This window comes from Natronosalvus vescus (assembly GCF_023973145.1).
In the GTDB taxonomy this organism is placed as follows: Archaea; Halobacteriota; Halobacteria; order Halobacteriales; family Natrialbaceae; genus Natronosalvus; species Natronosalvus vescus.
On record NZ_CP099546.1, the window covers coordinates 1 to 115,343 of the forward strand.

Below are 115,343 nucleotides of genomic sequence, written 5' to 3' on the forward strand. Positions count from 1 at the left end.
AACCGATGCACCACCCCGCGCAAGTGCGGGTGGGAAGGGTCAATGCAGGCCGGCCGTCTACCGGCGTGCAGATGAGACCGTGTGTACGTGTAGTCCAGGCGTCCACTGGACCCGTTCCCGGGTCACATGTTACATCGAGTAACACTATTCCAGATCCGAAGAACGTGGCTACTGTGCCAGCTGGTGGATCGCTCGGCTCGAGAGCTGAAGAAGGACGTGCCAAGCTGCGATAAGCCCAAGGGACCCGCACGGAGGGGAAGAACTTGGGATCTCCGAATAGGAATCCTCTTTGCAATTGCTTTGCGCAATAGGGAACGTCGAGAACTGAAACATCTTAGTATCGACAGGAAAAGAAAGCAACGCGATGTCGTTAGTAACGGCGAGTGAACCCGACACAGTCCAAACCGAAGCCCCTTTGGGGCAATGTGGTGTTCGGACTGACTCTCATCGGACGACAATCGACACGAAATCCCTTGGAACAGGGTACGAAACAGGGTGACAGTCCCGTAGCGTCGATCAGTACTCCGTGCGTCAGCTCCAGAGTATCGGGGGTTGGATATCCCTCGTGAATATCGCGGGCATTGACCGCGAAGACTAAACACTCCTCGAGACCGATAGCGAAATTAGTAGCGTGAGCGAATGCTGAAAAGCACCCCAAAAAGGGAGGTGCAATAGGGCGTGAAATCAGTTGGCGATAGAACGACGGGGCATACAAGGCCCTGCGGGTAACAAACCAGGTGCAAACCTGTAGTAGGAACCGCGGGGAGCCGATGTTCCGTCGTACGTTTTGAAAAACGAACCAGGGAGTGTACCTGTTTGACGAGTCTAACCTGTTCATCAGGGGAGGCAGAGGGAAACCGATACGGCCGCAGTCTTACGACGAGGGCCACCGTGTTCAAGCGCGGGGAGTCAAGCGGGTACAACCCGAAACCGGATGATCTAGGCGTGGGCAGGGTGAAGCGTGGCGAAAGCCACGTGGAGGCCCGATAGCGTTGGTGTCCTACAATACCCTCGCGTGACCTACGTCTAGGGGTGAAAGGCCCATCGAATTCGGAAACAGCTGGTTCCAACCGAAACATGTCGAAGCATGACCTCCACCGAGGTAGTCTGTGAGGTAGAGCGACGGATTGGGGGACCGGACTCCGAGAGGAGTTCGCCCCCCTGTCCAACTCCGAACTTACAGACGCCGTCGACGTGGGGAGTCCGGTGCGCGGGGTAAGCCTGTGTACCGTGAGGGAGACAACCCAGAGCTGGGTTAAGGTCCCCAAGTATGGACTAAGTGCGATTGAAAGTGGTCGCAAGCCCTAGACAGCCGGGAGGTGAGCTTAGAAGCAGCTACCCTCTAAGAAAAGCGTAACAGCTTACCGGCCGAGGTTTGCGGCGCTGAAAATGATCGGGGCTCAAGTCCATCACCGAGACCTGGCGGCACTCTTTAGAGAGTGATCCCGTAGGTTGGCAGTCTGTTCGGGCGGAAGCACGGCCGAGAGGTCGTGTGGACCGTGCAGTCACGAAAATCCTGGTCATAGTAGCAGCGTTAGTCGGGTGAGAACCCCGACGGCCGAACGAGTAAGGGTTCCTCAGCAATGCTGATCAGCTGAGGGTTAGCCGGTCCTAAGTCAGCCCGCAATTCGAAGCTGACAAAAGGGAAATAGGTTAATATTCCTATGCCAGTGTGCAGTAAAAGTCGACGCTTTGGGGCCACCTCAGCCGGGCACTCGCCCGGTCGAACCGTCGAAGTTCGTGGAAGCCGTAATGGCAAGAAGCGGATGAATGTCGGGATAGCGCAAGTGAGGCCAACCTGGAGCCCGTGAAAAGACGAGCACACTGTCCGTACCGAGATCCGACACAGGTACTCATGGCGGCGAAAGCCAAGGTCTGTCGGGAATAACCGACGTTAGGGAATTCGGCAAGTTAGTCCCGTACGTTCGCAATAAGGGATGCCTGCCTCGGAAAGAGGCAGGTCGCAGTGACTCGGGCGCTCCGACTGTCTAGTAACAACATAGGTGACCGCAAATCCGAAAGGACTCGTACGGTCACTGAATCCTGCCCAGTGCAGGTATCTGAACACCCCGTACAAGGGGACGAAGGACCTGTTAACGGCGGGGGTAACTATGACCCTCTTAAGGTAGCGTAGTACCTTGCCGCTTTAGTAGCGGCTTGCATGAATGGATCAACGAGAGCGCCACTGTCCCAACGTTGGGCCCGGTGAACTGTACATTCCAGTGCGGAGTCTGGAGACCCCCAAGGGGAAGCGAAGACCCTATAGAGCTTTACTGCAGGCTGTCACTGAGACGTGGTCGCCATTGTGCAGCATAGGTAGAAGCCGTTACACAGGTACCCGCGCTAGCGGGCCACCGAGGCGCCACTGAAATACTACCCGATGGTGACTGCGACTCTCACTCCTGGCGGAGGACACTGGTAGCCGGGCAGTTTGACTGGGGCGGTACGCGCTTGAAAAGATATCGAGCGCGCCCCAAGGTTTCCTCACTCGGGTCGGAGACCCGAGAAAGAGCGCAAGAGCATACGGAAGCCTGACAGTGTCGAGCACAACAATCGACGCTGACGCGAAAGCGTGGTCTAGCGAACCAATTAGCCTGCCCAATGCGGGCAATTGCTGACAGAAAAGCTACCTTAGGGATAACAGAGTCGTCACCCGCAAGAGCACATATCGACCGGGTGGCTTGCTACCTCGATGTCGGTTCCCTCCATCCTGCCCGTGCAGAAGCGGGCAAGGGTGAGGTTGTTCGCCTATTAAAGGAGGTCGTGAGCTGGGTTTAGACCGTCGTGAGACAGGTCGGCTGCTATCTATTGGGGGTGTGAGGTATCTGACGAGAACGTTCGTATAGTACGAGAGGAACTACGAATGGGTGCCACTCGTGTACCGGTTGTTCGAAAGAGCACGTGCCGGGCAGCGACGCACCACGGGGTAAGAGCTGAACGCATCTAAGCTCGAAACCCACTTGAAAAAGAGATACCACCGAGGTCACTCGTAGAAGACGAGTTCGATAGACTCGGGGTGTACGCACCGAGGCAACGAGGTGTTGAGCCCGCGAGCACTAACAGACCAAGCCACACAATCATCAATCATTGGATTTGGAATCTGCACTGGACCCGCGAACGGGTCCAGACGCAAACTGGACTACACGCACACACGGTCGGAGAGACCACCGATTACAGGAGACACACAGCAACGGGCTGTGTGAGGACGGTTCGAGTCCGTCGATCGGCGTTCAGGCGGCCACAGCGACGAGGTTTCCACCCGTACCCATCCCGAACACGGTAGTTAAGCTCGTCTGCGTTCCGGCACATACTGGCGTGGGAGACCCGCTGGGAAGCCCGGTTCGCCGCCTCCCACTCATACTTCATTTCAACCCCACTGAGCCACAGCGCTCGGTGGGGTTGGTTGCGTATATACACGGGCACCTGCATCGTACCGCTACGCTTAAACGAACGCAGGGGCTACAGTCGAGCGCGCCAAGGTGGCAGAGTCCGGCCGAACGCAGCTGCCTGCAGAGCAGCCCACCGCCGGTTCAAATCCGGCCCTTGGCTTTTTACGCCGTATTACGTCGAGCGACGGCGAGTTGAGCAGGAATATCCTGCCGTCGCCGATATGGTTGTTCTCGGGGCGATCTCCAGTGCTCACGATTTGTGGGTATTCGATTCGCTGAGGAACCTCCATCGTCGTGAAGACTATCCGTTGAAACTGATAATGTGGATAACACGACCGTCACCCAAAGCTATGAATACACGGTTGTGGAAAAAATCCGCATGGGTCACCCAGCTACACCTCACCTCCACGGACTCAAAGAGGTCTACGGGAATAACGGTTTCACGGGCCTCGTATTTTCAATTACACGATTTGCGGTCAAAAAGCCTCTCCCTCATCCCTATAGCACCAGGTTTTCGTACCGGAGTCAGTTGCTAGAGGAGGCAGTCGTCAGTTTGCCCGATTCTTCGCTGCCCCCGAGAGAACACATGAACACGTACCTGCACGGGTTTACCGAAGAATTGTATCACCTGTATGGTTTTGGTTCCGACGGTGACCCTGGCGACTACCTCTCGGAGTACTCCAGAAAGTGTGCAGGAAATATTAACGACGATATCGAGATGCTGAGGGACAAAGAACGGTTCCACGAATACATGGCCGATAACGGATTTGAATGCCATCTCCCCACATTGTTCGGACACATTGAAAATGGGTCATTTGAGAGCGCATCAGACCGAGAATTGGAGGCCGTGATCAGAGAAGAGGGAACCGTTGTCATCAAAGGAGTGACTGGAGGTGGTGGTCACGGCGTGTATATCTGTGAATGGAACGACGGTCGGCTGGAGCTGTACGGAAAAGACGGTGTCGCTGACGACCTCGAATCGGTTATGCCCGAGTTAGACCGCTCTATTGTCACTGAGTACTGTGAACAGGCGGCCTATCTCGATGACATCTATGCAGGTGCGCCAAATACGATTCGAGTTTTGACGATGAATCCCGACTATGGTGAGCCATTCATTCCGGCTGCAGTTCACCGATTCGGAACCAGTGATTCCGGTGCTCTAGATAACTTCTCACAAAATGGATTGTCCGCGCATATCGATATAGAAAGCGGTGAATTGAGCGCTGCAGCAGGCGTATCTGATACGCACAACGTCGAGTGGTGTGATTCGCATCCGGACACTGGGTCGTCGATAAACGGGTTTACAATCCCGGCGTGGGAGTCAATCAGGGATGAGTTGTTGACAATCGTAGAACAGCTCCCTGAATTGAACTACGCCGGGTGGGATCTCTTGATAACTTCGCCGGGTGAGTTTGTGATTATCGAAGGCAATCACTTTCCCGATCCCGACGTTATTCAGGTTCACGAACCACTCTTAACGGATCAACGCGTGCGAACCTTTTTTACCGAAAATAGCGTCCCACTGTAGTGGCAAATAAGCACGATCGTCTCGACACAGTGCTGATGGCTGTCGAGTTCCCCTCAGTTCAGCCAGTCTGGCTGTACACTTCTTACAAATTTGGCTCAACGTCACGTCTGATCTCGTCAGAGACCACGTCCTTCAAATCCGGGTGGGAGATGTTCGCTTTCGCCTCACTGCTGAGTTCACTGGCTGAATCGGCAGTATACACTTCATCTCGGATTCGCTGCCAGTCCCGGTGTCTCGCGAGAATGTTGACCGGGATGCGGTCGATATTCAGTATCTGGGCGATAGCCATCCGGTGATGTCCGTCACGGAACAAGATCTCCCCGTCTCGAGCGATAGTGACTAACACTTCCAGCTTTTGATGGGGCATCTGTTTGTACGTCTGTTCGGGGACGTCGTGGTCGTCTGGAGAATTGGGTCGATAGCCGTTCTCGTCAATCTCAGCGTAAAGTTCGTCAACGTACTCGCATCTAACCTGTTTGAATTCCTCGATATCTTCGTATCTCCAGAAATCCTCGTTTTCGTTCAGATTCTCCGCAGCATGTCTGTAGTAATCGGTCTCTTCCCAGTCACGACCGTCGATAAACCGTTCCCGAATCCCCTTCACCGACCAGTAGTTTTCGATCGGAACGTTGTTAGACGTCGAATCCCATTCACCGTTTCTGATGAGCCCGAGTCCCTTGTACTGCGTAATTTCGTAATTTGCCAGCTGTACTTCGTTTGGGTTGACGTTGATCGTTCGAAACGGGTCTGCGGGTGCGTCGTACCGAACCTGTTGGAACCGGTGCCGAACGTTCGAGCGGAGGGCAAAACGGGTCGGTTCATCAACGATTGTATACGAGATGAACCGCAACGCTGCTCTCAACAAATTTAGAAACCCTCGCTCTCGATAAATTTCGACACCTCTCCGTGACAGATACCCGACGCGCATACTCTGCACACAGAATAAGAGATACTTCTATGTTTGGATTCATATAGCACACCGCTCCTTCCGTATGATATGTCACATTGGCGCCACTCCCTCGATAGTCTCCCACCCGTACTGAGAGGGATTATCGGGGGAGTTCATCGGTTTCCCGCGACGACCGAGACACAGCGTCGACGGACGGGCGTCGAACCCTCCGGCTGGCTACGATATTCCCTATCAGTTCACAAGCCGTTCGGTAGGCACTCTCGAACAGGTATTTCTCCTGGTTGTTTCGAGACACGCCGATAGACAGCTGACCGAGGCGTGTAACCAGGTCGTCACGACGGGATGGCGACCGTCCTCCCTGTTCCGTCCAGGGGTCATGTGGAGGGTACTCAACCCCCTCGGTGACCACGGTTGGCCGCGCTCGCAGGCACAACTCGAGCGCCCGTGTGGTGAGACCGGCCCCGGCATCGTCAGAGAAGATTTCCAACGAGCGTGTCGAGCGTTTGCATCTCGTCGTCGTTGATCTCGTGGCCCAGTCCGTCGTACAGCCGTACTGTAACGTCACCGCCGAGCGCCTCGAGAACGCGGGCTGATTCGCGGACGCGTTCGGCGGGGACGTACGGATCGTCGTCGCTGCAGCCGAGGAAGACTGGTGTTCCCTCGAGAGACCCCGTCTCCCGTCCTCGATGTTCGGGCTCGAGGAGGCCGCCGGAGAAGACGACCAGCCCGCCGTACCGGCGAGGGGTTCGGGCGACGAACTCGCTCGCGAGCGCGCCGCCCTGGGAGAATCCGAAGAGGAGCGTCCGCTCGAGCGGAACGCCGGCGTCGGCGGCTGTGTCGAGCGCTGTCGAGACGTGTGCGAGTGCGGAGTCGAACCAGGGGTGGGTGTAGGTAACGGCGTCGGTGTCGCCCTCGGCTTCGACTCCTGATCCTGCTGCTGATTTCGCCCCCTCGAGGGACATCGATCTGGGGTACCACGTTCGGTGGGCAGCCTGCGGGGCGAGGTATAGCACACCGTGATGGTAGCACTCGTCGACGAGTCGGAGGATGTATTTCGCCGTCGAACCGCGGCCGTGGAGCATGACGACGGCGGCCTCGGCTGCCTGGGGTGGCGCACCTGCCGTTTCGATCGGTTGATCGCGGTGGGGGTCGTCAGCCGTGGTGGCCGTGAATCGCTCACTCATCGTTCATCGTCCATCGTCCATCGTCGTCCAGCACCGCGGACACGTCCAGCGGCGGGAGGTGCGTTTCGATCATCTCACGGTCGTCCTCGAGCCACGGCGGGAGGGACAGCGAGTGGCCGGGAGCGTCGCCGCTGTCGGGGGTTGCCGTCAGCCCCGGGCCGTCCGTCGCGAGTTCGAACAGGATCCCACCGGGGTCGCGGACGTACAGTGAGTGAAACATGTGGCGGTCAACGACGCGAGAGACGTCGTACTCGCGCTCTCGGAACAGGTCGTGCCACTCGTAGAGCTGCTCGGTCTCCGACACGCGAAGGGCGACGTGGTGGATCGAGCCGGCCCCTTCGCGGCCGAACTCGATGGGGCGCTCGAGGAGGTCGATCACCAGTGCGCGATCTCCGGGTGCCCGATAGCGGATGCGGTCGTCCTCCTGGTTAGTCAGCTCGAAACCGAGGGTCTCGAGGACGCTCGCCGTGACGTAGACGTCCGTCGAGAGGAGCGTGACCCCGTGGAGGCCCCGAATCGCGTGTCGGTTAGGAACCGGCCCGCCCGTCCACGGCTCGACCGGCGAGTCGCCAGTGACGAGCTCGATGCGGGTGCCGTCGGGGTCGGACACACGGAGGACGGTTTCCTCGAAGCGCTCGCGGACGATCGGTGAGTTGTCGTCGTCGCTGTCGGCCGCCTCGAGTCGCTCGCGCCAGTAGTCGACCGAGTCGGGTGGGATAACGAGTCCGGTGGCACTGATCTGTGGGTGCCCGATACGGCCGTCGTCTTCGGCAGGGTACGGAAAGAACGTTAGCACCGTCCCGGGAGACCCGGTTTCGTCGCCGTAAAAGAGGTGGCGCGTGAGAGCGTCGTTGTGGTTCACCGTTTGCTTGACGAGGCGTAGACCGAGCGTCCCCGCGTAGAACTCGAGGTTTCGCTGGGCGTCGCGAACGATGCCGGTGACGTGGTGGATCCCTGGGGTGTCTGTGAGCATGTGAAGTGAGCGGTGGTGGGGCGGTCGGATCCGTATCGATACGTCGCGATACGGTCGCCAGGTAGTTAGCCTCCCCGTGGCATCCCTGGTTGCTGGGACGATCGGTCGCCCGAGCCACACGGGATTGGTTCGAGGAAAGCGGTGCGTGGCCCAACTATGCGGGTGCTCGAGCCGTCGGCCGCGTTCGATTCGGGAACTTAGTAACCGTTATACGGCGGGCGAACAAGCCCTCACACATGCAATTACGCGCAGGGATCGTCTATATCGTCCTGTTCATGGTGGTCACTGCGGGTGCGTACGCTGTTATTGCGACGGCGGAGTCCCCGCAAGTGACGATCGATGAAGCCGATGCCGACTACCAACTTGAAGCCGGTGACGACGTCACGATCGGCGAGTTGACGTACAACGTCTCGGAACTCGATGGAGCTGCGGGCACGGGTACGCTCGAGCACGTCGACGATGAGGCCGTTCTCGATACTACCTGGTCTGGGGCCAGCGCTCTCGAGGGCGATAGCTGGGATAGCGGTGACGCGATCCAGTTCGAAGAGGATGGTGAGGAGTACTACGTCTACATCTACGCCCCACCGGGTGAAGAGGTGGAAGAAGACGATGATGAGGACGAGGCGGACGATGACGACGCCAACGACGAGGCTGAGGACGAAAACGGCGACACTGAAGGCGAGAACGGTGATGGCGACGAGGCTGAGGACGAAAACGGTGACGCTGAGGACGAAAACGGTGACGCTGAGGACGAAAACGGTGATGGCGACGAGGCTGAGGACGAGGAGGCTGACGATGAGGAAACAGATGATGTTGACGCCCAGCCCGAAGCGTTCCTCTTGATCGAAGCCTTCGACGATGACGACATGACCGTCGTCGAACGCGCAGACGGCGTCTACGTCGCCGTCGAAAACGAGGACGGCGAAGAGGTACTTCGCTCGGTCACCGAGATCGACGACATCGACACGGTCGAGGTCGAAGTCGGCGACTCCGTGACGTTCTACGAAGAGGAGATGGAAGCACAGGTCGACGGTGAGGTTACTGAACTCGAGACCGACAGCGTCACCCTCGAGTACATCGGCGAGGAGGTCACGTCCGTCTCGCTCGAGCACAACCAGGCCGTGCTGATCGAGGGCGAGGAGTTTGGCGTCCACTTCCCGAGTGAGGACGTCGTCTACCTGACCGAAGACGTCGAGAGCTTCGAGGCTCAGCACGACGCAGTCGAGGAGCACGAAGAGCGTATCCACGGCCTCTGGTGGGTTATCGGCCTCTCCATCTCGATGGTGATCATCCTGGCCGGGTTAGCGTTCATGCCGACTCGAGGCTGAGCACGGTTTCACTTTTCGGATTCGAATCTCGAGTGTAGACTCGACTCGAACGCAGTTTGCGGGAGGTTCCTCTCGACACTATAGCCAAAATCTCGACCACCGTGGCTCGAGGCGGTATCTCATGTGACTGGGTCATCAGGTGACTGACTGGCGATGCTCGAGGACGCGATTCAACGATCGTGAACGCCGTCGTCCAATTTCTGGTCACTCGTGTCGCTCAGTTCTCGGGCTGGAACTCGTTCCGTTCAGTTGGGGCTGTTGGATCTCCTTCGGACGTACACGACAAAGCGTGCTGAATATTGCTCACTCCTCGAATTCGACACCGGTGATCTCGAATCTGGCCCCACCCTCAGTACCGGTTGTGATTTGCACCGCCCATCCGTGTGCTTCGACGATTTCCTGAACGATTGCCAATCCGAACCCTGTTCCCGTATCAGAGTATGAAGTACCTCTTTCGAGCACTGACAGGCGTTTGGTTGGCGAAATCCCCGGCCCATCGTCTTCGACAAAAAAGCCCGATCCATCTTCGAGTAGACCGACCGTGATCGTGACGTCCGCTCCCCCATGCTCGATGGCGTTTCTAAATAGGTTCTCGAACACTTGCGCTACTCTGGTAGCATCTGCCTGAATCGTGATGTCCGCCTCAATATTGAGAGTCGCCTCGGATTGGGAAACGGAGTTCCAGCACATTTCGGTCAGATGCGGCAGCGAGATTGGTTCTATTTCGTCTATCGTCGCTCCAGTTCTGGCCAGCTCGAGTAAGTTCGAAATAATCTGATCCATTCTCGACAACGCATTCGACACCACCTCCAGTTCCTGGCTGTCATCTCTGGATTTAGCGATTTCCAAATAGCCGTCCGCGACGTTCCACGGATTCCGAAGATCGTGAGCGACGACAGACGCAAATCGATCGAGTTGGTCGTTTTTTCGCTCTAATTCCTGCACACGAGCTTTCCGCTCCGAGATGTCTCGGGTATACCCAACAATTCTGACCACTTCACCATCTACGACGATAGGTTTGGCATGTGTTTCCACCCACTTCTCGTCTGAACCTTCGGTATCAATCCGGTAATCGATTTGAATGAATTTTCCATCTGTAACACGTTCCATCGCCATCGAAACCCGTTCACGGTCGTGCGGATGAACCGCTTGGACGAACACTGTCGGTTCGTGTTTGACCATGTCTACCGGTTGTTCGAAGACCGTTTCGTACGCCGAGTTCATGAACAAGACTTCGCTCAAATCACCAGCAAATATATACAAGACGTCGTTTGCCTGTTCACTCAGTTCGTGGAGGTGTTGTTCAACCTGCTCGGCTCGTTGCGTTGCCCGACGTTGTTCCACAGTAGTGATGATTTTGGTTGCCAGTAACTCGTACTGTTCCGCGACGGTGCCCTTGATCAGGTAGTCCGTGATACCTGCACTAATGGCACGACTCGCGACCTCCTCGCTTCCGGTATCAGTAAACAGTATGACTGGAAGTTCAGGGATTTCTTCCCGAACGGCTTCGAGAACGTGTAGGCCCGTACCATCTCCCAGTTGGTAATCACTGACTATACAATCTGTCCGGCCGTCCAATTGCTCGAGTCCCGCTTCAACTGAGGTAGCCGCTTGGACACTGAGCCTCTCATTCTCACGCTCGAGATTCGCTGCGACCAACCTGGAAAAATCGGGTTCATCATCGATATGGATGACTCGAATAGATTCCGCCATTACTGATGATAAATCAGGATGGATGAAAATTGTTTGGTCTGCCTTGTTTTCTATGTAGTCAACAACCCCGACCTCAAGGGTCGGGGCTTGTCAGTGAACTCCTGCTCTGCCGCACTTAGACGGAGGCGTTGAAATCGCCGTTCGCGTTCACCGTTACTGACTTCAGGGCCAGTTGACTGGTAGCCCGTCCAGAACCAGACTTGAGCCAGTTCTGGACAAGACGCCACGCCACATTCCGCGCAGCGTTGTAATCCGCGTGCAGTTCTTTTCCACACTTCAAGTACTCGTTACGATTAGAGCGCAACAATTTGGACGATGGCTACTGAGGCTACCTTTACGGTTCCATCCGAACAGTTCCCGCTGGGAACCATATTCGAACAGTTGCCGGGCGTATCGGTCGAACTGGAGCGAATCATCCCCGCACGAGACGTGGTGATTCCCTACTTCTGGGTTCGAGGGGTTGCCGTTGATGATATCGAGGGGGCGTTTTCTGAACATCCGGGCGTGAAACAGATCGAATTCGTTGACTCCGTCGACGACGAGTATCTGCTGCGCGTCCAGTGGGCGGTCGATTACGACGACGTGCTGACCACGTTAACGGAAACGAAGGTTGCGCTCATCGAAGCTATTGGAACGAGCAAGCAGTGGACGTTCGAGATCCGTGGGGACACTCGAAGCGACATTGCAACCTTTCAGTCTCGCTGTCGAGAGTTGGACATCCCGATCACACTGACCGAACTGCATGCGCTTACTCCAGTCGAGACGGCAACCGAGTTAACCGATAAACAACAAGAGGCGCTGGTTCTCGCCTTCGAATGGGGTTACTTCGAATCCCCGCGCGAGGTCACGATGGAAGATATCGGCGACGAACTCGCGATCTCAGAGCAAGCCGTCGCATCTCGCCTTCGGCGGGGAATCAAACAGATCCTTGGGAGTACGCTGACCGACGTCACGCCCCACTCACGGTAGTAGTCTTAAAAAGGGATTAGGTACTAAAAAGTCAAGGTGAACCGCGTTAGCTACCTACGGTGGACGTGATGAGCAGGGAACCCATCGAATTCGACACGATACTCGACCTCTGTCGAGACCAGCACCGTCGAATCGTGCTTGCGGTACTCGCAGAAGAACACCGTTCGTTAACGCTGGACGATCTCTCGAAGGCGATACTGAAGTACAATCATCAAACGCCAGTTACGGCGGCTTCTGAAGAGGTACTCACAGAGATTCGCCTCACGCTGTATCACGAGCACATCCCAAAGTTAGAATCGGAAGGGATCATCGAATACGATACAGAGCGTCAACACGTCGTACCGACGAAGCAGCTCGACCAGCTGAATCCGTCCCTCTTTGCGATCATCGAGGCCGATCCCGGTCTCCAAGTGCCTGTCGCACTGTGAGTCCGTACCGTGCGTCCCTGCTTTGATGCAGTGTCTCAATCGTTCCATCAGCGATGTAGATGATCACTCGTGCCCCTTCGATTCTCGGGAAACTGCTCGAGGTAAAAGCGGGCCTGGCGCGATTTGAACCATGCTCGAGAACCTGCTCACAGCGTGCCCAGGCCCTCGATCTGATTCAGATTCCTCCGTTCGTCGGAATCTGAACACACGGTCGGAGCAAAGCTCCTCCCTGCGTTCAAATCGGTGGTGGCCGCTTTGCTCCTCACGTCCGTTCGTCGCAAAAGCGGGCCGGGCGCGATTTGAACACGCGACCGTCTGGTTAAAAGCCAGACGCTCTGCCGAACTGAGCTACCGGCCCTGTAGTACTCACTTTCGGGGACGCGTGGTTAAACGTTTCTTTCTCCCGCGGAATTATACCTCCGCCGGGCGTGAGGTCGCCCATGGACGTCAAGTCGTGGGACGATGAACTTCGATCGTTTGTCACGGAGTGTTGTTCGTTCGAGACGACCGCCGGTAACGAGCGCCCCGCTCAGGAGTGGCTCCAGGGCGAATTCGAGAAGGCCGGTTTCGAGACCTACACGTGGGAAGCCGACGCCGAAACGCTCGCCGCTCATCCCTCCTTCCCGGACGACCCTGCGGAGATCGACGTGGCTGACCGACAAAGCGTCGCTGGCGTCCTCGAGTTCGGCGACCCCGATGCGGGTCGAACGCTCGTGTTGAACGGCCACATCGACGTGGTGCCGACGGGTGCCGGCTGGGCGGGCGATCCGTTCGAGCCACGGTGGGCGGACGGACGGCTCACCGCCCGCGGGGCCGTCGACATGAAGTCGGGACTCGCGGCGTGTGTGTTCGCGGCCAGACAGCTGGCGGAGACTGCCGACGACCTCGACGGACGACTCGTCGTCGAGAGCGTCGCCGGGGAGGAAGACGGCGGCATCGGGGCCGCGATGGCCGCCCTCGAGAACCCGTATCCGTTCGAACGTGACGCGGCGATCGTCGCCGAACCGACGGGGTTGCGACCAGTGACGGCCGTCGAGGGAAGCCTGATGGTTCGACTCGGTCTCGAGGGGCGATCGGCACACGCGGCGACAAGGTGGCGTGGGGAGTCGGTACTGCCGGCGTTCGACCTGGTGCGCCGGGAACTGCGGGCGTTCGAAGCCGAGCGAAGCGAGACGGTAACACATCCGTTGTACGAGGAGTTCCCCATCCCCTGGCCGATCTGTATTGGTCGGGTCGAAGCCGGCCGATGGGCGTCGTCGGTGGCGGACACGCTCACGGCGGAGATTCGTGTGGGTGTCGCCCCCGGCGAGACGGTTACCGAGGTCGAACGCAGCCTTCGCGAGCGTCTCGAGTCGCTTCGGCCGAGATCGGGGTCGGGGTCTGATTCAGAGCCGGGAACAGTGTCGGAGTGGCCGGCGGGGATCGAGGGGCCGGCGCTCGAGCGGTTCTCGGTGCAGTTCGAACCGGCGGAAATCGATGCCGATGAACCGGTGGTGCGGTCGTTACAGGCTGGCATGTCCGCTGTTGGAGCAACGGACACGGACAGGGACGCGAACATGGACACGGACGCGGACGGGGACACCAGAACGGAACCGCTGGGGGCGACTTACGGTGCCGACAGCCGCCACTACGTCGCAGCGGGGATTCCAACCGTGTTGTTCGGCCCGGGGAGCATCGAGCAGGCTCACTTCCCCGAGGAGACGATCGAGTGGACGGAGGTACTCGAGGCCACCGAGGTACTCGCGGAGACGGCACGGCGGTATCTCGGCACGGAAGGTACGCTGTAGGTGGCCACCGTTTTTGTTCTCGCCTCGCTACCCGTCGAGCCGTGTCACTCGAGGTACTCCTCGAGCGCGTCGGCGACGATGGTACCTGGATCGACCCCCTCGAGCGAGGCGGCGCGACGAAGGTCGCGGTAGGCCGCTGCCGGGAGGGTAACCTCGAGGCGTCCGAGGGCGACGTCGTAGTCGGCGAGAACGCGCTCGATTGGCTCGCCGTCGTTGATTCGGCTGGCTGCAGTGCGAACGTCGCGAACGGTGAGATCGCCGTCGAGGATGGCCCAGGCGAGTAAGAGTCTGGCTTCACCGCCGACCCGGGCGACGTGTTTCGCTGCGGAGGGGGCGATTTCCCCGAGGGCGACCTGGCGGCGAACCGATCGGGGGAGGTCGTGGACGCGAGCCCACTTGCGGATGAACGAGACGGAGACTGTCTGGTCGGGCTCGCTGTCGCCGTCGGCAGCATCGCCGTCCTCGTCGCTCGCGTCTTCGTCCTCGAGCGTGGTGCTCGCCCGTTCGGCGGCGGCTTTGTACGAGCCTTCACCGCGGACGAGGGCGGCACAGGCGGCAGCACCGCGGAGCATGTAGAGGTGGTCACCGGTATCGGGGCCGGTGGCGAACTGGCCGACGGTCTCGGCGGCGAGGGCGAGGCTGTCAGGATCGTCCGGATCGAACTGGACGGCGCGGCGAGCGTGGCTGCCGGTGATCGATTCGTCGCCGCGGATGACCGGGGCACCGACTGGCGACTCGCGATCGGTGGGAATCGCCGTGTGCGGGCGCTCGTCGTCGCTCGACAGACGGTCGCGCCGGGGGTCATCCGTCATGTAGGTGTGCTAGCGCGGGAACCGATAAAAAGGGTTCCAAGCGGGCGAGTACTGCGTCTCACTGCCCGCCCTCCGATTGGTTCTCGCGCTGTGATGCGAGGTGTTCCCAGATTTCGGTACAGCCAGCGCCGACCTCGACGTCCTCGAGGTGGGACGTGTCTGGTCGGTCGCTCTCCTCGTCCGGTGTCCCGTCCTCGCTGGTATCCACCGTCGATTGCTCGGCCGCCTCGTCGACGACGTCCGATCCGTGGGCGTGCTCCCGTGTGTCCGAGAGCGTCATCGTTCCGTCCTCCGATCGAACTCGTCCACAGTATCCCGCGACCGACCCCGGTACATCTCGGGGGCAACGTCGGCTGAGACGTGCTGTCGCTGTGGTCGGGCCGGTGGGTCGCTGACTGGGGTCTCGACAGGCGGCTGCTCGTCGGTCATTATCGGCCGTTCGCCTCATCGAGGCATAAGCCCGGCTTCAGGTGCAATCGCTACCCGGTCTCCCGTTATCGGGTAACGATTGCTGGTATCTCGGAGCCGCCTGGAGGCCGGAACTCGGCTGCAGTCGATCGATTTTCGCCGCGTTCGGCGTCATGGGGTTGGTAAGCATTGCACGGGTCGATGGACGAAGGTGGGTTCCACCCGAAGTGAGGGCATGACGATCGCCGTTCGGACGCTCGACGACGGGGCCTGGATCAGCGTGAACGACTCGAGGGAAGTCGGCGTGAGCGACGTCTGGACGCTCGCTCGCGGCCCTTTTTGTGGCTGTGAACCGGCGGCCGTCCTGCTCGAAGGCTTCACCGACGTCGGTGTCGACGGCACCAGCATCGTCGCCGGAACGGTCGGGCAGTGTCTCGAGTGTGGGCAGCGGTCGACGATCGATCGGCTGGCCGTTGGGCGAGTCGTCGACGGCGCGTTCGAGCCGTACGGGGCTGCGGGCGTCCAGTCGACGCTCGAGCCGTCGTCACCGTAAGTGATTTCCAAACCGGACAGGATCGGCTGGCAAATACGGCCGCCAGTGCAGAGCAACGGGCAGAACTGACGGGACGACCGCGAACTTGTAGGCGGTCGCCCTAGGCGTGGACAGATGCCAAGCGACGTCGAAGCCTGGAAGGACGAACTGTACGGGACGGACATCCGTGCCGAACTCGAGCGATTCGCCGAGGCCGGCTGGGAGTCCATTCCCGAGGACGAGCGAGACGCCTGGTTCGAGCGGTTCAAGTGGTACGGTCTGTACCACCAGCGTGCCGGCCAGGAGTCCTACTTCATGTTGCGAATCGGGCCACCCAGCGGGATCCTCGAGCCAGGGCAGTTTCGTGTCCTCGCCGAGCTCGCCCAGGAGTACTCGACCGGCCCGGTCGAGAACCCCGAGTTCGGCAACGGCTGGCTCGACGTGACGACCCGGCAAGCGATCCAGTTTCACTGGATCAACCTCGAGGACGTGCCGGCGATCTTCGAACGGCTCGAGGCGGTCGGCCTCTCGGCCGTACAGGCGTGTGGTGACTCCTGGCGCAACATCGTCGGTTGTCCCGTCGCCGGCAAGGACGCACACGAGTTCGTCGACGCGCACGCATTGGCTCACGACCTCCACGACACGTTCAAACGCAACGAGGCGCACTCGAACCTCCCCCGGAAGTGGAAGGTGTCGGTGACGGGCTGTTCGGAGGGCTGTGGGCAGGGCGACATCAACGACCTCGCGTTCGAGCCCGCCGAGAAAACGATCGACGGCGAGGCGGTTCGGGGCTACAACGTCCGCGTCGGTGGCGGCCTCGCACGCAACGAACCACGGTTCGCTCGCGACATCGACGTCTTCGTCACGCCCGAACAGGCCGTCGAGGTCGCCGGCGGTATCTCCGCGCTGTTCCGCGAGTACGGCAACCGGGAGAACCGGTACGCGGCCCGCATCAAGTTCCTCGTCAACGAGTGGGGCCCCGAGAAGGTTCGGGACGTGCTCCAGTCGGAGTTCGTCGAGTTCGACCTCGAGTCGGCCGGCCAGGATTTGCGGGAATCGTACTCCTACAACGCGGGCGAGGCCGACGGCAAGCACGACCACGTCGGCGTCCACGAGCAAGTCGACGGCAACTACTACGTTGGGTTGAACGTCCTCGTCGGTCGAATCGGGGCCGACGACGCCCTCGAGTTGGCCAAGGTCGCCGCGAAACACAGCTCCGGCGAAGTGCGGCTCACCCAGCGTCAGAACGTCGTCTTCACGGACGTCCCCGAGGAGAACCTCGAGGCGCTGCTCGACGAACCCCAACTCGAGCGCTACAGTCCCGATCCCCACCCGTTCCAGCGCGGCTCGATCGCCTGTACCGGCACCGAGTTCTGTTCGCTCTCGATCGTCGAGACCAAGAACCGGCAGGTGCGCTTCTCGCGGTGGCTAGTCGACAACGTCGAGCTTCCCGATGGAGTCGAGGACTTCCACATTCACCTCTCGGGGTGTACGGCCTCCTGTGCCCAGCCCCAGATCGCCGACGTCTCCCTGCGTGGGATGAAAGCCCGCAAGAACGGCGAACCCGTCGAGGCGCTCGACATCGGCCTCGGTGGCGGCCTCGGCGAGCACCCCCAGTTCGCCTCCTGGGTGGCCGAACGAATCCCGGTCGACGAGGTGCCAGGGGCAATCGCGAACCTCCTCGAGAGCTTCGCCGAACAGCGAGCAGGCGAGGAGTCCTTCCGCGAGTTCGTCGCCGCTCGAGACGACGACGAACTCGCTGCGCTGATCGAGCCCGAGGAGACGAGCTACGAGGATCCCTTCATGCACAACACGAAGCGGACGTGGTACCCCTACGCCGATCAGGACGCCCTCGACGAGAGCCCCGCGCCGGCACAGCCTGACGGCTCGCCGATCGCCTCGGACGATTGACGATGGCCGACCGACTCATGCGCGTAACCGCGTACACGACCCTCGATCTCGTCGACGCGGTCGTCAAAGGGCGCGATTTCGAGCACGGGGCGTTCGCGGTTGTTGACGCGACCGCCGATCGAACGGCTCCCGACCACGTCTCACTCCAGGTGGAACTCGACAACATGACCGAGGAACATCTGCCGGCGCATATGGAGGAACTGCGGTTGACGCCTGAGCAAGCGCGAACGCTGGCGGCCGACCTCGAGCAGCAGGCGACCCACGTCGAGGATTCGATCACTACAGTCGAGGAGTGATCGTCGAACGGCCGGCGTCCTCGAGTCGGACTGGCTGGTGGGCCGAAGCCTGAACGGTCGCATATGCTTTTAGCCTGCGGCGAGTACGAACGAACGTGACGACTCACGGTTCGGCGACGACGCGAGGTGGCCTGTCCATCCGGCAGGCCGAACGTGTCGACCTGCTCGCGATCGTCCGAATCGAGAACGCCTCCTTCCCCCAGCCGTGGCCCTACGACGCGTTCGAGACCTTCCTCGGGGAACCCGGTTTTCTGGTCGCCGAGACGGTCGAGGCCCAGATCGCTGGCTACGTCGTCTCGGACGTGACGCCGAACTACGGACGTGATATCGGCCACATAAAAGACGTCGCCGTTCATCCCGGGTGCCGAGGCGACGGCGTCGGGTCGGCGCTGCTCGGCCGCTCGCTCGCCGTCCTCTCGAGTCACGGTGTAAGCTCGGTCAAACTCGAGGTGCGCGAGTCGAACGAGGGGGCCAAACGCCTCTACCGACGCTTCGGCTTCGACCCCCTGCGGCGAGTGCCCCGGTACTACGACGACGGTGAGGATGCGATCGTAATGGTACGAGAACTCGAGTGACCCTGGCCGTTCTCGAGTGTCGTTCCGCATTCGGTGGATCCAGTCCTACCTGAATCAAGGAGAGAGTCCCGGCCTTTACAGTAGTTGCCGAACCATTCTCTGACTATTATCAACAGACCTGATTGTACCAGATTTGTCGATCTTATTTGTCCGTCAGCAGTCGGCGCAGGATGTCACCGTATGCCGGCCGGGTGATGAGCACCCCGATGAGCACGCCGAGGATCGTGATGATGGCGAACCCACGGAGGTCACCCAGGCTCAGGACGGCCAGCGGCGACATCGCGATGATCGTCGTTGCAGCGGCGGCCCCGATGATCCAGAACGCCTTCCGGAAGCGGGACTCGAAGACGCGTCTCGAGTTGACGTCACCCTCGTCTAACACCTCGTCGGCGATGATGATGAGGTCGTCCACCCCGGTACCGACGACGGCGATGAAGCCGGCGACGTGAGAGAGGTCGAGGGGCATCCGCAGGAGGGCGGCGAAGCCGAGCAGGATGACGACCTCCGAGAGGGCGGTGACGATCATCGGCAAGGCGACGCGGCGATCCCCGTAGCGCAGGTAGACGACGCCACTGACGGTCAACACGGACAGGATACCGATGAGCAGCGAGTAGTTTTTGAACTGGTCGGCCAGTGCCGGGCTGATGCTGTAGGTCTGATCGCGTTCGAAGTCGAGCGGGGCGCGCAGTTCGCCGGCACGGAGGTTGACCGACAGCGCCTGGGCATCTTGCTGGCTCGGCGTAATCATCTCGAAGGTGCCGCTGCTGGCCCACTCGCCGGATTCCATGTTGGCTCCGAGGCTGGGCGAGAGGCTGTGGGCGTCGACGACCTCGCCGTCGACGACGGTGAGCAGACAGTAGTTGCTCCCTTCGTGTTCGGGGTTGCCGTAGTCACACTGGTGTGGGTTCTGGGTGAAGCCGGTCTCGACCATCCGTTGCTGGTACTCCTCGGCTGGCCCAGGATTGACGGAGACGGGGACGTAGTGGTACCCCTGCTCGGTGTTGTACGAGGCCGTCCCGATCTGGCCGAAGTCGGCCTGCACGAGCGCCGTCTCGTTTTGCTGGCCGCCTTCGCCATCGGGGTAGTGCATCTGGATCTCGACGATGCCGCGATCCTGGAGTAGCGCCCGGAGTTCGTCGTCAGTCATCCCCGGCGCTTCGGTCACGATGTAGAAGGTACCGTCCATCTCGGCCTGTGAGACGCGGCTGCCCGCGAGGCCGGCTTCGTTGATCCGCAGGTCGATGGTCGTCTCGATGTCGCTGCGGGTTTCGGCGGTGACGCCCTGTCGGACGTCGTCCTCGGTCACGTCGAGGCCGGCGTTCTGGAGCGCGGTGGCGAACTCCGCTTCGGTGTACTCGTTGGTGAATATCTCGACGCTAATGAGGAGGTTCTGGGGGTCGGTTCTGACGAGCGCATCGCCGGTCTCGAGACCGAGTTCCTCGGAGACGCTCGCCTGGATCTCCTGGGCGCGTTGGTCGACCTCGTTGGGGTCGTCGGTATCGAGTTCGACGTCCTCGACGGTCAAACCGACGACGGGGGCGCTGATCTTCGTCCCGCCGTCGAGGCCGAGGCCGAACTCGAGGTTGTGGTAACTCGTGGTGGTGGAGTCGTTCTCGGTGACGTAGGAGTCGTCGGCCATGATCCCACCGGGGTAAAAGAGGAACACCAGTGAGAGGGTGAGAAACAGCGCGAGCAACAGCAGGCGCCAGTTCGCCTTGATGGACTGAATCGGGCTCATCGGGCCACCCCCTCGAACTTGTACCAGCGAAGCAGGCTGAGATTCAGCAGGTAGGTGTTCATGAGGTCGGCGGCCAGCCCGACGAAGAGGATCAGGCCGATCGACATCAGGAGTTCGACGCCGAGGGCCCACGCGGAGATGGCCATCACGAGCATGGCAGCCATCGAGGTGACGGTCATGGTGACGCCGGTTCGCATCGCCCGGTGGGTACTCTCGTAGAAGTCACCGCCTCGCCTGAGGATGTGGTTGTTGAGCAGGATGTCCGAATCCACCGAGTACCCAATGATCAACAGGAGGCCGGCGACGGTACCGAGCGAGAGCTGAATGCCGACGATGTTCATGAACGCGAGCGGGATCACGATGTCGGAGAACGCCGAGACGACGATTGCGATCGACGGGACGAACGTCCGAAAGAGGAGGAACGCGAGAATGCTCATACCCACGAACGCAGCGCCGAGTCCGAGAATCGCAGTCTGTTGGGCGGCGGCACCGAAGCTCGCGGACGTTTCAGCGGTGAGCTGGACGACACCGTCATTGCCCTCGACCGGCTCGAGGTTCGCCTCGGCTTCCTCGGCGACGTCGGCATCGGTCGGGGCGAACTGGACGAGGTACTGGTTTTCAGCGGCCTGTACCGACTGTACTGACTCGGGTTCGACGCTGAATGCAGATTCGATTTCGGATTCCGAACTCGTCGTTTCGATCGTCAGTTCGGTTCCACCTGCGAAGTCCGTGCCGAGCGCGACCGGGGAGCCGTAGACGAGATAGCCACCGGCGAGGATGAGGAGCGCGAAGGCGAGGACTGCGAGCGGAACCGCCGCCAACTGGCGGTTGGTGTACCGGGTGTAGTCGATCTCCGGTACCTGGAGCGTCGCCATATATACTCGGGTGTAGGAGTCGGCGTAAGTAAGCCTTCTTAATTCCGCTACCAACTTTCACGCCCTGGGTCGGGGAACAAAACAGATGGCGTAAAGCGACTCGAGGCCGTAGCGGCCGTATGGAAACACACCCAGACGCAACGACGGAGGGTAACGCCGTGGAGGGGGCCGTCGCGGATCGACTCGTGATCTCCTATCCCGAAGACCTCTCGGACTGGGGACGGTTTCAAGTGGAGAAACCGTCGTTCAAGGCGTTTCTCCGCAAGACGCGAACGGCGGCGGAGCCGGGCGATATCTGGGAGGAGTTCGTCGGCGTCGGCTGCTGTGGCAGTACCCTCGATGTCCCGATCCGGGTCGAGGCACTCGAGGGCGGTTCCGAGATCGGTGAGGAAACCGAGATCGTCTACGAGGTTCGCGAGGCCTGCGGCCTCGAAGGGAGTTGGCGGGTTCAGAGCAAGGGCGGGCCAAGTCGGTCGTAATTCACGAGCGCACCGTCAGTTCCTCTCTCGAGTGCTCTCCAAATACTATGTTTTCTATAGCAAAACACTACACTGTTTGAAGTCAACTCATCGATTCCGGTACCGCTGGATGCTGAACTGCCCGTACCCCCCGTAGGCGATCTCGAGCGACCCGACCCACCAGTTCCAGCGTTCGGCGGGGGTGCCGTTGGGGGCGTCAGAAAGCTCCTCGAGCACGACGTCGTTGGTCAATTCGGCACCGACGTCGGCCTCGTACCGTCCCGAATCGTCAAGGTCGACGGCTTGCCGGACGACGACGCGGGATTGGCCCCTTGTCCCGCCGAATTTGCGACGGAGGCGGATCTCGAGGGAGCCGGGATCGAGTGGCACGCTCGAGCGTACGGGGCCGCCGTATTTGAGTGTTCGAAGTGTTTCGGATCGACGATCCGCCATCGCTAAATCAACGACGGCCGCGAGCACATGCCAGCGCAACGCGCTGGTCGTGTGCGTCGGGGGAGGGCAGGCGGTTCCAGCATTCCAACCACGAGCGAGGCGACGCCGAGCGAATGGGCCGACGTTCGATGTGGAGGAACGCATTGCGTTCCGGAACGGAGTGCTTTTGATCGACCTTTTCCCGAGCAACAGCGCGCACGAACACAGCGTAAAAGGTCGATCGACGTATTTTTCACCGCAGACCGTTTTTGGCCGCCCATGGCAAGTTTCACTGTCGTCGTTGGCGACCCCGAGTCGGGGCTCGCCCACCAGCTCGAGGCGGAAGGGCAAGATGCGAACCGATTCATCGGCAAGGAGCTCGGCGAGGAAGTCGACGGCTCGGCCGTCGGCCTCGATGGCTACACGCTCGAGCTCACCGGTGGCTCGGACAACGCGGGCCGCCCGCACAACGAGACGGTCGCGGGCAGCCAGCTCAAGGAAGTCCTGATGAAAGAGCGCCAGACCGGCTACAAGCCAGATCGCGAGGGCGAGCGCCGCCGGATCACGGCCCGTGGCCGCGAGCTCTCCGACGAGACGGCCCAGATCAACGCCACGATCGTCGCCCGCGGTGACGAGAGCGTCGAGAGTCTGCTCGGTCTCGAGTCGGCCGACGACGGCGACGACGCCGACGAGTAAGCCCACGAGGATTTTCAATGGCCGATCGAATCTCGAGTGACAACCCGTCAGTCGACACGATCAGGGCGACGCTCGCGGAGACGGCGACGGGCGTCCGGGTCGAGATTGATGCGGCAGACGCGGCTCAGTTCCCGTCGGATGGGGGCGAGGTGGTTCGAATCGTCCTCGACGAGCACGAGCGGTTCGGCCGGATCGATCAGGGATTGATGGGCGACGTCGTCACCGTTCCCGGGGTCTACGAGAGCCCTGCGGCTGCGCGCGACCCGCGGGAGGGTGTCGATCTGCTCCCCGACTGGGTCGACGACCACGACGTTCGAACCGGCGGCTCGGTGCTCGTCGACGTCGTCGAACCGGACTTCCTGTACGGCTTCCGTGCCCCCGGCGAGACGGCGGTCTACGACGCGCGGGAACCGCCGGCTTCGAGTCTGCAGGATATTGCGAAGGGGCTCGAGGACGGGTAGTCGAGTCGATTGGGCACATTGTTTGTGGCGGCTCGCGTGGCAACGTGGAGATGACGATGCCGGCAACGGTGTTTCGAACCGTAACTCCCTTTTAGCTGGCTGACTAACCGGTTAGTTAGTGACCGACGAGAGCGCCCGTGACGAGATAATGAACGCCACCTACGAGGCGTTGTGCGAGCACGGCTACACCGAGCTGACGGCCCAGGCGATCGCCGACCGGACGGACAAGAGCAAGTCCCTGCTGTTCTATCACTACGACTCCAAGGAGGACATCGTCGTCTCTTTCTTCGACTTCTTGCTCGAGCACTTCGACGAGCGCGTCGAGGAGAGCCGCGACCGCCCGCCGGTCGAACGGCTGGCGCTGTTCGTCGACTGGTTCCTGTACGACCCGGCCGACGACGAGCGGACGTCCTTTCACACGGCGATGCTCGAACTTCGCGCGCAAGCGCCGTACAACGACCGATTCCAGGAACAGCTGCGTCGGAGCGACGACGCGCTTCGATCGGCGCTCGAGGAGATTCTCAGGGCCGGGCTCGAGTCGGGTGACTTCCACGACCACGACCCCGAAGCGACCGCCGCACTGTTGATCGCCGCGCTGGATGGTGCTCGGATTCGCCAGCTGACGATCGGCCGGGACGCCTACCTCGAGGAGGTTCGGTCGGGGATCGCCACCGAAATTTTCGACGAGTTGCTCGCCGAGGACGTCGAGTTTCCGACGCGGGGTGCGGTCTCGAGCGCGACCAACGATGATGCCGGCGAGGACGCGAACGCTGAACACACGGCCGATGAACGGCCCTCGAGGATGGATGCGGGGACGGACACAGAGACGGACGCGGCCGGTGACGACGTCGAATGAGCGAGAAACGCGACCGATCGGTAAACGTCACCGACGGGGGGCTGTTCAAGCCGCTACTCGTGCTGTCGGCCCCGATCGTGCTCTCCCAGATGCTCCAGGTCGGCTACAACCTGGCCGACACCTTCTGGGTCGGCCGACTCGGCAGTGACGCCGTTGCGGCGCTGTCGTACTCCTGGGCAATCGTCTTTCTAATGGTGAGCATCGGCGGTGGCCTCACCGTCGCCGGCACCGTGCTGGTCTCCCAGTACAAGGGTGCCGGGGATTTCACGAAGTCCCACCACGTCGCCGGCCAGACGCTCTCGTTCGTGACGATCGTCGCAATCGTCTTCGGTGTGGTCGGCTTCGCCCTCTCGCCGTGGCTGATACGGCTGGTTGGTGCTGACCCCGGTACGCCGGCGTACACCTACGCCGTCAACTACACCAGAATCATCTTCGTCAGCGTCGGCTTCATGTTCTGGTTCTTCATCTTCGACGCGCTGTCTCGCGGGTGGGGTGACACCCGGACGCCGCTCTACCTGATGGGGATCAGCGTGACGATCAATATGGTTCTCGACCCGTTCTTGATCCTCGGCTTCAGCGAGAACCCGCTGTTCGCCTGGTTCGGTGCGACCGCACTCGAGGCCTCGCTGTACGCCCAGACCGGCTTCACCGGCTTCGGCGTCGAGGGGGCGGCAGTCGCGACCGTCTTTTCACGCGGCGTCGCCGCCATCGTTGGCCTCTACCTGCTCTTTACCGGCCGGGTCGGCCTCGAGCCCACACTCGGCGACCTGTGGCTCGACCTGCCGACGGTCAGGAAGATCCTCGAGATCGGTGCCCCGGTGGCGACCGAGCAGGGCTTCCGGGCGTCCGGCATCGCGCTGTTGACCGCACTGGTCGCGATCGCCGGCACGGACGCAGTTGCGGCCTACGGTATCGCGAACCGCCTCTCGTCGCTGCTGTTCTTGCCGGCGCTCGGTCTGGCTCGCGGAACGGAGACCGTCGTCGGTCAGAACCTCGGGGCCCAGCAGGTGAGCCGTGCCTGGCGGGCTGTCAAACTGAGTTCGGTCGTCGTCGTCGGCATCTTCGTCGTCGTCGTCGCCGTCGCCTATCCGCTCGCGGAGCCGATCACGGCAGTGTTCATCGAGGGTGAAGGCAGCGAGGACGTCGTCAGATTCGGTGCGGCGTTCATCCTGATCGCCGGCCCGTCGTACATCTTCATGGGCGTCTTTCAGGTGCTCCTCGGTGGGCTCCGTGGCAGCGGGAGCACCCGTGCCGCGATGGTACTCTCAATTCAGGAGCTCTGGCTGTACCGCATCCCGATTTCGGCAATCGCCATCCTCCACTTCGGGATGGGCATTTACGGCGTCTGGTACGCCATCGCCCTCTCGTACGTCCTCTCGGCGATCGTGACCGCGATCTGGTTCCTCCGTGGAACCTGGACCGAGAACGTCGTCGGCGACGACGTGACACCGACACCTGCAGAAACATGAGTTTCGACGATCCACTCAGTTCCGACGGAATCGCCACCGACTATCCGGAGTCGACGCTCTCGCCGGCCGTCCGTGCCGTCGTTTCTTCGGCGTGTCCATCCCCGTCGGACGCGCTCCCGGCGACTATGTGTCGGACTGTGGCGACGGCTGACTCGTCGTCCTCGCCACCGCTCGAGGCGCTGACGTCCTCACTGATCGCTCTCGAGGGATATGCGAGGATCCGTGGGACGATGATGCTCGAGGATCGATCGGATGCCGACGGACGTCCGTTCTCGACGGGGCGGCCCCTCGATCCGACGACGGCGCTGCTGGCGAGTGACTTTCTGTTCGCTCGAGCCCACAGCGCCGTGACGGCGTCGCCGCTCGAGGATCGCCGCGTGGTGGCTTGCATCCGCACCGTGACGAGTGCCTCGAGCGATCTCGTGGCGGCGTTTTCACGAACGGCCGACGCAGCGGGGGCTGGCCGATCGGGCGACCCCCGGTCTCCGATGGCCGTCCTCTGTGGCTGTGCCTGTGAACTGGGGGCCATCGTCGGCGACCGTCCGGACGCCCTTCACGACCCGATTCGGGCGTACGGTCATGCCCTCGGTGCGATCGTCGACGCCGAGGCAGCCGTCGCGTTGGCCGATCACCGGTATCTCAGGGTCGCTGGCGATGCTGACTCTCTCCACCGATGGCTGTGTCGGGTGCTCGAGGACGATGCAGGTTCGCCGCCGATGTCGATGTCTTCCGGTGACAGCGGCGACCAATCGGCGCTCGCGGCTTCGCTTAAGACGGCCCGCGACGCTTATGGCCAACTCGAGACCCGGGACGAGATCGACGCCTACACGCTCGAGGTACTCGGGCGGCCGGTTCGTTTGCTCGAGCAGGAACTCGAGGGTCAGGGCCAGCCTACCGATGGCCACGGTGCCGAGGGCTCTCGTTCCGAAAGCTCCGATGGTTCCGATGGTTCCGAAAGCTCCGATGGTACCGATAGTTGCGATCGTTCCGATGGTTCCGATGACGCTCATTCCGATACCGACCGCTCGAGTGCGAGCGTCAACGATGTTGATGGCAACGAGGGCCACGACCGCGACGAACCCGGCGGCACGCACTATTCGTCCGAGGACGACCGATGACCGCACGCGACCGACCCTGGCCCGCCTACCTGCTCACGGTGTTCGCCGCGGGCCTCGGCCACTGGTACCTCGGGGAGTGGAAACGTGGCGGCGTCTGGTTCGCCCTCTACGTCGGTGCGCTCGCGTTCCTGAGTGCCCGGTCGATTCCTGGGGCGCTCGATCCGGGCGCTCCGTTCGTCGTCACGGCGTTGCAGATCGACGCCGTCAGCTTCGTCGACGTCGCCATCCCGCTCTCGGTGCTCGTGGTCTGTCTGCTCGACGTCTGGCTGCGGACGATCGTCGACCCGGAGGTGTGACCGTCCGTACCCGGTATCGCGAGTGAATCGAGACGAACCCAAACCGTCGAACCCAAACCCCGTCAGTCCCATCTCCGGGTAATGGAACTCGAGTTTCTCGGCGGCGCTCGCGAAATCGGGCGGAGCGCACTCCTGATCGACGGCCGCCTCCTGCTCGATTTCGGGATGGACTCGGGCAACCCCCCTTCGTTTCCACTGCACGAACCCGACCCCGAGGCGGTGATCGTCTCCCACGGCCACCTCGACCACGTCGGGACGATTCCAGCGCTGCTTTCCGGTGACGCCCGCCCGCCGATCCACTGGACGCCGCCGACGTACGAGCTCGCGATGGTGCTCGCTCGAGACACCATCAAACTCCACGGCGGGAGCTACGACTGTCCGTTCACCGAGGCCGAACTCGCCCGGCTGACGCAGGTGTCGGAAACCCACGCCTACGGCGACCCGTTCGAGGCCGCTGGCTACGAGGTCACGTTCTTCGACGCCGGCCACGTCCCGGGGAGCGCCCACGTCCTGGTCGACGACGGGGAGACGCGTCTGCTCTACACCGGCGACTTCCACACGGAGGAGCAGCAACTCGTCGCCGGGACGACGGCTCGCCCCGACGCCGACGTCGTCGTCTCTGAGAGCACCTACGCCGACACCCGCCGCCCGCCGCGGGCGGAGATCGAACGCGAATTCGTCGCGAGCCTCGAGGCCACCCTCTGGGAGGGCGGTACCGTCGTCGTCCCCGCCTTCGCCATCGGCCGCACCCAGGAGGCGATGTGTCTCTGTGCCGAGGCCGACCTCGAGTGTTACGTCGACGGGATGGGCACGCGCGTCACCGAGTTGTTCTCCCGGCCGCGAAACCGTGCCTTTCTGCGCGATCCCGACCGCCTGCGCCGGGCGAAACGTCACGCACGCTTCGTCGACGGTCGGGACGGCCAGCGGAGACGAATCGCCGAGCAAAACACCGTCATCGTCACCACGAGCGGGATGCTCCACGGTGGCCCCGCGATGACGTACGTGCCGGCGATCCGATCGAACCCAACGAACAAAATCGCGCTCACTGGCTACCAAGTCGAGGGTACCCCTGGCCGCGAGTTGCTCGAGACCGGAAGCGCCACCATCGACGGCCGGGCCATGCGGGTCAGTGCACAGGTCGAACAGTACGATTTCTCGGCCCACGCCGATCGGGCGGGGCTGGAGGCGTTTCTCGAGCCCTACCGGGAGGAGGCGTCCGTCCTCGTCACGCACGGCGACCGGTGTGGGTGGTTCGCGGGGGAACTTCGGGAGGCAGGCTACGACGCTCGAGCACCTGAACTGGGCGAGACGGTCGTGCTCGAGTGATCGGGGATGATTCGTCTCGTGAACCGGACGTGACAACCTGTTCACACTCGAATACACGGTGCGACGGGACGGTCTCGCTCGAGCGCAACACAAAGCGCGTGACGAGCAGGTTGCCGGCCGACACTTGATACCACCTGGCGTCGAAAGGGTAGAGATCCGATGGCTCGTGTGCTCGTCTGCTACGGTTCGAGCGAGGGACAGACTGCGGTCATAGCCAACCACATCGCCGATCGACTCGAGGACGCTGGCCACGACCCGATCGTCATCAGCACGAAACGGCCGCCGGAAAACATCACCCCCTCGAACTACGACGGAATCGTCATCGGAATCGCGATCCACCTCGGTAGCCATCCCGGTCACGCCGAATCGTTCGTTCGATCCCACGCCGACGTCCTGACCCGACGCCCGTCGGCGCTCTTCTCGACGGAACTCGCCGCCACGAAACCCGTTCACGAGGCGCGCCTCGAGGCCGACGAGCACGCGGAGGCGTTCCTGGATGCGGCCGGCTGGGAACCGGATCTCATCCACGTCGTCGCCGGGACGCTGAAGTACCGAGAGTACGGGCTGTTGAAACGATTCGTTCGGCGTCACATCGGGCGTGATGCCGAACTGGACGCGCTTCGCGACCGAGGGCACGTCGACTGGCGAGAAATCGACGCGTTCGTCGAGTCGTTCGAGGAGCTATTGCCCTGATGACGTCCTCCTCGTCGTACGCAGTGGGGCTCCCCTCCGTAGACGTGTGCTGGTTTGAGAGATGAGCGGTTTGCATACAGGGCGCGAATGCACCCGTCAGTGGAGGTCGATCAACGGGGAGTGGCGACCTCGGCCCAGGAAATTCACGTCTCGTCGCGGCTTGCCGCAGGGAGCGTGAACGAGAACGTCGAGCCCTCGCCCGGCTCAGACTCAACCCAGATGGTGCCGCCGTGACGTTCGACGATTCGCTCACAGAGGGCGAGGCCGATCCCTGTGCCCTCGTGCTCGTCACGACTGTGGAGTCGCTGGAACACATCGAAAATCTGGCCCGCCTCGTCGGGATCGATCCCGAACCCCTCGTCGCGAACCGAAATCACCCACTGGAACCCACGCTGCTCGACTGAAACGTGGACACGCGGGGGTTCGTCACCGCTATACTCGAGCGCGTTGTCGAGGAGGTTCTGGAACACTTGCCGAAGTTGATTGGGGTCGCCCCGCACGGTCGGGAAGTCGTCGGCAGTGATCTCGGCGTCGGTCTCCGTACTCTTCACCTGAAGGTCTGTCAAGGCGTCTCGAAATACGGTATTCAGGTCGACCGATTCGAACGGATTGCCCCGGGATTCGACCCGAGAGTACTCGAGCAACCCCTCGATCATGTGGCGCATACGGTCGGCACCGTCGACGGCAAATTCGATGAACTCCTCGCCGTCCTCGTCGAGTTCGTCCACGTAGCGGCGTTCGAGCAGGTGGAGATAGCTCGTGACCATCCGCAATGGCTCCTGCAGATCGTGTGAGGCGGCGTACGCGAACTGTTCGAGGCGCTCGTTGGACTCCTCGAGCATCTGCTCGAACTGTTTGCGCTCGGTGATATCGACCAGGGCGCCGGGGAACGTCACTGGATTCCCGTCCCTGTCGTACTCGACGTGACCGCGCGCAACGACCCACTGTAGTTCGTCGTTGTCGTTCCAGACGCGGTACTCCTCTTCGTACTCGTCTCCCGATTCGATGGCGTCCTCGATCTTTCGTTCGATTCGCTCGCGATCGTCGTCGTGGATGGCCGAGACGAAATCGTCGAGCGGGACGCCCTCGGTGGCCGCAATGGGATCGATCCCAAACGTCTTGGCGAACGGCGCATCCGTGACCATCCTGTCATCGGAAATGTGCCACTCCCACGTTCCGACAGCACCAGCTTCGGCTGCCGCTTCCAGTCGCTCTTTCGTATGTTCGAGTTCGCGCTCGCGTTCGACCCGTTCGGTTACGTCGTTCGCCGCTCCCAACCATTGCGTCACTTCTCCATCCTCGTCCAGGAGCGGTGTGGCACGCGAGGCAACCCAGACCACTGTGCCGTCATCACGACGAACCTGGTGTTCCAGTTCGAAGCTGCTCTTCGTGCGGATAGCGTCGTCAATGGCTTCCCGAACGCGTGGCTGGTCTTCGGGCGGAATGTATCTTTCAATCCACGACGAACCCTGGTCGTCGGTATCGACGAGAAACGCTGCCCCCTCTAAACCGCGCATTTCGCTCCAGTCCGCGTTCGTCGTGAACACCACGTCCGACGTGGTCGTGACCAACGCGCGAAAGCGCTCTTCGCTCTCCCGGAGTTGGTCGAACGCTTCTCGTTTTGCCTGCTGGAGGAACTCCTGTCCGCGCAGCACGATGTCCGATGTGAGCTGTGATTCTGTCGCGTCGGACTCTTGCAACAGCCGCTCCTCGCCGTCCGTGTGAAGCTCCTGGACGATCGGGGTGACGTCATCGACACTGTGGATGATGTACTCGATTTCGCCTGTCTCGCTGAATACGGGCGAATTAATCGGGCTCCACCAGCGCTCCTCGAATTCACCAGTATCGGACTCACGGTCGGGGATCGGATAGTGCGTCACCGACATCACGTCGGCGTCACCGGTCGCCGTTACTTTCTCGAGCGATTCGCGCAGGTTCGCGACCCCGTCGGCCGGATCGTCGGGATTGGCCGGGAAGATTTCGAACAGCGTCTGATCCAGGATCTCCGCCCGCTCGGTCATCGTTGCCTCCAGATAGGCATCGCTCACGGCCACGATTTCGTACTCGTCGGGCTGTACGATGAGATAGTTGTCGGGCACGTTCTCGAACAGACGGCGAACGGTCGCTTCGGTGGTATCCGCGTTCGCGTCTGCGTCCGCATCTGCGTCAGCCTGTTTACGCTCGGAACGTTCGCGGACGATTCCGACTGTCCCGTGTACAGTACCGCCCTCCTCGAGGGAGTTTTCCCGAACTTCACAGCGAATCCGTTCCCCCTCGGCGGTTCCCACGGTGCGCTCGAGTGACTCACCTCGGTCGGTGGCGTTCGCCCGGAGTCGATCGATTTCACGCTCGATCGTCCCACTGTCGCCGTCGAAGAGCACGGACACGTGCTCGCCGAGTACGTCCTCGCGAGTGTACCCGGTCATCTCGAGAATGACGTCGTTGACCGCGACGAGGCGACCGTCTGTGTCGAGTCGATAGATCCCATCGTCGATCGTCTCGATGAGGGTACGATAGTGCTGGAGGGCCTCGGAATCGTCTGCGTCTCCCCAGAACGCCATCTCAGATGACCCGGCCCGGTCACTCATGTACGTGGTAAAGGTTCTCGAGTTGGATAAGTTCCATGTTCAGACAGATTCCCGTACTGTCTGGTGAGAGAGAACTCGAGTGCAGACGTGCGTCTGTGAACCGCCTCGGGGTCAAGCCCCGAGGCTTCCCGTGGTTTAATCGGACACTCCCACGCGACCATCGGCTTGGTGGCCTCGAACGGTTGCGTGGGTCACGGTCGGCTGGTTCACACAGCCCGATGCCTGCCGTCGCAGTTTCCGAACAACCGGAAGCGTGTTGAGAGCAGGCACATTTCGATTCAACTTCTCCAATCCTTTCTTCGCAATATTCACTGCCGCGTTTCGGTCAGCGTGGTCTTGCCGACCACACGCGTTGCACTTGAACCGCTTCTTCCGGCGATTCGACCGAGTCGTATGCTCACACTCAGTAAAAGAACACGTCTGGCTGGTGTACGCCGGGTCGATGTCATCGTTCGGAATCCCCTCGAACGCCGCTTTGTACGTGACGAACGAGCGGAGTTTGTGAAACGGCAGGGAGTGCAACCGACGATTCATCCGAGTGCCGTAATCAATCGAATCTCGCATATGCTTGAGGTCTTCAAACACAACGAGCGGCGACACGAATTGCTGAACCCACACCACAATTCGCCGGGAGACTTGGTGGAGTTGGTCGTGAACGTATCGTTCCTCTTTGTCCTCGAACACGCGGTCGAACGCTGTCTGGCCAGCGTTTTGCATCCGCTTGCGCATCGTGAAGTATCGATGACGTTCTTGCTTGATTTCGGGGTAGTCGATGACAACCGAATCAACAATGTCATCTTCACGAAGGGCTGAAAGAGCCACGCAATCTTCGTTGATGTCTACGCCTACAATGGTCTGAGCGTCGTGTTTGTCTTGAACCGTGGCTTCGAGATGAGTAACGTTGACGTGTAGTTCGTGATTTCCGTTGCGTGCCATCGCTTCGGCGGTTCCGATACGCCACTCGTCACGTTCGAGGGCGTGTTCGAGGAGTTCGAGGGTGTCTGGTGCGCCACGAAGTGTACCTTTCACCGGATTGTACGGCTTGGCACTGATTCGGTAGTGTATCCCGTTGTCTTTGCGTGTGAGATTGTACCCCTCGGTGAAGTTCATTCGCAACGGGTATGGCCCAGTTTTCTCGTGACTGGGTGTGTTGTAGTCGTCGCGGTTGTAGGACTGCTGAAGTGCATCAAGTGCTTTAGCGACAATGCGTTGCGTGGTGTTCTTCACGAGGTCTGCCTCGTCTTCAAGACGTGGTGAGATGTCGTCCCAGTCCATCCCGTTTTTCGCTAATTGGATGGTCTGGTTGTACACCCAACGCGCTTCGTGGTACGCTTCGGAAAGAAGTCGCCCGTTATCGGATTGAAGTTGGAAGACGAGTGTCTTCGTAAGCGACTTCTCCATACCCTAATCGACGGACTCGGGTGTTGTAAAGGTATGGATTAGCGTTGATAGGTTAGGCGTTGTCGGCTTCACCCTCGGGGTCAAGCCCCGAGGCACTCGCCTTGAACCGCCTGTAGACGCCGCTCGAGCGGTAGGCTCGACGGAATTTCCGGTGTTGGTATAGTAACGACTGCCACGATGTGCACACTGATAGCCGACACATTTGTCGATCAGGTGTCCAATGACGCGCTGTGGCGCCTAAAGAACCCGATCAAATCAGTGAGGTAATTCACAAATCGTGACCAGAAAAGGGAACGGCGTCTCGTGTTATCCGAGGAGGTATCGGAGCGTGGGGAATCGCTCGACGAGCGGTTCACCGCCGACGTCGATCTGTTCGATGTAGCGGTCGAGTCCCGCGATTCGACCGGCGGCAAACGCGCCGAGCGCGAGGAAGACCAATGCGTAGATCAGCGTCGAGTCGAACGCCGCGAGCCACTGGCCTTCCCAGCCGCCGAGGTAGAACATTGCCATCTGCATCGCGCCGCCGAGGGCGGCCAGACGGACGAACGCACCGGTTATCAGCGCGACGCCGATCAGTACCTGGGTGATCGGCACGACGACGTTGATGATCTCCATGAGCGCGACGTTGCTGGCCATCGCGGCGTAGAGGCCGCTGACGGGGCTGGCCGGGTCGACGCCGTGGACGAGGAAGCCGCTGGCGTCGAACGGTTCACCGCTGACGAACGCGAGCTTCCCCAGTCCTGCGAACAGTATCATGCCGCCCATCACGAACCGCAGGGCGACGATGAACCACGCCGAGAGAGCGTGTGGGTATCCTTCGAGTGTAATTCCTGCATATCGGCTTTCGAGTCTGTTTTGTGTAGTCGTGGACATGTTCGGTTGACCTCTTATACTTGAACAGAAGGGACGAACGTGGATGAGTCAATGTCCTCTGTATAATGGGCTCTTTATATACTGGGCTCGAGAGGAATCTGTCGGCAGCCGTTTTCGACATCGATTCCCGCGGTCTACTGTCGGTTCTTCGACTTCGCTCGAGAGGGAAATAGGAAACTCGTCTGTTTCGACAGCGCATTCGCGACCAGTATGGATTTGCACCTACCTGTGAACCCTGTACTGAGTAATCCTATCTTCGCAACTCGATCCAGAATTCTTGGAACTTTCACATTGTGTATGCAGCACCAGCTCAACATACTGTCGTAACACTGCCAATCCGGGGCTGCTGCATACAGAGGATGGATACAGCACGACAGTATCGTTTGTTTCACGCCGAAACAGGTGAACCACCGCTCGCTACACGTGCGAATTGACCGATGGCCTCGTCCAATCGAGCGTGCATACACTACCGGTATCCGGGATTCCGCCGACAGCGGCTACGTGACGTGGACGAACTCAGCGGCACCGCTCTGCTCGACGGTGATGCGGTAGCCGCAGTACGTGAATTCGACCGTTATCTGTGCCTCTGGTTCCGGTGGATTCGAATACAACCCCGATAGTATCCCGTCAATGTAGTCGTAGGCCGGTGACAATTCGGATAATGACGTTCCCGTGAGGTCAGCAACCACTTTTGCTATCGCAACAGCCGGTTCCTCTCTGTCGGCATCCAATCCCCAGTGAACGATCTCGTCGTCGTGGGTTTCAGTCATAGTAGCAGTTTAGTTCGGCGTTGTGGTCGGAGTAGAAGTTGAAGACACTGTTTGAGTTCATCGTTTGGGTGGTAGTGGTACGTCTGATACTACAGTTTCATCGGCGCTTCGAGTGTGGGATCGGCAGCAAGGATCGTAGACAGGGTCGGCTGCACCTGCTCTAATTGTTCGGTCGGCTCCACGAGTTGGCGTTCTGAATCATAGTTTGTGAGTCCTTCCGAGACCAACTTCGGGATGTGGACATGAGATAACGAGAGGCGAATCTCTGTTAGTACGTCCTCAGACATCTCTGTGATTGGCGTCTGATGATTGAACTTGATGATGACCTGCGTGAGATCGTTGAGTGTTAATGATCGCTGTTCTGCAGCGAGCGTCCCTAGGACGATCCGACGGTGCTGGTGTTGGCATAGGTCGAGTACCGAGTCGAAGGCGATAGAATCCACAGTTATCATCCTAATGCAGACGACTGACGGAAATCACGGTGACTCTTTCAGGTACAAATTGTATTTAAGTATCCGATCTGGATTGGATCGGCAGGGCTGAGAGCGTGCTTCCGAGGACGTTCTTGAGCCCCCCTCGGAGGCGGGAGCCGACGGCCTGCTGTGAGATGCCGAGTTCGTCGCCGAGGACTTCCAACGTGACCTCGCGGGGTGACTCGAAGTATCCACGCTCGTAGGCAAGCACCAGCGCCTCTTGTTGGGTGTCAGTGAGAGCAGCTTCGGTCTCCGTCTCAACCGGCGTCAGTGCGCACAACTTTGTTAACTTGACCGGGATGTCCAGTTCTCGACAGCGTTCCTGAAAGGCGGCGAGGTCACTTCGATTGTCACCGCGGATCTCGAACGTCCACTGTTGATTTGTCCCGGTAGCCTCGATCAGTGGCACCTCCGTCTCTGCCAGGACAGTTAATACGTCGTCGTAGTCCATTGCCCACTTGAGGCGTAACAGGTACTCGTCCTCGACAGAGTCAACGAGCCGCATCCCCTTCACGCCCGGATGCTCGGTGAACTCGCTCTCAATATCGTCAACTTCGGTACCACGCACCCAGAAGTAGGGAATCACCACGTCCTGTGCGGGGATAAGACGCTCCAGCGTGACCGTCACATTCGGCAGTTGGTTGAACACTGTCCCCAAGGGGAACTCGTCTGACGGAACCGTGAACGTCGCCTCAGTAGCCATTGTCCATACCATCGGCTTCAAACTCTAAAGGTCTGTAGCTGAACGACTACCGTTCTCGTGACGCTACTGTTTCCGGATGCCTGATCTCTCGGCTCAAGAACGGGTACCCGGCGCATCTCGACCCAAACAGTGGGTTCACCGAAACCGCATCCGAGGTCGTTACCCGCTCCCTCTGTACGTAACACCGGAGGCCGGAAAGTTCGAGTGATCGACACGCGCCCTATATCTTGCAGAGATTCAACGAGTTACCGAACTGCTGTCAGAAGCGGCTTGCAACATTCAGAGGATGGACTCAGCAAAGAATAACTGCGTAATTTAGCGATCTTCACGCTCCATCTCGACGGACTTTGTGGTCTCATTCGTTTGTAGATCTTCAGCAGTCCGTTGAACCGACTCTATACCGAGGAAAAGCCCACCAATCATTACTACCCATGGCACCCCCGCGAATACATAAAATGGCAGGGGAGACTGGAATTCGCCTATGAACATCTGAAAATATGGGAAGGAAAATGCTGCTGTGACCAACGCAAAACCTACCCATGCAAAAGCGAACTTATGCTTTTGTTGGAATCCCAGAACCACTGTCAATCCCAAAAACAACGTATATGGGCCAAATGCGATTGCTTTGAGGAAAAAATCAATTATACCCGCGACAGTAGGAGTGCCACCATCCACCTTTACGAGATATAATTCGTCTTCATATTCAAGCACTCCAACAACCGCATTCTGGGCTCCCCCATCAACTGGAAACTCAGGTACCTCTGACACTCCGTCGCAGACAAGCAGGTAAGGTCGGCAGACGTGAACGCCTTTGTGACTATGGTATTGCCACCCAGCAGGGCGGTATTCAGAACCTGTGTCCTGAGGCTGCTCTTTAGCCCCTTTAAAGACTTCTTGAGATGCAGGAGATAAATTGTTCACAGGGGTTGGATTCCATAGTTGAATGTGTGGCGACTTCTTGACCTCGTCAAACGCTTCGGTCGATTCATGAGCAACCGCATACGTTGCCCCGTGAATACTATCATGAGTCGCCATGAATGGCACTGGAAATACGATAAATAACATCATGAGAATAACTACAAATATTGTAAAGTTAGATTTCTCAAAGAAATTCATAATTTCCATCCTATTTGACATAGGTAAGTACTTTCTGGTCAATTTGTGGTCAATAGTGCCCAATCACTTCCCCTAGCAAATTGACTTTGAACCTGTGCAACATTCGCGCCCTGTATCTTGCATACCTCGCTCAGCACATACTCCAAGTGTCACAAACGGCTTGCGAGATACAGACGACGACCGTCGCAAATGCACTACGGTTTCAACGGGAGACTCGTTCTGCCGTTCGAGCGCATGACTTCTCTGTTGCGGTCGGGCCACGTCAGTAACCGATCACGTAGCAGCTCCCCATCAGCTGTCTTCGGATCATAGCCACCGACTTTGGCGGGGAACGTCAACAGAATCCAGCCACCGTACCCGAGAATAACAGTCACACCAGTCAGTATGACTATTGAGACGCACACCCTCACAAGACGCTTTCTGAACCGTATATCTGAAGTATTCGATTCTCCGATTGTTGTCACACATCTAACCACTCTGGGTGGTGTCTAAAAGCTATTGGCACTTCTCTCGATAATACAGTGTTGCATTCGCGCTCTGTATGCAGCAGAGACTGAACGTTCTATTCATATTTTGTCAGAAACTGCGTGCTGAATCCAGAGGGTGAGTTCAGCACTACGGAATTGCATCTTTCCACTTAAATCTCTAGAACCGAGAGGGCCATCACTGTGCCAATTTAGAGTATGTTATTGTTAGCTCACCAGAAAGTACTTGCTGGTGTCCCTCACGAAAATAGATATGAAGCGACGAACCATCCTCACAGGGGTAGGTATTACTGAACACATATGTGATCTAACCGGCCATTTGCGATGACAATGAGTACTGTACATGCTGTAGAGAACGTTGTCGTGAATAGCGCAACTGTAGATGCTGTAGAAAATACCGTGATGCACTCTGGTGATATTTTGGGATATGGGTTTGCTATATGGATACTCTTGTTTATCGGATTCTTGGTTGTCATGGGTGGACTCTTGTTTGTCGGATACTTGTTGGTCATGAAGTTACTAGTCAATGTCATGGTGTGACCTGATAGTCCAGAACAGATTTTACACGAGTTTCGAACTGTAACTTTCTCTTATACTATCTCGCTAGTTTCCTGATCGGTTTCCCTCGTCACAACACCTATGCTAACCTTTCAGATGTCGTGCCACATTCGCGCTGTGAGTTCAGCAGACGTTGGACGAACTACCGAACCGCTGTCAAGAGAGTCGTGCAAGATACAGAGCATATATTTATCACAGTATCTCACTCATTTCCATTTACCAAAGTTAGGTCAATCGCTATATAGGATACGAATAGAAGGGCGAGTTCAATGAGTGCTAGTCTGGAAGCGAGGCCTCGCATCCCACGCTACCGTAAGCTTGATTGACCCCTTTCGCGGCATTCAGTGATTTCCATTCCGAGGCGATAGTCGATTTCTCCAACCCTTCGCTTGGATTCCCATCCTCGGGGCAAGCTTTTGCTTTGTCGGATGAACCCGCCATAACGACTCCTACTCCGGCCATCAGTGCTACCGTCACGAACCCGACAACGATGAGTCGTGTGAACATACACCTTATTAAAAGTCGTAAGGGAAAACGATGTCGGGGACACTAATCCATCGGCCAGTACGTTTCCTATGGTGGGGTAATCACAGATATTGCTACTCGGTCTTCAGTTCGTGCCACATTCGCGCCCTATATCTTGCAGAGATTCAACGAGTTGCCGAACTGCTGTCAGAAGCGGCTTGCAACATTCAGAGGGTGAGTGCAGCACGGTGGCATTGTTTATTTCACACAGTCAGGACGAAACCAACCGCTACATACGCCTGCGTACTGGTCGTTGCTCAGAAGTTACACGTAGCTATCTCTTCTTCTGCAGTGTCCTTCGCTGTGACGAAGCTGTCGGCAACCTCCTCAGTGATCCATAGATCGGCAAATAGACAATCGCCCTCCATCTCGTCCTCGTGAAGTTCGTTTAGCTTCGCCATTTGTAACTCGTTGAATCCACTAATCACGTAGTAGAGGTCGTAGTCCGCTGGCTCGGATGACCACGTAGGCTCGATCCACACCCCATCGTTCCCAGCAATTTCACTGGTCTCGTGATACACGGACTTGCTGCCCCTCTCGATCAAAATATCGACCGTGTGTGCCACCTCTGTTGTATTGGCAATTCGAAGGCTACCGAGACGAATACCCGACTGAGAAGTGCCGGACAAACGTTCCATACAGCCAGCAGTCACCGAAATTCCAAGAGCAGCAAGGAGTTTTCGCCGAGTTACCATCGAGTGATTCACACTCGGTACGATACAGGTATTTGACGTAAACTTTCTGTAGAAGACGGTGTGTTAATTGCCTGTACTGAGCGTTCGGCCCCCCCGCGTTGATCTGATCGCACTCTGAGTCGTGCGAGATTCGCGCCTTCTATTCAGCAAACTCTGTCCAAACTCCCACACCGCTGTCAATCGAGGTCTGCTGGATACAGAGAATGGATGTTGCAAACTCGACTGGAACCATAAATAAATTGATATATTATAATTGATGAATAAAACGCGCATATGTATCATATCGACCTGCCAGTTTGGTACTTCGTCGATGAGTCGGGAAAGGCCGATTCTCAATCTGAAAAGCTGGAATAGGTCGGAGCGTTCTGGTTATCCCTTGACTCGTTCTAAAGTGGTCAAGGCATTGATCTGACCGGCGCCAAGTTCGGGATCGCTTCTGCCAGCGGCTCTATCGGCACCCTGCTTAATTTCGTTTACCACGCGTCGCGGTTGCATATCCGGTTCAAGCTCACGAACGAGGGCGACGAGCCCGGCGATATGCGGTGCCGCGAATGATGTACCCCCTTCCCATTCATACGTATGTAAATCCAACTCGGGAATGTACATCGTTGAAATAATTCCGTTGAGGGGAAATGGGTATTCACCTGTGGTACACGGGAAACATTCCGAGATAAAATCCTCGTTTACTACCGGGATCGGGAACACCGCGTCGGGAAAGGCGAAGCACACTTCTGTCTCTATCCCCGCTTCAGGAAATTCCCGCTCGTCCGGCTCGATGAACTCCACGAAAGGGCCATCCGGGAAGTCAGGGTCAACTGGTTCGAACTGCTCGATATATTCGGCGTATCCACAATAACTCTTGACTGGGTCTGCCATCCCACCGCCGGGAGCAGCGACATCGATCACGTTCGTCCCATAATTCGAATAAAACGTGAGTGAGCCATCGGCTCCCGTCGCACTCGCAGCTATGGTACCTGCCATACTGGCTCCAAAAACAACCAGTCCACCTCGCTGTAGGTTTGTAGCGGAGTTCCCCGCGGCATATACAACGACCGTACCGTCTCTGACGGCATGGTTGGCGACACGCTCATCGGCCGCCCTGAGACCCCCTGCATTCACCTGGGGCGGGAGCGGTATCGTCCCGAGACTGAGGTTTGCGACATCGGCTCCAATCTCTGCTGCATACGCGGTTGCGAGCAGGACATCCACGAATGTGGTCGTCCCTTCCGGCGTGAACACCCGAATCGATACGAGTTCCGCATCCGGGGCAGTACCGAGGATACCATTCCCTTGCGCAGCAGCGATCCCGGCAACCATCGTTCCATGACTAAAAAACACATCGACCGGCTCTCCAACATCGATTCGATCCCCGTCAATGAAGGCCACACTCTCGCGTTCGTTTAGAGTCCCGAGATCGGGATGTCCCGGTTGAATGCCGGTATCGATGATAGCAATCTTCGTACCCGACCCGGTTGCGATATCGTGGGCCTCCGGGATACCGATGTGTGGCTTCTCCCACTGAAAGTCCCATAACATCGGTAATGTCTCGCCCCAACTACCGCTTACTGATGATTCGAAATCAAGTTCAATACCGCTCGTGACAGTCTCCTGAAGCTCCATGGTGAAGTCTAAAGCGACGTCCTGAACGCCGTCGACATCTTCGAGCACATTTTGCTCGTCTTCGGGTCCGACCACGATTAATACTGTATCGCCTGCGAGCGAGTGGGTGACTTCGAAGTCTGCATTCTCGATTTGCCTCGCAATGCCGCGATTCGAGAGAACGATATACCGTTGCAATCCACTTTTGGCTTTAGCGATCCCTGCAAACGACACCCCTCCGCCAAGGAACATGCCGCCTGCTGCCGCTTTCAATACGTTTCTTCGCTTTACGTTTTGCCTGTATGTTCGTGTCATGGGTACTCCCCCCCCCCACGTTTGTAGAAGACAAGCCACCTATCAGGGGGTAGTAATTTCCCTTCTACTGATTGTGTGGGGTGGTACCAATACACGAATATATTCTATAGTTATTGTCTTGTTACCACAGTATTACAGATTCCAAACCATTTATCCGATTCAATGGTGCAACAGCTAAGGGCTATACTCATCACCATTCATAAGTGTTCTGACCAGTTTGACAAGAACCGATTGCAACATTCGCGCCCTGTATGCAGCAGGCCCTGACCAAACTTCCCCAGTGCTGTCAGAAAACTTGTGAGCGACTCAGAGGATATGCTGCATAGCGGTATAGTGACCAGTGCGACAGTTCAGGGAAGCGACTCATGCCGTTGACCAAAAACTAGTACGTCAGACGAGAGGGAGTTCCTTCCCACTCTATTCGTTTCGTTCTTCGACGGTTACGTAGCCGTCACCGCATACTGTGACTTCGTATCCATTGTATGAGAAGGTCACTTCTCCTTCCATTCGACTCTCCATTGACGTGGGGGCAAAGACTTGATCCAAGGCATCAGGGTCGATTACGTCGTACAACGGGGGAGAAAGTTCCAACGGGTCAACTCCTTCCGCTTCGGCCACTGCTTCAACTACCGACTGACTAGTACTGATCCGTGCTGTTTCAGTCTGTACTTGACTCATTAACCCTTGATAGTCTCCACCTCTTCTTAAATATGTTGGCGAACGGATAATTACCAGCGCGGCTTAAGTATAGCTGGGAATTATCCAGTATCATCCTCGCTCGTGTACTTCTTTCCAAAGTGGTTATACGGCTGGGTGCGGGTTTGCTTCATCAGCGTTGTGCGCCCTATGTCAACACCGATGGAGTTCAGTTCGATCAGTGCCTGTTTCACTTCCTCCCGATTGCGACCGACCAGTTCGATTAACACATTTCTATCGTTCGTCAACATCTCGTGGACAGTCACGACACCAGAAACGTGCATAACCTCGTCCACGATCTCCCCTTGCACTTCGAGTGGAACCGTCGCATCAAGGAGGAAATGATGATTCAACCCGGTCTTCTCGTAGTTGATGGTTGGGTAATACCCCGTAATGACGCCGCGCTCTTCGAGCTTGTTGATGCGGTTGCCGACCGTGCTGGAGGAAACGCCGATACTCTCACTAATGTCGGCTGTGGTGCTTGTTCGGGCGTTCTGCTGGAGGAGATACAGAATGCCCTTATCAACGTTGTCGAGTTCATCAGAAACCATCGCTCTACTGTACAAGCCGCACTCAGAAGTGGCTTTCCACAGTAAACACCACGCCGATAGTTTCGGTTGCCGGAGTGGGGTTCCCGTCTGTACTGAGCAGTATGTCTATTGTCTGTGCCGACTCGAACTGTCTGAATTTGGAAGTCACTCCGTGCCACATTCGCGCCCTGTTTGCAGCAGGCTCTGACCAAACCATCGAGAAGTCGTCAAAAGTGGCGTGCAACATGTGAACGCGCCCCGCGGTCAAGCCGCGGGGCTTCCTGCTTCCACGACGTGCTTTGCATCCACTCGCCCCGAATGACGAGTGAACGCAGGGAGCACAGTCTGCACAGGCGTTGATTCGGACCGTCCCGACCCTACATGAAGAGAATTGAGTCCTCTGTTGAGGATGTTCTTTGCCGCGTTCAAGTCGCGGTTCTCGGTGTGACCACACGACGGACACGAATGTTCGCGAACCCACAGCGGCTTGCTCGTTTCGACGCCACACTCGTTGCACTTTTTCGTCGTGCCGCGAGCATCGACCCGGACGACATGCGTTCCGTGCAAGTCGCCCTTGTATTCGAGCAGGTCGAGAAAGCGCGACCATGCCGCGTCCTGTTTGTTTTTCGCCGACTGTGAGGTTTCGAGCATCGGCTTCACCTCGAGGTCTTCGACCGCCACCACGTCGTATTCCCGAACGAGCCACGTCGAGAGCTTGTGCTGAAAGTCGAGTATCTTCCACCGGATTCGACGCTTCGCTTTGGCGACCTTCCGGCGTTGTTCCTCCCAGTTCGCCGATCCGCGTTGCTTGCGGTCGAGCGACCGTTGCTCTTTGGCGTAGTGGTCGTATTCTTCGGCGAGGTCCAAGCACTTGACAGAGAGGTCGTCGGACGTATGGATGTACGACTGAATCCCGAGGTCCACGCCAATACAGTCGGTGGAGTCGATCTCGTCCGGGTTCGGTTTCTCCGGTGTTTCGACTTCGACCACAAGACAGGCGAACCAGTCGCCGGTTCGTTCCTTCTTGAGAATCGCCCGCTTGACGTTCTCGGTGTCTGGAATGTCACGGTGTGCTCGAATCGGTATCTCGCCGATTTTCGAGAGAGTAAGTGTACCGAAGTCGTGGCCCGCCGTATGATTGACGTTGAAGCCTTCTGACTGGTACGCTACCGACCGCACTTCGCCCGAACCTTGCCATTTGAGCCGTCCGGTCTTCCGACCGTTCTTCCGGTGCTCTTCGAGCACCTTCAAATCTTTCTGGATCTGGCTCACCGTCTGTTGGGCGGCATGGGCTGATACGTCCGCGAATATCGACCACCGCCGTTTCCACTCGGTGAGCTTGCGGTGTTGGTCGTAGGCGCTCGGACGGTCGTTCCGGGAGGCGCGGTAGTAGTCGCGGACGGCGTGATTGCGGATCTGTCGGTGGATGTTGATGTGCCGCCACACTTCGCTCGCGGTATCGTCGTCGAGATACGCACGGAAGCGAAGCGTGAGATCCATTTATTCCAACCCGGATCGAATAAGGTCGCCGTAGGCACGAGGCATCCGTAGCCCGTGTTCGTCGGCGTACTCTTTGGCACGCTGGATGTCCTCGTCGGTGAGGTCCACCCGCAAGTGCCGTTCGGTCATAGCCATTACACTCTGTGTTAGCAACTCTGTTGGCATAACTGTTCCGTTTCCTGTTCATGATTGGTCCACCTTACGCGATTCACCCTCGGGGTCAAGCCCCGAGGCACTCTCGCTGTGCTTTCTGTAGAGTATGGGATCAGCGAAGGGTTCGATTGTCACTCAGACCCGGGTCGATTACACGTAATCGGGCGCTTGAGGCAGCGTGAACGAGAACGTCGACCCGGATCCGGGTTCGGACTCGACCCAGATCTCGCCGCCGTGGCGCTCGACGATTCGTTCACAGAGGGCCAGGCCGATCCCCGTTCCCGAAACGTCATTGGCCGACCCAGCTCGCTCGAAAATGTTGAAAATCCGGTCTTGATCCTCGGCCTCGATACCGATTCCCTCATCGCGAACTGAGACGATCCACGTCTCCCCGTTTCGCTCGGCCGAAACGTGAACCCGAGGTGAGCTATCACCGCTATACTCGAGCGCGTTCGACACCAGGTTCTGAAAGACCTGATGCAGTTGGTGCTCGTCCCCCTCGACGGTTGGCAGCGAGGAGCTCGTCATGGTAGCCTCGTGTTCGTCGATTCGAACGTGCAGAGCCGTTCGAACGTCCTCGAGAACGCCCTCCAGATCGACCGGTGAAAACTCTTCACCCTTGGTTTCCACCCGGGAGTACTGGAGCAGACTCTCGATCATCGATCGCATTCGATCGGCACCGTCGACGGCGTACTCGAGGAACTCCTCGCCGTCCTCGTCGAGTCGGTTCCCGTAGCGCCGTTCGATCAGCTGGAGGTAACTCGAGACCATCCGAAGCGGCTCCTGCAGGTCGTGTGAGGCGGCGTAGGCGAACTGTTCCAGACGTTCGTTTGATTCCTCGAGTTTCCGTTTGTACTCGTTTCGCTTGGTGATGTCGACTGCGACGAGCATCCCTGCGAACACGTCGCCGTCGTCGTCCCTGACGGGAACGATGTGTACGTTCCAGATGCGATCGAGAAACGAGACATCCGTCTCGGTCGACTCCCCCTCGAAGACGGCTCGGAACGCCGGCTCGAGGTCGGCCACGAGATCATCGGGGTAGAGGTCGTGGATCGTCGTCCCCTCGAGGTCATCGACAGGTAGATCGATCTCCTCGAGGATTTGCCCGTCTGCAAACGTATACCGAAGGTCTTCGGTGAACATAGTGATCGCCCCGCTTGGGAAGCTCTCGACAAGCGTCCGGTAGCGCTGCTCGCTCTCTTCTAGTTTGCGCTGGTACGCTTTTCGCTCGGTGACATCCCGGAGCACTCCGATCCGCTTCTCACCACCGCTTTCGTCCAGAAGGACGAACCGGTTCTCGACCGTTCGGGTCTCGTTCGGGCCAGCCGCTATCGTCTCCTCGAACAACGGAAGTTCATCCGGCGTCGCACGCTTCCATTGTTCGGCCTCAGTTGATACGAACTCATCGCCGAACACCGTCGAGGCGTGTTGACCCAATAACTCCGAGCGGGAAAACGTGGTCAGACCGACAAACGACTCGTTGACGAGTTCGAACCGTCGCTCCTCGTCGAGGACGTAGATACCATCGTGAGCCGTTTCGACGACCGTTTCGTACTGCTCGAGCTGCTGGTTGCGAGTTTCGACTTCGTATGTTCGCGTTCTCGCTTGCCCGTCGTTGATGCCCACCGCGAAGCCCGCAACGCTGGCGAGTGCAGTCAAGATCGGTGGCGCCCTCGTGGAAACACTTTCTCCGGGCTGGAGGTGGTAAACCACGAGGATGCAGGTCATTACGCCGAATCCGGCGAGACACCAGCGAGCGATGTGCGGATAGAAGTCGGGATCGATATCGGTGCTTGCGAGCCAATACGCACCATATACGAGGAGGAATCCCGGCACACCTATCATCAAAGTAATGATGAGAATATTCACAGCTGGTTCGCCTTGCCCACTCGCGAGAACTGCGCGGCCGACGGCAAAGACGACGAATAGGCTACCGAGGAGGCCGATGACGCGTCTCGAACCAGCAGCAGACAGCAGGCGTCCACGAGGTAGCATTAGCTCCTTTTTGAGGGGAGTCCATTATGGATCTTCCGTTGGGTCACCCTTTTTCAGCGTCTGTATGGACGTCCCCGTATGGGTTCTTCCGACGATCGAGACGACGAGACGACTGACTCCGACCGTGACTGCGATGCCCTCCCACCCACGCTGAACGACGCCGAACAGGATGCCCTCCACGAATTCCAGCTGGCGATCGAACACGTCTACCGGGGGTACGGCGCACTCCTCGAGTTCCATCACGAGATCGGCGGCGCGATGGGGAAGATGGACGAGGCCGAATCGCTCCTCAGAGAGGCGAGCCACGAGGAGTGGGCGAACGAACTTCGAGACGACCATCTTCCGGCCGGGGCGATCGACGACCGCTGGACGTACGAGCTGGTCGACGAGTTCTCCCAGGGGTTTTTGGAGGACGTCACGGCCTTCGAGGCAGCCGTCCGCGAGGAACTCGCCGACGGCCACCCACACGTCACCGAGCGGGCTCAGCAACGACGGTGGCGCGAGCGGGCCGATGGCTGGTCATCTGACCAATAGATTTATCAGGCAGCTGTAGTATATTCGGCACTAATGGGGGCTGCAGACGAGGTGTCCTTGGGGGGACACAAGCCAGTGGGGACAACGGAGCACTCAGGGCTCTCAGAAGACGAACTCTTTCAACTCTTAGCTAACCAACGCCGACGACACATCCTCCTGGCGCTCATACGCGAGGGGAAACCACTCGATATCGGTATACTCTCTCAGGAGATCGCCGCCTGGGAAGACGGCAACGAACTCGAGGAGGTCTCGAGCAAGGATCGAAAGCGGGTCTACACCGCGTTGCAGCAGTCGCATCTGCCGAAGATGGACAAGGTGGGCGTACTCGAGTACGACAGGGACAGGGGGATGGTCGAGCCGACATCGACACTCGAGGACGTCGAACACTACCTGGGTTCTGTTCGCGGTCGCGAACTGCCCTGGAGTGACTACTTTCTGGGCGTGACGGTGCTGGTTGCGATCGTCCTCGGTGGGGTCGCACTCGAATTGGCCCCGTTCACGCTCTTGCCGTCGTTCGTCTGGAGCGTCTTCGTCGTGGTCGTCCTCGCCGTCTTGGCAGTTACCCACCGGTACTACCTTCGACAGAGCCGACCGGAAATTGCCAGTGAGTGGTCGAGATAGCTCACTCGTGAACCGACACAAAGCACTCAGCCTCGCTGCTGTGGCCGTTGCTGTACTCACAATCCTTCGAGCGCCGGTTCCCGCCCGAGTCGCCAGCCGGCGATCGTGGCAGCGACCGTTCCGATGCCGACGGCGATCACCAGGCCGGCCAGAGACACCCACGGGGCCGTCTGTACCAGGTTATCGAAGCCGACGACGATCCCAGCTCCGTGATTTAGCAGGGCGACAGCGGGCGGGGTGAGGACGACCCCGAGCAATCCGCCGAGGAGGCCTATCGTGAACCCCTGTGCCACGATGGTGACGAGCAACAGCGAGGATGAGACCCCGATCGCTCTGAGGGCGGCGAACTCGTGACGCTGTTGATAGACCACGAGTGAGAGGAGGGTCAACGTGAGTGCGATTCCGGCTCCGATCGCGAGCACCACCAGCGTCCCACCGGCTGCGAGGACGAGCACTTGTTCCTGTAAGACGGCCTCGAGTTGCTCCTGACTGGTTCTGATGTCGACCTCGGGGTGGGCGGTCTCGAGGTCGCGTTGGACGGCCCCGGTGTCGGCGTCGTCCTCGAGGGTGATCGTGATGAACGTCGCCGGTTCGAACGTTGTTTCGCCGGTCGCAGCGTGCAGTTCACCGAGGGGCATCGTGACGGTGGGCGTCCCGAGCATCCGCTCAAAGGTAGGTGAGATGCCGACGACGGTGACTTCCGTATTTCGTGCCGTGGCGAGCGAGCCCCCGACATAGAGCGTATCACCGATCCCGATATCGAGCATCCGGGCGGTTTCGGCGTCGATGAGGACCTCGTTGGTTCGCTCTCCGTCGTAGGTGCCGTTCGCGTAGTACTGATCGCCGGTGAGCGCTTCGCCTTCGCTGATGGTAATCGCTGGGCCACCGCCGGGGACACCAGTGGCGACAAACGTCCGGAACTCCTCGTCATCTTCTCTTGCGACGTATACCGTCTCGAACGCGAGTGGAACTGCGTTTTTGACGCCGTCGTGGCGTTCCATCTCGGCTGCGACGGAACGGGAGTCATACAAGCTATTCTCGAAGCCACCACCCCCACCGGAGGTGAGTCGTGTCTCCCCTGCAGTGACCCACAGGTCACGATCGGCGGCATCGAACTGCTGGGTTCCGGTCTCGACGACGCCCAGGCCCGTCCCGGCAAGCAACGTCACGGCCAGAACGGCGAGGGCGACACCCACAACCGCGAGTCCGAGTCGTAAGCGATGGTGGCGAAGCTGTGTGCCCGTAAGCACGAGGCTGGCACGGAGGCGAGTACCCCACCTGCTCGTTTTCGATCTCGAGTGGGCCTGTCGAGACGACATCAGGGAACACCCCGTGAGAGCCGGTGTGTGAGCACGAGGAGAAACGGCACCGACACGATGCCGATCACGAGGGCCACGAGGAGGCCATACCCAACGAGGAAGGGGTGAAGATAGGCAATCGGCGCACTGGTCAGCAGTGTCAACGCCAGTTCATTGACGAGGGCTGCGGCGACCAATCCACCGACCCCACCGAGGAGGCCGCCGAGTGCCGTCGTAATGAGCGTCTGGACGGTTATCAAGCGCAGCTGACTCCCCGTCGAAATACCGAGTGCGGCGAGCGTCGCGAGCTGTCGGCGTTCGGCAACTAGTTCCAGCCCCATCGTCGCGACGACGAAGAGCGTGCCGACTCCGATGGCGACGACGAGCGCGGCCACCGATAGCGCGAGTGGAAGATCGGATCCCATCGTCTCACTCGCGGTCATCTCGGCTCGAGTGAGGACAGCCGACTGTGGATACACCTGCTCGAGGTCGTCTTTGACGGTCGGTGCGTTCGTGCCGACGACGAACTGATCGGCCAGGTCGTGTTCACCGCCACCGGTGAGTGCCTGCAGTTCGCTCAACTGTACCAGGGCAATCGGGAACGTGGCCGACCCAGGGGCTCGACTCTCGCCGACGGTAACGACCGTGAAGCCGTCCGTTCCCCCCACGGTGACGGTGTCGTTTGTGTCGACGTCGAGATGTGTGGCCGCACTCTTCGAGAGGATAACTTCACCCGTCCAGTTGTCCGTGTCTGTGTAGTACGGGTCGTTCGCGGTGAGGGCTTCGGCATCGAGCCCGGCAACCGTTCCGATGCCCGGCGATGAGATGACGCCGACGACCAACACGTACTCCGATCGATCGCCGTGTTCGATCCGAACCACGTCCGTGACGATGGGGGAGACGTACTCGATCTCCGGGTGGTGTTCGAGTTCGGCCGCCGTCTCGTGGGCACCGCCAAAGGCGGGCCTATCGGTGGCGATCAACGGCGAGCTCCCGCCATCGCTCTCGGGAACGATCCAGTAATCGACGTCGTCGTCGTACACCGTGGTGCTCGTTGCCAGGCCGACGCCGATGGCAGTGACGACGACGAGTAAGCTGATCGCGACGGCAACCCCGAGGATGCTGAAGAGAACGCGTTGGCGGGCTGTATATGTCGCTCGAGAAACGGTTTGCCGACAGGCTACCGCAATCAGCCCCCTCCATCGTATGAGCCATGACCGGAGTTTTGAGCGAAGCAATGGACGTCACTCCCGCTCCATCGGAGCCACTGATTCTGCCGCTCCGTCGCGTGGCACGTCGGTCTCGGCGCTGATTCGCCCGTCACGCAACCGAACGTTCCGATCGGCGATTTCGAGCGTTTCGTGGTCGTGAGAGGCGATAACGACGGCTCGCTCCTGGCCAATGCGTTCGAATTCGTTAAGGACGCGTCGCCCCGTCTCCGAATCGAGCTCGCCGGTCGGTTCATCGGCAACCACGAGCGCAGGGTCAGTCACGAGTGCGCGAGCGATCGACACGCGCTGTTGTTCGCCGCCACTCAACTCTCCTGGCCGGTGGGTGAGCCGGTCTTCGAGACCGACGCGCTCGAGGAGCGCTGTTGCCCGACGTTTGCGCTCCCCGGCTGGAACGCCGAGTTCGACCAGTGGGAGCCCGACGTTCGCCCGGGCAGACAGCGAGTCGACCAGATGGAAGTGTTGGAAGACGATTCCGACGTGCTCGAGCCGAAGACGGGTACGTTGCTTGCGAGAGAGTGCTGTGAGATCTTCACCTTGGAGCGTGACCGTCCCCTCGTCGGGACGCTCGAGACCGGCGAGATGGTGGAGCAACGTCGACTTCCCGCTCCCGCTTGGCCCACTGATTGCGACGATTTCGCCCGGGTATACCGAGAGGGAGACATCCTCGAGGGCGGTGACGACCGGGGGTTCGCCACGACCGAGCAGACTGCCGACGTACCCGGGCCGCTTCCCGCGAGTGTAGCGTTTTGTGATGGTATCCGCTCGGACAGTTGGTGGCGCCGTCTCGTCACCAGCTGTACTGTCGGATCCGCGAGCCATTGACGAACGGTAACGCTAAACCCAAATAACAGTCACGGTTCCGTAGCATTTCCAGCAGCTTCGGTCGGGGTGGCCACCTCCCAGAGCGATCACTCCTCGTCGGCCTCGAGGACGTCGACCCACAGGTGGACGGAGTACTCCGTGTCGTCGGCCGATGGCTCCGCAGGGACGTCACCGTCGGGAAAGAGCAGCCACATGATGCGGACGTCCTCACCGACGATCGTCGGCTCGAACTCGTGGGTATGGTGCCATGACTCGTTGTGTGCCAGTTGCGGGTGGAAGCGAGTGAGCTCTCGCTGTTCGGTGACGATCGTTTCGTTGCCGTCGGTTTCGACCGTTTGCTCGAGGGCAACGACCGTGTACTCGACCGTCCGATGCTCGTGGTTATCGACCCCGAGGACGATCTCGGCGCTCTCTCCGTGGACGACCTCCGTGGGGTAGTTCGCGGCGACGAGTTCGCCGTCGTCGTCTTCGGTTAGGATGTACACCGCCGAGAATTGCTCACCCTGTGGGGGGACGAGAATCGCAAAGGCGACGGTACTGATCGCGAGGACGATCGAGAGAACTAACAGCACGTTCAACACGCCGTCGAGGCGTGTCTCGGGCTCGAACAGTTCGCTGCGCCCGGCTCGATACCACGCCCGATAGGGGACGGCGAACCGTTCGTCAGCGGGAAGCTGCCAACGTCGCCACGCCCCGACGGCCGTCGAAACCAGGACGAACCCGGTGACGGCGACCATGATCGGCGTCAACCGAATCCCCCACGGCGTGAAGTTGAGGGCGAGGCCGATGAGCGGCACGATGGCGATACTAAGTCCGAACGACAGGGCAACGCGCTCGATGCCGTCGATTCCATCCCGGCTGGTCGCGTCGAGGAGGCCGGTGCTTTCGGGGGCGTCGGGATCGGATTCCGTAGCGGAGGCCTCGTCGGTCGACTCGGTTGGTGGCGCTCCTGCTTCCGGAAAGAGCGCGGCGATGAAGACGTAGCCCGGAACGAACAGGACGAATGCCAGGCCGAGCGGGACGCGAAGTGGCGTTTCCCGGATGACGGGCGCAAACACGGCGACGTTGACCAGCGCGGTCACGACGAGCATGGCTGCGAGATCCGCCGGGAGGCGCCGAACCGGCTCGGGGAGGAGCAACCAGAGCGACCGTCGATCGACCATTCACTCCCTAGTGAGCAAGTGGGCGATAAAAGTCGGTCGATCAGCGAACGCCGACGCTCGGGCCCTGGCCGGACTCGCGTGACCCTCGGGTTGGTGGTGACCAGTACGGTGGTCGCACTGATGCCTCCGCGACCGATCAATCGTCTCCGGGCATCCCCGACTGCGTCGATAGTTCATCGGGTGTACACAGCCGTCGCGCACACTCGAGTGCCCGCGTTGCCTCCCCTGACGAGACGGTCTCGGGCGTGTACGCAGCTCGCTCGTAGGTTTCGGTCATGGTCTGGAGGGCGTCGCGCTCCTCCGCTCGCTCGTCGCCTCCGTATCGCGTAAAGAACTCCCAGTGGGTGAGCGACCGTCCGTCGTCGGGTCGACCGATCCCTCGTCGAACGGCTGCGTAGCTGGCTCTGACGGCGGCGTCCGTCCGGCCGTTCGAGAGTCGCTGGCTTGCTTCGCTGAGCAATGTTGGAACGATCGATGGCTGCGTCGGTGTCTCCGCCGGGACGTCTTCGTCGCCTGGGCGTTCGGGAGACTCCTCGGTAGTGTCTGAGGACTCGCGCCGGCGCCACCAGAACCCGAGGACGAGGAGGGTGATCAACAGGGCACCGCCGATGGCCGCGATCCACGTGAGGAACGGGGTTCCAGGCTCCCCAACCGAGGGTAGTGCACTCCCAGTGAGCGGGACAACGCTCTCAGCGCTCGCCCCGGCCAGGTTCGTCTCTGCCCCATCGAAGACGGCGACGACCGTGGCGTCGTCATCGCCGTTGTCTGGAAGCGGAACCGCCCCCGACAGGTCGCCGTCAGCACCCGTCGTCACCGTCTCCACGGCTTCACCGTCGATCTGAATCGTGACCGGCTGTCCGTCGATCGGATCGCCGTCGACCGTTTCGAGCGTTCCCTCGAACTCGAGCGTCTCGTTGGTGTGCTCGGCGTCGATCGTGAGCACCGTCTCGGTCTCGGTCACTGTCACGGTCGTTTCGGCCGTCGCGCTGGTGAGTGCCTGCTCTTCCAGGGCGAGGGCGAGACGGAGTGGCTGCTCACCGTCGACTACCGCTGCTGGAACGCGAATGTCGTCGTCTACCGTGCCGTTTTCGACGGTGAGTTCACCGAGTGCGTGGCCACCGAGGGTGACGACAACCGGCGCGTCGTCGACGGGCTCCCCATCGGCCAGAACGCTGGCACTAACCGAGAGATTCTCGCCGTAGGCGACGTTCTCACTCGTCTCGAGGGAGTCGATCTCGGGCTCGACCTGGTCGATCGAGACGTTCAGCTCCGCACTGCTCCCGAAGTACGTCGAGGTGGCGTCGGGGTCGTACTCGACGGTGACTGACTCCGTCGAGAGGGGCGTTGTCGGTGCTGGTCGGTACGTAAATTCGAACGTCCCCTCCTCGTCTGTCTCCACCGACTGTGGCTCTCCATCAACGATCAGTCGAATTTCCTGGTTGGCGATCACGGAGTCATCGGCTGTTTCGAGTGTCCCGGTCGCCGAGAGTGGATCGAGATACGAGACGGTCTCGTTGTCGGCTTCGACGCTGAGACTGGTCTGAACGAACGTCTCTACGATGACCGTCTCGACCTCGTCTTGGACGCGTGTATTGGTCTCGTTAATGGACGTGTCGGCATCTGAGAGATCGGTCTCGGTCTCAAACTGGATGATCTCGTAATTGTGGCGAATGTCGTCACTCAAGGTGGCAATGTTCTCAGCGAGTATCGAAAGCTCTCGAGCCAGTTCTCTGGCTCGATCCTCGTCGCCGGCCGATTTGGCCTCCTCGTACTCCGCTTTGGTCTCCTCATAGGTCTCGAGGCGATCGGCGAGTTCGTCTTGCTGGTCGGCGGCTTCCTCGTAGGCTTCAGCCGTGGTTTTCTCGTCATCGTCCTCATCGTCGCTGTCTTCGTCCGTCTCGCCGGCGACTTCGACGTACTGGTCGAACCGATCGCGATACTCGTCGCCGACGAAGTCCTTGGCGAACTCGTACTCGCCTTCGCTTATCGATATCGCGCTATCCCCCAATCGCTCCGCGAGGTAGTTCTCGAGCCAGCTGCCGGCCCCGCTCCCGTCTTCACCGTACTCGTCGGGGTTCTGGTGGCGAGCGGTGTCGTTCCCTTCCTCCTCGTTCTCCTCGGTTATCGCGACGGTGGCCAGATCAGATGCCGTCGCCCCGGATGCCGAGTCGGTTGGGGCAGCAATCGCTCCACCACCCGCGGCGAGCGGGAGCACGCACAGTAGAACTGCAATGAGGAGGATACGGCCAGCGGGGACGTTCACAGGTGAAAATTCTTCGGGAAAGCCAAAAGTCTGTCTGCTCGGCTGACTGCTCGGCACACCAATCAATAGGTTCAACAGGCCGTCGAAAAAATCAGAGAGATATGCGACCAACGCGTCGATCGTGGGCAGTGGGCGGTCTCATACTGCTTCTCGCGATCCTCGCCGTCGTCTTCGCCCGCCCGACGATGCTCGTGGGAGCGGTGGTGATCGGCGCGTGGCTCTGTACGCGACAGTATCTCTTCTTTCGTGAACTCACAACGGTGGTCGAGTCCCTGTCGGTCAGCCAGAATCCCGCAGTGACGGGGCTCCGGACGAACGAATCGACGACAGTCACGATGGAAGCCACCCTCGACCAGCCCGCCTCGCTGTCGCTGTCGCTGTCGCTCGAGGCGGGGCTGCCCGTGAGTGCGTCTTCTGATCAGCCACTCGACCTGTTTCTCGAGTCAGGCGCGACCACGACCCAGGCGATGGCCGACGTCAGTTGGCCGGTCGCCGGTCGCCACACCTTTTCAGAGGCGACGCTGACGGCGAGTGACGGGCTGTTTACCGAGGCGCTCGAGATCGGGTCGACACCCACAGTCACGGTCGAACCGCGTGGCCCTCGCTCGATACACGTTGGTTCTGGTGGTGATCGCGTACCGATCCGGCAGGGTCATCACCAGACCGGACGAACCGGATCCGGACTCGTCCCCGCCGAAATTCGCGAGTACGTCCCTGGTGAAACCACTGTCCGGATCGACTGGAAGGCCACTGCTCGGTTGATGAAACCCCATGTCCGCAAGTTCGAGGCCGAGACGGATCGCCTCACCTTCATGTTTGTCGACCATTCGAGCACGCTCGCCGTGGGGGCACCTGGGGAGACCCAACTTGACTACCTTCGAGAGATTGCCCTCATTACGGCGTCGAGTGCCAATCACCTCGACGATCCGATTGGGCTGTGGACGGTCGACGACGATGGCATCACCTCCCAGTTCGGTGCGACGACCGGATCGATACACCGGCTTCGGCGACGGCTCTTCGACCTCGAGCCAGCGGGTGATGAACGGGGGACAGCCGGTGACGATACAGGCAGTGGTCTCGCCCCCCACGGCTATCGAGGGGGTGGAGCAATTGACCTGCGCACTCTGGCTCGGCGTGTCCTGACGGCGGAGTCGGACTCGATGACTGAGACGCTCGCTCCGTTTTATGAAACTTATCGCACAGCCGACCGATTCACAGGCGACGACGAGCCACTGCCGACAGCCGTCCGCACCGTCCTGAGCCGACATCGCGCTCGTGCCTGGGTCGTCCTGTTGACGAACGATTCCAACCCGGCGGCACTCCAGCGAACGGTACGGCTGGCTCGCGAAGCCAATAGCGACGTTCTGGTGTTTCTCGCGCCGACGGTGCTGTATGAGCCGAGCGGGCTCTCCGACCTCGAGGAAGCCTACGAACGCTACCTCGAGTTCGAAGACCTCCGCCGGCAACTCGATCGCATGGAGGGGGTTACGGCCCTCGAAGTCACACCGAGCGACAAGTTGACGAGCGTTCTTGCCGTGGGTCGCACCCGACGAGGTGAGCACCCGTGAGGAGCGCACTCCCTGATACACACCTCGAGGCACGGACGCTTTTAGGCGAACGGATCCGTGACTACTGGCTGGAAGCCCTCGCCTGTCTACTGATCGTCGCCGTCTTCACCCTCGTGGGCGGCCCTGTCGGCTTCCTCATGGGGGTCGTGACCGTCGCTGCCTGGGTTGTGCTCGGGACGCCGTACGCGCTCGCGATCGGTCACGTCGGCATTGTCCTGACATTCACGACCGGTATCGACCCGGCCACACTCATCGCGCTCGAGGTCGGGTTCGTGATGTTGCTCATCGCACCGTTGGTTCGGGCCCGTGTCCGACTGCGGGCAGCAGCGATCTCGATCGGGGTCGTCGTCAGTGGGGCCGGTCTCCTGTGGCTCACGCTCGAGGCGGCTGCGCTCTGGCTCGTCGCCGTGGTGGTCGTTGGATTCCTCGCCGTGGTGAGTTACGCCATCCACCGTCTCGAACTCGTCACCCTCGGGCTCGTGGCCGACTCCGGTCTCGAGCACGACGACGGGAGTGGGGATGGTGTGGCCCTCAACGAGGACGGCAGTACAACCCGGAGTGAAAAGACATGAGTATGAACGAAAACGATGAGCCGACGGAGATGACTGAGATGGCCGACGACGACCGAGCGACATCCGAAACGACGGCGGCGAGAACGGCCGAGGAGACAGACCTGCTCGCCCAATTCGAACTGTTGCGAGATGAAAACCGCCGGTTGCGTGCGGAGTACGCCCGTGCTCGACAGGTCACCTACCGTCGAACCGCCCTCGGCATGGGTGGTATGGGCCTCCTCGCGGTGGCCGGCGGCCTGGTCTTCCCGGCTGCTCGCGAGGTGTTGGTGATTATCGGGGCGACGGGGTTGTTTGCGGCCCTCCTCACATACTACCTGACACCGGAGCGATTCGTCGCCGCTGACGTCGGCGAACGGGTGTACACGGCTGCCGCCCAGAATCACGCCGCTATCGCGACCGCACTCGGCCTCCGTGAGACCTATCATTACATCCCCGTTGCTGACTCCTCACGGCTGTTCGTCCCTTTGCACGCGGACGCCTCGGTGCCCGACGATGTCACCGATCGAGGCCCGTTTCATCTCGAGACGGATGACCGCGGCTTGCTCCTCGATACGAGCGGCGGCCACCTCTTTCAGGAGTTCGAACGCGCCCTCGCCGGCGACCTCGCGTCGACGCCGACCGCCCTGGCGTCCCAGTTGTGTGACGGCCTCGTCGAACAGTTCGAACTCGCGACGGCAGCGACGCCGGACGTTTCTCCGGCCGAGGGCCGGGTGACGGTGGCCATCGACGAGAGCGCCTTTGGCGACGTCAATCGCTTCGATCACCCAATCCCATCGTTTCTCGCGACCGGGTTCGCCATCGGGCTCGAGCGACCGGTTCGAGTCGAAATCGAGGGGGGTGAGGAGACCACGTGGCTGGTCACCTGCCGGTTCGAGACCGACGTGTGAGAAACGACAGACGGAGTCAGTACTACTTGGAAGTGAAGTTGCTTTGAAATATAGGTGAGAGGTGATGCGGGGTAAAAGCACTGTGATGTTGTCTTTTCGGCGTGGCCGAGTGTGTTCGCCACAAGAGATATTGATGAGTATGTTGATATGTATACGTGAGTCAAATGATTCGAGTCCTCTATTTTGGTGACGAATCGGGGATTACGAATCAAAGCAGAACCGCTCTCGAAGCGGAGAACACCCAACTTGCCATTGAAGTCGTATCAAACGTCGATGAGGCACTCAGCCGAGTCCAAGATGGAACCGTTGACTGCGTCGTCACTGATCACCACTTTCCCCATATTGATGGTCTCGGGTTTCTCAAATCGGTTCGCGAGCGACATCCGTGCCTCCCGGTCATCCTGTTCACAGCGAATGGGAGCGAGGAAGTGGCCAGTGCGGCAATTTCCGCTGGCGTCACCGACTATCTCCCACAGGGAGGGGACAACCAGTATGAACGATTGGCCAACCGAATCAAAACCGTTGTCTCGCAGCACACGCCACAGAGATTTCAAACGGTCGAGAACGTCACTCAATTCGACCTCATGGAGCGGTTTTCGGATCCGGTGTACGCCCTCAATTCCGAGTGGGAGTTCACGTATGCGAACAAAGCGACGAGTGATACCTTCGGGAAACATCCCAAGGATTTGATCGGACAACACATCTGGGAGGTGTTTCCCGAAGCCACGCAGACGCCGTTTTATGACCACTATCACGAGGCGCTTGCGAAGAACAAAACATGCACGATTGAAGAGCCGTTCGAGCCGTGGGGGCGCTGGTATCGGGAACACATCTACCCGGCTGAGGACGGACTCATCATTATCTCATTTGATGTGACAGAGCAAAAGCGGCAAGCACAGGAACTCGACCGGAACCGAGAGGTTCGCCGGCACACCGAAACACTCACCGATATCGGTGGGTGGGAACTCGACGCCAAGACAGGAGCACAACGATGGACAGCAGGAACGTATCGAATACACGACCTGGATCCCGAGGGAGATTTCGAGCCAACTCTTGAAGCGGGGCTGCGTTTTTATCTGCCGGAGGATCGAGGGCGAATCGAGTCGGTGGTACAACGGTGTCTCGAAACCGGTGAACGCTACGAATTGGAACTCAGGTTGATTACTGCGGATGATTGCAACCGTTGGGTACAAACGAACGGGGAACCGATCCGGGATGAGGGGGAAATCGTTGGTGCAAGGGGTGCAATTCAGGATATCACACAGCGGAAAGTGTGGGAGACACAACTGCGGAACCTATCCCAATTTCGGGAGGCTATAATTGAGAGTGCTAACGTCTGGATAAACGCCCTTGATGAGGCGGGACACGTCGTGCTGTGGAACGAGGCTGCAGAACAGATAAGCGGGTACACCGCAGAGGAAGTTGTTGGGACCGACAAGATTTGGGCGTGGCTCTACCCGGATTCTGAGTATCGACAGACAGTGACTGAACTGGCCAGTGATATAAGCAGTGGTGAGAGAAGCGTGGAAGAATTCGAGACGACGATCACCACGAAGGACGGCCGAGAACGGATTGTGTCCTGGAATTCGCATCCAATCTCCGACGAATTGGGGAACGTCTCTGGCTCGGTCGCGGTTGGTAGAGACATTACCGAGGGCAAGGAGAGCGAGTGGGCACTCGAAGAACGGGTAAAGGAATTGACCACGATCAAGCGTGTCTCGCAAGCGTTCCTCATCTCGGACACGCCGTTGGAGACTCTGTTAGCGGACTTTCTCGAGACACTCTTCCAGTCATTCCAGTACTCCGAAATCACAGCTGCGACAATAACCTGTGGCGAGATCGTGGTCTCGACCGAGAACTTCGAGCTCCGCGAACCCCGATTGTCGACGCAGGCAACAACAGCTGACGGCGAACAGGTCACCCTCGAGGTCGTGTATCTCGAGAATCGACCGCAGGAAGATATCGGGCCGTTCCTCGCTGAAGAACAGGAGTTGCTCGATATGCTGATCCCCCTCGTTTCAAATCAAATCAACCTGAGACAGCGCGAACGGAAACTGCGTGAACAGAACAGGTACATGGATCGGATCTTCGATACGATGGACGATATTTTCTTTATCGTCGGCACGGATGGGAAGATTCGACACTACAATCGCGCTGCCCGTGACGTGTGGGGGTATCCCGAAGGTCAAGCACGGGAGATGTCGATCACCGAGTTCGTCGGCAGTCGAGACGTTGCCCGGATCGAACAGTTCTTTGAATCGGTGCAGAATACGAAAAAGGCGGGTATCGAAGTCGATATTGTAACCGGGGAGGGGAGGCATAATCCGTACGAATTCAGAGCGAATTCAGTTGACGATCCGGACGGAGAGACCGCCATCATCGGGATCGGCCGAGACAAGAGCGAAGTCGTCGACCGAACCAAACAGTTGCAGGTGATGGATCGAGTGCTACGCCACAACCTGCGAAACGATATGACAGTCATTGGTGGCTATGCGGAACTGATCTGTCAGGAGGCCACTGGTTCGGTGGCAACGTACGCGGAGACTATCGTCGAGACATGCCAGCAACTCATGACAACTGTCGAGAAGGAACGCGAGATCATCGACGTCTTGGCTGAGCCACCCGAACGGAGTCTGATCGACACCGTTGCCGTCGCGCAACTCCTCGTCGACGCTGTTCGTGAGGTGAACCCCGATGTAGACCTGACGCTTGATCTTCCCGTGGAAGCGACCGCGTTCACAACGGACAATTTACACAAAGCTTTGCGCGAATTGCTCGTTAACGCAATTGTTCACAATGATCAACCGACGCCGGCCATAACGATCACTATAACAGATCAGGACGAGTCGGTGCAGATTGACGTTGCCGATAATGGCCCTCCAATTCCCGAAGAGGAAGTCAAAATTCTCTCGAGGAACCGGGGAATCGAGCCCCTCCTTCACGGGAGTGGTCTCGGGTTGTTGCTCGTCCACTGGATTGTGTATCGTTCGGATGGCACACTCTACTTCAAGACAAACGAGCCCCGCGGGAACGTCATCTCGATCTCTCTCCCGAAATCGATGTGAGTGGACGGTGAGACTGCGATTTCGTCCTAGCCGGTACACTCATCACGCTGAAGAAATAGTGTATCTCGTATAATGGGTGACGATGAAGCGAAGGATGTTCCCCAATCCCGTCTTCGAGTTCTTCACAGTGTTGCGATCGACCTTCAAGACTCTGAGACGATCGACGATATTTGTGCCCGGACAGTGGAGGCTGCCGAGGTCGTCCTCGAGTTCGATCTCTGCCTGATCGCCCTTGAGGAAGGCGGTGAACTCCCGGTACGCGCCCAGTCCTCACAACTCCCACCGGACGGCGTTGCACCGGCGATGTCTATCGACGAGGGGATCGCCGGCCGGACGTATCGAACGCAGCAATCGTACCGATTCGACGATCTCTCAGCCGTTTCGGAGGCGAACGCGCAGGGCCCGTATCAGTCCGGACTCAGCGTCCCGATCGGTGACAAAGGGATTTTTCAAGCTGTCTCCGAGGAATCGGCATCTTTCACCGATGACGATCTGCAGCTCGTCGAACTGTTGGTGAGCCATACACAGAGTGCACTCACTCGGGTCAAACATCGGGACGAGCTAGAACGGTTTGCACGGGTTGTCTCGCATGACCTTCGAAACCCGCTCTCGGTTGCCAGCGGATACCTCGAACTGGCTCAAGACGAGTGTGAGTGTGACCATCTGGCCCCGATCAAAGCGATGCATACCCGAATGGAGACGCTCATCGAGGAACTACTGATACTTGCCCAACAAGGTGATATCGTCTCCGAGTGTGAGCCGGTCGGGTTCGAGGAAGCGATCATGACCAGCTGGCAGGAAGTGGCCACGGCCCAGGCGACACTCGCTCTCGATCTCGAGCCCGGAACGCGTCTCATCACCGACCCGTCTCGTCTCCGGCAGTTGCTCAACAACCTCTTTCGCAATGCGATCGACCACGCCAGCACAACCGTTACCGTGCGTGTTGGCCAACTCGAGTCCGGCTTCTACGTAGAAGACGACGGCCCGGGAATTGCCGACAACGACCAATCCCATGTACTCGAGTGGGGATATTCGACAGCCGAGGACGGAACCGGGTATGGGCTTCACATCGTCTCGAAAATCGCTCGCGCCCACGGGTGGCAGATCGCGATTATGACGGGGACGGAGGGTGGGGCTCGATTCGAGTTCACGAACGTGGATATAAACTCAACGTCGAATTCTTCCCACGGCTAAAGCCGTGACCTCCCTCCTTCCAGAGGTCGAGGAGAAAGCCCACGACCTTCAGTCGTGGATAACTATCAGATATATTTTACCCCCTTGAGGTAAGGCCGTGAAGCACTTAGCCTGTTTTTCATATCTCTTTTTCCGAAAGTGTGAATACGTCACACAGCAATGGCTACCCAGGATGGGGCGAGACGACGCTAAACCGGACAGCGGGGAACACGGGGAACCCTGTACAGAAGCGACGGATACAGAGGTCAAAGTCGCCATCGAGGAGGCCGAGGACGTCGAGGAGGACGATTCCCTGGTGATCGGATCCTAGTCACACTTTCTTGTTCACACTCTCTTGTGCCCCCTCCATCGATACTCGCGAACAGTCTACCGTGAGCGGCCTCTCCCCTCGGTGTCACCGAGTTTCGAGCGTATCGCGAGGGGGAGCCAACGCTGCCTAGGTGCTGGACTCCTCTGAGGCAGCCGCGATCTCGCTTGGATCTGCATCGGGTAACTCGGTCTCGGCGAGAACGTTGGCCACGATATCGGTCGGCGTCACATCGCTCAGTTCGGCGTCGGTACTCAACACGAGCCGGTGGGCCAGGACGGACTCAGCCAGCGCCTTGATGTCATCGGGGATGACGTAGGAACGCCCGTGAATAGCCGCTCGAGCCTTCGACCCATGGATAAACGTGATCGTTGCTCGTGGAGATGCCCCGTGGCGAACGTCAGGGTGTGAGCGCGTCGCGCCGACGAGGTCGAGGACGTACCCCTTGACCGGCTGGGCGACGTACGTGTCAGCCACCGCCTGTTGGGCGGCGAGAATGTCATCGGTGGTAATCACCTGCTCGACCATGGCCACACCAAGTTGCGGTTCGGTGTCGAATCGGTCGATGAGTTCGGCTTCGTCGTCCCTGTCAGGGAGGTCGACGGTGAGTTTGAACTGGAAGCGGTCGCGCTGGGCTTCCGGGAGTTCGAAGACGCCCTCCATCTCGATGGGGTTCTGGGTGGCGATGACCATGAACGGCGTCGGCAGTTCGAGCGTCTCGCCTTCGATCGTCACCTGGCGTTCTTGCATCGCTTCGAGAAGCGCACTCTGGGTTTTCGGCGTAGCGCGGTTGATCTCATCGGCGAGAACGAGGTTGGCGAAGATGGGCCCGCGCTGGAGTTCGAACTCGCCGAGATTCTGTCGGTACACGTTGGTGCCGGTGATATCAGCGGGTAAGATATCCGGCGTCATCTGGACACGCCGGTAGTCCAGTCCGGACGCCCGGGCAAACAAGTTTGCAATGGTCGTCTTCGCGATCCCGGGTACTCCCTCGAGCAGCACGTGGCCGCGGGTCAACAGCGCGACCGTCAGGCTCTCGACGACGTCCTCGTTGCCGACGAGTACCTGACTCACTTCTTCGCGGATGGCCTCGGCGATCGCTTCGGGATCACCGTGGTCCCCGGGATCTGCCTCAGTCTCGGTCATGCTCACCACGTTTCAGGTCGAGTTCGTTAAACGCTTCTATGACACGGTTGATGCGCTCGTCATCCCACTCGGGATGGCGACGTCGAAGGGCGGCTGCCCGCTCGGCGTCGGAGAGCCCTGGGTGGGCGCGTTCGACGGCGCGGGCCGTCCGTCGGGAACGGCCGATGGGAAGCCACGCGAGCAGCCGTGATGGACGGAGTCGCCGACGCGAGCCAACGGCGAGGGCACCGATCCCGAGGAATGCGATCAGCCCCTGGAGGAACGGTGTGTCGCGAACGATTAAGGTCGCGACGGCCAGGGGTGGCACCCCTTCGGTGTGACTGACGTCGACGACGGCGTGGGTGCCCTCGTGGGCTAGCGTCGACAGGAAGGCGGCGTTATCCGGTTGCGCACGCATTGCGTTGGTCGTGATCGAGGGGTCGCCAACGACGATCACGGTTCCCTCACCGACTGATTCGACCGTGGCGACGGGCAGGGCCTCGAGGTTGTGTTCATCGGTGAGTTCGTCGTTGGGGCCCTCCGCCCGATAGGCGTAGTCGCTGGTGGTGACGAGCACCGTTGCATTACCTGACTCGACCGCGGTCGCGTAGTTGAGCGTCAGTTGCTCGACGCCGTCGGTGAGCGAGTGATTCGCGACGCCGGTCGCCACCGGCATTGCCGGGCCCCGGAAGTAGTGCTCCTCATCGCGGATAATCTCGCCGTCCAGGCGAGCCTCCGCGCCGACATCCTCGAGCAGGTCGTTACCGTGTGGTTCGAAGTTCTCGAGGACAACGACCGTTCCACCTCGCTCGACGAACGCGGCGACGTCGGCCGCAGCCACCTCGTTGTAGGACTCGTCGGGCGCGATGACGAACGCGACCGTCTCATTTGCGTCGAGATCGCCGTACGTAGTGGTCTCCCGGAGGAGCGTAACCTCGACCTCGGGATCGTCATCGAGGGCCGCGTGAAAGTCGCTGGCGCCGTCCCAGGCGGGATTGTAGGGGCCGAACGCCTCCGTCGACGTCGAGGCGGCGACGGTCAGCCCGCCGAGTGTGGCCAGCACGATGGCGACGAGAACGACCGTTGGCCAGTCGATTCGCCCGTCGGTGGCGAGGGGCTCGATTGGGTTCATCGGCGGCCCTCGGGGTTCCGTGGTGGCTCACTCATATGGGGAGTACCTCCGGTGGGAGGATCTCGAGGATCCGCCTGATTACGATGACGCCGAAGCCGACGAGACCAAGCGCGATGAGCCAGCCCAGTCGCCGCCGCCAGCGTGGTGCGACGTTCAGGGGTGCGGTGAGTTCCGTGACGATCAGGAAGCCGATGAGCGAGCACACAAAGAAGAGTTCGTACGACAGCGATCCTACGAGGGCGAGCAACAACGCCGTTACGAGCATCCAGGCGACCTGCCCGTGGATAAACCGTCGACGGCGTGTCGTTGGCATCTATCAGAGTAAGTGGTTGGCTGGTATGTAAGTCTCTCGGGAACTCCACTCGAGCATGGCGTGAATTCCCGTTCGAACCGTGCCTGCGTGTACTGCTTCCGTCTCACCGACGGGTTGGATGTCCCTCAAGCGGTGGTCTCCTACTACCCACCGTTGTATCGCGAGCGAATCCCACCGATTGCGATGGGTGGCGATCTCACTCGAAGTCAACCGTTGTCTCACAGGCTTCACAATCGATGTACGTGATCCACCTCGATTCGTCATCTGCCTCTGGTGGTCGTTGCCTGACCGTGATCGAGTAATCCCCACACTCAGGACATTCTGCTGGAATCTTGCCCCCCATACCCGCTACTCCATCTGATATATAATAATCATTTCCCAATTACACATTCTCGGTTGATGTAAAATAATGGTTTGAAAACATGACTGGCGATATTAAATATTGATGGCCAGTATTTTTATGATGAACGACATGTGATCCTCAATGGCGGAAGCCATCCTCTCATTGGCTGGCGCACACCAGCCGTCACCTGGGAGTTCCGCACGCAGAACCGTGGGCGCTACTGGGGGTAGCACTCACGGTTCGAACCGAACACATTCTTCATGACCGCTATTAGTACGTATTGAGCGACGGTGATCACCTCAAAAATCGGTCATACTGTCCCTAATTCCTCGATGTAGGCACTGCGAAACCCACCCAATCGACCGGTATGTCGTGTATTACCAATAGCTGACACGTGGCCTACACTGGCATCATGCACGATCTTACGGGGTTCCAGCGCGATCTCTTGTACGTGATCGCCGGTGCCGAACGACCCTCGGGGCAACAAGTCAAAGAAGAAGTGGAACAGTACTACAGTGGCGACATCAACCACGGGCGACTGTACCCGAATCTCGATACGCTAGTCAACAAAGAACTGGTCGAGAAAGGGGAACTCGACCGCCGAACAAACTACTACGCGCTCGCAGACGCCGGAACGCAGCGGATTCAGGATCGACGAGAGTGGGAAGCGCAGTACGTCGACTCGTGACGGAGGAGGTAGGGCGGACAGGTAGTCCACGAGTGATATCGGCCAAAGCGACTATGTCAGCCACTGCTAATTTTGCATCCGGGGGAGACCAAATGAGGTGTGAGCGGTGTGGGGAAGACACTCGAGTGGAGCGATACAGCGTCGATGGGTACACAGGCTATCTGTGTAAGGAGTGTTGGGTTGTCTGGAAGCGGCTACGGGACTAGTCGGGTGCGCCTGTCCCGATCCGTGTTGATCTTGTTTGTGGACGGTGCAAATGAGGTGAGTCTTCGACACTGGGTCAGCGCTATTGATCACGGTCGTTGCTATGGACGTTTGCCAGTCGAGAAGGACGTAGTCAGGCCTTAAGCAAAGGCTTCCTTGAGTTGGTGATGAACCCGTTTCTGTGACTCGAGCGCATCCTCGAGATCATCAATCCGGGTCGTTAACTGCTCGAGTTGTCCCTTGCGATCGTCTCCGAGGTCGTCAATCGCGAGGTCGACGAGCGTTTCGATCTCCTCTTCAGACCACTGCGCCCCCTCTAGCGTGTCGATGCGTGAGCGAAGCGTTTGTCGCTCGTCGCCCGCTGCCTGGAGCTCGTCATGCACTGTTTCAAGGTCGGATTGGAGTCGCTCTTGGATTTGGGCCGCCGTGCCGTTTTCATCCAAGAACTCCTCCAGGGCGTCGACGTAGGCCGCAAAGCTCTCCATCCGGGCCTGGACGTGCTCTAATCGGACGCCGACGGATGTGCGTGACTCGTCCTGGCCGAGATGGTCGCGCAGTCGGTCTATTTCCTCGGAATCGACTGTCCCTGCCTCGAGTTCGGCGACGAGGGTGCTGACGACCGACTCACGCCCCTCGTCGTGGCTGGCTTCCCAGTCGTCCTCGCCATCGTCGGGTGTCGGCTCGAGCAGGTGTTCGAAGGCGATTTCATCGTCGGAGAAGGCCACATCCGTTGGATCTGTGGCCTCCGCATCCGGACTCATTACCGGGTCGGCCTCGTCATCGCCGTCCTGCTCAAGGGCTCGTTGGACGTCCTGAAAACGCTCCACGTCGCTCATCCGATCGGACTCGGGTTCCTCGACGGCCACCCCAACGTCATTGGGCTCGAGCTCGAGATAGTCGATACTCGCGATATCGGTTGGATCGAACGCCCCCTCGATGACTGCCGACGGGATCGACGTCACGAGAACGAGATCCACCGCGGTCGTGGTCGACGCCAGTTCGTCGATCGCTGGATTGACGTACCGAACGTCGAGGGCGTTCGTGAGTTCGTTCACCAACGCCTTTTTCTGGCGGATCGAAATGTCGTCGAAGCCGATCCTGAAGTGATAGAGCTGTTCATCCGGCCGAATAGTGCCTTGGATTGTATTACTGAGGTCAGTTACTGTCTCCGTTGGCTCTCCCGCCTCTCCCCAGAGACGGGCTAGGCTGTCATCGTCGTTTGTCGTCATCGCAAATCCCCCTCATGTGGTATGTGTTGTGATCTATCATATAGGTGTTGGCTAGTCAACTATTTTGGAGCTATATTTTAAGCACGATATCACTTGGACACAATACTCGGAGACGGATTGGCGGTTTGGCCGATAGAATAAACAACACCGAATGTGTGAGTGTGAGATACGTGGGGAGGGGGGAGACATTGTTAGTCAGTTAACACGGATATCCCCAGTAGCCAACCACGCTCCCCACGTGTGATTACCGGCTCCCACAGCCGGTTTCTGTGACTCCAAGTGAACCATTAGTCGGTTCTCGAGACTCGAACCTGGCTGAGGCTATTCTCGTGTGTGGACAAGACGTTCGGACGGAGGGTTACACGAAGTCAAGGAGAAAGCCCACGACTGCAGTCGTCCTCAGATTGCGGAGCGTTCTGATGGGCTGCACAAGACCTTGAGTGGTCTGCGATCCCTCTGAATATTAGTTGCCAAGCAACTCTACGCAGTACCGTTCGATCCAGAGTGGGCCATCGCTCGAGTGTTTAAATCAAAAGCTGATCACTCTCGGTCTTGTGAACGAGGGATGACTCCTCCCCCAACCCCCATCAAAACCACAATGCTTAGCGTTCGTCGGAATCACGGGATTCGAGGCGGTTGGGGTTCCTGGCGCGTAGCATCGCTGGCCGCACATCATGGGAGTCCTTCTTGAGGGGTTCGACGAGATGATCCGAAATCCAGTAGACAAGACCCACTCGCTTCTCGCAAATGCACCGTCTCGAGAACTAGTGATCGGTCTGGCGATTGCGGTCACGCCAGCTACGATTGATCGACAGCCGCTCCGTGGAGTCGCACACCGAGCACCGACAGCACGGCGATCAGGGTGACGACTACGCCGAAGCCGGAGATAGTGTCGTCATCATCGTCGGTCACTTCGGAGTCGTCGTCATCGCTCGTAACCTCGTCTACGCTATCGTCGGTCACTTCGGAGTCGTCGTCATCGCTTTCAATCTCGTCTACGCTATCGTCGGTCACTTCGGAGTCGTCGTCATCGCTCGTAACCTCGTCTGCGCTATCGTCGTCAGTTGCGTCCGAGTCGTCCGACCCGTCGGCGTCGGTTCCGTCGTCCGGATCTTGCTCCGGCTCGACGACTATTTGGCCGAGCAACTCGCCCGCCATCGCCAGGTCGTAGGATCCTGCCGTGGTAAACTGGTGTTCGAGCGTGATCGTCTCGACCGATCCGCTCGCCACCGTCACGGTCATCTCGTCGACGATTCCGTCGTCGACGAGGAGCTCGACGGTGGTCGTGCCCTCGGCGTCGCCGACGTTCTCGATCTCCACAGTGACTGAAATCGACTCGTTCACCGTGAGGGTGGTGTCGCTGGCGTTCGTCACAGTGACTTCGAACTCAGGTTCGGGTTCAGGTTCGGGTTCAGGTTCGGGGTCAGGGCTCGGCAACGGTGGCTCATCTCCCGATGGCGATTCGTCGTCTGTCACCTCGACGGGATACGTTTCACTGACTCCTGCGCTCCAGAGCCGGAACCGGTACGTGTCGGGTTCGAGTGGCGTCTCTGGCAGTTCGAGGACGAATTCGATGGTGACGTTCTCGTCGGGTGCGAGCGTGACGTTTCGTGTCGATTTAGCGTACGTGGTCGGTGCGGTGAGTACCGCATCTTCCTCAAGACGCAGGTAGTGACGGAGATCGGCGATCGGTGTGTCGCCGACGTTCTCGATCGTCGCCTCGACGGTGACGGTTCCGCTGGTTGCGATCGTCTCCGGCGCGTCGAAGGCAGTTACCTCGATTTCGGGGCTGGGCGGAAGTTCGACCTCCTCGGTCACCACCGCGTTCGCTTCGATCTCGACGCCGTCGACGGTACCTTGTTTGTATCCGTCTGCCTGCACGACGACGTCGTACGTCCCGACGTCGACTTCCATCTCGAAGCCCCCTGACGAATCGGTTGGTAACGCGGCCACGGATGTGCCGTCACCGTCGAACAGGATGACGTCGGCACCGACGACCGGTTCGTCCGTTTCTGCGTCTGTCACGGTACCAACGAGCGTTCCCGTCTCCGGTGCTTCCGGCACGAGCGTAACGTCGTGAGTCGCCCCATCGCCCACGTCGACCAACGGGAATTCGGAGATGTAACCATCTGCGTGATACTCGATAGTCGTCAAGCCGGCTGGTGCGTACAGCTCGTACCAGCCGCTCTCGTTCGTCATCGCTGTGTCGACGGATCCGTCGGTGTCGGTGGAGATCACCGTCGCCCCCTCGATGGGCACCCCGGTCTCGTCGTCGGAGACCGTGCCGCTCAACACTGGGTGCGGCGTCAGTTCGATTGGATCGTACGTCACTCGTTCGCCATCGTCGACTTCGATGTTTTGTCGATATCCGTCCTCATACCCCGCCGCGAGGACGTCCATCTTGAAGACGCCCTCGACCAGGGCCACGTCGTAGACGCCGTCGGCGTCCGTCGACGCCGTAGTGGTGAAGCCACCCTCGAGGTCTCCTGGGCTTCCGACGCCTTCCTGCTGGACGATCTCGAGCGTCGCGCCCTCGATCGGCTCGCTAGTGTCTGCATCGAGGACAGTTCCGGTGAGTGAGGCCGTCACTGCCACCAATTCGATGTCGACGGTCGCCGTCTGGTTCTCGACCACCTCGACATCGGACTCTGCCGCCGTCTCGTACCCGTCGGCAACCACGTCGACCGTGTACGTTCCGGACGCGATCGGGAGGTCGAACGTCCCGTCGACGTCCGTCTCGACGGACTCGGTGACCGTTGATCGATTGGTCGCGGTGATCGTCGCGCCCGCGACCGGGTCGCCAGTGTCGGCATCGGTCACGGTGCCCGCGATCGTCCCTGACTGACCGGGCGGCGTCTCGAGCCAGGGAGTGAACAGGATCCACCCCTCCCATGCCCCGTCAGTCTCGAGTGAGTCGCCGCTACCGTCGGCGACGACACCTGTCTCGGGATCTTCCTCGCCACCGCTCGGTCCGTCGGCCGCTCCCCACCAGTTGTTCCTCGCGTCTAGGTACTCGACACCGCCGGCGTAGATGAGTCCTTTCTCGTTGCCCGTGATGGCGTTTTCGCTGACGGTGACGTTCTGATCTCCGCCAACTGTGATGCCAATTGCGGCGTTGTTCTCGATGGTGTTCCCGACGATCGAGACGTTTTCGAGGTCGGTCGCCCCGCTTCCGGTGAGGTACATCCCTTCCTCGTTGGCCCGGACGGTGTTGTTCGCGATCGAGCCACCAACGCCGTCGATTTGCGCATAAATTCCTCGCTCGAAGCTACCGATCACCGTGTTCCCCTCGATAACGGTTCCGTCGGCGCTGTCCAGTTCGATGCCGTGTGTACCGCTCGCGGTGACGGTGTTGTTCGTGACCGAGACGTCGTATACCCGGAGCTGCGAGGCCCCGAGGTCGAGGCCCGCCTCGTTCGCGCCGTGGATCGTGTTTTTGTCGACGAGCAGGTGCTCTGCGTTCTCGATGAAGACGCCGCGATCGATGCCCTCAATCTCGTTCTCGAAGACGTGGAGGTGATCGGCGCCATCAGCGTGGATCCCCCACCCGGTTCCCTCGATTGCGTTACCCGAGACAGTCGTCGGGGTTTCGAACTCGGCGCCGTAGTCGGTTCTGATCGTAACCCCCGCGTCGTCGGCATTCGAAACCTCGTTGTCGGCGATCGTTGCCCCATCACTGTCGGCGACGAAGATTCCTGACAAGTCCGTGTCGGCGATCTCGTTTCGCTCGACCGTAGCGTCGGGGGAGTGCCATATCGAGATCGTACCACCGCCGAAGGCGTGGTCGGCCGGCGACGTCGTGATCGTGTTGTCGGTAATGGTCACGCCCTCACTATGAGTGACCTGGACGCCCGCGACGATGTCTTCGAACTCGAGTCCGGAGACGTTGGCGTTCGTGGCGCCGACGAGGATCACCTGACCGGCGTCGGCGTCGACCTCGAGTCCGAACCCACCGGTGGCGTAGTACAGTGGGTCTCCGCCGACGGTGTTGTCTAGCATCAAGTGTGGGTTGTCGTCCAGATCCGCCGGAACCTGCCAGAGCAGGACGCCCGTGTCGAAGCTGTTGTCCTGGATCGTGTGGCCCACTCCGTCCTCGATCAGCAGGTCGGTGTCGTGCCCGGAGACCGTGTTGTTCCGCACCGTGACGTCGTCATAGTCGAGGTGGATTCCGATCTCTCCCGCGTCCGCGACGACGTTGTCGATCACGCTCGAGTCGCCGTTCGGCCTGATGCCGGTTCCTTCGACGTTCTCGATCGCGTTTCGGGCGATCGTCGACTCGTGACTGGTTCGAATCCCACCCGAAAGCAGGACGTCGCCGCTGTCGTCGTTTGCCGCGAGGTAGTTGTCGGTAACGGTCGCCCGCAGATCGACGGTGATCCCACCGTCGTTGCCCGTCACGATGTTGTGCGCGACCGTCGCGTCGTTCATGTGGCTGAGTAGGACGGCCCCGCCCCGGTTGTCGTGAATCTCGTTGTCGGTGATCTGGACGTACTCGGCGTTGGGCTGCTCGCCGATGATCGCGTGCCCGTCGTTTCGAGAGATGTCGTTCGCGACGATCGCGTGTCCGTCTCCGCTGACGATCGCGACGGCCGTCCCGTCGTTGTCGACGATCTCGTTGCCGAACAGTACCGACTCGTCGGAACTTCCTCGGAGGACGACCGCGGTACCCGAGTCTGCGACCGTACTGTCGCGCAGTTCGAACGCCGACCCGTCGACGTGGACTGCGCCGGTGAGTCCCGACGCCGTGTAGTTTCTCACTGTGAACCCATCGACGGTGACGTCGTCCGCCGTCACCTCGAGTGCGCTCTCGAGCGTGTCGTTCCCCTCGAGGATCGTCTCCCCGTCGCCGACGGCCTCGAGCGTCAGCCCCTTGACGTCGATCGAGAGCGACTCCTCGAACGTTCCGGGGGCGACGTAGATCGTGCCCCCAGTCGCCGCGTCGATCGCGTCCTGGATCGATTCGTTCTCCTCGACGCGGTCGTACACGCTGACCTGTCCGGCGAACCGATCGTCGACCGTGACGGTGTAGGTTCCCGGGCTGAGGTCGAGCAGGTAGAGGGTCGACGTCGCCGTGGTCGTCTCACCCGGTGCCAGTTCCTCGTTGACATAGTGTCGCTGGCCACCCTCGCGGTTGCCGCCCGCATTGTAGACGTCGATGTTGAATCCCCGCGCAGTCGACTCCTCGGTGCCGACGTGTTCGATCGTGAACTCGACCTCGACCGGGTCGTCGACGCTAACCGTCTCGGCCACCGCGGCGTCGGTCACTTCGAACGGTTGGGTGGCTTCGAGCGTCCCCGCGTAGAGTCCCTCGACCTCGACGGTGTACGTCCCCGGGTCGAGGTCGATCAGGTGGTGAGTCGCCGTCCGGGTGAACGTCTCGCCGGGTTCGAGTTCCTCGTTCACCATCGACGTGCCGCCCCCGACCCGATCACCGTCTTCGTCGTAGATGTCGAGGTCGTAGCCCGTCGCGTACTGGTCGGTGTCGACGACGTTCTGGATCGTGAACTCGACCTCGACCGGGTCGTCCGGCCCCTTCGTTGGATTGGCGACGGACGCGTCGACGACCGGCGTCGCGTTCCGCACGTGTAGATAGCCCGCGTACTCGTCCTCGACGGCTACGAGGTACGTCCCGGGGCCCAGATCGGCGTGGTAGAAGGTCGTCGTTCGAGTGGCGTTCTCACCGGGCTCGACCTCCTCGTTGATCATCGACCGGACGCCGGCGGCGTACTGGCCGTCCACGTCGTAAACGGTGAGGTCGAAGCCTCGGGCTTCCTGGGTGGTGTCGACGACGTTCTGAACCGTGAACTCGACCTCGAACGGCTCCTCGACGCCGACCGTCCGGTTGGAGATATCGGTACCGGCGACCTCGAACGGATCGCGGATCTCGACGGTGTCGATCTCGAGGCCCTCTACGACGACCGTGTACTCGCCCGCTCGCTCGACCTCGACCGCCCAGAGCGTTGGCGACGCCGTCGCCGTCTCACCGGGCTCCAGCTCCTCGTTGATGTAAAACGTCGCCCCGGTCGTTCGATTCCCCTCGGAGTCGAACAGTTCGTACTCGAAGTCGCGCGCCTCGGCGGTCGTGTTTCCGACGTTCTCGACGGTGAACTCCAGTTCCAGGTCGCCCTCGAAGCCGACGGTGTCGGCGGTGACCGACCCGTTCGTGACGCCGATCGTCTCGTAGACGCCGACCGTCCCCGCGTCGACGCCTTCGACTTCGACGGTGTACAGTCCATCCTCGAGGTCGAGTAAGTAGAGGGTCGACGTCCGAGTGAACGTCTCGCCGGGTTCGAGGTTCTCGTTGACATTATGTTGCTGGCCACCGACACGGTCGCCATCCGCGTCGTAGACGTCGATGTCGTAACCGCCCGCTTCGTGCGTCGTGTTAGCGACGTTCTGGATCGTAAACGAGACCTCGAGTGGATCCTGAACGCCGATGGCCTCCGGAACCGACGCGTTCGCGACGCCGATCGTCTCGTAGACGCCGAATGTCCCCGCGTCGACGCCCTCGACTGCAGCGGTGTACAGTCCCTCTTCGAGGTCGAGCAGGTAGAGGGTCGACGTCGCCGTGGTCGTCTCACCCGGTGCCAGTTCCTCGTTGACATAGCGTCGCTGGCCTCCGACGCGGTCGCCAGCATCGTCGTAGACGTCGATGTTGAATCCCCGCGCGGTCGACTCCTCGGTGCCGACGTGTTCGATCGTGAACTCGACCTCGACCGGGTCGTCGGTACCGATTGCCTCCGGTGCTACGGCGTCGGTCACTTCGAACGGTTGGGTGGCTTCGAGCGTCCCCGCGTAGAGTCCCTCGACCTCGACGGTGTACGTCCCCGGGTCGAGGTCGATCAGGTGGTGAGTCGCCGTCCGGGTGAACGTCTCGCCGGGTTCGAGTTCCTCGTTCACCATCGACGTGCCGCCCCCGACCCGATCACCGTCTTCGTCGTAGATGTCGAGGTCGTAGCCCGTCGCGTACTGGTCGGTGTCGACGACGTTCTGGATCGTGAACTCGACCTCGACCGGGTCGTCCGGCCCCTTCGTTGGATTGGCGACGGACGCGTCGACGACCGGCGTCGCGTTCCGCACGTGTAGGTAGCCCGCGTGCTCGTCTTCGACAGTGACGAGATAGGTTCCCGGCCCCAGATCGGCGTGGTAGAAGGTCGTCGTTCGAGTGGCGTTCTCACCGGGCTCGACCTCCTCGTTGATCATCGACCGGACGCCGGCGGCGTACTGACCGTCCACGTCGTAGACGGTGAGGTCGAAGCCTCGGGCTTCCTGGGTGGTGTCGACGACGTTCTGAACCGTGAACTCGACCTCGAACGGCTCCTCGACGCCGACCGTCCGGTTGGAGATATCGGTACCGACGACCTCGAACGAATCGCGCATGACGATACTATCGACAGGGCGTCCGTCGACGGCGACGGTGTACGTACCGGGCACCTCGAGATCGGCACCCAGCGACACCTCGTACGCGCGCGTGTCGCCGGGTCGAAGAATCACGTCGGTTGTTCCGTGGGCGGTCGCCACCGTCTCGCTGTCGGCGTCGAGGAGCGTGACCTGCCCACCGAGTGGTTGCGGCCCGAGACCGGCGTTGCGCATCGTCACCTCGACGGTAACGTTCTCACCGAGTGCGACCGTCTCGTCAGGGACGTCCGCCTCGACGAACTCGAGCCAGCCACCTGTTCCCACGGTGCTCGTGGACGTCACCGACACAACGGCATTCGCTCCCTCCTCACCCGGAAACACGTCCCAATCGGAACCGTCGACGTGGTGGTGCTCAGAGGCGCCACTGTCGCTACTCGCGAGTGCCAACCCCCCGGTTACTCCACCCATCAGCAAGATCGTTGTGAGAACGAAAAACGCAATCCCGACCGATATCGGAACTAGCCACAACCGATGGCTCCACTTCCAGTTACTCCACCCTTTCATGCAAACGGTCTACATTCTATCGAATTAAACACTCACTAACGGATAGGTAACCTATTCGATAACTTCTGGGTAACTTCTCTTATCGGATGTGCAGGCACAAAACCTCGCCCTTCCGGGCGCGGATGATGTCAATTGTGTAGAGAAGAACTGGCGTTCCGAGGTACACCGATGTGAATTCGGGCGGATCGTCGGGGCACTCTCCGTCTCGTCGTCGATCGCAGACGATTAGGCTCGTCGCATCTGACGAAATTGCTGACGACCGAACAGGAGCGCTCCGAGGACGATTATGACGGCGGCAGCACCGGCGGTGAAGCCGGGAATACTGCCATCATCGTCGTCTTCCGGAACCTCATCTGCATCATCAACTTCTAGGGTTCCGTCGTCGTCTTCCAGGGTTTTGTCGTCGGTGTCGGACGAATCGTCGTCAACGGAACCGTCATCCTCGTCCGCGTCTCCGTCCTCGTCATCAGCGGCATCCTGCGTATCATCTTTGCCGTCCGCGTCGTCCGCGTAATCCGAGCCACCCGAGCCATCCCCGTCATCTGGGTCGTCGTCAGCGTCCTCGTCCGATTCCGCGACCGAGAACGTCAGCGTCTCGGTCACATCGTTACCCGCCTCGTCAGCGACGTGGAGTGTTACGGTGTAGCTTCCGCCGTCAGTGACCTGGTGGGTGTGAGTCGCTCCGGTCGATTTGATCGTCGTCTGTTCGGGATCGGTCTGGGACTCGCCGTTGACGAGCAACTCGATCGAGCTTACGTCGACGCCCGAGAGGTCATCCTGGTAGCTGAACTCGAGAGTAACGGTCTCGGTTCCCGCGTCGAACTCGTGGCCGTCGACAGGTTCGATCAGGTCGATTGTTGGCGCCGTCGTGTCGGAGATCACAGCGCCGTACGTCGAGAAGCCCGACACGTCAGCGACGAGGTACGGGTCGTCGCCGATATCGTAGTCGAGGTCAGGGCGCCACGGACTCCGATTCGGATGGGTCGTCCGACGACAGCGCGAGTGGGAGCGATGACGACAGCGATTCCCCGGACAATCGCGAGGTGGACGACCAATCGCCCGGATTTGGACTTGCACGCGCTCTCGCAGGGCTTGCTCGAGCTGGCTATTGGCTTCGAGAACGCGTCAGTACGGATGCTGATCAGGAGGACGACCCGTGATGGGAGTCTGTCTCATCGTTCCATAGAACACGAGCAACGATGCCTGGCGATCGTGGACTGCGAGTAAGTTTTGTTCTCTTCGGCTTTCTCAACGAATCGATTGAGACATTGCCTAGCGGTCGTTACCAGGTCAATCCTTCGTAGATGATCCCGTCTCGAGGCTCGACGATTCGTCGCCCATCTACGACGACCGGTGTGGCCATCGCGTCGAATTCCTCATCCAAGGTGGCGAACTCATCCCAACCGGTGACGACGAGCGCACCGTCGCTGCCCTCGAGGGCAGCTTCCACGGATTGTGCATACTCCACGTCCGGGAAGCGCTCTCGCATCGGGTCGATAGCGACCGGATCGTAGGCGACGATATCGGCGCCCGCTTTCTGGGGGGACTCGAGGATCGGGATCGCTCGCGAGTTCCTAATATCGTCCGTTTGGGGTTTGAACGCGAGGCCGAGGACGGCGATTCTGGCGCCCTCGAGGTCGACGTGGCTTTCGAGCAGGTCGAGCAGCCGCTCGGGTTGGCGCTCATTGATCTCGACGGCGGCCTCGAGTAAGGCTGGGTCGTACCCGTGCTGGGTGGCAGCGGCAATGATGGCCGCGACGTCTTTGGGGAAACAGGAGCCACCCCAGCCGACGCCACTACGCAGGAACTGATCTGAGATGCGGTCATCGAGGCCGATGGCGTCCATCACCTCGTAGGCGTCGAGACCGAACTCCTTGCAGATGTTACCGAGGTCGTTGACCAGGCTGATCTTCGAGGCGAGGAAGGCGTTGTTGGCGTACTTGATCATCGAGGCCGTCGCCGGGTCGGTGTCGACGATTGGAACCGATTGTTCCTCGAGCAGGGGCTCGAACACGGCCTGCAGTTGGTCGGTGGCCCACTCGGAATTGGTGCCAAAGACGAGTTTATCGGGATTCTGGAAGTCTGCGACGGCGCTCCCCTCTCTGAGGAATTCGGGGTTCATGCCCACCTCGACCTGGTCGTTGTTCGCACCGCGTTGGATCGCGGGCTCGAGCGTGTCTTGGATACTCATCGGCGTCACCGTACTCTTGATGACGACGAGATGTCGGTCGGCTTTGTCGGCAAGGGCTTCGCCGGTGGCTTCGGCAGCCGCCTCGAGTGCGCTCAAATCAATACTCCCGTCGGGGTTCGAGGGCGTCCCGATGGCGAGGAAGGTCACGTCCGAATCGGGAATGGGGTCGTAGGATGTTGTGGCCTCGAGGGAGTGCTGGGTGTGGGTCTCGAGGAGGTCGTCCAGTCCGGGTTCATCGATGGGGGCCGTGCCGTCGTTGATCGCCTCGACGATGGCCTCGTCGATATCGATGGCCGTGACCTGGTGTCCTAAATCAGCAAAACAGGCCGCCATTGTCGTCCCGACGTAGCCGCTCCCGATAACCGTAATGTGCATTGAGTGCGTCGTGTTGCTGTGGTGCGATGAACGTTGTGATCTTCGCGAAGGTGTTGGTGCACTGGCAAGCCAGAAAGTTATTGTATGGTGGGTTAACAGGATTACCCTGATGAAAGCAGTCGTACTCGCTGGGGGGAAAGGTACGCGACTCCGACCACTGACTGATAACAAACCGAAGGGGATGGTCGAGGTCGCCGAAAAGCCAATCTTGACGCATTGTTTCGATCAGTTGCTCGAGTTGGGTGCCGACGAATTCGTCGTCGTCGTGGGCTATTTGAAAGAGAAGATTATCGATCACTACGGGGACGAGTATGAAGGTGTCCCGATTCAGTACTGCCATCAGCGCGAACAGAAGGGGTTGGCCCACGCGTTGTTGACCGTTGAAGAGCACATCGACGACGACTTCATGTTGATCCTGGGGGACAACATCTTCGAGGCGAACCTGGGCGATGTGGTTCGCCGACAGCGCGAGGAGCGTGCGGATGCCGCGTTCCTGGTCGAGGAAGTGCCCTGGGAGGAGGCCTCGCGCTATGGGGTCTGTGATACGAACAAGTACGGCGAGATCACCGACGTGGTCGAAAAACCCGAGGAGCCGCCGTCGAATCTCGTGATGACCGGGTTCTATACGTTCACGCCGGCGATCTTCCACGCCTGTCATCTGGTGCAGCCCTCGAACAGGGGGGAGTACGAAATCAGCGAGGCCATTGATTTGTTGATTCAGAGCGGGCGTACCATTGACGCGATCGGCATCGACGGCTGGCGGATCGACGTTGGCTATCCCGAGGATCGGGACGAAGCCGAGCGGCGACTCGAGGAGGGGGTTGAAGGCGAGGTTGCTGTCGCTTCGGACGATTAGAACTGTACAAGCGGTTTTTTGGGTCTGAAAGTAATTCCCTCGAGCATGCAGGGTGTCGTTCCAGCGGCCGGTGAGGGAACCAGACTTCGGCCGATGACTACTGATCAGCCGAAAGGCCTCCTCGAGGTGAACGAGCAGCCACTCCTTACCCACGTATTCGAGACGTTACTCGAGGCGGGCGTGAACGAACTGGTCGTCGTCGTGGGACATCTCGGCGAACAAATCATCGACTACTACGGTGATGACTTTCGAGAGGTACCGATCACGTACGTCCACCAACGTGAGCAACGGGGACTCGGCGATGCGGTATCACTGGCGGAACCCAACGTGGAAGGATCGTTCGTAGTGTTGAACGGTGACAACGTCTTCATCGATGGGATTGAGTCCGCTGTTGAGCGCATGACCGAGGCCGACGTGGACGCCGTCCTGGCTGTCGAGTCGGTCGATCGCGAACAGGCTCAAGAGACGGGTGTCCTCGAGGTCGAGGGGGATCGGGTGACGACCATCGTGGAGAAACCCGAGGAGCCGCCGTCGACGCTGGTGACGACCGGGTGTTACGTCCTCCCCGAAGCCATCTTCGATGCGCTCGCGCTGGCCCAACCATCGGAGCGCGGGGAGTACGAACTCAGCGAAGCTGTTGACCTCCTGGTGCAGGCGGGGTTCGTTGTGGAACCGGTCAAGATAGCTGGCGATCGAGTCAACGTGAACACTGAGGAAGATCTCAAGCGGGCGAGTCAGTTACTCGAGGATCCCTAGGAGTTTCGGGCATTATTGTAAACAGCATGTATCCCAGCAAAAATAGTCGCTCAGGTGAATACTCGTCTACTCTGTTCTGATCCGTGGAGTGCTGGAACTAACTGCAGTCAGTACAGTGTGGCCGATCATTTTCAAACACCACGTCGTAGGCCACACACCCACACTGATCACAAATCGACGGAACCTCGTGAGACAACCATTGGTCGAGCGTGTCATATGAGAGGTTACAGTCAGCGCACGTCGCGAACGCTGGGAGATTACGAAGTGCCTCCTCATCGAATACGTGGTTTCGCTCAGCGCACGCCTGGTCGTGGGGTGTCCTCGATTCACCCGACTCTATGAGCACATACTGATCATCTTCCGCAATCGCCTGAGCGTGTTCATCGCCAAACTCTCCGACGTCGTACTGGACGAGCGCTATCCACACGCCGTCGGGACTCCCCCACTCTTCGATGTCCACAATCAGTAGTTCCCTGCCTGTACTTCTGTGGCGGTATTTCGCACCAATAAACGTCTCTTCGAGGTAGTCCCACGCCTCCTCGAGAGTTGTTTTAAACTGTTCCTGTAAATCGTTCCGCTCGTACGCCTCAGTGATTCGAAATCCATCACGTGCGAGTCGAACCTTTTCGAAAGCAACACCCGGCTCATCCGTCTCGCGTAAGTGGAGAAGCTGGCCGATCGTCTCCGCCGTCGGTTCATCCTCTTCAGGCATCTGGTAGACCTGCATCAGTTTCGTGAGTGCACGCTCGGCTCGGCCCGCTTCAACGAACTCCATGGCCTCGTCGAAACGCTCCGCCTTATACGCTGCTACCGCATCCGTCGAAGCAAACGCCGTCTCCGGCCGCATTTCCAACATCGATCGCTGGGAGGTGGCGATATATTCCCGCAGAGAAAGTCGCCGCCGCGTAGCACCCACTTCGCTGTTGAGCTGTGCAAGCTTCCCGGAAAGCGAGTTTCGAGCAATCGTTACCCGAACCGTTGATTGCTCTCGCCAGCCATTGCGCTGTGTGTCCAGCACGTCCCAACAGTAGTCTTGCAGGACACACCAGTAGAACTCGTCGTTCCAGCGCTCGTATATCAGCAACACCACCGGTACGGAGGCTCGCAGGCAATCGTTCAAAACAAAATCCGATTTGAGATCCCACCAGACGGAATCCGGGTCGTCGAACCGGTTCGACGCTTTGAGCTGTACGAAAAACGGGGATGATGTCACTACCGTTGATCCTGGCTGACTCTCAGTCGGTCTGACCTCGAAGTCGAAGGCGTAGTCCTCCTCCAGCGAGTTTACGACCCACCTCGAGAAGAGCGTTTGTAGCCGCCCTCTCGAGTGTTGCTCGAGTTCCTGATTGCGATCCTTTTTCTTGCCCATTATGTTGGACATTGGGGGCGTTCATGCTGAAAGCTTCGGAGACATTGACTGTCGTGAAGCGATAATTAACGAGCTAGCTAGGTGGCTACTCCGCCGTTATCCATGTCTTTTTCCCTCAAATCAGTAGGGTGTCGACAGATCGGATCAGAAGACGACGCTAGGAGTTTCTGACCAGCGGATCGTACCAGTCCTGATTCTCGCGATACCAGTCGATGAATTTGGCGACGCCCTCACGGATATCCGTCGTAGGTTCATACCCGATGAGGTCGTTGGCCTTCGAGATATCGGCGTGGGTGTGTTCGGCATCACCCTCTCTGGGTTTGGTGAACTCGAGCTCGAGACTCGGATCGATCTCGTCGCGGATAACCTCGGCGAGGGTTTTGATGTCGATGTTATCGGTGGAGCCGACGTTCATGATCTCGCCGTCGGCCCGGTCGTCCTCGAGGAGCTGTTCATTGACGCGGATGATATCATCGACGTAGGTGAAATCCCGTGTTTTCGAGCCGTCACCGTAGATCACGGGTGGCTCGCCGTGGAGACACCGCGAGACGAAGTTCGTCATCGCCATGTTCGGGCGCATACGCGGGCCGTACACGGTGAAGTAGCGCAGGGAGACCGTCGGCAGGCCGTAGATCTCGTTGTAGACGCGGGCGTACTGTTCGGTAGCGAGTTTGGAGACGCCATATGGGGAGACAGGTTCCGTAGGGTGTGCCTCGTCGTAGGGCAGGTACTCGGGTTTGCCGTACACCGAGGAGGAGGAGGCGACGACGACCCGGTCAACGTCGTGTGTACGGGCCGCCTCGAGGACGTTGATCGTCCCATCAACGTTGTAGGCGTTGACCTTCTTGGGTTCCTCGACGCTCTTTCTGACGCCCGCCTGGGCGGCTTGGTGGTAGACGACGTCAGCGTTCGCGACGAGGTCATCGACGAGTGACTCGTCGGTGATCGAGCCCTCGACAAACTCGTAGGTTGCGTTGGCTTCGTCTGCGGCGTCTTTGGCCGCCTCGATGTTGTGTTTCTTGATTCCGAGATCGTAGTAGGGCTCGAGGTTATCGAGTACGGTTACGTCGTGGCCGGCACTAGCGAGACCTTCTGTGATGTGGCCGCCAATGAAGCTCCGCCGCCTGTTACGAGAATTTGCATAAGGTGTACTGTGTTGAGTCGATTACAAAAAGCATCTGTTTCCGATTTAGTGTGGTTCATGTCGACTGGGAGAGTGGCTAAATGATATGTTCTGGGGAAGTGAGACTCCCATTGTACATCAAGTAGACTTTCTTACAACCTCTTCGAAAAATCCAATAGGCGTTCCACTCTCGTAAATATGTATTCTGTTCATATATTCCTAAGATAGTATAATTTTGTACGCAAATACGGAGGTGGAGTAATTCTCTATTGAAATGGGCCAGAGGCGAGTTATTACGATGAATCAGTATTCAACTAAAGTGTGGTCATGTGACTACATGACAGCAGCGTTTGATAGCGACAGGCCGTTAGCTATTTATCCTTGCTGTCAAAAGTAACGCCTGATTGAAGTCTCGTATCGAAGTCGTTTCCAGGGGTGGGCAGTTTGACGATGTTGGAACGAATGAACCGGGGGACAGGCCGTCGGAATCGTTGGATTCCGATACGACAATGTCGTGTTACCGGCCGGATGAGGTGGTACTCCGAAGTCGGTCGCTTCGGATGGTGGAACGACTCTTGGTCGAGAATCACACAGCGGACTCGACAGAACAACTCTCACACTATACACTGGGCGGAAACACATGAGTAAGCAATCGTATAGGACACAAACGGAACGCACAACCACTGCGGACATCTGCGTAGTCGGCCTCGGCTACGTGGGCCTCCCACTGGCACATGAATTTGCAGTTGAGGGGCACTCCGTTCGCGGATTCGATATCGACGCCGAGAAGATCGCAACCCTCGAAGACGGTGTGGATCCAACGGGTGACGTTGGCGATGAGAATATCGCCAGCTGTGACGTCGAGTTCTCGACCGACGAAGCTGTTATCTCGGAAGCTGAGTACGTCATTGTCGCGGTTCCGACGCCTGTAGACGACCTGGAGAAACCCGATCTCGGACTCGTTGAAGCGGCCGGAAAAACGGTGGGCAGCCAGCTCAATGCCGGTTCGACCGTGATTCTCGAGTCGACGGTGTATCCAGGGGCCACACGCGAAGTGTTCGTTCCGGCGCTGGAGCAGACGTCCGGGTTGGAAGCCGGGTCGGAGTTCAGTGTCGGCTACTCACCTGAGCGAATGGTACCCGGCGATGAGGAACACGGTCTGCGAAACGTCGTGAAAATTGTGAGTGGCCTGGATGAGGACACTCGAGAGGACATCGCGCGCCTGTACGAGTCGATTGTCGATGCGGGCGTCCATCGGGCGAACTGTATCGAGACTGCAGAAGCGGCCAAAGTCATCGAGAACACCCAGCGGGATCTGAATATCGCGCTGGTTAACGAGCTGGCGGTGGCCTGCGACCACCTCGGGCTCGAAACGGAAGCCGTGCTCGAGGCCGCAGGCACGAAGTGGAACTTCCACGACTACCGCCCGGGCCTAGTCGGCGGGCATTGCATCCCCGTCGACCCGTTCTACCTTATCTACGAGGCCGAACAGAACGGGTTCTCGCCCGAGCTAATCCAGAAGGCCCGTGAGGTCAACGAGTACGTTCCGACCCATGTCGCCAAACAGACGATCAAGGCGCTCAACGAGAGCGCAAAAGTGCTCATGCACAGTCGGGTGCTTGTCCTTGGGCTGGCCTACAAGCCCGACGTAGAGGACATCCGCACCTCCGCAATCGGCGGCGTAATCGACGAACTCCAGCAGTACGGGATCGACGTTGTTGGGTTCGATCCCCACGCCGATAACGACGTGATGCGCGAAGAGTTCAGGATCGACGTCCAAGAGGAACTTTCGGTCGAGGGCTTCGACGGACTCATCGTTGGGACACCCCATAGCGAGTTTTACGGGCTGAACTTCGGCGATTTGACATACGAGATGGCCGAGGATCCAATTCTGGTCGATGTCGATGGAACATTCGAAGAAGCGGCGACCGAACACGGATTCCGCTATGAGAAGCTCTGATGTATCGGGAGCACTCAATCGGTGTCGTCATTCCGGCGTACAATGAGGAAGGTTTCGTTGGTGACGTGATCCAGGAGATGCCCGACTACGTTGATCGGATGTACCTGATTGACGACTGTTCAACCGACGACACATGGGAGGAGATCCACACGGCCGCCCGCGAGGACGCCCGGAAACTTAATGGGGGGATCCTCGAATACGAGGATTGCCTCGAGGCGAGTGGCGGGACGATTGCGACTGACGGTGGAACCGCGTTGCTGCTTGAGCAGCGTGCGGTGGTTCACGATTCAATCGGGCGGGTAGTCCCGATTGAGCACCGTGAGAACCTCGGCGCCGGCGGCGCGATCAAGACGGGCTATCTCGCAGCGCTCGAAAGCGAGATCGATATTGTCCCAACGGTCGACGGCGACGGCCAGATGGATCTGTCGCAGCTGTCGAATCTGCTAGATCCGATCGTCGAGGACAAGGCCGACTACGCGAAGGGCAACCGTTTGCTCTACAAGGAGTTCCGTTCGGACATGCCGCCGTTCCGGTTCTTCGGCAACTCAATTCTGACTTTCCTGACAAAGGTTGCATCGGGCTACTGGAAGACGATGGATCCGCAGAATGGGTACACCGCGATTTCGCACTATGCGCTGGCGAACGTAGGGATCGAGAACATGTACGAGTACTACGGCTACTGTAACGACCTCTTGGTGAAGTTGAATGCCAAGGGAATGCGCGTGGCCGACGTCGCGATGCCCGCCGTCTACGGCGAGGAGCAGTCGTCGATCAACTACACAACGTACATCCGGAAGGTGTCAGTGATGTTGCTTCGGAACTTCTTCTGGCGCCTGAAAGTAAAATATCTCGTACTGGACTTCCACCCACTGGCATTATTTTACTTATTCGGTATTGGTGCAGTGATAATTGGAACCATCGGTGGGATTTGGTCACTTTATACCAAATTGGCACGGGGTAATGAACTGTTTGTCAGTGCGTCACTTAGTCTTCTGGTGTTTCTTATAGGTAGTATGTTTGTTATGTTTGCTATGCTCTTCGATATGCAAGTAAACAAGGATCGAGAAATTCAAGTAACGAAGTAATATCACCTCGACATTAATGAAAATACTACGCGTTTCCAATAGCCTTAGTCCGGAAAAAGTTGGTGGAATCGGGGTACACGTCGATGAAATGTCAAAAATACAGGGCGAAAATGGGCATGAGGTTACTGTCTTGACCTCCGATAACGGTGACAGATCACTTCCACACCGTGAAGATAGGGGTGAATATTCGGTTATACGGCATAAGGAGTTGGCGCGTCCTGCAGATAACAGTATTGCGCCAGGGATGATTCGATCGATTGTCCGCCAGCTGCGTGACTATGATGTGATTCATGCTCACTCTTATCTTTATTTTTCAACGAATATCACATCAATTATATCCAGACTTTCTGACGTCCCCTTGGCGATTACACACCATGGCCTCTTTCCATCATCCGCGCCAAACATCATAAAGAAAGCCTATATCCCTACTGTTGGTCGTCTCACTTTCAATTCTGCGGATAATGTATTTTGTTATACTCAATCTGCAGCAAATCTTCTTGATGAGCATAATGTGACTGTACCAAAAAAAGTGATCCACAATGGAATTGATTGTAATCGGTTTTCTCCCGATCCAAGCGCTACTTCAAGCGCAGGTCAGCAATTACTATTTGTGGGAAGAGTGAAACGCGGAAAAGGCGCTGAACTGCTAATGGAAGCCTTCGAATCAGTGAAACAAGATTATCCTGAACTGAGCGTAAAAATCGTTGGTGATGGTCCTCAACTCTCGACCTTACAGGAGAAATATGATGATAACCGTATCATATATGCCGGAGAGATTTCCTACGAAGAGATGCCAAAACAGTTTAGAGAAAGTGATCTGTTAGTTTTACCAACGGTGACAGAGGCGGCAATTCCGAGAGTTGTTATGGAGGCGTGGGCATGTGGTATACCAGCAGTTATGACCGATGTCCCGAGGGCTGATCGTTCTAAGATTAACGCAGGGGGAATTAGCCTTTCGCGTCGAACATCTGAAGAGGTGGAAACAGCAATTAGGCGACTTCTAGAGGATGATCAACTTCGACGAGAAAAAGGGAAGAGAGGACGAAACATAGTGCTCAACAATTTTTCGTGGGAAGAAACAGTCAATATGACTACAGACCAACTTAGACAAATCTCTAATCTTCAGTGATGGAAAGGCTATTAAAATCGTTATTCACCGTTCTGCTTCTTTTGTTTTCGATAGTCATTATTGGAATCCACCAGTATGGCCTCTTCCCTGCAGTATTAGTCTTTGCGCTTATCTCACTCGGATTAGTTCTCGTCGCTGCTGTTCTATTTAGGACACCAGTGATGGCATCTATAACTTTCATTATAGGGGTTGCAGTTATTTACCGGCTAATTGTATTCCTGTATCCTGCCACACTTATCGGCGTAGATACAGATAAGAAAGCATACTGGACTTCCGAAGTTCTTAGAGTGGGATCAACCGACGGAATCCGTTCTGATTTTTATCAACAAGCACCACTCTATCATATTCACTCGGCGTCTATCGCCGAGATTGCTAATATCAGTGTAATTGATTCTTTCGTAATTTATCCATTACTGTCCGGAATTATTGTCCCGCTCACATCTGCAATTTTAGTCCGGTTAATTATCCCTGGAAATAGCGATGTACCTAGTGTTATTGCCGCAACGATCGCAGCGGTGTCCACTGCTGTTATGCAACAATCATATTGGCCAATTGCGCAAACGTTTTCCTTATTCGTCTGGTGCATATTTATCATTTCACTTGCTCTTTATCTCAAAAGACGACCACAAAAACAGTTACTTATTCTTACACTCTGTGTTGTGTCACTCGTATACTCTCATAAATTGCCGCTGGTACTGGTTCTCGGGTTATTGGCTGCAACAGGTATTGCTTTGTATCTGGTTCGCTCCGAGAGCAGTTCTACTGGAGTATCAATCCAAGAACGGCCTGAGCTATCGATGTTCGTCTTATGTGGTCTTATACTCTTTCTTCACTGGGGCTATGTATCATATTATATGGATGATGTAATCCGACGTATAACAGTCTTATTTGCTTCTGGATCCGCTTCTGCTCCTTCAGCGCCGTCGATCCCAACAGCGGTTGACCCCGTCAACCCAGGGCTTATCGGGCAAACAATTGCCTATCCGAATTCATTATCATTGTTTTTTGAACGATCCCATGCCGTTGTGTTGTTACTGGTCGCTGGAGGATGCTGGGCATATATCGCATACGAACTGTATACTGGCAGAAGATTGGAGAAGGAAACTACAAGTCTCGTATTAGGAGGTGCAGCATTTGGAGTTATTCTCACTGCTCTTGGAGTGATAAGCATTGGTGCGCTTAATCCGAACCGTCCCCTAATGATGATTGAGCCTCTTCTGGCTGTAATTATCGCAATCACCGTCTACAGTTTCCTTTGGGGAAGACAGAATATCGGCCACTATCTTGGAGTGTTTGTAGTTGTACTGCTGCTAATCACTCAACTGTTTGCAGCACCAGCTATTCCTGATTATCCAAACACACCCCGGTACTATCTTACGGCAGATGAAGTTGAAGGTAAATCGTTCGGTTGTGAATACATGAACGAAACAATTCATACCGATTACTACTCTTACCAAGAGCGGTTTATTAATGGAGAGCATTGCGATGCTTATTATCCGATGGATAGGGGCTATTCTGATTCTCCATTATTTAATGGAACAGTCACTGAAAAGGATTTTAATACAATAGCGTATAGACCATCGGTTGACGTATATCTTGGAACACATAGTAGATGGAAATTGAATTGGGACATTGAATCAGAGTTAGATGCTGAATATAGCAGAACCTATAATAATGGCGGATTCTATCTGTACCATAATCAAACACACATATAGATATAATCACTAAAGATAATGTCAAAGAATGTACTAATAGTATCGTATTATTTCCCCCCAGGCGGAGGAGTTGGATCGTTCAGAGCTGCAAAATTTGTCAAGTATCTCCGTGGGTTTGATTGGACACCGTACGTAGTGTCGCTCCCACCGGATCGACAATCCAAGTTCTTATCTGATGATTTGGACAACGACCAATACGCTTCAATAACCGAAATTCCGGAGGAGACAAATCACGTTGACGTAACCGGAATAGCGGCATCAAAACCACTCGGAGGAATTCGATGGTTGCCATCGCTGTCTCGGGCGCTACCTAAAATAATCGAGACTCATGAGATTGATGTAGTGCTTCACACAGGTAGCCCTTTTCTCCCGCTTCTATGTTCCACATGGGTTCGTCACCGAACTGACGTGCCCTACATTCTTGATTTACGCGATCCTTGGTACGTAGACAAGGAACTGTTCGAAAACACAAAAAGCGTCGCAAATCCTATTTGGAACTGGATAAACAAAATATCGGAACAGAAAGCACTAAAATACTCGGATCGAGTCATTCTAAATACTCCGCGGATGGAGTCTCTATATAATGTGCAATATCCTGAATTTACACACAAATTTACTACCATTACAAACGGTTTTGATCCGTCAGATTACGATTACACAGCGGCAGATCCCTTTGAGGGTGTCAGGATTGTTCATCCAGGTCGGTTTCGACGCAAGACAGAGGGTCTACTGAAAGCACTTGAACAAACCACCCGTCGGGAGCCCGCAATCGAGCTCGTCCATTTTGGTCGGTTGGATTATCGACATACAGAGCGCTTCTATAACGAAGCAGAACGTCTCGGTATTCGAGACAAAATCGATGCTCGTGGATACACTGAACTTGAATCAATTGTTTCTACCATCAAAAGCGCTGATATTGGGTTAGTAGTTTCACGGCCGGGGGATCCAACACACATTCCAACAAAGATTTATGATTATATTGCGTGTGACATTCCAGTTCTGGCCCTTGATACCCCGGATGGTGCTTTAACTCAGATAATTGAACAATTCGACCATGCATATTGTGCCTCTCATGATGACGTTCAACGTATCATAGAAATATTAGATGTATTGATTGAGACTCAGCCACAAACCCTTGGAAGCGAAGAGCAGCGAAAAAAGTACACACGGCACCACTTGACAGGCAATCTTGCCCAGGTTTTGGAGGAAAGTATCGAAGTATCAGGTCGTATCTGACAATGATACTGTAAGCTCAGGAAGTCGTGTTGCTTGATATAGCCGAGCGGTCATTGTCACTGGATCCTCCGTCCTTCGAGAGAGAGTATTTGCCTTCGGATCGTAGGATCTCGAGAGCTGCTCCTGAAGATATTGCTCACCGCGATTACTCACTGTTCCGTGAAAAACATATTCAGTATACGGAACCTCAAATCCCGGCGGATTATATGGATATCCATATGGATTGTCAGATAGTAGTTCGCAATAAATGTCTGAACTCATATATTTAAGACAGTTGTCGAACTGCATTGATTTCCACCACGGATGTTCTGGAAATACTTTATACAACACCGCAAAGGCATACATATTAAATGAATGATACCCAATGGCTTTCTTTCGAAGCGATGTCTGAATGTTGGACAATGGAAGCGAGGCGCCAACTGCTGTTTTAACGTAATTGAATTGTTCGTCGGAAAGACAGGTACCTGCATAGAGTTTTGGTCGAAAGCGGGGTAAGAGTGCATGAAAAATTAACCCAGAATCATATGTTCGTAAGAGGACGTTCACTTTATCGAGAAAACATTCCACCCGATGGCCGACTCTCTGGTCGACTTCGTCATATTGTGCCAGAAGTGCGCCAGCGGCAGCGAACCAGAGTTGATGATTGAACGTTGGATCGTAGGAAAGTATAGAGCCATCAACCTCAACGCGTTTCCAAATTCCAGCCGGCTCATAAAACGGATGAAGGAGAAACACTTCTTCAGCCTGAGCGAGAAGTTCAGTTTCGTCGAAAAACCCTGCAGCTACGGCTAGTGCTTCGATTGTCCAGGCTTGTCCGACCAGGCCATTGCACCCGTCTTTGCCGGGTGCCTTTCGATGGTAGTATGTTGCGCCATTTGGTCGAGCGCGGTTACTCAAGAGATATTCCACTGCTTTTTTTGCTGCTTCGAGATACTCGTTATTCCTAGTCCATTCATAGCATTTCAGGAATGTAATTAACCAATGTGACGTATTACGAACTGGTGTCTCCGGGTCGTGGTACGGCCCATTATGACCTGCAGGTAATTCCCCAGTGTCTTTGTTTTGCTTTTCAATGGCCGTGCGTGAAGCGTCAATTAGAATCTCAGATACCGTAAGCTGGGTCATTCATCCTTAGCTACCAAAAACGAGGATTAAATACTATCGAAGTGACGACAATAGACAGGTTAACGGTTCCTCTTTTAGTAATCGAATGCAATGTCACAACCAGTTGCATCAGTTATTGTTCCTACATATAACGAAGCAGGAACAATTGAGACGTGTCTTGAGGCCTTATTGGGACAGACGTATGATGAGTATGAGATCATCATTTGTGATAATGGGTCAACGGATAATACACGTGATATTGTTAACGAATACCCTGTGAAACTAGTAGTTGAAGATAAAATTCAAGGGTCGTATGAAGCACGGAATAAGGGTGTGGAGGTCGCCAAAGGCGATATCCTCGCTTTTACCGATGCAGATTGCCGTCCAACGAAGCAGTGGATCGCTGAGGGTGTTCGTAAAATCCAAAATGGAGCTGATCTCATCGGTGGGAATGTTCGGTTTATGTTTTCTAACCCGCCGACACCTGCAGAGCTATTCGACTCCATCTCAAATATGCAGATTGAACGCGACGTTAAGGAGCGGTCGGTTGCAAAGACTGCTAACCTTTTCGTGAAACAAGAAGTGTACCACACTGTTGGATCATTTCAGTCGAATATGATTTCTGGTGGTGATGTTCAATGGACGAAAAAGGCGACTGATACAGGATTTACTATCGCTTATGAGGAGAACGCTGAGGTGCTTCATCCTGCTCGCTCGTTAGATGAATTATTAAAAAAGCAATATCGGGTCGGAATAGGCCAAATGGATCTCCGCTGGGAAACTGCTAACTCATTTGGAGACCTTGCAAAAGTTGGTCTCTGGCTTTTAATCGGCTTCGCACCGAGACCGCCTCACTATATCAAAAACGATTTCGAACGGCGGGATCAAAGCATCTCCCTATGGAAATTTATATTAGTATTCTTTGTCGCATGGACCTGTCGCATAGCTCAAAATCTAGGTAGGATGTATAAAATGAAACAACACCTTGGCCGATGATGGGGCTGTATAATGCTTGCTGAGGTGATAGGCATATTTTTTAAACTCTCAGTGATTACTCCCTCTGATGTCACTATTTCAGCGTGCACGGTCAATTCACCGTGAAAGAGGCTTTTTGTCACTAGCACGAAAGAGCCCTAAATTCTTAGCGAACCGTGTGTTATTTGATAAATTTGTTTGGAAGTTAATTGATAAAGGCAAGGCTAAAAAGGTTCTCGCAAATTCACGAACATTGACAACACTATATTTTGCGCTTCATCAAACCTTCTATATAGAACAACAAACGATGCTCCACGGACAAGCTACATATCATGAAGAAGAAGAGCAAAGAGAAAACCCTCGTCACAGAATAATTCGAAATATTCACAGGATAGAAAAAGGCCTTTCGATGAAAAATAGACGATCGGTTTTCGCTGAGGGTTATATCAAGGAAACAGTCCATGATGTCATTAGCGCATGGAAACGTAACGAACATCCTGATGATCAACTTTATTGGGCTGTTGATGTACTCAGCAAATATTTCGAGACAGTGGAGGTAAACGATAATATTCGCGGATCAAAGATAATATTCGAAAGCTTTCTTGCCGATATTAATTATGAACCTGGTAATCGAACACCAAAACCACGGCAAGAATTTGAATGTGAACCAGTCGAACACGAGGATCTCAAAAAATTAGCTGAGCAACGTTCAAGCACTCGGTGGTTTAAACAACGTAAAGTTCCACGCGAACGTATCGATGATGCCCTTGAAGTCGCCATACAATCTCCAACTGCCTGTAACCGACAACCTTTTGAGTTTCGTATTTATGACGACGACGAATTAATAAAAGAAATAGTGGAATTGCCTATGGGAACAAAGGGATATCGTGAAAATGTTCCTTGCCTAGCAGTAATAGTAGGAAAACAACGAGCCTACTTCCACAACCGGGACAGGCATGTGGTTTACATTGACTCAAGCTTGGCTGCAATGTCTTTCCAATTCGCCCTCGAAACGCTAGGGCTTGCCTCATGCTGTATCAACTGGCCTGCAATTCCCTGGCGGGAACGAGAGATGGCTGAACTTATTAACTTAGATAACGACGAAGAAGTCATCATGTTAATGGCGATTGGATATCCTGATGAAGAGGGAATGGTTCCCTATTCCGAGAAGAAAGACTTAGACTCAATCCGAAAATATAACAAATTATAAACCATCCGAGAGGGGTGGAAGAAATCACAAGGTATATCACTATATTGGGATATTCTACAACAGAGTAAAAATGTATACTGGAATGGAAGATGTTTTGAAGAGGATTACCTTCGGCACTGCTATATGTAAGAGTACTCTTACCGACACTATCTCTTCTGAGGAGAAACCAGACCTTAGCTTTAAAAAGGAAAATATTGTGATTATCGGTGGTGAGTTGTTTAATAAGGGAGCTCAAGCGATGACGTTCACTGTCGTTGACCAACTACAAAGACGATTCCCAGAAAAGTCCATTTATTTATTCTCAGAGAAGGATTATTACCGTGACGAATCAGATAAGGAACAATATGGGTTCAAGATATTGCCTTGGACGGTGAATACACGTACTAATGCAATGTCTCCTATTCTCCCTACTCCCTCTAAAGTCTCAAAATCTGTTAAAGATGAAGTTCTATCTGTCCTAAAAGACTGTGCATTTATAATTGATATCAATGGATACGCTTTATCGTCCCAATGGGGAGTCAACCGGTCAATGTTGTATATGGCAAATATAGCAGCTGCTAAGAATTTCTCCATTCCAATCTACATCTTCCCTCAGTCAATTGGTCCGTTTGACTATCAGGTTCCAGCAAAATATCTTCTTGATCCACTTTTCCGAACTTATCTGCCGTTCCCAGAACTCATCTGCCCACGTGAACGCGAAGGTAAAGATTGGCTCGGCAAATATACTAATTCGAATGTTGATCATCAGTTTGATATTGTTCTTCAATATAAGGGCTATGATCTGGACAATATTTATTCAAAAATCCCAGAATTCCGAGAACCAGTTATAAATGAAAATGCTATCGGCATAATTCCGAACTCCCAGGTAGAAAAGCGGATAGAGAGCGAAAAACTGTACAAATTATATTCTGAACTAATCAAATCGCTACTTAATAATGGGAATGAGGTATATGTCTTACGTCACTCAGTAGAAGATTTAGAATTATGCAATAGAATTGTACAACGGGCAGAAAATTCTGATGACGTCCATCTTCTTAACAGTGATTTTTCTGCTATTGAATTAGAACATATAATCGAACAATTCCAGTTTATTATCGGGTCTAGGTATCATTCAATAGTTCATGCTTATAAGAATAACACTCCCGTGATTGCGATCGGTTGGGCGACAAAATATGAATCGCTTTTAGATAAGTTTGATCAATCACAATATTTCTTTGAGGGGAGAAATAAAGTGACCGCTAGCGAACTAATAAATGCTGCAGAAAGACTTTCTAAGAATATGATGCGAGAAAAAAGAGTTATAGAAAATACCAGGGGAGAGATACTAGAAAACGACATAATCACAGAAAATTTCTCATGAATTGATTAGCTTTGGTGAAGCCTACAGAATATTCGGCTCTGTAGTTTCGATAGAGCTACGACTGCGTTATCTCGGTAGAAAGCGAAGAGACAGATTGGTTTTATATCCGAAATCCGTCTCTTCACCCGTGTTACGGTCGCCAAGGCGAAATCAGTTGTCGAGAACCCAGATGAATCCGTCTACCCCGAAGGGGGTGGCGGGTTCGCTGAATGGGCGATGCTCACGCTTCAATCACTTCGCATCGAGCTGGGCAAATCCTACAGCGTCACGGTGGATTCACTCTGCAAGATGCCCAGTGTTCTCGAAGAAATTGGCCTTACGCGGTTGCCTCACTACACCGTTCTCCGCACGCGATTTGCAGGGATTCCGACCAAGACGTGGCGTACGTTTCTCGGCGCCTCCGCTAAGAATTCGACTGACTTCGACCGTGCTCAGCCCAGCCGTCACTACGCCAACCGCACCACTACCACGTCCGGGCGCTGAAAGTCACCGCACTCGTGGATGTCGAAACGCTGTACATCACCGACATCCATTCGACTACCTCGAAAAAACACGATGCGAAGATCGGCCCGTAGGTCGCTCGACGCAACGTCGGCGACCTGCGGAGCCTCGCCGCTGACCGTGGCTACGACGCGAAAGCCTTCCGCGACGAACTCCGCGACAACGGCATCAGACCGCTGATCAAGCACAGGATCATGAACCCGCTCGATCACGCTCACAACGCCCGTATGGATCGTGATCGGTACAACCGTCGCTCGATGAACGAAACCGTCTTCTCAAGCATCAAGCGCACGCACGGCGCGAGTAGTCTGCCTACTTTTAAATAGTGTGTGCAGAAGGTGGCGACCCAAACCTTCGAACTCGAGGAGTCTCAATCCATTTAGTGTTCAAAACAGATGCTGATCACTTTTGCCGTGCGTGCGCGACACTGGTGGCTTGAGTTCCGAGAAATGCTGCTCAAAGCCACCGTCTACAACCTCCGTCGAGCGTCCGATATCCGTGAAATCCACCGCCTTGTACCGAAAATACAGAGCCAACATTCTTACAAGAACCGATTCTCGATGGTCTGACGGCCGCGAGCAACTTCTTGTTTAGAGACCGCCCCAAAGAGGACGGCCACTGCTACGTACACCAAAAGGCCAATTGGAGGTACAATAATCAGTGAAATCAGTGAAGGGTGAAGAACCCATGCAAGTGGAAATATCACTGATGCTGCGATTAAACCCGTTGCGAGCGTTTTAACCAATCGAAGTTCCATTAGCGGATCAAATCCAACCCTTCTTGCAGAGATCGTATGGAAAACGATCATCGATCCATAACCAATGCTTGTTGCAGCCGCCGCACCATACATACCATACATCGGAATTAGAACGAGATTGAGCACAAAGTTAATTACGGCCGCAGATCCTGTTGCAATTATTAGGTGTCGTAGCTCTCCACTTGCATGAGCAGTTGATTGGATGGGACGTGCAAGTGCAAAACCAAGTGTACCAGGTAATAATATCAAGAGTGGTAATACTGCCGGTGTAAAGTCTGCTCCGTAGTACAATTTGACAAATGGTTCTGCGAGTGCAGTAAGTCCAATAATGAGAAGGACAGTGAATTGAAGCGTGTAGCGTGTGATTTGACTTGCTGTCTTGGATATTGTCTCTAGATTTCCCTGATCCCATTCTGCAGACATTGAATGTAGAAGTGCGACCTGTGCTGCATGTGGTATAAACCAAAGAAATTCTGCGATGACTAGTGCACCTTGATAGTATCCTGTCTGCGCACTACCAGCGAGGGGTCGAAGCATAAGAATGTCTACTTTGTATAACGATGTTGTTAGAAATACTAACACCAATGTCGAGAAATTGAATGATATTAAATCTTTCTTCGGTAGCGATTTAAATTTCGGCCGAATTACGGCACGAAGGTTAATATATTTCGAAAGGATTAAAAAGCAGCAAAATGCAGAGAATGCAGCACCGATTATTCGGCCAATAAGTGCTCCGTCGACACCCCATCCAAAGTATACCAGCACGATTGCAACGGTCGCATAGGTGGATTTTTGGACTACTGTGAACGACTCTGAATACTTTTCGGCACCAAGTCCAAGAAGAGTAGCCCTAATTAAATTAAACATTTGTTCAGATATTAATAGTAGGGCGACTAGATAAGTGTAAGTGATAAAAGCCTCTCCGAATGTTAATTCTACGATACCTGATGACCCAATCATAAATAATATTATGGCGGCAAGCACTGTCAAAAGCGCGGATAGGTGAAAATAAAAAGAAAATACATTCGGTTTCCAATCTTCTTGTTCTCGATCCTCAACCATGAATTTCCGAACGCCGCTTGTCACCCCATCTTTGGCAGTCAAAGTGAGAATCACTGCAAGAGCAGAAGTAACAAACGCATAATCACCATAACCTTCACTCCCAAGTAACCGAACAAGTATTGGTGTTGTGAGTATACCAATAAATAGGACACCAAATCGACCACCAACCACAGATAGGAAACTTCGGAGTAGTTTTGCGTCCACAACTAATGTTAGATAGACCACAGAGAAAAACAATATCGATGTCACATCAATACCACCCTCTACGCGCGTGTGAAGAACACAGTGATTCACATTGGCAATGCTCCGTCTCAAAGACGGCGACACTGTCAGCAGCGGCCTCGTCGAGTTTTTGGGTTTGCTTGACGGTCTCGACGTCAGCGTTAAGGCTTCTACCCTGACCGCGAATTCTACGACAGCAAGTCTCTCACGTTGCTTCAGGCGCATAACCACGCCTACGTGATGCCGATCGTCCGGTGGGGAAAGACGACCAAGCAGGAACTCTCCGACGGCTGGAGTCGCGTCATCCAGCACGACCTGACGGGAAACTCGACGGTTCAGCTGTGACCGTCGAGTTTCCCGTCTAAATCGACTGTACCTACCAGAACGGACGCTACGATGACCATGGGGTAACGCGACACGGCTACGCCGCTGACGCGCCGTTCATTGATTCACCACGTGGGATCCAATATTACTACGCGAAACGCTTCGGTATCTAGACCAGCTACAGGCTGTCCTAACAGAGCATTGTAGGACTTTGACGTAAGATCCGGTGGTACGGCTGTCTTATGTCGTGGTGAATCTACTGTTGAAGATTGTTTGCGGTATCTGCACTGGGAATATGTGGCGACGTCCCGTCGTGGCAGGCGTCGCCTCTGGTCGTTAAAGACGTGCATCAACATGATCCGTCGGGCAGCGGGGACGGCCCTCGTGGTGCGTCAAGCCGTCCCGCAAATCGGCAACTGGAGGACCGATTCCACCGGTAGGCGTAGATCGGTAACGCCCTAGTCGTGAGTGGCCACGCTGTCGCGTCGGCGGCTAACCTCTTCTGACAACGATAGTTCCGGTAGTCGTCGAGGAGAACTGATCTAATCCCGTAACATACGACAGAAACCTGACTTTAGATCGACTCAACTGATGACTCCTTGTGAAGTACTGAGGCTGTATTTACGACGTGAAACGCTTTGAAGGATCGCTCTTCTGTAGGAGATTGTTGATACTGTTCAACTGTCGCTGCGGAATCGAAGAGAGCAAGGACACCGCGTCAACGGTGTCCGTTAGGTATGATTCCGCTCAATGTGTTTGGATAGGAATCGATCGCCACGAACCTGTTGCAGCAGGTTCGCTGGCGTAACGGTGTTACTTGCCCTCGCTGCCGTTCTGACCGAACGGTTAAGAACGGCAGCTATGAGCACTTTCAGCGCTATCTCTGTAAGAATCGCGACCGCACGTTCAACGACAAGACCGGCACGATCTTCGCTCATTCGAAGATGGCACTCAGAAAGTGGTTATTCTCGATTTACGCGTTTCTCCGGTTTAACACGAGTCTTCGCCAGCTTCAGCTAGAAATCGGCGTTCAGTACAAAACGATCCATCAGCGCGTCGAGCGCTTCACGAAGGCGCTCGACGCGCCTTAGATTGACCTCGTCGATCACGTCGAAATCAACGAAGTCTACGTTTCTGCAGGGCTGAAAGGCCGCGAGCGCGACCGACCGTCGCGCTCGCGTGGCCTGTCCACGCGTGGACGAGGATCGTACGAGCAGGACAAACCGCCGGTGTTCACGATCGTTGATCGTGGCACCGGCAACCGGTACGTGATCCCCGCGAAATCAGCCGACGAATCGACGGTTCGGCTCCTTCTCGAGGTTTGCGAGAAGGAGCCACTCACAGTCTATACTGGCGAATTTCGAGCATACGATCCACTAGAGGAGGACGACGCATTCGACCGCGAATACGTCGTCCATGGCGACGGCGAATACGCGGATGAAGACGTCCACGTCAATACCTGCGAGAGCCACGGATCGCGCTGCTGCGACCGTGGCTCTCGCCTCATCGAGGTATCTCTAAAGATAAGCTCACACAGTATCCCCGTGCCTTCCAGTTTCGACGAGAACTACTACGGAAACCTGGGAAAGAAGCGCTCAAACACGCCATCATAGCTATGTTGTGAAATCAACAAAGTGCTACACAAGAGCGATAGACAAAGACCTCTGAATCATCGGATCAGCCCACCCCTACGGTGACTCCCAACTCCACGAAGACATGACTTTCAACGGCTCTGGTCGCCTCGAGAGCATCAACCAGACCAGTTCATCTGCAATGTGGGAATTCAACGTGTACGGTCGGCGATCGATAACCGTGTGTTCGATACCAGTTGCGATATCACCGTCAATGCCGACGCAATGCGAATCGTCAACGTTCGAGGGTGGACATCATGATTTCCACGGGACGAGCGACGGCGTAGTTGCTGGTGCGACGCGAACGTCTGTTACAGACTACGGCAACAACACATATACGACGTAATATATTATTGTCTCTCTTCTGCCTTTAAAAATAGTTCAAGTGATGCAAGTTGACGGATCACATCCGCATTATCGTCGCCGTTGTGATGTGATCTCCAAATGCCGTCAATTTCCAGCCATGATACCCGATCGCGTTTTCTCAGATCAGCTAACTGTTGACCGATGAGATCGCGTAGTTCTGCGGAACGTCGGAGCTCAACGTCCCAATCAAAATGATTCGTCACCCAGGTCGGTTCAGGACGGCCGATCGCCTTTAGAGACTTTTCTCGGAGCAAAAATGTGGCAAGCCGGACTTTTCGGTGATATTCGGAAGCATCTATTGGGAGGCCTGCTTTCGTTTCAGTTGGCACGCCATCGAATAACTCAGGGTATGTCTCAAGTGCGATTTCATGAAACGCTCGGCGATTTCGGCGTTGTTCCCGAGGAAGCGAGAGCATGAATGACAGCCAGGGATCTTCTAGAAACGGTGTCTCAAATTGCCCCTTGAGCGTCGCTGGTTCTTCTATAAAATAGCGTTGACGAACACCGAAATCCAACTGCTCATCATAGCTCAAGACGTCACGTCCTACGGCCGGTTCATCTGGCAGGAGATGGTATGGGTCGAATGAATCCGATGTCAGTTCTGGTAGCACAAGATTTTCCTCAACGAACTTATCAAGCGCAGTATCCCAAGACGCAGACTCGTTTTTCGGAAGCCGTGCTCCTGCTGAGGGATCCCCCATAAAACCAGACCAACAAATGGGATCATCGATATCGAGTCTTTCGAGGGCATATAGTATCGCAGCCACCGCTCGGAAAAGATGAGTGGGTCGTTTGTATGTACTCGCGACATTAATCATGCGATCGGAACTCCACGGAAAATGACTTGGACGGAGGTCGACTGCGTAATTTTCCACACCTGCTATATCGGCCACATGCTGGCCGATTTCATAGTCACCTGTTCCAGGTGTCCCAAACGTGACGGTTATAATCTGATCTCGGTCAACGTTATCGAGGAGCCCTCCGAGAATAAGTCTGGAATCGAGTCCGCCGCTCAGGGGAAGTAGGTGTGTTGCAGTGCTTGAATGCTGATCGACAGAACGCTCAAAGGTCTCTTTGACAACTTCTCTCCCCCTCTTGACTGGATCATTAGTAGATGGATAATTGGCTTGAGCAGCTTCAAGAACGTTTTCTGGAAAATCTACTGTGGGTTCGGGGATATATCGATAACCAAGGAAAGCTTCAACTGATATGCGTTCATCAAACAGATTTGAATCCATACCAGAGTATCATATTGGGGAGCATAAAAGATTGTCCGCCGTTCATAGGCGGTGTTTAGTTTGAAGCTGAAGTGGTGAGGCGGTGGCAGCTTTTGGTGCGTCTGCCGAAAACTGCCAGCCTCAGAGGATCTAGTGGATAGATCGACTTGGAGTTTGTGCAGCGAGAACGGACACCGCGCGAGCTAATGCCGCTCGGTATTCGCCCCCACTTGGCCTATTTATAACTTCCGAATACAGTTCGGAAATTCGAGAGATACGGTGTCGAACGGAGTCGAAAAGCGGTTCATGACTGTGTTCACAAGGCCGATCTTGCGCCGAAGACGGTGGCAGTCTGAAGCACGTTGCACTCGACGAAACCGTGATCTGGATCGATGGTCAGAATACTAGTTGTACGTAGCGGCCCACCCGGTGACCAACCGATCCGTGTACATTCGGCTGTACTCAGCTCGAACGACCACTCATTCGAGATATTTCTTGCGGGATCCATGGAGAAACACGATGTCGAAGACGCCGAATTCTTGATTAATTCGGCCGCCTAGCTGAAAGCTGCACTTCATCGTCGTGGCCTCGAGTTTCGGTACGAACGTCACGGTGATCGCAACAGCATCGAATGTGTATACAGAGAGGTAAAACGTCGAACGTCTATATTTTCAAACCCGTTCAGCCACGTCGATCCAGAGACGGCTAATTCGTAACCCCGAGCATCCGCTCACTGGCAAAATGAGACAAACTAAACACGACCCTGAGGGAGTACCTAACGCGCATACAATTCGATGTCCACACCTATGGACGAGCACTCAAATACTGAGAGATCAACAATACAATGCTTCTTGCGGTTGCGCTCAGCGTCCTTGACTAGCTATACCCTATTGGTGACCGACACGTTACCACCGACGGTCACCAGCCGTATTTGACGAGCATACTCGCATTTCCTGAGTGTTACTCTCACTGCTTCCCACTCCCGCTGATCCGTCGACTAGGAGTTACCGGTCGTATCGAATGGATCGACATCACCCGGCGTTTCGGCATCGTATCGATTCTGGTACGTTCGGATTGGTCGACCAACTCACACCTGTTTTTCGAGGTCGTCGAACGACTGCTTACGCGCTAACTCGGTGATCGTATCCCATTCGAAGTAGCCGTCATTGCGTTCATAGACAGGCGGACTGCCTCCCTGTTCGAGGACGACCCCTAGACTGGTGAACGATCGAAGGTACTCTCGTGTGGTGACCGGATCACAGTCAGCGTGCTCGGCGAGGGTGGCCACCGTGAACGGTTTGTCTGCCTGAGCGATTGCGTCGTACAGCTGCCTTTCGACGGATCCCTTGGGAAACGGGTTTTCGACCGACAACGGGCTGGTGTCCGGGCTCTGACTCATTGTGAGTCAAAGGAGCTAGACTCTGAATAACTCTTTGCCAATAGACTTATGGCTCGTCTCTCACATCAAGGACGCTACATTGGTGATCGCCCACCGGGTAATACACTATGCGGGCCGTGTTTAGACGCCGGACACACGCCGTTTTCACCGGGAGTATGAGTGGATGAGTCTGGAAGCGGCGAGTATGGCCTCTGAACTCGCCCGGTTTACCGACCGATGTGTCGATTTGTCCCAGGATGCAGTCATTGGCGAGCCAGCCCCGGCGGTCAAGAAGGGTGACGGCGGCTATGCTGACTGGGTGATCGTCTCGGTTCACTGCCTCCGCGAGTACCTGAACCAGCCCTACCGCCGGTTGCTCGATATCCTACACGAGATGCCCGGAATTACGGCCAAACTCGGCCTTACGGTGGATCAGCTTCCGGATTTTACTACCGTCTGCACCCGGAAACAAGACCTTGAAATGCGGATCTGGCGAGTGTTGCTCCGGCTGTCGGTCTCTCTGCACGACCTCGGCGACGTGCAAGCGATTGACGCTACGGGCTTCAAACGCCATCAGGCCAGCCTTCACTACGTTCTCCGGGTCGGCTACAACTTTGATGATATCAAGACGACGGCGCTCGTCGATTGTGACACCAGCGCCATCCTCGACATTCACTGCTCGATGAAACAGCCTCACGACACCCAGGTTGGGCGGCAGGTACTTACGAGAAATCTGGCACAGCTGACCACGATCACCGCCGACAAAAGCTACGACTGGGACGCGCTCCGGCACGAACTCAGGGATGCTGGCATCCGCCCGGTAATCAAACATCGTGAATTCTACGCACTAGACAAAGCGCACAACGCTCGCCACGATGAGAACGTCTATCACCGCCGGTCGATCGTCGAGGCGATCTTCTTCGCGTTGAAACATCGGTTCGGCGAGACGTTGCGGGCCAGAACGTGGTTTGGCCAGTTCAGAGAACTCGTCCTAAAAGCCGCCGTCAGAAACGTCGAACAAGCCGTGAGGCGCTAACGCCACTGATCTCATGCGTCTAAACAAGCCCCACTATGCGCAACGTCGTCTCACGGTGTTTACCCAGCCCTTGTCCAACGGCAGCCGGATTCAGATTGGGCAGACCTGAGCTACCCCAACAGTTAGTCCGACGTGCTCGAGGCCGAGTTAGGAACCCCAACTGCCGACTGACTCCCGGTTCGATCACGATACGTTCCCAGTGCCCCATACAGGCCGATTTCCTCACCGAGGGGCGAGAGGGCAAACGTTGGACGTTCCACGAAACAGAACTCCTCGAGGTGGCACTCGATCCCCTCGAGTATCCATTCCTCATTATTAAGCGCGACGCCACCCCCTAAAGTCACCAGCCCCGGGTTAAACGCGTTACAGAGCGCGCCGACGCCAGCAGCGTTGTACCGACTAATCTGCTCTAAACACGCTTGGGCAAAATTATCACCTGCCTGGGCGGCCTCGAAGACAGCTGGCGCGGTGAACCCCTCCTCGTTGGCCACCGTTCGGGTGAACGCACTCTCACTCCCATCCCATTCTTCATCGGTCTCGAGCCGGTGAGCCACGTACCGCGGAATCCCCCGGCCCGAACAAAACGCCTCCCAGGCTCCGGTGACCCCGGTACTCGAGAGGTCGCTGTCCGGGGCTACCGACAGCAGGCCGAACTCCCCGGCCTGGGCCGACTCGCCCCGAAGGGGATGGCCGCGATCGACGACGCCCCCACCGATCCCCGTTCCGAAGGTGAGGTGGATCAGCGAGTCGTGATCCTCCCGTCGTCCGAAATACCACTCGCCGAGGGCCGAGGCCGTACAGTCGTTCTCGAGGTAGACCGGCAGGTCGAAGGCGTCCTCGATCGGCGTCTGCAGGTCGATCTGTTCGATCAGGTCGCCCTCGGGCGTATCGAATTTTCGAATGTGGCCCGCTTCAGCGTCCACCAGCCCCGGTGCAGAGATGGCAACCGCATCGAGCGGTCTGTGCGACTGCAACTCCTCAAGGCGCTCAAGGAGTTGGGTCTCGAGTCGGTGGGCCTGGGTTGGTTCGGTCGAGACGTCAGTTACAAAATCGCCATTCGGTGTGCCGATAGTAGAGTGGAAATTGGTGCTGCCAATCCCGAAGAGAGCCACGAAAGCCATACGGGATACACCCGAATCTGGCATAAAGTTATTTTGGTTGATATAGATTGCACGACGAGCAACTATTGAATGCGAGAATGTCCCGTCACTTTCGATCAAGAAGAACAACGAGATCCTGCCATCAATCCCAAGGATTGGGTCATTCTGAACGCTGCTTGAGATGCTTCTGTGCCTCGGCGAACATTCCCGGCCACGGATCTGGTGCGGTCTCGAACGTCGCTACTCGCTCTCTATATTTCTCCATCCACGTCGCAGCCTCGCCACGCAGTCGTAATATGTCTCGAGACTCGATGCCACAGTCTTGTAATTGCACTTCCGGAGGTAGTCCTTCCAGCGATTGATGGCACGCCTCACAGACCGACAGGAGATTCTGTGGGTCGTGGGGATCTTCCGCCTTCGCTTCGGGAATAATATGGTGGACGTGCAATGCCCGTCCATCTGATGTCTTCTCCCGTCCGCAACGAACACACGCACCGTCCCTAATGCGAACGGCCATGGCAATCCACCGAAATTCGCGTCCACGTGACGTCCCACCCTTGTAGTTTGGATGGCGCTCTCCGGTTTGCAAGTACGTCGTCCAGGCCACACCGCATGACCGAGTGCAGTAGTGATTCCGGTCTGCCTTCCACTCGCGGACGTCCATCGGTGTGCCACACCAGTTACACCGGACAGTCACTGTTGTCTCCTTCTCGTGTGCGGCTGCCATGTGCACACGGAGTCCCTTACTACCCTGGAAATCATCGCCACAATGTGGGCACGTCTTCTGATTGGTAGTCGACCTACTCTTTTTGTTTACTGTCATCTTCGATTACTCGTCCATCCGTATCTGCCTCGATCAACTCGATGAGTCGTTGTTCGAGGCTTTTCGTCCGTGGAACTGTCTCTTTCCACGCGTTCCACGTCTCGTCGTCGACCTGAAATTGATATTTGACCATGCATCCGTTTCGACAGGTTACGCCATTAGCGTTTCTTACTGTGTGTCTGGAATACTTATACTTTGTTAGTCTAACTAAGACTTAGTAAGTACTAAGCTGCTAGCGATCAGAGGTAGAACTATAGGCACAAGCGGCCGTAAGATCTCGGCCCGATGCTGGAACATCGAGCCTTGTGCCTTGGGATAAGGCAATGACGACTACAACGACCACGCACGAAACCGTTTCGGCTGAACCACGAACGAACACCATCCTCGAGCGCCCGGGCTCCCATTACACCTACCTCGGCGAGGACACCGAAGGCGGGCATCACCATCTCAACGAGGAAACGGACACGATCTACGTCACCGACCACCCACCGGAACGCTACCTCCCCACCAACGCCGCAATCTACTGGTTCCGCATCCATGGAGCCCTCGAGCACGTCGAACCCCTCTCCTCACGCTTGGTGCGCGAGTGGGTGGCCTACGTCGACCACGTCCGCGGGTGGACGACTCCACCGCTGCTGATCAACGCCACGTTCCTCCAGGGAGGGTTCAACCGATGACGCCCATCCACATCACCGACGACGGCACCCGACTCGTCCTCGAGCTCGAGCAGCCCATTACACCCGGTGACCTCGAGCGCGCCTACTGCACCCTGCTCGAGGAGGTGGCGCGATGATCACACTCGAGTGGACGCCTCTTGAGGGCCGCCCCCGAAAAGTGGTGTTCGACTCCCAGCCTGAGGGCGCGTGTGCCTGGCTCCGGTGTGAGTACGAACGCCGAAACGGCAGGTGGCGCCTGTGTGGCTGTGAGCCCCTCGCGTCGCTCACGCTCGAGCAGGCGGGCACCGACACGGATCTGACGACCCACCGGGGTGAGGGCGATGTCTGAGGCGCTCACGGCCATCTGTGACCGACTCGAGACGCTCGAGAACCAGAACCACCGACTCACCGACCGCGTCGACGACCTCGAACGCGATCTCGAGCAGACCCAGACGAAACTCGACCAGACACAAACCGATCTCGAGGCACTCGAATTGGAGAACGAACAGCTTCGCAATCGCCTCGAGAGCCACCAGACCGACCTCACCCAGACCACGGCCCTCACCGAGGCCACCCGCAAACGCACGGGCGCCAACAAAACCCGCCTCGCGGAACTCCAGGCGCGCGAACTCGAGAAGGGTGCGCACCTGCTCGCCGACGGTGTCGACCCCGATGAGATCGATATCGTGGGTGACCACCTCGAGCGATTCACCAAGGACGATGGGCAGACCTACGTTCGCCTACCCGATCATGACGACCCGCTCGAGCGCGGTGGCTCGCCGACGCTCACCCACGGCGATCTCCTCCCGATCCAGCAACTCGCTCGGATGGACGACGACATGCTCCGATCCACCACGAACGCCCTGCCCACCAGACTCGCTGCCACGCTGTGGAACGCACGGGTGGACTCGAGTGTGGGTGACAACCCGTGGCAATCGGGCTGCAAGGGTATCAAGGAGTACGTGAAAGCCAGTGACCTCAAACATTGGATCCGCCGCCAAGAGCGCGGTGTCAGTGACGCGTATGCAAAGAAGCTCGTCTCGAGAACCATCGATGCCCTCCTCGACCTCTCACACAATCGAGTGGCCGTCCGGAAACGCACCGAACGAAAGAACGGCCTCGAGTACACTGAACGTCGACTGATCATCCCGATAGATGCAGCAATCCCTGGTGAGACAGGCACCTCGAGTGAGTCCACACCACCGGAGACAGCTGACGTCCTCGGGTAACCATGGACATCCTCGAATAACCTCCCTCGAGAGAGGCCTTACATCTCACACAAATACCTGAACCACGCGCTGGGACGGTCTGTTAGTGGGTTGGTTACTGGACAGTGGGTCGCTCGAGCTGTCCTCGGCAGTCACACAACGAGACACCACCACAGCGGTCACCGAAGACGACGACTGTCCACGGTGAACCACTCCACAGCAATTCCCAGTCGAGTACAGAGAGAGAGAATATGACGAGTCTCAATCACAGGGATCCGTCAGTTTCCTGAACGCTCACCGGTGGGTTCAAGACGCTGCGTAAGGAACCCTTACATAGAATGAGTACCGATCCCGAAGTAACGACGGTCACCTCGAAGGGGCAGATCACGATTCCAAGTCGGCTTCGTGAGCAGTTCGGCCTCGAAAAGGGAACGAAACTGATGGTCGTACCGACGGAGTACGGCCTCGTCTTAAAAAAGATTGATCTTCCATCGGTCGAAGAGTTCCAGAAACGCGTCGAACAACGTGAGAAAAACGTTGAGCTCTCGATGGACGAGGTCAGCCGACTGGTACACGACGCACGAGGCGCTGATGAATGAGAGCTGTTCTTGATACAAACGTTCTCATCTCCTCCGTCATTTCGACCGGCACTCCTCACGAGGTGGTTGTCGCAGGGTTCAACGGTGAGTATCAGATTGTCGTGTCTGTCGCCACGTTGATGGAGTTTCGGGAGACGCTCCTAAAATATCCAGATCGGTTCCAGATGGAGAGAGAAGACGTCCAGAAGGAAGTGGAGACCATCCGGTACTTTGCAGAGTTTGTGGAGCCAAACGAAGAAATCACAGCAGTGGTGGATGATCCTGATGACGATAAATTCTTGGAGGCGGCTATTGCGGGGAACGTGGATTACCTCGTTTCCGGCGACAAACATTTGTTGACTCTCGAGTCGTTCCGAGGAATCGAGATTGTCACCCCACGAGCGTTCTACACACTCCTTTCGGAGGATACCTGAAGACCACGACGAGCCTCGAGGAACGCTAAGCGCGTACCCTCGAGCGCTTCACCAAAGACGATAGTCGGGCCTACGTCCGCCTCCCCGATTACGACGACCCGCTCGAGCGCGGTGGCTCGCCGACGCTCACCTACGGCGATCTCCTCCCGATCCAGCAACTCGCCCGGATGGACGACGATATGCTTCGCTCGACGACCAACGCCCTGCCCACGCGGCTGGCTGCCACGCTGTGGAACGCACGCGTGGACTCGAGCGTGGGCGACAATCCCTGGACGACCGGCTGCAAGGGTATCAAGGAGTACGTCAAAGCCAGCGACCTCAAACACTGGATTCGCCGGAAAGAGCGCGGTGTCAGTGATGCGTACGCCAAGAAACTCGTCTCGAGAACCATCGACGCCCTTCTCGAGCTCTCACACAATCGGGTGGCCGTCCGGAAACGCACCGAGCGAAAGAACGGCCTCGAGTACACCGAACGCCGGCTGATCATTCCGGAGGACGTGGAGATCCCTGGTGAGACAGGGAACTCGAATGAAAACACCCCGCCACCGGAGACAGCTGACGTCCTCGGGTGACCATGGACACCCCTGTATGAACACCCTCGAGAGAGGCCATACCTCTCACAGGAATACCTGAACCACGTACTCGAGCGGTCTGTTGGTGGGTTGGGTACTGGACAGTGGATCGCTCGAGCAGTCCTCGGCAGTCATCGCAGAAGACGGGCTTAGGTCAGCCACCGAAGACGACGACTGTCCACGGCTACAGATCATCGTATTTCCACTACCTCGAGTGGAGAGCAGCCACCTTTGTCGACGGTTAAGGCGAATACCCCATCCTTCAGATCGGGGTGTTGAGGAAGTCGTCACAGCTGCTGTGGCCATCATCACACGACATAATTGGGATAGATACTAAACTATTAGTTCTCGTGGGATGTAGTGTGAGCAATGAGCGATCACTCACGCGCATGGCCTGCGGAGATGGATGCTGGCGACCGCGTCAGGCATGTCGCGTTGACTCGGACGATGCCACGAAACGCCGGCTGGATTGCCGAGGAGGCCGACGTCTCGAGGGATACGGCCGTCAAATATCTCGAGCGGATGGCCGACCAGGGCGAGCTCGAGGTTGTCGAGACAGCTGACGGCACGTGCTACATGCCAGACGCTGTCACTCAGTTTCTCCGCGACGTCCGTACCCTCGCAGAAGAACACTCCGTAGACGAACTGACCAATGAGTTGCGTGCGATTGGTGACGAAATCGACTCGTGGATGTCGACGTACGAGGTCGAGACACTCGAGGAACTTCGCCAGAGTATTGGCCGTGAAGCGCTGTCGGCCGACGATCGGCGTGAGCGTCTCGAAATCATCGAGGAATGGGAGTACAACATCCAGGTGCGGGAAGCGCTGGAGCTTGCCATTAGCCTTCAGCGTTCACTGACGAGACTCGATGCAAACCCACGACTCGAGAGTTTACAAGTCGTGCGTCAATCAAACCGTCTGTAACCCGAGACTGTACTCGAGCGCCGTGTCGACTTCAGATAGTCGTTCGTCGGGAATCGAGCCGATCACGTCGGTGATTCGGTGCTCGATCGAGACAGTTCGGAGCTGGCTACAGAGTGCGATTGAATCTTCGCGTAAGGCGCACTCATCGGCCGAGACGAGCACCTCGAACGGATACAGCTCATCATCAAAAGCCGTTGTGAAAGGGACGACAATGGTGGTGGGGGCGTTCTCGTTGCCGATATCGTTTTGGACGACGAGACAGGGTCGAGTGCCACGCTGTTCTGAGCCGCGGGTCGGATCGAGTGCCACAATGACGATATCGCCACGGCGAATATGTGTGCCCATCTACTCTTCCCACTCGGGGGCCTCACCAAGCTGATCGTTCGCCTCCTGAGAGACACTGGCCATCTCCTCAGTAAGCTCTTGATGGTGCTCGGCACGGCGTCGGTATCCCTCGGCAAGCTCTCCACGCGAAACCGGTTTCTCGATGACGATCTTATCGCCCTCTTCACGGATCGTCACTTCATCACCGCCGTGAATACCGAACGCCTCACGAAAACGCTTTGGCAGGGTCACCTGCCCACGCTCGCCAACCTTCCGTTTCTCTGCTTCGTCCATACATATTCATACCATATTCATACCTATAACGATGATGGTTGCTGAACGCTCCCTCGAGGAGGGGACGATTCTCCATGGCGATGAGACGGTCAAAGCCAGCGATCAGCGCCGCCTCAAAAACCGAGTCGAGGACTCGGAAGCATCTCGCCTCGAAGAACGGCGATCGTTCGTTGATCGCCTCGCAGAAGATGACGTTTGATAGTCTTCTCTTCAAGAATTAAACGTTCTGACGTGTACCTCATGCGTTCGCTTCGTCTCGAGTCACATCAGGAACGTGCAACGGGAGATCCACCTCAAGGGAGTCGTACCAGACAGTTGGTTGCTTATTCCGACCGTCCTGTTCAAAACGGAGCAGATGGAGCGACTCGAGTTCCTCGAGGTTGGTGTGAACTTGGCGGACGTCACGGTCGACGAGCCGGGCTGCCTCGCGAATACTCTTTGGTTCGTGTTGGACTATCGTCCGGAGGAGCTCCAGGTTTTTTGGACGGGTGACACGATGGATATCGTCAGGATCGTCGAAGATCACCTCGAAATGAGGCTCTGGTATCTCACCGCGATCGAGCGCTTGAAGGGCATCTCGTAGCCCACCTTCATCGCCGCTCTGGAATCGGATGTACATTGTTCGGTCGCCGTCAGCTTGGTTACCAGTGTTCTCCATGATCACACACCTCCTGTTTGAATCGGTCGTAGAGTGCTTCCAGACCGCTGAACTCGATATCCGTTGTTTCACCGTTCGGCAGATGTTTGTGGTGAGGTGTTGTCCCGGGGTGATCCGGGAAGTTATCGTATCGGATGATGGTTTCAGCACCAGTGTTGCCATACTGCATCGAGTATTTTACCCCGTCTGGATACCGACCGGATGACGGAACTGCCCACGCCTGTACTTCGGCATACGTCTCGCCAAAGTCCTTCGTCACGTCGATGAGGAGGGTAGCGCCGTCATCGTCATCAGCTATCGACTGTTGTTACTCACCACAACACAATATATGATATGGTTGGGAACAACAAGGCAGAGTTCCCCGGCGAGACTGGGGACTCGAGTGAGCACACTCAGCCACCAGGGACAGCTGGCGTCCGGGGATGACCATGGACACCCCTGCGTGACCACCCTCGAGAGAGGAACTACATTTCACAGGAATCACTGAAACCCACACTCGAGTCGACTGTTGGTGAGTTAATTACTGGCCAGTGGATCGCTCGAGCAGTCTGCGGCAGTCACACGACGAGACACCCAAACCAACAACCGAAGACGACTATCCACGGAAATCCAAACCGATCTGCAAATGCCATCCCGACCGAGTCAAACGATTTTAACGATTCCCTGTGTACATTCGAGGTAATGGGGTCGACACCGCCTTCAGATCACGGCAGAAACACACCTCTCGAGAGTGAAATCGACCTCGAACGTCTCACCCGTGTACTCGAAAGGTATCCGGTTCGCCTCGCGGTTCTGTTCGGCTCGATAGTTCACGGGACGGCTACTGACCAAAGTGATATCGATATTGCCGTCGCGTTTGAGTCTGATCTCGGCCCAGATGAACGACTCGAGCAACGCATCTCCCTCATCGTCTCACTCACTGATGCACTTGGAACCGACGCCATCGATGTTGCTGACCTCGAGGCAATCCACCCTGGTGTTGGCCTGGCGGCGCTCGAAAACGGCTACGTGATTATCGAAAATCCCACCCTCCGCGAACACCTCAAAGAAGACTATGAGAACTCGTATCCAGAAGAGGAGGAAACCCACGAGGAGCGTATGCGTCGGTTTGATTCGCTGCTGAACCGGTTGGAGGGCCAGGTGTGAACGTCTCCTCGCGAGACGAAATTCGCATTCTCGAAAAAGCTGCTTACATCGAAGAAGCACTGACAGTGTTGGCACGAAACCAATCACTCGATACAGAGATTTTTCGGAGTAAAAGACGCCCTTGAACACTCCTCAGTAGAGAATATCTGAGCCTGAGGTTCCCACGTGGGCTTGCTCACAATCCAACGCTCTCAATGGAGATGCTCGAAAATCCGCCCGACGTGCTCGTCGAGCAAGAGATGAATACTCTCGGTCACGAGACCGGCTCTTTCGGCTGCAAGGCATCGTTGCGCACGCGCTCAAACGCCTCCGCGTTTTCCTGTTCGAAGGCTCTCATTTCCTCAATGTTGGCATAATAATACGAGAGGGCTTCGTAAACGGAGGCCAGCGAGATATCGTACTGGTCAGCGACATACGCTGGGGTCTGCCCACCACTGACCACTTTCCCGGCGATGTGTCGGACGCCAATCCGGGTTCCCTCGATCCGAGGTTCCCCGCTAAGGATGTCTTCACCGGCGACGATCGTCATAGTGCTCTAGTCGGGTTGCGTTCGTTTATATGTTTTAGCGAGCCCCAGAATTGGTCTCGCGAACCATCGACGCCCTCCTCGCCCTATCGAACAATCGGGTGGCCGTCCGCAAACGCACCGAGCAAACAAACGGCCTCGAGTACACCGAACATCGACTGATCATTCCGGTAGACGCAGCGATCCCCGTTGAGACAGGCACCTCGAGTGAGCACACACTACCGGAGACAGCTGACGTCTTCGGGTGACCATGGACATTCTTGAATAACCTCCCTCTCCCTCTCACGTACTTCTCTACCAAATTCCGGGGTCGCCAGCGATCTCACGCCACGACCACCCTACAGTACCAATCACGTCTCCCTCACTCGACAGTGACGCTTTTGGCCAGGTTGCGCGGCATATCGATCGACCGACCCAGCCGGTTGGCCACCCAGTAGGACACCAGTTGGAGCTAGACGTTCGCGAGGATGGGCGTCACTGATCTGGGAGCGGTACGTCGGCAGGGACGAGTGTCATGCCAAGGGTGCGGAAGTCAGTATCGAACGCAAAGACGTGATCGATGCCTCGTTTGTCCGCGAGAACCGTCGTCAGATGATCGACCAGCGTGATCTGTTGGTCATCGTACCGTTCGAATTGGTTGCACGTCGCGGCGAACTCCTCTTCATCTGGGTGGATGATGGTGAAGGCAGGCGACTCACGGATCCGAGTGAGGCCTCGTACCGCGGCCGCGTGGTCACGTTTTCGCATCAGGAGCGTTCCGAGTTCGCTGAGGACATGCGACGTCGTATACAGCGGTCGGTAGTGGAGCTGTCCGGCGGCGATCGCATCGAAGACGGCACTCGCGTGATCGTGGCGTGGCGCTTTCTCATCATACTGGGCGTAAAACGCCCCAGTGTCAACGAACAGTGGTGTCGTGCCGGGCCCTGACACGCGTCAGCCCTCGAGTTCGCCGTAAACAACGTCATCAATCTCGTCTTCATCAACGGGCTCATCAGACGCGAAGAGCGCTCCCTTGGAAAAGAAGGGATCGTCGTCGGCGATCGCGCACCTGTCGCTGTCTGTGGTTGTGAGCCACCACACCGTGTTCCGGCCACCGATCTGTTTACTCTGAACGAGATTTCGATCCTCAAGGGCGCGAAGTCGGTCGAGCGTCGTTCGTCGTTCGATCGGGAGATGGTCGGCGATTTCAGCCGTTGACAAGACGGGATCCTCCGTCGAACGGAGAACCGTGAGGATGTCTTCGTCGGTTGCGCGGGGTCTTCGCCCGCTTGAAGAGTTGCTCATGGTATTCCTTCGAAGTGGAACCGCAAAAAGGTACTCCTTAGACGGCCATCCTCTATCCTTTGAAGGCGGGAATAGCAGAAAAATGCGTCAAAAGGGGAAATATACAGTTTTTCAATAACCGTCTAAGGAATGAGACTGGAGTAGTACTCGCTTCTCGGGGAGTTCGGTCTCGATAAAACACCAGCACTGGAACGGGTTATTGGTGGGTTGGTTACTGAACAGTGGATCGCTCGAGCAGCCCTCGGCAGCCACACAAAGAGATACAAGGGAAGCGCGTACCGATGACAACGGCGAGTTGGGTCAGCCGTACATCAGCGATTACACATATCTTTAGAGTCACTCGGCGAGTCGGTGTCGAAGCACGTAGCCGATTCCACCGAGAGCCCCGACGAGGCCGATGATTGGGCCGAAGCCGAGGCCGGATGGGTCGTCGTCCGTGTCGGCCTCTCCCTGTGCGCTATGGTCGTCTTCTACGTCGCTATCGTCATCGTCGTCGCTCGTGTCGTCCTTTCCATCGTCTTTCGGCGGCTCGACGGAGGTGACGGAGACGGTGGTGACCGTTTCGACTCCAACATCGAACTCACCCTCGGCATCGAACGCGTAGACGAACTCGAGCGTCGTCTCCTCACCGCCCGCAAGCGTCACGTTCGTGTCATCGACGACCGCGCCGTCGGCGAGTAACTCGATCGTCTCCGTGCCGGATTCGTCGCCGACGTTTGGTAATCTCGTTAGGGGCGTTACTCGGTGTCGTACTCATCATCCTTCGTCACCAGTCATAGCAATCCCAATAGCTCGTCTCACGAACCATCGATGCCCGCCTCGACCTCTCGAAACATCGTGTGGCCATCCGCACTCGCATCGAGCGGACGAACGACCTCGAAGTACACCGAGCCCGACGGATCTCTACCTCGAGCCAGGTGCGTCGTATGCTATCAGATTCTCTGATCCGCCAGACCAAACGATCTACGACGTCCTCGGCGTCGATGGATACGGCGAATTCGCCGGCGAGATTGAACTGTGGAACCACAACTCCGGTTCGTGGCAGTCCGTTACCGGCGATTGTGAGTTACAGTACGCCGACACGCTCTATGTGTTGTGTCTCGTGACGTTATCGCCGTATTCGTGGCGAAGTCGCGGGTCAAGCGTGGTGTTCCTGTGATCGCAATCAGGAGTGCGATGAGGGTGAGAACGGAGATGCCGATTATCCCACCTTCGCTGGCGACGAGTTGTCTGAGTACTGGATTATCAGTTCCAGCATATCCGACGATCCCGGCCGCATTGAATACGCCGTGAAAGATGGCTGCAGGGAGCACAGACCGGGAGCGAATAACGAGATAGGTGAACAGCGGTGCCATGGCGATACAGGTGATCGTGAAAGCGACGACTCCGATAAACGGAAACGACGGATAGTTGTGCCCGGCGACGATGAGCGGGGTGTGCCAGATCCCCCATACGGTTCCGATTACGAGGGACGCTTTCCAGAAGCCTAGTGGAGCGAGTTCCCACAACAAGTAGCCTCTCCACCCGAACTCTTCACCGAATGCGAGGATCCCGTTGACTGTTGCCCCGACGACGACAATTACGCCCAACGCGACGAGCGTCCAGAACGGCCCAGAAGGGAGGCCAAAGTGTGCTGGAAGGTCGAGCGAGGAGTCAAACGATACACCTGGTACGCCAAGTGAAAGTGCAGTAATTGCCCCGAGAATCGGGAGTGGCAACACTGCAGCAAGAGCGAGCCATCGCCGACTACCGATGCGGAGGCCAACACTCGAAAGCGAGATTCCATTGCGCAGACACACGATTAACCCGGCAATTGCGGGCGTGAACATATAGAGTGGCCCAGCAGCGACGATGTGTATGTCTGCGAGATACGTGATGGTGCTGAATCCCAGGACGAGCGTGGTCAGTATAACCAGAAACTCGGAGAGATTGTGCGTGTTGATGGTGTCGGGTGTTGAGGTAGTTCGGGCCATTTGGATCACAGGTTGAGAACGATGATGATGAGTTGGCTTGTGACGACACCTCCGAGAATCAACAGCACGAAAATGTCGTAGATGGTTCGGAATTCGTCGAAGCGTTCGAGTTCGCTATTTTGTCGCACGTACTCCAGGATCCATCGAGTACAGAGGTACAGAACCGCTACAAGTACCGGAAACGCAACGAGCACGGGGAGCGTCGAGAGATACTCCGGTCCGTAGTGGTGGTAGGTTCCGTACGTCCATCGAATTCGAACGGTACTCCCGAGAGACCCGTACGACGTGACGCTCAATACGATACTTGCAACGACGAGTGCAACCCCTCCGAGTGATGACGGGCGCACCCGGCTCGAATCTGCGGAACTGGTGTGTGTTGCCATGGATGCAGTAACGGGAGGGTTGTGTATAACCGGTCGAGCACGACTTCAACCCCTGTAGCGGTGGTAATCTCTTTAAAAGAGTAGGGTCGAAACTACAGTATCGTGAGTGAGGATGACGATGTCGAACGTATTGCGGCCGTGCTGGAAGATCCGACAGCGCGGAAAATCCTCACTGAGACCAGTACCGAACCCATGTCAGCAACTACCCTGAGCGAACGCTGTGAGGTCTCTGAACCGACGATCTATCGGCGGTTAGAGGATCTTCGAGCGTGTAAGTTGCTCATCGAACAGACACAACTGGATCCTGATCGCGGTCATCATCGAACAATGTATGCGACGAACTTCGAACGACTCACAGTGGAACTCCAGAACGGACAGTTGGAGCTGCAAGTGAACCGCCTCGGGGTCAAGCCCCGAGGCTTCCCGTGGTTTAATCGGACACTCCCACGCGACCATCGGCTTGGTGGCCTCGAACGGTTGCGTGGGTCACGGTCGGCTGGTTCACACAGCCCGATGCCTGCCGTCGCAGTTTCCGAACAACCGGAAGCGTGTTGAGAGCAGGCACATTTCGATTCAACTTCTCCAATCCTTTCTTCGCAATATTCACTGCCGCGTTTCGGTCAGCGTGGTCTTGCCGACCACACGCGTTGCACTTGAACCGCTTCTCCCGGCGATTCGACCGAGTCGTATGCTCACACTTTGAGAAAGAACACGTCTGGCTGGTGTACGCCGGGTCGATGTCATCGCTTGGAATCCCCTCGAACGCCGCTTTGTACGTGACGAACGAGCGGAGTTTGTGAAACGGTAGTGAGTGCAACCGACGATTCATCCGAGTACCGTAATCAATCGAATCTCGCATATGCTTGAGGTCTTCAAACACAACGAGCGGCGACACGAATTGCT

Annotated in this window: 101 protein-coding genes, 2 tRNA genes, 2 rRNA genes and 10 pseudogenes (1 of these 115 running past the window's edge); 57 read left to right on the forward strand and 58 right to left on the reverse strand. The window is 57.2% G+C overall.

The annotated features are described in order from the left end of the window. Nucleotides 1-159: 159 nt before the first annotated feature. The 4 genes from NGM68_RS00005 (at nt 160) to NGM68_RS00020 (ending at nt 4,917) form a co-directional block, all read left to right on the forward strand. Nucleotides 160-3,078 (forward strand): 23S ribosomal RNA (locus NGM68_RS00005). A gap of 152 nt (nt 3,079-3,230) precedes the next feature. After that, nucleotides 3,231-3,353: ribosomal RNA gene (gene rrf, locus NGM68_RS00010) — 5S ribosomal RNA — on the forward strand. 120 nt (nt 3,354-3,473) lie between these two features. Then, nucleotides 3,474-3,549, forward strand: a tRNA-Cys gene (locus NGM68_RS00015). A gap of 162 nt (nt 3,550-3,711) precedes the next feature. Then, complete coding sequence (locus NGM68_RS00020; RefSeq protein WP_252699622.1) at nt 3,712-4,917, forward strand: sugar-transfer associated ATP-grasp domain-containing protein; 1,206 nt, start codon at nt 3,712-3,714, stop codon at nt 4,915-4,917. An 82-nt stretch (nt 4,918-4,999) separates the two neighbouring features. Here the strand turns inward: NGM68_RS00020 and NGM68_RS00025 are convergent, their stop codons facing one another. From NGM68_RS00025 to NGM68_RS00035, 3 genes are all read right to left on the reverse strand, one after another. Further along, nucleotides 5,000-5,845 (reverse strand): hypothetical protein, encoded by an 846-nt coding sequence (locus tag NGM68_RS00025; protein WP_252699623.1) that lies wholly within the window; start codon nt 5,843-5,845, stop codon nt 5,000-5,002. Between the two features lie 452 nt (nt 5,846-6,297). Then, a complete protein-coding gene (locus tag NGM68_RS00030) occupies nt 6,298-7,011 on the reverse strand; it encodes an alpha/beta hydrolase (RefSeq protein ID WP_252699624.1) in 714 nt (237 codons plus the stop codon). After that, nucleotides 7,004-7,984 carry a VOC family protein gene (locus NGM68_RS00035; protein WP_252699625.1) on the reverse strand — a complete coding sequence of 327 codons (981 nt, stop codon included), beginning with the start codon at nt 7,982-7,984 and terminating at the stop codon, nt 7,004-7,006. The genes NGM68_RS00030 and NGM68_RS00035 overlap by 8 nt, the downstream gene beginning before the upstream one ends. A 236-nt stretch (nt 7,985-8,220) precedes the next feature. Between NGM68_RS00035 and NGM68_RS00040 the strand changes: the two genes are divergently transcribed. Next, a complete protein-coding gene (locus tag NGM68_RS00040) occupies nt 8,221-9,312 on the forward strand; it encodes a hypothetical protein (protein WP_252699626.1) in 1,092 nt (363 codons plus the stop codon). 303 nt (nt 9,313-9,615) lie between these two features. On the opposite strand, the gene NGM68_RS00045 is transcribed toward NGM68_RS00040, so the two are convergent. Both NGM68_RS00045 and NGM68_RS18270 read right to left on the reverse strand, forming a co-directional pair. Next, complete coding sequence (locus NGM68_RS00045) at nt 9,616-11,025, reverse strand: sensor histidine kinase (RefSeq protein WP_252699627.1); 1,410 nt, start codon at nt 11,023-11,025, stop codon at nt 9,616-9,618. A gap of 115 nt (nt 11,026-11,140) precedes the next feature. Further along, nucleotides 11,141-11,311 (reverse strand): annotated as a pseudogene (locus NGM68_RS18270) (RNA-guided endonuclease TnpB family protein); the annotation flags it as partial. 29 nt (nt 11,312-11,340) lie between these two features. Between NGM68_RS18270 and NGM68_RS00050 the strand changes: the two are divergent. Both NGM68_RS00050 and NGM68_RS00055 read left to right on the forward strand, forming a co-directional pair. After that, the gene (locus NGM68_RS00050) at nt 11,341-11,994 is read left to right on the forward strand and encodes a helix-turn-helix domain-containing protein (protein WP_252699628.1); all 654 of its coding nucleotides are present in this window, start codon (nt 11,341-11,343) and stop codon (nt 11,992-11,994) included. A gap of 68 nt (nt 11,995-12,062) precedes the next feature. Beyond that, a complete protein-coding gene (locus NGM68_RS00055) occupies nt 12,063-12,422 on the forward strand; it encodes a DUF7344 domain-containing protein (protein WP_252699629.1) in 360 nt (119 codons plus the stop codon). Nucleotides 12,423-12,706: 284 nt separating this feature from the next. Here NGM68_RS00055 and NGM68_RS00060 read toward each other — a convergent pair. After that, a tRNA-Lys gene (locus NGM68_RS00060) sits at nt 12,707-12,780 on the reverse strand. 82 nt (nt 12,781-12,862) lie between these two features. On the opposite strand from NGM68_RS00060, the gene NGM68_RS00065 reads away from it, so the two are divergent. Continuing rightward, on the forward strand, nt 12,863-14,209 hold the full coding sequence (locus NGM68_RS00065; RefSeq protein WP_252699630.1) for a M20/M25/M40 family metallo-hydrolase: 1,347 nt from the start codon (nt 12,863-12,865) through the stop codon (nt 14,207-14,209). Between the two features lie 44 nt (nt 14,210-14,253). Here the strand turns inward: NGM68_RS00065 and NGM68_RS00070 are convergent, their stop codons facing one another. Genes NGM68_RS00070 through NGM68_RS00080 form a run of 3 tightly spaced genes read right to left on the reverse strand, consistent with a single transcriptional unit; the run spans nt 14,254 to nt 15,450 of the window. Beyond that, nucleotides 14,254-15,021 carry a DUF7119 family protein gene (locus NGM68_RS00070; RefSeq protein WP_252699631.1) on the reverse strand — a complete coding sequence of 256 codons (768 nt, stop codon included), beginning with the start codon at nt 15,019-15,021 and terminating at the stop codon, nt 14,254-14,256. 58 nt (nt 15,022-15,079) lie between these two features. Continuing rightward, nucleotides 15,080-15,301 carry a hypothetical protein gene (locus tag NGM68_RS00075; protein ID WP_252701461.1) on the reverse strand — a complete coding sequence of 74 codons (222 nt, stop codon included), beginning with the start codon at nt 15,299-15,301 and terminating at the stop codon, nt 15,080-15,082. Further along, nucleotides 15,298-15,450: a hypothetical protein gene (locus NGM68_RS00080; protein WP_252699632.1), complete on the reverse strand. Its 153-nt coding sequence runs from the start codon at nt 15,448-15,450 to the stop codon at nt 15,298-15,300. Before NGM68_RS00080 ends, NGM68_RS00075 begins: the two co-directional genes overlap by 4 nt. A gap of 214 nt (nt 15,451-15,664) precedes the next feature. On the opposite strand from NGM68_RS00080, the gene NGM68_RS00085 reads away from it, so the two are divergent. From NGM68_RS00085 to rimI, 4 genes are all read left to right on the forward strand, one after another. Then, nucleotides 15,665-15,982: a DUF8134 family protein gene (locus tag NGM68_RS00085; RefSeq protein WP_252699633.1), complete on the forward strand. Its 318-nt coding sequence runs from the start codon at nt 15,665-15,667 to the stop codon at nt 15,980-15,982. A gap of 114 nt (nt 15,983-16,096) precedes the next feature. Continuing rightward, entirely contained in the window at nt 16,097-17,872 is a 1,776-nt protein-coding gene (locus NGM68_RS00090; RefSeq protein ID WP_252699634.1) for a nitrite/sulfite reductase, read from the forward strand. Between the two features lie 2 nt (nt 17,873-17,874). Then, a complete protein-coding gene (locus NGM68_RS00095; RefSeq protein WP_252699635.1) occupies nt 17,875-18,168 on the forward strand; it encodes a DUF6360 family protein in 294 nt (97 codons plus the stop codon). Between the two features lie 95 nt (nt 18,169-18,263). Next, on the forward strand, nt 18,264-18,743 hold the full coding sequence (gene rimI, locus NGM68_RS00100) for a ribosomal protein S18-alanine N-acetyltransferase (protein ID WP_252699636.1): 480 nt from the start codon (nt 18,264-18,266) through the stop codon (nt 18,741-18,743). Between the two features lie 142 nt (nt 18,744-18,885). Here the strand turns inward: rimI and NGM68_RS00105 are convergent, their stop codons facing one another. Then, on the reverse strand, nt 18,886-20,481 hold the full coding sequence (locus NGM68_RS00105; protein ID WP_252699637.1) for a preprotein translocase subunit SecD: 1,596 nt from the start codon (nt 20,479-20,481) through the stop codon (nt 18,886-18,888). Further along, a complete protein-coding gene (gene secF / locus NGM68_RS00110) occupies nt 20,478-21,356 on the reverse strand; it encodes a protein translocase subunit SecF (RefSeq protein ID WP_252699638.1) in 879 nt (292 codons plus the stop codon). Before secF ends, NGM68_RS00105 begins: the two co-directional genes overlap by 4 nt. 119 nt (nt 21,357-21,475) lie before the next feature. Here secF and NGM68_RS00115 point away from each other — a divergent pair, with 119 nt between their 5' ends. Continuing rightward, nucleotides 21,476-21,835 (forward strand): DUF7968 family protein, encoded by a 360-nt coding sequence (locus NGM68_RS00115; RefSeq protein ID WP_252699639.1) that lies wholly within the window; start codon nt 21,476-21,478, stop codon nt 21,833-21,835. An 87-nt stretch (nt 21,836-21,922) separates the two neighbouring features. Here the strand turns inward: NGM68_RS00115 and NGM68_RS00120 are convergent, their stop codons facing one another. Then, nucleotides 21,923-22,204 (reverse strand): WNWW family protein, encoded by a 282-nt coding sequence (locus NGM68_RS00120; protein WP_252699640.1) that lies wholly within the window; start codon nt 22,202-22,204, stop codon nt 21,923-21,925. A 321-nt stretch (nt 22,205-22,525) separates the two neighbouring features. Here NGM68_RS00120 and NGM68_RS00125 point away from each other — a divergent pair, with 321 nt between their 5' ends. The 8 genes from NGM68_RS00125 to NGM68_RS00160 all read left to right on the forward strand — a co-directional run bounded on the left by NGM68_RS00125 (nt 22,526) and on the right by NGM68_RS00160 (nt 29,161). Beyond that, entirely contained in the window at nt 22,526-22,942 is a 417-nt protein-coding gene (locus NGM68_RS00125) for a 30S ribosomal protein S6e (RefSeq protein WP_252699641.1), read from the forward strand. A 17-nt stretch (nt 22,943-22,959) separates the two neighbouring features. Further along, nucleotides 22,960-23,403, forward strand: a complete 444-nt coding sequence (locus NGM68_RS00130) for a DUF7112 family protein (protein ID WP_252699642.1) — start codon at nt 22,960-22,962, stop codon at nt 23,401-23,403. Between the two features lie 118 nt (nt 23,404-23,521). Further along, entirely contained in the window at nt 23,522-24,259 is a 738-nt protein-coding gene (locus tag NGM68_RS00135) for a TetR/AcrR family transcriptional regulator (RefSeq protein ID WP_252699644.1), read from the forward strand. Beyond that, entirely contained in the window at nt 24,256-25,728 is a 1,473-nt protein-coding gene (locus NGM68_RS00140; RefSeq protein ID WP_252699645.1) for an MATE family efflux transporter, read from the forward strand. Before NGM68_RS00135 ends, NGM68_RS00140 begins: the two co-directional genes overlap by 4 nt. Beyond that, nucleotides 25,725-26,846, forward strand: coding sequence for a polyprenyl synthetase family protein (locus NGM68_RS00145; protein ID WP_252699646.1), 1,122 nt, complete (start codon nt 25,725-25,727; stop codon nt 26,844-26,846). Before NGM68_RS00140 ends, NGM68_RS00145 begins: the two co-directional genes overlap by 4 nt. Continuing rightward, entirely contained in the window at nt 26,843-27,142 is a 300-nt protein-coding gene (locus tag NGM68_RS00150; protein WP_252699647.1) for a hypothetical protein, read from the forward strand. Before NGM68_RS00145 ends, NGM68_RS00150 begins: the two co-directional genes overlap by 4 nt. 81 nt (nt 27,143-27,223) lie before the next feature. Continuing rightward, nucleotides 27,224-28,468, forward strand: a complete 1,245-nt coding sequence (locus tag NGM68_RS00155; RefSeq protein ID WP_252699648.1) for an MBL fold metallo-hydrolase — start codon at nt 27,224-27,226, stop codon at nt 28,466-28,468. Between the two features lie 159 nt (nt 28,469-28,627). Next, the gene (locus NGM68_RS00160; protein WP_252699649.1) at nt 28,628-29,161 is read left to right on the forward strand and encodes a flavodoxin domain-containing protein; all 534 of its coding nucleotides are present in this window, start codon (nt 28,628-28,630) and stop codon (nt 29,159-29,161) included. Nucleotides 29,162-29,304: 143 nt separating this feature from the next. Here the strand turns inward: NGM68_RS00160 and NGM68_RS00165 are convergent, their stop codons facing one another. From NGM68_RS00165 to NGM68_RS00225, 14 genes are all read right to left on the reverse strand, one after another. Then, complete coding sequence (locus tag NGM68_RS00165; RefSeq protein WP_252699650.1) at nt 29,305-31,749, reverse strand: PAS domain-containing sensor histidine kinase; 2,445 nt, start codon at nt 31,747-31,749, stop codon at nt 29,305-29,307. Between the two features lie 135 nt (nt 31,750-31,884). Next, entirely contained in the window at nt 31,885-33,150 is a 1,266-nt protein-coding gene (locus NGM68_RS00170; RefSeq protein ID WP_252699651.1) for an RNA-guided endonuclease InsQ/TnpB family protein, read from the reverse strand. 306 nt (nt 33,151-33,456) lie between these two features. Beyond that, nucleotides 33,457-34,023, reverse strand: a complete 567-nt coding sequence (locus NGM68_RS00175; protein WP_252699652.1) for a DoxX family protein — start codon at nt 34,021-34,023, stop codon at nt 33,457-33,459. A gap of 497 nt (nt 34,024-34,520) precedes the next feature. Continuing rightward, a complete protein-coding gene (locus tag NGM68_RS00180; protein ID WP_252699653.1) occupies nt 34,521-34,793 on the reverse strand; it encodes a HalOD1 output domain-containing protein in 273 nt (90 codons plus the stop codon). A gap of 89 nt (nt 34,794-34,882) precedes the next feature. After that, a complete protein-coding gene (locus tag NGM68_RS18275; protein WP_425493586.1) occupies nt 34,883-35,245 on the reverse strand; it encodes a DUF7344 domain-containing protein in 363 nt (120 codons plus the stop codon). A 55-nt stretch (nt 35,246-35,300) separates the two neighbouring features. Further along, nucleotides 35,301-35,969: a helix-turn-helix domain-containing protein gene (locus tag NGM68_RS00190; RefSeq protein WP_252699654.1), complete on the reverse strand. Its 669-nt coding sequence runs from the start codon at nt 35,967-35,969 to the stop codon at nt 35,301-35,303. Between the two features lie 315 nt (nt 35,970-36,284). Continuing rightward, on the reverse strand, nt 36,285-37,085 hold the full coding sequence (locus tag NGM68_RS00195) for a hypothetical protein (RefSeq protein WP_252699656.1): 801 nt from the start codon (nt 37,083-37,085) through the stop codon (nt 36,285-36,287). Nucleotides 37,086-38,910: 1,825 nt separating this feature from the next. Then, nucleotides 38,911-39,360 (reverse strand): hypothetical protein, encoded by a 450-nt coding sequence (locus NGM68_RS00200; protein ID WP_252699657.1) that lies wholly within the window; start codon nt 39,358-39,360, stop codon nt 38,911-38,913. A gap of 357 nt (nt 39,361-39,717) precedes the next feature. Further along, nucleotides 39,718-41,262: a S8 family peptidase gene (locus NGM68_RS00205; RefSeq protein WP_252699658.1), complete on the reverse strand. Its 1,545-nt coding sequence runs from the start codon at nt 41,260-41,262 to the stop codon at nt 39,718-39,720. 417 nt (nt 41,263-41,679) lie between these two features. Continuing rightward, complete coding sequence (ddfA, locus tag NGM68_RS00210; protein WP_252699659.1) at nt 41,680-41,940, reverse strand: DdfA family disk-determining factor; 261 nt, start codon at nt 41,938-41,940, stop codon at nt 41,680-41,682. 80 nt (nt 41,941-42,020) lie between these two features. Then, entirely contained in the window at nt 42,021-42,509 is a 489-nt protein-coding gene (locus NGM68_RS00215; protein ID WP_252699660.1) for an Lrp/AsnC family transcriptional regulator, read from the reverse strand. A gap of 243 nt (nt 42,510-42,752) precedes the next feature. Then, a complete protein-coding gene (locus NGM68_RS00220; protein ID WP_252699661.1) occupies nt 42,753-43,988 on the reverse strand; it encodes an RNA-guided endonuclease InsQ/TnpB family protein in 1,236 nt (411 codons plus the stop codon). Continuing rightward, on the reverse strand, nt 43,989-44,123 hold the full coding sequence (locus NGM68_RS18140; RefSeq protein WP_256469914.1) for a hypothetical protein: 135 nt from the start codon (nt 44,121-44,123) through the stop codon (nt 43,989-43,991). 168 nt (nt 44,124-44,291) lie between these two features. Beyond that, nucleotides 44,292-46,136 (reverse strand): ATP-binding protein, encoded by a 1,845-nt coding sequence (locus tag NGM68_RS00225; protein WP_311136046.1) that lies wholly within the window; start codon nt 46,134-46,136, stop codon nt 44,292-44,294. 78 nt (nt 46,137-46,214) lie between these two features. Here NGM68_RS00225 and NGM68_RS00230 point away from each other — a divergent pair, with 78 nt between their 5' ends. Both NGM68_RS00230 and NGM68_RS00235 read left to right on the forward strand, forming a co-directional pair. After that, nucleotides 46,215-46,670: a hypothetical protein gene (locus tag NGM68_RS00230; protein WP_252699663.1), complete on the forward strand. Its 456-nt coding sequence runs from the start codon at nt 46,215-46,217 to the stop codon at nt 46,668-46,670. Nucleotides 46,671-46,703: 33 nt separating this feature from the next. Beyond that, nucleotides 46,704-47,291, forward strand: a complete 588-nt coding sequence (locus NGM68_RS00235; RefSeq protein WP_425493587.1) for a DUF7344 domain-containing protein — start codon at nt 46,704-46,706, stop codon at nt 47,289-47,291. A 56-nt stretch (nt 47,292-47,347) separates the two neighbouring features. Here NGM68_RS00235 and NGM68_RS00240 read toward each other — a convergent pair whose 3' ends face one another. From NGM68_RS00240 to NGM68_RS00260, 5 genes are all read right to left on the reverse strand, one after another. Beyond that, the gene (locus NGM68_RS00240; protein ID WP_252699664.1) at nt 47,348-48,610 is read right to left on the reverse strand and encodes an ABC transporter permease; all 1,263 of its coding nucleotides are present in this window, start codon (nt 48,608-48,610) and stop codon (nt 47,348-47,350) included. Next, nucleotides 48,610-49,827, reverse strand: a complete 1,218-nt coding sequence (locus NGM68_RS00245) for an ABC transporter permease (RefSeq protein WP_252699665.1) — start codon at nt 49,825-49,827, stop codon at nt 48,610-48,612. Before NGM68_RS00245 ends, NGM68_RS00240 begins: the two co-directional genes overlap by 1 nt. A gap of 6 nt (nt 49,828-49,833) precedes the next feature. Next, entirely contained in the window at nt 49,834-50,640 is an 807-nt protein-coding gene (locus tag NGM68_RS00250) for an ABC transporter ATP-binding protein (protein ID WP_252699666.1), read from the reverse strand. A gap of 89 nt (nt 50,641-50,729) precedes the next feature. Beyond that, complete coding sequence (locus NGM68_RS00255) at nt 50,730-51,806, reverse strand: DUF1616 domain-containing protein (RefSeq protein ID WP_252699667.1); 1,077 nt, start codon at nt 51,804-51,806, stop codon at nt 50,730-50,732. 136 nt (nt 51,807-51,942) lie between these two features. Further along, on the reverse strand, nt 51,943-54,069 hold the full coding sequence (locus NGM68_RS00260; RefSeq protein WP_252699668.1) for a hypothetical protein: 2,127 nt from the start codon (nt 54,067-54,069) through the stop codon (nt 51,943-51,945). A 128-nt stretch (nt 54,070-54,197) separates the two neighbouring features. Here NGM68_RS00260 and NGM68_RS00265 point away from each other — a divergent pair, with 128 nt between their 5' ends. The 6 genes from NGM68_RS00265 to NGM68_RS00290 all read left to right on the forward strand — a co-directional run bounded on the left by NGM68_RS00265 (nt 54,198) and on the right by NGM68_RS00290 (nt 61,665). Beyond that, entirely contained in the window at nt 54,198-55,637 is a 1,440-nt protein-coding gene (locus NGM68_RS00265) for a DUF58 domain-containing protein (protein ID WP_311136048.1), read from the forward strand. Beyond that, the gene (locus NGM68_RS00270) at nt 55,634-56,209 is read left to right on the forward strand and encodes a DUF8163 family membrane protein (protein ID WP_252699670.1); all 576 of its coding nucleotides are present in this window, start codon (nt 55,634-55,636) and stop codon (nt 56,207-56,209) included. Before NGM68_RS00265 ends, NGM68_RS00270 begins: the two co-directional genes overlap by 4 nt. A 2-nt stretch (nt 56,210-56,211) precedes the next feature. Next, complete coding sequence (locus NGM68_RS00275) at nt 56,212-57,096, forward strand: DUF7982 domain-containing protein (protein WP_252699671.1); 885 nt, start codon at nt 56,212-56,214, stop codon at nt 57,094-57,096. A 164-nt stretch (nt 57,097-57,260) separates the two neighbouring features. After that, nucleotides 57,261-60,161, forward strand: a complete 2,901-nt coding sequence (locus NGM68_RS00280; protein WP_252699672.1) for a PAS domain-containing protein — start codon at nt 57,261-57,263, stop codon at nt 60,159-60,161. A 72-nt stretch (nt 60,162-60,233) separates the two neighbouring features. Next, nucleotides 60,234-61,355, forward strand: coding sequence for a sensor histidine kinase (locus tag NGM68_RS00285; protein ID WP_252699673.1), 1,122 nt, complete (start codon nt 60,234-60,236; stop codon nt 61,353-61,355). Nucleotides 61,356-61,527: 172 nt separating this feature from the next. Continuing rightward, a complete protein-coding gene (locus NGM68_RS00290) occupies nt 61,528-61,665 on the forward strand; it encodes a hypothetical protein (RefSeq protein WP_252699674.1) in 138 nt (45 codons plus the stop codon). Nucleotides 61,666-61,791: 126 nt separating this feature from the next. Here the strand turns inward: NGM68_RS00290 and NGM68_RS00295 are convergent, their stop codons facing one another. From NGM68_RS00295 to NGM68_RS00305, 3 genes are read right to left on the reverse strand one after another with little or no spacing between them, the layout of a single operon-like run. Beyond that, the gene (locus tag NGM68_RS00295; RefSeq protein WP_252699675.1) at nt 61,792-62,808 is read right to left on the reverse strand and encodes an AAA family ATPase; all 1,017 of its coding nucleotides are present in this window, start codon (nt 62,806-62,808) and stop codon (nt 61,792-61,794) included. After that, complete coding sequence (locus NGM68_RS00300) at nt 62,795-63,919, reverse strand: DUF4350 domain-containing protein (RefSeq protein WP_252699676.1); 1,125 nt, start codon at nt 63,917-63,919, stop codon at nt 62,795-62,797. The genes NGM68_RS00295 and NGM68_RS00300 overlap by 14 nt, the downstream gene beginning before the upstream one ends. A 31-nt stretch (nt 63,920-63,950) precedes the next feature. Beyond that, entirely contained in the window at nt 63,951-64,232 is a 282-nt protein-coding gene (locus NGM68_RS00305; RefSeq protein ID WP_252699677.1) for a DUF8044 family membrane protein, read from the reverse strand. A 755-nt stretch (nt 64,233-64,987) separates the two neighbouring features. Between NGM68_RS00305 and NGM68_RS00310 the strand changes: the two genes are divergently transcribed. After that, entirely contained in the window at nt 64,988-65,263 is a 276-nt protein-coding gene (locus NGM68_RS00310) for a PadR family transcriptional regulator (protein ID WP_252699678.1), read from the forward strand. Nucleotides 65,264-65,607: 344 nt separating this feature from the next. On the opposite strand, the gene NGM68_RS00315 is transcribed toward NGM68_RS00310, so the two are convergent. The 4 genes from NGM68_RS00315 to aglM form a co-directional block, all read right to left on the reverse strand. Then, a complete protein-coding gene (locus NGM68_RS00315; RefSeq protein WP_252699679.1) occupies nt 65,608-66,696 on the reverse strand; it encodes a hypothetical protein in 1,089 nt (362 codons plus the stop codon). A gap of 798 nt (nt 66,697-67,494) precedes the next feature. Next, nucleotides 67,495-74,523 carry a right-handed parallel beta-helix repeat-containing protein gene (locus NGM68_RS00320; protein ID WP_252699680.1) on the reverse strand — a complete coding sequence of 2,343 codons (7,029 nt, stop codon included), beginning with the start codon at nt 74,521-74,523 and terminating at the stop codon, nt 67,495-67,497. A gap of 321 nt (nt 74,524-74,844) precedes the next feature. Beyond that, nucleotides 74,845-75,501, reverse strand: coding sequence for a PKD domain-containing protein (locus NGM68_RS00325; RefSeq protein WP_252699681.1), 657 nt, complete (start codon nt 75,499-75,501; stop codon nt 74,845-74,847). A gap of 400 nt (nt 75,502-75,901) precedes the next feature. Beyond that, nucleotides 75,902-77,185: a UDP-glucose 6-dehydrogenase AglM gene (gene aglM, locus NGM68_RS00330; RefSeq protein WP_252699682.1), complete on the reverse strand. Its 1,284-nt coding sequence runs from the start codon at nt 77,183-77,185 to the stop codon at nt 75,902-75,904. Between the two features lie 109 nt (nt 77,186-77,294). Between aglM and aglF the strand changes: the two genes are divergently transcribed. Together aglF and NGM68_RS00340 are read left to right on the forward strand one after the other, a co-directional pair. Next, complete coding sequence (gene aglF, locus NGM68_RS00335; RefSeq protein WP_252699683.1) at nt 77,295-78,041, forward strand: UTP--glucose-1-phosphate uridylyltransferase AglF; 747 nt, start codon at nt 77,295-77,297, stop codon at nt 78,039-78,041. 45 nt (nt 78,042-78,086) lie between these two features. Next, nucleotides 78,087-78,797 carry a sugar phosphate nucleotidyltransferase gene (locus NGM68_RS00340; protein ID WP_252699684.1) on the forward strand — a complete coding sequence of 237 codons (711 nt, stop codon included), beginning with the start codon at nt 78,087-78,089 and terminating at the stop codon, nt 78,795-78,797. 97 nt (nt 78,798-78,894) lie between these two features. On the opposite strand, the gene NGM68_RS00345 is transcribed toward NGM68_RS00340, so the two are convergent. Together NGM68_RS00345 and NGM68_RS00350 are read right to left on the reverse strand one after the other, a co-directional pair. Then, nucleotides 78,895-80,166: a DUF4365 domain-containing protein gene (locus tag NGM68_RS00345; protein WP_252699685.1), complete on the reverse strand. Its 1,272-nt coding sequence runs from the start codon at nt 80,164-80,166 to the stop codon at nt 78,895-78,897. A gap of 157 nt (nt 80,167-80,323) precedes the next feature. Further along, nucleotides 80,324-81,309: pseudogene (locus NGM68_RS00350) on the reverse strand (GDP-mannose 4,6-dehydratase). Between the two features lie 620 nt (nt 81,310-81,929). Here NGM68_RS00350 and NGM68_RS00355 point away from each other — a divergent pair. Genes NGM68_RS00355 through NGM68_RS00375 form a run of 5 tightly spaced genes read left to right on the forward strand, consistent with a single transcriptional unit; the run spans nt 81,930 to nt 88,414 of the window. Continuing rightward, nucleotides 81,930-83,249 carry a nucleotide sugar dehydrogenase gene (locus tag NGM68_RS00355; protein ID WP_252699686.1) on the forward strand — a complete coding sequence of 440 codons (1,320 nt, stop codon included), beginning with the start codon at nt 81,930-81,932 and terminating at the stop codon, nt 83,247-83,249. Continuing rightward, entirely contained in the window at nt 83,249-84,334 is a 1,086-nt protein-coding gene (locus tag NGM68_RS00360; protein WP_252699687.1) for a glycosyltransferase family 2 protein, read from the forward strand. The genes NGM68_RS00355 and NGM68_RS00360 overlap by 1 nt, the downstream gene beginning before the upstream one ends. A gap of 16 nt (nt 84,335-84,350) precedes the next feature. Further along, entirely contained in the window at nt 84,351-85,463 is a 1,113-nt protein-coding gene (locus tag NGM68_RS00365; RefSeq protein ID WP_252699688.1) for a glycosyltransferase family 4 protein, read from the forward strand. After that, the gene (locus NGM68_RS00370) at nt 85,463-87,178 is read left to right on the forward strand and encodes a hypothetical protein (RefSeq protein WP_252699689.1); all 1,716 of its coding nucleotides are present in this window, start codon (nt 85,463-85,465) and stop codon (nt 87,176-87,178) included. Before NGM68_RS00365 ends, NGM68_RS00370 begins: the two co-directional genes overlap by 1 nt. Nucleotides 87,179-87,196: 18 nt before the next feature. Beyond that, nucleotides 87,197-88,414 (forward strand): glycosyltransferase, encoded by a 1,218-nt coding sequence (locus NGM68_RS00375; RefSeq protein WP_252699690.1) that lies wholly within the window; start codon nt 87,197-87,199, stop codon nt 88,412-88,414. Here NGM68_RS00375 and NGM68_RS00380 read toward each other — a convergent pair. After that, nucleotides 88,400-89,539 (reverse strand): AGE family epimerase/isomerase, encoded by a 1,140-nt coding sequence (locus tag NGM68_RS00380; RefSeq protein WP_252699691.1) that lies wholly within the window; start codon nt 89,537-89,539, stop codon nt 88,400-88,402. The two genes, NGM68_RS00375 and NGM68_RS00380, sit on opposite strands and share 15 nt — an antisense overlap. Before the next feature lie 90 nt (nt 89,540-89,629). Here NGM68_RS00380 and NGM68_RS00385 point away from each other — a divergent pair, with 90 nt between their 5' ends. The 5 genes and pseudogenes from NGM68_RS00385 to NGM68_RS00405 all read left to right on the forward strand — a co-directional run. After that, complete coding sequence (locus NGM68_RS00385) at nt 89,630-90,514, forward strand: glycosyltransferase family 2 protein (RefSeq protein ID WP_252699692.1); 885 nt, start codon at nt 89,630-89,632, stop codon at nt 90,512-90,514. Between the two features lie 67 nt (nt 90,515-90,581). After that, entirely contained in the window at nt 90,582-91,703 is a 1,122-nt protein-coding gene (locus NGM68_RS00390) for a nitroreductase family protein (protein WP_252699693.1), read from the forward strand. An 82-nt stretch (nt 91,704-91,785) separates the two neighbouring features. Then, a complete protein-coding gene (locus NGM68_RS00395) occupies nt 91,786-93,063 on the forward strand; it encodes a polysaccharide pyruvyl transferase family protein (protein ID WP_252699694.1) in 1,278 nt (425 codons plus the stop codon). 93 nt (nt 93,064-93,156) lie between these two features. After that, nucleotides 93,157-93,866, forward strand: a pseudogene (locus tag NGM68_RS00400) (IS5 family transposase); the annotation flags it as partial. Nucleotides 93,867-93,974: 108 nt separating this feature from the next. Further along, nucleotides 93,975-94,066 (forward strand): annotated as a pseudogene (locus NGM68_RS00405) (IS5/IS1182 family transposase); the annotation flags it as partial. 39 nt (nt 94,067-94,105) lie between these two features. Here the strand turns inward: NGM68_RS00405 and NGM68_RS00410 are convergent. Beyond that, complete coding sequence (locus tag NGM68_RS00410; protein WP_252699695.1) at nt 94,106-95,587, reverse strand: flippase; 1,482 nt, start codon at nt 95,585-95,587, stop codon at nt 94,106-94,108. Between the two features lie 42 nt (nt 95,588-95,629). Here NGM68_RS00410 and NGM68_RS00415 point away from each other — a divergent pair. Continuing rightward, nucleotides 95,630-96,369, forward strand: a pseudogene (locus NGM68_RS00415) (ISH3 family transposase); the annotation flags it as partial. A 330-nt stretch (nt 96,370-96,699) separates the two neighbouring features. Next, nucleotides 96,700-97,553, forward strand: a pseudogene (locus NGM68_RS00420) (IS1595 family transposase). Nucleotides 97,554-97,910: 357 nt separating this feature from the next. Here the strand turns inward: NGM68_RS00420 and NGM68_RS00425 are convergent. Further along, on the reverse strand, nt 97,911-99,164 hold the full coding sequence (locus tag NGM68_RS00425) for an asparagine synthase-related protein (RefSeq protein WP_252699696.1): 1,254 nt from the start codon (nt 99,162-99,164) through the stop codon (nt 97,911-97,913). 140 nt (nt 99,165-99,304) lie between these two features. On the opposite strand from NGM68_RS00425, the pseudogene NGM68_RS00430 reads away from it, so the two are divergent. Continuing rightward, nucleotides 99,305-99,859, forward strand: a pseudogene (locus NGM68_RS00430) (transposase domain-containing protein). A gap of 371 nt (nt 99,860-100,230) precedes the next feature. Here NGM68_RS00430 and NGM68_RS00435 read toward each other — a convergent pair. After that, nucleotides 100,231-100,542 carry a helix-turn-helix domain-containing protein gene (locus NGM68_RS00435; RefSeq protein WP_252699697.1) on the reverse strand — a complete coding sequence of 104 codons (312 nt, stop codon included), beginning with the start codon at nt 100,540-100,542 and terminating at the stop codon, nt 100,231-100,233. Nucleotides 100,543-100,726: 184 nt separating this feature from the next. On the opposite strand from NGM68_RS00435, the gene NGM68_RS00440 reads away from it, so the two are divergent. Beyond that, entirely contained in the window at nt 100,727-101,557 is an 831-nt protein-coding gene (locus tag NGM68_RS00440) for an IS5 family transposase (protein ID WP_252701349.1), read from the forward strand. Nucleotides 101,558-101,679: 122 nt separating this feature from the next. Here the strand turns inward: NGM68_RS00440 and NGM68_RS00445 are convergent, their stop codons facing one another. The 3 genes from NGM68_RS00445 to NGM68_RS00450 form a co-directional block, all read right to left on the reverse strand. Next, a complete protein-coding gene (locus tag NGM68_RS00445) occupies nt 101,680-102,678 on the reverse strand; it encodes an ROK family protein (RefSeq protein WP_252699698.1) in 999 nt (332 codons plus the stop codon). 139 nt (nt 102,679-102,817) lie between these two features. Next, nucleotides 102,818-103,480, reverse strand: a complete 663-nt coding sequence (locus NGM68_RS18280; RefSeq protein WP_425493588.1) for an HNH endonuclease — start codon at nt 103,478-103,480, stop codon at nt 102,818-102,820. Continuing rightward, on the reverse strand, nt 103,458-103,613 hold the full coding sequence (locus NGM68_RS00450) for a hypothetical protein (protein ID WP_252699699.1): 156 nt from the start codon (nt 103,611-103,613) through the stop codon (nt 103,458-103,460). Before NGM68_RS00450 ends, NGM68_RS18280 begins: the two co-directional genes overlap by 23 nt. A 190-nt stretch (nt 103,614-103,803) precedes the next feature. On the opposite strand from NGM68_RS00450, the gene NGM68_RS00455 reads away from it, so the two are divergent. From NGM68_RS00455 to NGM68_RS00485, 7 genes and pseudogenes are all read left to right on the forward strand, one after another. Continuing rightward, nucleotides 103,804-104,157 (forward strand): hypothetical protein, encoded by a 354-nt coding sequence (locus NGM68_RS00455; RefSeq protein WP_252699700.1) that lies wholly within the window; start codon nt 103,804-103,806, stop codon nt 104,155-104,157. 112 nt (nt 104,158-104,269) lie between these two features. After that, complete coding sequence (locus NGM68_RS00460) at nt 104,270-104,485, forward strand: hypothetical protein (RefSeq protein ID WP_252699701.1); 216 nt, start codon at nt 104,270-104,272, stop codon at nt 104,483-104,485. Next, nucleotides 104,478-105,365, forward strand: coding sequence for a DUF8008 family protein (locus tag NGM68_RS00465; protein WP_252699702.1), 888 nt, complete (start codon nt 104,478-104,480; stop codon nt 105,363-105,365). Before NGM68_RS00460 ends, NGM68_RS00465 begins: the two co-directional genes overlap by 8 nt. A gap of 317 nt (nt 105,366-105,682) precedes the next feature. Next, nucleotides 105,683-105,943: an AbrB/MazE/SpoVT family DNA-binding domain-containing protein gene (locus tag NGM68_RS00470; protein WP_252699703.1), complete on the forward strand. Its 261-nt coding sequence runs from the start codon at nt 105,683-105,685 to the stop codon at nt 105,941-105,943. Beyond that, entirely contained in the window at nt 105,940-106,356 is a 417-nt protein-coding gene (locus NGM68_RS00475) for a putative toxin-antitoxin system toxin component, PIN family (protein WP_252699704.1), read from the forward strand. Before NGM68_RS00470 ends, NGM68_RS00475 begins: the two co-directional genes overlap by 4 nt. A gap of 38 nt (nt 106,357-106,394) precedes the next feature. After that, nucleotides 106,395-106,928, forward strand: a pseudogene (locus NGM68_RS00480) (DUF8008 family protein); the annotation flags it as partial. 369 nt (nt 106,929-107,297) lie between these two features. Then, nucleotides 107,298-107,852 carry a DUF7342 family protein gene (locus NGM68_RS00485; RefSeq protein ID WP_252699705.1) on the forward strand — a complete coding sequence of 185 codons (555 nt, stop codon included), beginning with the start codon at nt 107,298-107,300 and terminating at the stop codon, nt 107,850-107,852. Here NGM68_RS00485 and NGM68_RS00490 read toward each other — a convergent pair. Then, on the reverse strand, nt 107,838-108,197 hold the full coding sequence (locus NGM68_RS00490; RefSeq protein ID WP_252699706.1) for a type II toxin-antitoxin system PemK/MazF family toxin: 360 nt from the start codon (nt 108,195-108,197) through the stop codon (nt 107,838-107,840). The genes NGM68_RS00485 and NGM68_RS00490 overlap by 15 nt on opposite strands. Continuing rightward, nucleotides 108,198-108,470, reverse strand: a complete 273-nt coding sequence (locus NGM68_RS00495) for an AbrB/MazE/SpoVT family DNA-binding domain-containing protein (protein WP_252699707.1) — start codon at nt 108,468-108,470, stop codon at nt 108,198-108,200. Between the two features lie 34 nt (nt 108,471-108,504). On the opposite strand from NGM68_RS00495, the gene NGM68_RS00500 reads away from it, so the two are divergent. Beyond that, nucleotides 108,505-108,669 carry a hypothetical protein gene (locus NGM68_RS00500; protein ID WP_252699708.1) on the forward strand — a complete coding sequence of 55 codons (165 nt, stop codon included), beginning with the start codon at nt 108,505-108,507 and terminating at the stop codon, nt 108,667-108,669. Between the two features lie 39 nt (nt 108,670-108,708). Here the strand turns inward: NGM68_RS00500 and NGM68_RS18285 are convergent, their stop codons facing one another. After that, a complete protein-coding gene (locus NGM68_RS18285) occupies nt 108,709-109,128 on the reverse strand; it encodes an HVO_A0114 family putative DNA-binding protein (RefSeq protein WP_425493589.1) in 420 nt (139 codons plus the stop codon). After that, the gene (locus NGM68_RS00510) at nt 109,112-109,387 is read right to left on the reverse strand and encodes a toxin-antitoxin system TumE family protein (protein ID WP_252699710.1); all 276 of its coding nucleotides are present in this window, start codon (nt 109,385-109,387) and stop codon (nt 109,112-109,114) included. Before NGM68_RS00510 ends, NGM68_RS18285 begins: the two co-directional genes overlap by 17 nt. 422 nt (nt 109,388-109,809) lie before the next feature. On the opposite strand from NGM68_RS00510, the gene mntA reads away from it, so the two are divergent. Beyond that, nucleotides 109,810-110,274, forward strand: a complete 465-nt coding sequence (gene mntA, locus NGM68_RS00515; RefSeq protein ID WP_252699711.1) for a type VII toxin-antitoxin system MntA family adenylyltransferase antitoxin — start codon at nt 109,810-109,812, stop codon at nt 110,272-110,274. Between the two features lie 253 nt (nt 110,275-110,527). Here the strand turns inward: mntA and NGM68_RS00520 are convergent, their stop codons facing one another. Next, a complete protein-coding gene (locus NGM68_RS00520; protein WP_252699712.1) occupies nt 110,528-110,803 on the reverse strand; it encodes a DUF433 domain-containing protein in 276 nt (91 codons plus the stop codon). Between the two features lie 41 nt (nt 110,804-110,844). Between NGM68_RS00520 and NGM68_RS00525 the strand changes: the two are divergent. After that, a pseudogene (locus tag NGM68_RS00525) lies at nt 110,845-111,048 on the forward strand (DUF8008 family protein); the annotation flags it as partial. A gap of 226 nt (nt 111,049-111,274) precedes the next feature. Here the strand turns inward: NGM68_RS00525 and NGM68_RS00530 are convergent. The 5 genes from NGM68_RS00530 to NGM68_RS00550 form a co-directional block, all read right to left on the reverse strand. Beyond that, complete coding sequence (locus NGM68_RS00530) at nt 111,275-111,730, reverse strand: type II toxin-antitoxin system VapC family toxin (protein WP_252699713.1); 456 nt, start codon at nt 111,728-111,730, stop codon at nt 111,275-111,277. 3 nt (nt 111,731-111,733) lie between these two features. Continuing rightward, nucleotides 111,734-112,084 carry a winged helix-turn-helix domain-containing protein gene (locus NGM68_RS00535; RefSeq protein WP_252699714.1) on the reverse strand — a complete coding sequence of 117 codons (351 nt, stop codon included), beginning with the start codon at nt 112,082-112,084 and terminating at the stop codon, nt 111,734-111,736. 336 nt (nt 112,085-112,420) lie between these two features. Beyond that, a complete protein-coding gene (locus NGM68_RS00540; protein ID WP_252699715.1) occupies nt 112,421-112,729 on the reverse strand; it encodes a hypothetical protein in 309 nt (102 codons plus the stop codon). A gap of 404 nt (nt 112,730-113,133) precedes the next feature. Next, nucleotides 113,134-114,057, reverse strand: coding sequence for a CPBP family intramembrane glutamic endopeptidase (locus tag NGM68_RS00545; RefSeq protein WP_252699716.1), 924 nt, complete (start codon nt 114,055-114,057; stop codon nt 113,134-113,136). Between the two features lie 5 nt (nt 114,058-114,062). Then, nucleotides 114,063-114,440, reverse strand: coding sequence for a hypothetical protein (locus NGM68_RS00550; protein ID WP_252699717.1), 378 nt, complete (start codon nt 114,438-114,440; stop codon nt 114,063-114,065). Between the two features lie 102 nt (nt 114,441-114,542). On the opposite strand from NGM68_RS00550, the pseudogene NGM68_RS00555 reads away from it, so the two are divergent. Continuing rightward, nucleotides 114,543-114,833: pseudogene (locus NGM68_RS00555) on the forward strand (helix-turn-helix domain-containing protein); the annotation flags it as partial. A 37-nt stretch (nt 114,834-114,870) separates the two neighbouring features. On the opposite strand, the gene NGM68_RS00560 reads toward NGM68_RS00555, so the two are convergent. Beyond that, nucleotides 114,871-115,343 carry the final stretch of an RNA-guided endonuclease InsQ/TnpB family protein gene (locus NGM68_RS00560; RefSeq protein WP_252699718.1) on the reverse strand. 793 nt of this gene lie beyond the right edge of the window, so only the last 473 of its 1,266 coding nucleotides appear in the window; its start codon lies beyond the right edge, outside the window; it ends in the stop codon at nt 114,871-114,873.

What these genes read in the sequence shown, in the direction of transcription:
- NGM68_RS00025 (WP_252699623.1), bottom strand. Translation starts at nt 5,845, where the DNA reads ATGCGCGTCGGGTATCTGTCACGGAGAGGTGTCGAAATTTATCGAGAG.
- NGM68_RS00030 (WP_252699624.1), bottom strand. Translation starts at nt 7,011, where the DNA reads ATGAGTGAGCGATTCACGGCCACCACGGCTGACGACCCCCACCGCGAT.
- NGM68_RS00035 (WP_252699625.1), bottom strand. Translation starts at nt 7,984, where the DNA reads ATGCTCACAGACACCCCAGGGATCCACCACGTCACCGGCATCGTTCGC.
- NGM68_RS00040 (WP_252699626.1), top strand. Translation starts at nt 8,221, where the DNA reads ATGCAATTACGCGCAGGGATCGTCTATATCGTCCTGTTCATGGTGGTC.
- NGM68_RS00045 (WP_252699627.1), bottom strand. Translation starts at nt 11,025, where the DNA reads ATGGCGGAATCTATTCGAGTCATCCATATCGATGATGAACCCGATTTT.
- NGM68_RS00050 (WP_252699628.1), top strand. Translation starts at nt 11,341, where the DNA reads ATGGCTACTGAGGCTACCTTTACGGTTCCATCCGAACAGTTCCCGCTG.
- NGM68_RS00055 (WP_252699629.1), top strand. Translation starts at nt 12,063, where the DNA reads ATGAGCAGGGAACCCATCGAATTCGACACGATACTCGACCTCTGTCGA.
- NGM68_RS00065 (WP_252699630.1), top strand. Translation starts at nt 12,863, where the DNA reads ATGGACGTCAAGTCGTGGGACGATGAACTTCGATCGTTTGTCACGGAG.
- NGM68_RS00070 (WP_252699631.1), bottom strand. Translation starts at nt 15,021, where the DNA reads ATGACGGATGACCCCCGGCGCGACCGTCTGTCGAGCGACGACGAGCGC.
- NGM68_RS00075 (WP_252701461.1), bottom strand. Translation starts at nt 15,301, where the DNA reads ATGACGCTCTCGGACACACGGGAGCACGCCCACGGATCGGACGTCGTC.
- NGM68_RS00080 (WP_252699632.1), bottom strand. Translation starts at nt 15,450, where the DNA reads ATGACCGACGAGCAGCCGCCTGTCGAGACCCCAGTCAGCGACCCACCG.
- NGM68_RS00085 (WP_252699633.1), top strand. Translation starts at nt 15,665, where the DNA reads ATGACGATCGCCGTTCGGACGCTCGACGACGGGGCCTGGATCAGCGTG.
- NGM68_RS00090 (WP_252699634.1), top strand. Translation starts at nt 16,097, where the DNA reads ATGCCAAGCGACGTCGAAGCCTGGAAGGACGAACTGTACGGGACGGAC.
- NGM68_RS00095 (WP_252699635.1), top strand. Translation starts at nt 17,875, where the DNA reads ATGGCCGACCGACTCATGCGCGTAACCGCGTACACGACCCTCGATCTC.
- NGM68_RS00105 (WP_252699637.1), bottom strand. Translation starts at nt 20,481, where the DNA reads ATGAGCCCGATTCAGTCCATCAAGGCGAACTGGCGCCTGCTGTTGCTC.
- secF (WP_252699638.1), bottom strand. Translation starts at nt 21,356, where the DNA reads ATGGCGACGCTCCAGGTACCGGAGATCGACTACACCCGGTACACCAAC.
- NGM68_RS00115 (WP_252699639.1), top strand. Translation starts at nt 21,476, where the DNA reads ATGGAAACACACCCAGACGCAACGACGGAGGGTAACGCCGTGGAGGGG.
- NGM68_RS00125 (WP_252699641.1), top strand. Translation starts at nt 22,526, where the DNA reads ATGGCAAGTTTCACTGTCGTCGTTGGCGACCCCGAGTCGGGGCTCGCC.
- NGM68_RS00130 (WP_252699642.1), top strand. Translation starts at nt 22,960, where the DNA reads ATGGCCGATCGAATCTCGAGTGACAACCCGTCAGTCGACACGATCAGG.
- NGM68_RS00140 (WP_252699645.1), top strand. Translation starts at nt 24,256, where the DNA reads ATGAGCGAGAAACGCGACCGATCGGTAAACGTCACCGACGGGGGGCTG.
- NGM68_RS00145 (WP_252699646.1), top strand. Translation starts at nt 25,725, where the DNA reads ATGAGTTTCGACGATCCACTCAGTTCCGACGGAATCGCCACCGACTAT.
- NGM68_RS00150 (WP_252699647.1), top strand. Translation starts at nt 26,843, where the DNA reads ATGACCGCACGCGACCGACCCTGGCCCGCCTACCTGCTCACGGTGTTC.
- NGM68_RS00155 (WP_252699648.1), top strand. Translation starts at nt 27,224, where the DNA reads ATGGAACTCGAGTTTCTCGGCGGCGCTCGCGAAATCGGGCGGAGCGCA.
- NGM68_RS00160 (WP_252699649.1), top strand. Translation starts at nt 28,628, where the DNA reads ATGGCTCGTGTGCTCGTCTGCTACGGTTCGAGCGAGGGACAGACTGCG.
- NGM68_RS00165 (WP_252699650.1), bottom strand. Translation starts at nt 31,749, where the DNA reads ATGAGTGACCGGGCCGGGTCATCTGAGATGGCGTTCTGGGGAGACGCA.
- NGM68_RS00170 (WP_252699651.1), bottom strand. Translation starts at nt 33,150, where the DNA reads ATGGAGAAGTCGCTTACGAAGACACTCGTCTTCCAACTTCAATCCGAT.
- NGM68_RS00175 (WP_252699652.1), bottom strand. Translation starts at nt 34,023, where the DNA reads ATGTCCACGACTACACAAAACAGACTCGAAAGCCGATATGCAGGAATT.
- NGM68_RS00180 (WP_252699653.1), bottom strand. Translation starts at nt 34,793, where the DNA reads ATGACTGAAACCCACGACGACGAGATCGTTCACTGGGGATTGGATGCC.
- NGM68_RS18275 (WP_425493586.1), bottom strand. Translation starts at nt 35,245, where the DNA reads ATGATAACTGTGGATTCTATCGCCTTCGACTCGGTACTCGACCTATGC.
- NGM68_RS00190 (WP_252699654.1), bottom strand. Translation starts at nt 35,969, where the DNA reads ATGGCTACTGAGGCGACGTTCACGGTTCCGTCAGACGAGTTCCCCTTG.
- NGM68_RS00195 (WP_252699656.1), bottom strand. Translation starts at nt 37,085, where the DNA reads ATGAATTTCTTTGAGAAATCTAACTTTACAATATTTGTAGTTATTCTC.
- NGM68_RS00205 (WP_252699658.1), bottom strand. Translation starts at nt 41,262, where the DNA reads ATGACACGAACATACAGGCAAAACGTAAAGCGAAGAAACGTATTGAAA.
- ddfA (WP_252699659.1), bottom strand. Translation starts at nt 41,940, where the DNA reads ATGAGTCAAGTACAGACTGAAACAGCACGGATCAGTACTAGTCAGTCG.
- NGM68_RS00215 (WP_252699660.1), bottom strand. Translation starts at nt 42,509, where the DNA reads ATGGTTTCTGATGAACTCGACAACGTTGATAAGGGCATTCTGTATCTC.
- NGM68_RS00220 (WP_252699661.1), bottom strand. Translation starts at nt 43,988, where the DNA reads ATGGATCTCACGCTTCGCTTCCGTGCGTATCTCGACGACGATACCGCG.
- NGM68_RS18140 (WP_256469914.1), bottom strand. Translation starts at nt 44,123, where the DNA reads ATGGCTATGACCGAACGGCACTTGCGGGTGGACCTCACCGACGAGGAC.
- NGM68_RS00225 (WP_311136046.1), bottom strand. Translation starts at nt 46,136, where the DNA reads ATGCTACCTCGTGGACGCCTGCTGTCTGCTGCTGGTTCGAGACGCGTC.
- NGM68_RS00230 (WP_252699663.1), top strand. Translation starts at nt 46,215, where the DNA reads ATGGGTTCTTCCGACGATCGAGACGACGAGACGACTGACTCCGACCGT.
- NGM68_RS00235 (WP_425493587.1), top strand. Translation starts at nt 46,704, where the DNA reads ATGGGGGCTGCAGACGAGGTGTCCTTGGGGGGACACAAGCCAGTGGGG.
- NGM68_RS00240 (WP_252699664.1), bottom strand. Translation starts at nt 48,610, where the DNA reads ATGTCGTCTCGACAGGCCCACTCGAGATCGAAAACGAGCAGGTGGGGT.
- NGM68_RS00250 (WP_252699666.1), bottom strand. Translation starts at nt 50,640, where the DNA reads ATGGCTCGCGGATCCGACAGTACAGCTGGTGACGAGACGGCGCCACCA.
- NGM68_RS00255 (WP_252699667.1), bottom strand. Translation starts at nt 51,806, where the DNA reads ATGGTCGATCGACGGTCGCTCTGGTTGCTCCTCCCCGAGCCGGTTCGG.
- NGM68_RS00275 (WP_252699671.1), top strand. Translation starts at nt 56,212, where the DNA reads ATGAACGAAAACGATGAGCCGACGGAGATGACTGAGATGGCCGACGAC.
- NGM68_RS00280 (WP_252699672.1), top strand. Translation starts at nt 57,261, where the DNA reads ATGATTCGAGTCCTCTATTTTGGTGACGAATCGGGGATTACGAATCAA.
- NGM68_RS00285 (WP_252699673.1), top strand. Translation starts at nt 60,234, where the DNA reads ATGGGTGACGATGAAGCGAAGGATGTTCCCCAATCCCGTCTTCGAGTT.
- NGM68_RS00290 (WP_252699674.1), top strand. Translation starts at nt 61,528, where the DNA reads ATGGGGCGAGACGACGCTAAACCGGACAGCGGGGAACACGGGGAACCC.
- NGM68_RS00295 (WP_252699675.1), bottom strand. Translation starts at nt 62,808, where the DNA reads ATGACCGAGACTGAGGCAGATCCCGGGGACCACGGTGATCCCGAAGCG.
- NGM68_RS00300 (WP_252699676.1), bottom strand. Translation starts at nt 63,919, where the DNA reads ATGAACCCAATCGAGCCCCTCGCCACCGACGGGCGAATCGACTGGCCA.
- NGM68_RS00305 (WP_252699677.1), bottom strand. Translation starts at nt 64,232, where the DNA reads ATGCCAACGACACGCCGTCGACGGTTTATCCACGGGCAGGTCGCCTGG.
- NGM68_RS00310 (WP_252699678.1), top strand. Translation starts at nt 64,988, where the DNA reads ATGCACGATCTTACGGGGTTCCAGCGCGATCTCTTGTACGTGATCGCC.
- NGM68_RS00315 (WP_252699679.1), bottom strand. Translation starts at nt 66,696, where the DNA reads ATGACGACAAACGACGATGACAGCCTAGCCCGTCTCTGGGGAGAGGCG.
- NGM68_RS00320 (WP_252699680.1), bottom strand. Translation starts at nt 74,523, where the DNA reads ATGGGTGGAGTAACCGGGGGGTTGGCACTCGCGAGTAGCGACAGTGGC.
- aglM (WP_252699682.1), bottom strand. Translation starts at nt 77,185, where the DNA reads ATGCACATTACGGTTATCGGGAGCGGCTACGTCGGGACGACAATGGCG.
- aglF (WP_252699683.1), top strand. Translation starts at nt 77,295, where the DNA reads ATGAAAGCAGTCGTACTCGCTGGGGGGAAAGGTACGCGACTCCGACCA.
- NGM68_RS00340 (WP_252699684.1), top strand. Translation starts at nt 78,087, where the DNA reads ATGCAGGGTGTCGTTCCAGCGGCCGGTGAGGGAACCAGACTTCGGCCG.
- NGM68_RS00345 (WP_252699685.1), bottom strand. Translation starts at nt 80,166, where the DNA reads ATGGGCAAGAAAAAGGATCGCAATCAGGAACTCGAGCAACACTCGAGA.
- NGM68_RS00355 (WP_252699686.1), top strand. Translation starts at nt 81,930, where the DNA reads ATGAGTAAGCAATCGTATAGGACACAAACGGAACGCACAACCACTGCG.
- NGM68_RS00360 (WP_252699687.1), top strand. Translation starts at nt 83,249, where the DNA reads ATGTATCGGGAGCACTCAATCGGTGTCGTCATTCCGGCGTACAATGAG.
- NGM68_RS00365 (WP_252699688.1), top strand. Translation starts at nt 84,351, where the DNA reads ATGAAAATACTACGCGTTTCCAATAGCCTTAGTCCGGAAAAAGTTGGT.
- NGM68_RS00370 (WP_252699689.1), top strand. Translation starts at nt 85,463, where the DNA reads ATGGAAAGGCTATTAAAATCGTTATTCACCGTTCTGCTTCTTTTGTTT.
- NGM68_RS00375 (WP_252699690.1), top strand. Translation starts at nt 87,197, where the DNA reads ATGTCAAAGAATGTACTAATAGTATCGTATTATTTCCCCCCAGGCGGA.
- NGM68_RS00380 (WP_252699691.1), bottom strand. Translation starts at nt 89,539, where the DNA reads ATGACCCAGCTTACGGTATCTGAGATTCTAATTGACGCTTCACGCACG.
- NGM68_RS00385 (WP_252699692.1), top strand. Translation starts at nt 89,630, where the DNA reads ATGTCACAACCAGTTGCATCAGTTATTGTTCCTACATATAACGAAGCA.
- NGM68_RS00390 (WP_252699693.1), top strand. Translation starts at nt 90,582, where the DNA reads ATGTCACTATTTCAGCGTGCACGGTCAATTCACCGTGAAAGAGGCTTT.
- NGM68_RS00395 (WP_252699694.1), top strand. Translation starts at nt 91,786, where the DNA reads ATGGAAGATGTTTTGAAGAGGATTACCTTCGGCACTGCTATATGTAAG.
- NGM68_RS00425 (WP_252699696.1), bottom strand. Translation starts at nt 99,164, where the DNA reads ATGGATTCAAATCTGTTTGATGAACGCATATCAGTTGAAGCTTTCCTT.
- NGM68_RS00435 (WP_252699697.1), bottom strand. Translation starts at nt 100,542, where the DNA reads ATGAGTCAGAGCCCGGACACCAGCCCGTTGTCGGTCGAAAACCCGTTT.
- NGM68_RS00440 (WP_252701349.1), top strand. Translation starts at nt 100,727, where the DNA reads ATGGCCTCTGAACTCGCCCGGTTTACCGACCGATGTGTCGATTTGTCC.
- NGM68_RS00445 (WP_252699698.1), bottom strand. Translation starts at nt 102,678, where the DNA reads ATGGCTTTCGTGGCTCTCTTCGGGATTGGCAGCACCAATTTCCACTCT.
- NGM68_RS18280 (WP_425493588.1), bottom strand. Translation starts at nt 103,480, where the DNA reads ATGACAGTAAACAAAAAGAGTAGGTCGACTACCAATCAGAAGACGTGC.
- NGM68_RS00450 (WP_252699699.1), bottom strand. Translation starts at nt 103,613, where the DNA reads ATGGTCAAATATCAATTTCAGGTCGACGACGAGACGTGGAACGCGTGG.
- NGM68_RS00455 (WP_252699700.1), top strand. Translation starts at nt 103,804, where the DNA reads ATGACGACTACAACGACCACGCACGAAACCGTTTCGGCTGAACCACGA.
- NGM68_RS00460 (WP_252699701.1), top strand. Translation starts at nt 104,270, where the DNA reads ATGATCACACTCGAGTGGACGCCTCTTGAGGGCCGCCCCCGAAAAGTG.
- NGM68_RS00465 (WP_252699702.1), top strand. Translation starts at nt 104,478, where the DNA reads ATGTCTGAGGCGCTCACGGCCATCTGTGACCGACTCGAGACGCTCGAG.
- NGM68_RS00470 (WP_252699703.1), top strand. Translation starts at nt 105,683, where the DNA reads ATGAGTACCGATCCCGAAGTAACGACGGTCACCTCGAAGGGGCAGATC.
- NGM68_RS00475 (WP_252699704.1), top strand. Translation starts at nt 105,940, where the DNA reads ATGAGAGCTGTTCTTGATACAAACGTTCTCATCTCCTCCGTCATTTCG.
- NGM68_RS00485 (WP_252699705.1), top strand. Translation starts at nt 107,298, where the DNA reads ATGAGCGATCACTCACGCGCATGGCCTGCGGAGATGGATGCTGGCGAC.
- NGM68_RS00490 (WP_252699706.1), bottom strand. Translation starts at nt 108,197, where the DNA reads ATGGGCACACATATTCGCCGTGGCGATATCGTCATTGTGGCACTCGAT.
- NGM68_RS00495 (WP_252699707.1), bottom strand. Translation starts at nt 108,470, where the DNA reads ATGGACGAAGCAGAGAAACGGAAGGTTGGCGAGCGTGGGCAGGTGACC.
- NGM68_RS00500 (WP_252699708.1), top strand. Translation starts at nt 108,505, where the DNA reads ATGGTTGCTGAACGCTCCCTCGAGGAGGGGACGATTCTCCATGGCGAT.
- NGM68_RS18285 (WP_425493589.1), bottom strand. Translation starts at nt 109,128, where the DNA reads ATGGAGAACACTGGTAACCAAGCTGACGGCGACCGAACAATGTACATC.
- mntA (WP_252699711.1), top strand. Translation starts at nt 109,810, where the DNA reads ATGGGGTCGACACCGCCTTCAGATCACGGCAGAAACACACCTCTCGAG.
- NGM68_RS00520 (WP_252699712.1), bottom strand. Translation starts at nt 110,803, where the DNA reads ATGACGATCGTCGCCGGTGAAGACATCCTTAGCGGGGAACCTCGGATC.
- NGM68_RS00535 (WP_252699714.1), bottom strand. Translation starts at nt 112,084, where the DNA reads ATGAGCAACTCTTCAAGCGGGCGAAGACCCCGCGCAACCGACGAAGAC.
- NGM68_RS00545 (WP_252699716.1), bottom strand. Translation starts at nt 114,057, where the DNA reads ATGGCCCGAACTACCTCAACACCCGACACCATCAACACGCACAATCTC.
- NGM68_RS00550 (WP_252699717.1), bottom strand. Translation starts at nt 114,440, where the DNA reads ATGGCAACACACACCAGTTCCGCAGATTCGAGCCGGGTGCGCCCGTCA.